Origin of the sequence: Schaalia turicensis ACS-279-V-Col4 (assembly GCF_000296505.1) — a bacterium.
In the GTDB taxonomy this organism is placed as follows: domain Bacteria; phylum Actinomycetota; class Actinomycetes; order Actinomycetales; family Actinomycetaceae; genus Pauljensenia; species Pauljensenia turicensis_A.
The window spans coordinates 120,250-235,592 of the sequence record NZ_JH815209.1; the positions used below are offsets into that span (position 1 = coordinate 120,250).

The 115,343-nt window shown below is 56.0% G+C and carries 95 protein-coding genes, 6 tRNA genes, 1 other RNA gene and 2 pseudogenes (2 of these 104 only partly in view); 27 read left to right on the top strand and 77 right to left on the bottom strand.

Annotated features, from left to right (window positions below; all coding sequences use genetic code 11):
• Both HMPREF9241_RS04230 and HMPREF9241_RS04235 read left to right on the top strand, forming a co-directional pair.
• On the top strand, positions 1–560 hold the 3' portion of the coding sequence (locus tag HMPREF9241_RS04230; protein ID WP_006681041.1) for a DUF418 domain-containing protein. The gene continues 397 nt to the left of window position 1, outside the view; only the last 560 of its 957 coding nucleotides appear in the window; its start codon lies off the left edge, out of view; the stop codon is at positions 558–560.
• Between the two features lie 2 nt (positions 561–562).
• Positions 563–1,606, top strand: coding sequence for a trypsin-like serine protease (locus HMPREF9241_RS04235; protein ID WP_006681042.1), 1,044 nt, complete (start codon positions 563–565; stop codon positions 1,604–1,606).
• A 245-nt stretch (positions 1,607–1,851) separates the two neighbouring features.
• On the opposite strand, the gene HMPREF9241_RS04240 is transcribed toward HMPREF9241_RS04235, so the two are convergent.
• Positions 1,852–3,699: a phosphoenolpyruvate carboxykinase (GTP) gene (locus HMPREF9241_RS04240; protein ID WP_006681043.1), complete on the bottom strand. Its 1,848-nt coding sequence runs from the start codon at positions 3,697–3,699 to the stop codon at positions 1,852–1,854.
• A gap of 188 nt (positions 3,700–3,887) precedes the next feature.
• On the opposite strand from HMPREF9241_RS04240, the pseudogene HMPREF9241_RS09625 reads away from it, so the two are divergent.
• Positions 3,888–4,511: pseudogene (locus tag HMPREF9241_RS09625) on the top strand (transposase); the annotation flags it as partial.
• Between the two features lie 214 nt (positions 4,512–4,725).
• Here the strand turns inward: HMPREF9241_RS09625 and HMPREF9241_RS04255 are convergent.
• Positions 4,726–5,961, bottom strand: a complete 1,236-nt coding sequence (locus HMPREF9241_RS04255) for a DUF6688 domain-containing protein (RefSeq protein ID WP_006681046.1) — start codon at positions 5,959–5,961, stop codon at positions 4,726–4,728.
• Positions 5,962–5,995: 34 nt separating this feature from the next.
• Between HMPREF9241_RS04255 and HMPREF9241_RS04260 the strand changes: the two genes are divergently transcribed.
• Genes HMPREF9241_RS04260 through HMPREF9241_RS04270 form a run of 3 tightly spaced genes read left to right on the top strand, consistent with a single transcriptional unit; the run spans position 5,996 to position 7,345 of the window.
• The gene (locus tag HMPREF9241_RS04260; protein ID WP_040318541.1) at positions 5,996–6,406 is read left to right on the top strand and encodes an Eco57I restriction-modification methylase domain-containing protein; all 411 of its coding nucleotides are present in this window, start codon (positions 5,996–5,998) and stop codon (positions 6,404–6,406) included.
• 51 nt (positions 6,407–6,457) lie between these two features.
• The gene (locus HMPREF9241_RS04265; RefSeq protein ID WP_131367638.1) at positions 6,458–6,823 is read left to right on the top strand and encodes a hypothetical protein; all 366 of its coding nucleotides are present in this window, start codon (positions 6,458–6,460) and stop codon (positions 6,821–6,823) included.
• Positions 6,824–6,838: 15 nt separating this feature from the next.
• A complete protein-coding gene (locus HMPREF9241_RS04270; protein ID WP_006681049.1) occupies positions 6,839–7,345 on the top strand; it encodes a hypothetical protein in 507 nt (168 codons plus the stop codon).
• A gap of 452 nt (positions 7,346–7,797) precedes the next feature.
• Here HMPREF9241_RS04270 and HMPREF9241_RS09785 read toward each other — a convergent pair whose 3' ends face one another.
• From HMPREF9241_RS09785 to HMPREF9241_RS09710, 11 genes and pseudogenes are all read right to left on the bottom strand, one after another.
• Complete coding sequence (locus HMPREF9241_RS09785) at positions 7,798–7,875, bottom strand: IS1/IS1595 family N-terminal zinc-binding domain-containing protein (RefSeq protein WP_424133818.1); 78 nt, start codon at positions 7,873–7,875, stop codon at positions 7,798–7,800.
• 212 nt (positions 7,876–8,087) lie between these two features.
• A complete protein-coding gene (gene secG / locus HMPREF9241_RS04280) occupies positions 8,088–8,333 on the bottom strand; it encodes a preprotein translocase subunit SecG (protein ID WP_006681051.1) in 246 nt (81 codons plus the stop codon).
• Positions 8,334–8,477: 144 nt separating this feature from the next.
• On the bottom strand, positions 8,478–9,254 hold the full coding sequence (tpiA, locus tag HMPREF9241_RS04285; RefSeq protein ID WP_006681052.1) for a triose-phosphate isomerase: 777 nt from the start codon (positions 9,252–9,254) through the stop codon (positions 8,478–8,480).
• Positions 9,255–9,257: 3 nt separating this feature from the next.
• Complete coding sequence (locus tag HMPREF9241_RS04290; protein ID WP_006681053.1) at positions 9,258–10,448, bottom strand: phosphoglycerate kinase; 1,191 nt, start codon at positions 10,446–10,448, stop codon at positions 9,258–9,260.
• Between the two features lie 124 nt (positions 10,449–10,572).
• The gene (gap, locus tag HMPREF9241_RS04295; protein WP_006681054.1) at positions 10,573–11,580 is read right to left on the bottom strand and encodes a type I glyceraldehyde-3-phosphate dehydrogenase; all 1,008 of its coding nucleotides are present in this window, start codon (positions 11,578–11,580) and stop codon (positions 10,573–10,575) included.
• A 198-nt stretch (positions 11,581–11,778) separates the two neighbouring features.
• A complete protein-coding gene (gene whiA, locus HMPREF9241_RS04300) occupies positions 11,779–12,762 on the bottom strand; it encodes a DNA-binding protein WhiA (RefSeq protein WP_006681055.1) in 984 nt (327 codons plus the stop codon).
• 22 nt (positions 12,763–12,784) lie between these two features.
• Positions 12,785–13,789 (bottom strand): gluconeogenesis factor YvcK family protein, encoded by a 1,005-nt coding sequence (locus HMPREF9241_RS04305; protein ID WP_006681056.1) that lies wholly within the window; start codon positions 13,787–13,789, stop codon positions 12,785–12,787.
• On the bottom strand, positions 13,790–14,737 hold the full coding sequence (rapZ, locus tag HMPREF9241_RS04310) for an RNase adapter RapZ (protein WP_006681057.1): 948 nt from the start codon (positions 14,735–14,737) through the stop codon (positions 13,790–13,792).
• 19 nt (positions 14,738–14,756) lie between these two features.
• Positions 14,757–15,983: a formate-dependent phosphoribosylglycinamide formyltransferase gene (gene purT, locus HMPREF9241_RS04315; protein ID WP_006681058.1), complete on the bottom strand. Its 1,227-nt coding sequence runs from the start codon at positions 15,981–15,983 to the stop codon at positions 14,757–14,759.
• Between the two features lie 114 nt (positions 15,984–16,097).
• Positions 16,098–18,110 (bottom strand): excinuclease ABC subunit UvrC, encoded by a 2,013-nt coding sequence (gene uvrC, locus HMPREF9241_RS04320; RefSeq protein WP_040318543.1) that lies wholly within the window; start codon positions 18,108–18,110, stop codon positions 16,098–16,100.
• A gap of 62 nt (positions 18,111–18,172) precedes the next feature.
• Positions 18,173–18,352 (bottom strand): annotated as a pseudogene (locus HMPREF9241_RS09710) (hypothetical protein); the annotation flags it as partial.
• A 284-nt stretch (positions 18,353–18,636) separates the two neighbouring features.
• On the opposite strand from HMPREF9241_RS09710, the gene glnA reads away from it, so the two are divergent.
• From glnA to HMPREF9241_RS04340, 4 genes are all read left to right on the top strand, one after another.
• On the top strand, positions 18,637–20,061 hold the full coding sequence (glnA, locus tag HMPREF9241_RS04325; protein WP_006681061.1) for a type I glutamate--ammonia ligase: 1,425 nt from the start codon (positions 18,637–18,639) through the stop codon (positions 20,059–20,061).
• 205 nt (positions 20,062–20,266) lie between these two features.
• Positions 20,267–22,084, top strand: coding sequence for an AMP-dependent synthetase/ligase (locus HMPREF9241_RS04330; protein WP_006681062.1), 1,818 nt, complete (start codon positions 20,267–20,269; stop codon positions 22,082–22,084).
• Entirely contained in the window at positions 22,081–24,000 is a 1,920-nt protein-coding gene (locus HMPREF9241_RS04335; RefSeq protein ID WP_006681063.1) for an AMP-dependent synthetase/ligase, read from the top strand. The genes HMPREF9241_RS04330 and HMPREF9241_RS04335 overlap by 4 nt, the downstream gene beginning before the upstream one ends.
• On the top strand, positions 23,997–24,731 hold the full coding sequence (locus tag HMPREF9241_RS04340) for an SDR family oxidoreductase (protein ID WP_006681064.1): 735 nt from the start codon (positions 23,997–23,999) through the stop codon (positions 24,729–24,731). Before HMPREF9241_RS04335 ends, HMPREF9241_RS04340 begins: the two co-directional genes overlap by 4 nt.
• A gap of 136 nt (positions 24,732–24,867) precedes the next feature.
• Here HMPREF9241_RS04340 and uvrA read toward each other — a convergent pair whose 3' ends face one another.
• Positions 24,868–27,753 (bottom strand): excinuclease ABC subunit UvrA, encoded by a 2,886-nt coding sequence (gene uvrA / locus HMPREF9241_RS04345; RefSeq protein WP_006681065.1) that lies wholly within the window; start codon positions 27,751–27,753, stop codon positions 24,868–24,870.
• Positions 27,754–27,836: 83 nt separating this feature from the next.
• Between uvrA and HMPREF9241_RS04350 the strand changes: the two genes are divergently transcribed.
• Both HMPREF9241_RS04350 and HMPREF9241_RS04355 read left to right on the top strand, forming a co-directional pair.
• The gene (locus HMPREF9241_RS04350) at positions 27,837–28,154 is read left to right on the top strand and encodes a YciI family protein (RefSeq protein ID WP_040318544.1); all 318 of its coding nucleotides are present in this window, start codon (positions 27,837–27,839) and stop codon (positions 28,152–28,154) included.
• A gap of 67 nt (positions 28,155–28,221) precedes the next feature.
• Positions 28,222–28,503, top strand: coding sequence for a YciI family protein (locus HMPREF9241_RS04355; RefSeq protein WP_006681067.1), 282 nt, complete (start codon positions 28,222–28,224; stop codon positions 28,501–28,503).
• An 81-nt stretch (positions 28,504–28,584) separates the two neighbouring features.
• Here the strand turns inward: HMPREF9241_RS04355 and HMPREF9241_RS04360 are convergent, their stop codons facing one another.
• The 6 genes from HMPREF9241_RS04360 to polA all read right to left on the bottom strand — a co-directional run bounded on the left by HMPREF9241_RS04360 (position 28,585) and on the right by polA (position 39,810).
• The gene (locus HMPREF9241_RS04360; protein ID WP_006681068.1) at positions 28,585–30,996 is read right to left on the bottom strand and encodes an HAD-IC family P-type ATPase; all 2,412 of its coding nucleotides are present in this window, start codon (positions 30,994–30,996) and stop codon (positions 28,585–28,587) included.
• 66 nt (positions 30,997–31,062) lie between these two features.
• Positions 31,063–32,109 (bottom strand): TerC/Alx family metal homeostasis membrane protein, encoded by a 1,047-nt coding sequence (locus HMPREF9241_RS04365; protein ID WP_006681069.1) that lies wholly within the window; start codon positions 32,107–32,109, stop codon positions 31,063–31,065.
• A 233-nt stretch (positions 32,110–32,342) separates the two neighbouring features.
• On the bottom strand, positions 32,343–34,412 hold the full coding sequence (uvrB, locus tag HMPREF9241_RS04370; RefSeq protein WP_040318545.1) for an excinuclease ABC subunit UvrB: 2,070 nt from the start codon (positions 34,410–34,412) through the stop codon (positions 32,343–32,345).
• Positions 34,413–34,488: 76 nt separating this feature from the next.
• Complete coding sequence (gene coaE / locus HMPREF9241_RS04375; protein ID WP_006681071.1) at positions 34,489–35,175, bottom strand: dephospho-CoA kinase; 687 nt, start codon at positions 35,173–35,175, stop codon at positions 34,489–34,491.
• A 286-nt stretch (positions 35,176–35,461) separates the two neighbouring features.
• Positions 35,462–36,907 carry a 30S ribosomal protein S1 gene (gene rpsA, locus HMPREF9241_RS04380; protein ID WP_006681073.1) on the bottom strand — a complete coding sequence of 482 codons (1,446 nt, stop codon included), beginning with the start codon at positions 36,905–36,907 and terminating at the stop codon, positions 35,462–35,464.
• A gap of 194 nt (positions 36,908–37,101) precedes the next feature.
• Positions 37,102–39,810, bottom strand: a complete 2,709-nt coding sequence (gene polA / locus HMPREF9241_RS04385) for a DNA polymerase I (RefSeq protein WP_040318546.1) — start codon at positions 39,808–39,810, stop codon at positions 37,102–37,104.
• A gap of 18 nt (positions 39,811–39,828) precedes the next feature.
• Between polA and HMPREF9241_RS04390 the strand changes: the two genes are divergently transcribed.
• On the top strand, positions 39,829–40,287 hold the full coding sequence (locus HMPREF9241_RS04390) for a PaaI family thioesterase (RefSeq protein ID WP_040318547.1): 459 nt from the start codon (positions 39,829–39,831) through the stop codon (positions 40,285–40,287).
• 77 nt (positions 40,288–40,364) lie between these two features.
• Here HMPREF9241_RS04390 and HMPREF9241_RS04395 read toward each other — a convergent pair.
• A tRNA-Leu gene (locus tag HMPREF9241_RS04395) sits at positions 40,365–40,438 on the bottom strand.
• Positions 40,439–40,504: 66 nt separating this feature from the next.
• On the opposite strand from HMPREF9241_RS04395, the gene HMPREF9241_RS04400 reads away from it, so the two are divergent.
• Complete coding sequence (locus tag HMPREF9241_RS04400; RefSeq protein WP_006681076.1) at positions 40,505–41,098, top strand: ANTAR domain-containing response regulator; 594 nt, start codon at positions 40,505–40,507, stop codon at positions 41,096–41,098.
• Positions 41,099–41,212: 114 nt separating this feature from the next.
• Here the strand turns inward: HMPREF9241_RS04400 and HMPREF9241_RS04405 are convergent, their stop codons facing one another.
• From HMPREF9241_RS04405 to aspS, 17 genes are all read right to left on the bottom strand, one after another.
• Positions 41,213–41,428 carry a hypothetical protein gene (locus HMPREF9241_RS04405; protein WP_006681077.1) on the bottom strand — a complete coding sequence of 72 codons (216 nt, stop codon included), beginning with the start codon at positions 41,426–41,428 and terminating at the stop codon, positions 41,213–41,215.
• A gap of 298 nt (positions 41,429–41,726) precedes the next feature.
• A complete protein-coding gene (gene pyk, locus HMPREF9241_RS04410) occupies positions 41,727–43,172 on the bottom strand; it encodes a pyruvate kinase (RefSeq protein WP_006681078.1) in 1,446 nt (481 codons plus the stop codon).
• A 9-nt stretch (positions 43,173–43,181) separates the two neighbouring features.
• Positions 43,182–44,111 (bottom strand): prolipoprotein diacylglyceryl transferase, encoded by a 930-nt coding sequence (gene lgt, locus HMPREF9241_RS04415; protein WP_006681079.1) that lies wholly within the window; start codon positions 44,109–44,111, stop codon positions 43,182–43,184.
• Complete coding sequence (gene trpA, locus HMPREF9241_RS04420) at positions 44,108–44,917, bottom strand: tryptophan synthase subunit alpha (RefSeq protein WP_006681080.1); 810 nt, start codon at positions 44,915–44,917, stop codon at positions 44,108–44,110. The genes lgt and trpA overlap by 4 nt, the downstream gene beginning before the upstream one ends.
• A complete protein-coding gene (gene trpB, locus HMPREF9241_RS04425; RefSeq protein ID WP_006681081.1) occupies positions 44,914–46,215 on the bottom strand; it encodes a tryptophan synthase subunit beta in 1,302 nt (433 codons plus the stop codon). Before trpB ends, trpA begins: the two co-directional genes overlap by 4 nt.
• Before the next feature lies 1 nt (position 46,216).
• Positions 46,217–47,062, bottom strand: coding sequence for an indole-3-glycerol phosphate synthase TrpC (gene trpC / locus HMPREF9241_RS04430; protein WP_006681082.1), 846 nt, complete (start codon positions 47,060–47,062; stop codon positions 46,217–46,219).
• An 84-nt stretch (positions 47,063–47,146) separates the two neighbouring features.
• Positions 47,147–47,512 (bottom strand): phosphoribosyl-AMP cyclohydrolase, encoded by a 366-nt coding sequence (hisI, locus tag HMPREF9241_RS04435; protein WP_006681083.1) that lies wholly within the window; start codon positions 47,510–47,512, stop codon positions 47,147–47,149.
• A gap of 135 nt (positions 47,513–47,647) precedes the next feature.
• Positions 47,648–48,355 (bottom strand): prepilin peptidase, encoded by a 708-nt coding sequence (locus HMPREF9241_RS04440; protein WP_006681084.1) that lies wholly within the window; start codon positions 48,353–48,355, stop codon positions 47,648–47,650.
• Positions 48,352–49,179 carry a shikimate dehydrogenase gene (locus tag HMPREF9241_RS04445; protein WP_006681085.1) on the bottom strand — a complete coding sequence of 276 codons (828 nt, stop codon included), beginning with the start codon at positions 49,177–49,179 and terminating at the stop codon, positions 48,352–48,354. Before HMPREF9241_RS04445 ends, HMPREF9241_RS04440 begins: the two co-directional genes overlap by 4 nt.
• 4 nt (positions 49,180–49,183) lie before the next feature.
• Positions 49,184–50,320 carry an endolytic transglycosylase MltG gene (mltG, locus tag HMPREF9241_RS04450; protein WP_243440776.1) on the bottom strand — a complete coding sequence of 379 codons (1,137 nt, stop codon included), beginning with the start codon at positions 50,318–50,320 and terminating at the stop codon, positions 49,184–49,186.
• A gap of 137 nt (positions 50,321–50,457) precedes the next feature.
• Positions 50,458–50,940 (bottom strand): Holliday junction resolvase RuvX, encoded by a 483-nt coding sequence (gene ruvX / locus HMPREF9241_RS04455; protein ID WP_006681087.1) that lies wholly within the window; start codon positions 50,938–50,940, stop codon positions 50,458–50,460.
• A complete protein-coding gene (alaS, locus tag HMPREF9241_RS04460) occupies positions 50,937–53,639 on the bottom strand; it encodes an alanine--tRNA ligase (protein WP_006681088.1) in 2,703 nt (900 codons plus the stop codon). Before alaS ends, ruvX begins: the two co-directional genes overlap by 4 nt.
• 107 nt (positions 53,640–53,746) lie before the next feature.
• Positions 53,747–54,370, bottom strand: a complete 624-nt coding sequence (gene rpsD / locus HMPREF9241_RS04465; RefSeq protein ID WP_040318548.1) for a 30S ribosomal protein S4 — start codon at positions 54,368–54,370, stop codon at positions 53,747–53,749.
• 123 nt (positions 54,371–54,493) lie between these two features.
• Complete coding sequence (locus HMPREF9241_RS04470; RefSeq protein WP_040318549.1) at positions 54,494–55,837, bottom strand: replication-associated recombination protein A; 1,344 nt, start codon at positions 55,835–55,837, stop codon at positions 54,494–54,496.
• A 5-nt stretch (positions 55,838–55,842) separates the two neighbouring features.
• Positions 55,843–56,862 carry a hypothetical protein gene (locus HMPREF9241_RS09715; protein ID WP_006681091.1) on the bottom strand — a complete coding sequence of 340 codons (1,020 nt, stop codon included), beginning with the start codon at positions 56,860–56,862 and terminating at the stop codon, positions 55,843–55,845.
• A 72-nt stretch (positions 56,863–56,934) separates the two neighbouring features.
• On the bottom strand, positions 56,935–57,552 hold the full coding sequence (locus HMPREF9241_RS04480; protein ID WP_006681092.1) for an L-threonylcarbamoyladenylate synthase: 618 nt from the start codon (positions 57,550–57,552) through the stop codon (positions 56,935–56,937).
• A 220-nt stretch (positions 57,553–57,772) separates the two neighbouring features.
• Entirely contained in the window at positions 57,773–59,590 is a 1,818-nt protein-coding gene (gene aspS, locus HMPREF9241_RS04485) for an aspartate--tRNA ligase (RefSeq protein WP_006681093.1), read from the bottom strand.
• A gap of 121 nt (positions 59,591–59,711) precedes the next feature.
• On the opposite strand from aspS, the gene HMPREF9241_RS04490 reads away from it, so the two are divergent.
• Entirely contained in the window at positions 59,712–61,088 is a 1,377-nt protein-coding gene (locus tag HMPREF9241_RS04490; protein WP_006681094.1) for an MFS transporter, read from the top strand.
• 149 nt (positions 61,089–61,237) lie between these two features.
• Here HMPREF9241_RS04490 and HMPREF9241_RS04495 read toward each other — a convergent pair whose 3' ends face one another.
• From HMPREF9241_RS04495 to glgA, 23 genes are all read right to left on the bottom strand, one after another.
• Positions 61,238–63,499 (bottom strand): DEAD/DEAH box helicase, encoded by a 2,262-nt coding sequence (locus HMPREF9241_RS04495; RefSeq protein ID WP_006681095.1) that lies wholly within the window; start codon positions 63,497–63,499, stop codon positions 61,238–61,240.
• Positions 63,500–63,740: 241 nt separating this feature from the next.
• On the bottom strand, positions 63,741–65,093 hold the full coding sequence (hisS, locus tag HMPREF9241_RS04500; RefSeq protein ID WP_006681097.1) for a histidine--tRNA ligase: 1,353 nt from the start codon (positions 65,091–65,093) through the stop codon (positions 63,741–63,743).
• A gap of 163 nt (positions 65,094–65,256) precedes the next feature.
• Positions 65,257–65,973: an MBL fold metallo-hydrolase gene (locus HMPREF9241_RS04505; protein WP_006681098.1), complete on the bottom strand. Its 717-nt coding sequence runs from the start codon at positions 65,971–65,973 to the stop codon at positions 65,257–65,259.
• Positions 65,974–65,976: 3 nt separating this feature from the next.
• A complete protein-coding gene (locus HMPREF9241_RS04510; RefSeq protein WP_006681099.1) occupies positions 65,977–67,314 on the bottom strand; it encodes a DUF349 domain-containing protein in 1,338 nt (445 codons plus the stop codon).
• A gap of 197 nt (positions 67,315–67,511) precedes the next feature.
• Positions 67,512–69,803: a RelA/SpoT family protein gene (locus tag HMPREF9241_RS04515; protein WP_006681100.1), complete on the bottom strand. Its 2,292-nt coding sequence runs from the start codon at positions 69,801–69,803 to the stop codon at positions 67,512–67,514.
• A gap of 66 nt (positions 69,804–69,869) precedes the next feature.
• A complete protein-coding gene (locus HMPREF9241_RS04520; protein WP_006681101.1) occupies positions 69,870–70,415 on the bottom strand; it encodes an adenine phosphoribosyltransferase in 546 nt (181 codons plus the stop codon).
• A complete protein-coding gene (secF, locus tag HMPREF9241_RS04525) occupies positions 70,412–71,500 on the bottom strand; it encodes a protein translocase subunit SecF (protein ID WP_040318551.1) in 1,089 nt (362 codons plus the stop codon). Before secF ends, HMPREF9241_RS04520 begins: the two co-directional genes overlap by 4 nt.
• Positions 71,497–73,506, bottom strand: coding sequence for a protein translocase subunit SecD (gene secD, locus HMPREF9241_RS04530; RefSeq protein ID WP_006681103.1), 2,010 nt, complete (start codon positions 73,504–73,506; stop codon positions 71,497–71,499). Before secD ends, secF begins: the two co-directional genes overlap by 4 nt.
• A gap of 33 nt (positions 73,507–73,539) precedes the next feature.
• Positions 73,540–73,914 carry a preprotein translocase subunit YajC gene (yajC, locus tag HMPREF9241_RS04535; RefSeq protein WP_243440777.1) on the bottom strand — a complete coding sequence of 125 codons (375 nt, stop codon included), beginning with the start codon at positions 73,912–73,914 and terminating at the stop codon, positions 73,540–73,542.
• Positions 73,915–74,053: 139 nt separating this feature from the next.
• Entirely contained in the window at positions 74,054–75,064 is a 1,011-nt protein-coding gene (gene ruvB / locus HMPREF9241_RS04540; protein WP_131367652.1) for a Holliday junction branch migration DNA helicase RuvB, read from the bottom strand.
• A gap of 25 nt (positions 75,065–75,089) precedes the next feature.
• A complete protein-coding gene (ruvA, locus tag HMPREF9241_RS04545) occupies positions 75,090–75,689 on the bottom strand; it encodes a Holliday junction branch migration protein RuvA (RefSeq protein ID WP_006681106.1) in 600 nt (199 codons plus the stop codon).
• A 57-nt stretch (positions 75,690–75,746) separates the two neighbouring features.
• On the bottom strand, positions 75,747–76,376 hold the full coding sequence (gene ruvC, locus HMPREF9241_RS04550; protein ID WP_006681107.1) for a crossover junction endodeoxyribonuclease RuvC: 630 nt from the start codon (positions 76,374–76,376) through the stop codon (positions 75,747–75,749).
• A gap of 3 nt (positions 76,377–76,379) precedes the next feature.
• Positions 76,380–76,973, bottom strand: coding sequence for a pyridoxal 5'-phosphate synthase glutaminase subunit PdxT (gene pdxT / locus HMPREF9241_RS04555; RefSeq protein WP_006681108.1), 594 nt, complete (start codon positions 76,971–76,973; stop codon positions 76,380–76,382).
• Positions 76,967–77,869: a pyridoxal 5'-phosphate synthase lyase subunit PdxS gene (gene pdxS / locus HMPREF9241_RS04560; protein WP_006681109.1), complete on the bottom strand. Its 903-nt coding sequence runs from the start codon at positions 77,867–77,869 to the stop codon at positions 76,967–76,969. Before pdxS ends, pdxT begins: the two co-directional genes overlap by 7 nt.
• Before the next feature lie 2 nt (positions 77,870–77,871).
• Positions 77,872–78,633 (bottom strand): YebC/PmpR family DNA-binding transcriptional regulator, encoded by a 762-nt coding sequence (locus tag HMPREF9241_RS04565; protein ID WP_006681110.1) that lies wholly within the window; start codon positions 78,631–78,633, stop codon positions 77,872–77,874.
• Between the two features lie 134 nt (positions 78,634–78,767).
• Positions 78,768–79,262: a SixA phosphatase family protein gene (locus HMPREF9241_RS04570; protein ID WP_006681111.1), complete on the bottom strand. Its 495-nt coding sequence runs from the start codon at positions 79,260–79,262 to the stop codon at positions 78,768–78,770.
• Between the two features lie 224 nt (positions 79,263–79,486).
• Positions 79,487–80,176, bottom strand: coding sequence for a histidine phosphatase family protein (locus HMPREF9241_RS04575; RefSeq protein ID WP_006681113.1), 690 nt, complete (start codon positions 80,174–80,176; stop codon positions 79,487–79,489).
• 47 nt (positions 80,177–80,223) lie between these two features.
• The gene (locus HMPREF9241_RS04580) at positions 80,224–83,163 is read right to left on the bottom strand and encodes a bifunctional [glutamine synthetase] adenylyltransferase/[glutamine synthetase]-adenylyl-L-tyrosine phosphorylase (RefSeq protein WP_006681114.1); all 2,940 of its coding nucleotides are present in this window, start codon (positions 83,161–83,163) and stop codon (positions 80,224–80,226) included.
• Positions 83,163–84,497 carry a glutamine synthetase family protein gene (locus HMPREF9241_RS04585; protein ID WP_006681115.1) on the bottom strand — a complete coding sequence of 445 codons (1,335 nt, stop codon included), beginning with the start codon at positions 84,495–84,497 and terminating at the stop codon, positions 83,163–83,165. Before HMPREF9241_RS04585 ends, HMPREF9241_RS04580 begins: the two co-directional genes overlap by 1 nt.
• 71 nt (positions 84,498–84,568) lie before the next feature.
• Positions 84,569–85,441 carry an SPFH domain-containing protein gene (locus HMPREF9241_RS04590; protein WP_040318606.1) on the bottom strand — a complete coding sequence of 291 codons (873 nt, stop codon included), beginning with the start codon at positions 85,439–85,441 and terminating at the stop codon, positions 84,569–84,571.
• Between the two features lie 14 nt (positions 85,442–85,455).
• Positions 85,456–85,920, bottom strand: a complete 465-nt coding sequence (locus HMPREF9241_RS04595; protein ID WP_006681117.1) for an NfeD family protein — start codon at positions 85,918–85,920, stop codon at positions 85,456–85,458.
• 49 nt (positions 85,921–85,969) lie between these two features.
• Complete coding sequence (locus HMPREF9241_RS04600) at positions 85,970–86,755, bottom strand: ABC transporter ATP-binding protein (protein ID WP_006681118.1); 786 nt, start codon at positions 86,753–86,755, stop codon at positions 85,970–85,972.
• A gap of 42 nt (positions 86,756–86,797) precedes the next feature.
• Positions 86,798–88,021, bottom strand: coding sequence for a glycogen synthase (gene glgA / locus HMPREF9241_RS04605; RefSeq protein ID WP_006681119.1), 1,224 nt, complete (start codon positions 88,019–88,021; stop codon positions 86,798–86,800).
• A gap of 176 nt (positions 88,022–88,197) precedes the next feature.
• Between glgA and glgC the strand changes: the two genes are divergently transcribed.
• The gene (gene glgC, locus HMPREF9241_RS04610) at positions 88,198–89,436 is read left to right on the top strand and encodes a glucose-1-phosphate adenylyltransferase (protein WP_006681120.1); all 1,239 of its coding nucleotides are present in this window, start codon (positions 88,198–88,200) and stop codon (positions 89,434–89,436) included.
• Positions 89,433–90,143 carry a phosphoserine phosphatase SerB gene (gene serB, locus HMPREF9241_RS04615; RefSeq protein ID WP_006681121.1) on the top strand — a complete coding sequence of 237 codons (711 nt, stop codon included), beginning with the start codon at positions 89,433–89,435 and terminating at the stop codon, positions 90,141–90,143. The genes glgC and serB overlap by 4 nt, the downstream gene beginning before the upstream one ends.
• 90 nt (positions 90,144–90,233) lie before the next feature.
• Here the strand turns inward: serB and HMPREF9241_RS04620 are convergent, their stop codons facing one another.
• From HMPREF9241_RS04620 to HMPREF9241_RS04675, 12 genes are all read right to left on the bottom strand, one after another.
• Positions 90,234–90,791: an NUDIX hydrolase gene (locus HMPREF9241_RS04620; protein ID WP_006681122.1), complete on the bottom strand. Its 558-nt coding sequence runs from the start codon at positions 90,789–90,791 to the stop codon at positions 90,234–90,236.
• Positions 90,792–90,794: 3 nt separating this feature from the next.
• The gene (locus tag HMPREF9241_RS04625; RefSeq protein ID WP_006681123.1) at positions 90,795–92,051 is read right to left on the bottom strand and encodes a PrsW family intramembrane metalloprotease; all 1,257 of its coding nucleotides are present in this window, start codon (positions 92,049–92,051) and stop codon (positions 90,795–90,797) included.
• Positions 92,052–92,089: 38 nt separating this feature from the next.
• Positions 92,090–92,722 (bottom strand): phosphatidylinositol phosphate synthase, encoded by a 633-nt coding sequence (gene pgsA, locus HMPREF9241_RS04630; RefSeq protein WP_006681124.1) that lies wholly within the window; start codon positions 92,720–92,722, stop codon positions 92,090–92,092.
• Positions 92,722–93,282 carry an HIT family protein gene (locus tag HMPREF9241_RS04635; protein WP_006681125.1) on the bottom strand — a complete coding sequence of 187 codons (561 nt, stop codon included), beginning with the start codon at positions 93,280–93,282 and terminating at the stop codon, positions 92,722–92,724. The genes pgsA and HMPREF9241_RS04635 overlap by 1 nt, the downstream gene beginning before the upstream one ends.
• A 5-nt stretch (positions 93,283–93,287) precedes the next feature.
• A complete protein-coding gene (gene thrS / locus HMPREF9241_RS04640; protein WP_006681126.1) occupies positions 93,288–95,315 on the bottom strand; it encodes a threonine--tRNA ligase in 2,028 nt (675 codons plus the stop codon).
• A gap of 146 nt (positions 95,316–95,461) precedes the next feature.
• Positions 95,462–96,499 carry a lipid II:glycine glycyltransferase FemX gene (locus tag HMPREF9241_RS04645; RefSeq protein WP_006681127.1) on the bottom strand — a complete coding sequence of 346 codons (1,038 nt, stop codon included), beginning with the start codon at positions 96,497–96,499 and terminating at the stop codon, positions 95,462–95,464.
• Between the two features lie 43 nt (positions 96,500–96,542).
• Positions 96,543–97,790, bottom strand: a complete 1,248-nt coding sequence (locus HMPREF9241_RS04650; RefSeq protein WP_006681128.1) for a carboxylate--amine ligase — start codon at positions 97,788–97,790, stop codon at positions 96,543–96,545.
• A gap of 141 nt (positions 97,791–97,931) precedes the next feature.
• A tRNA-Val gene (locus HMPREF9241_RS04655) sits at positions 97,932–98,003 on the bottom strand.
• A gap of 1 nt (position 98,004) precedes the next feature.
• Positions 98,005–98,075, bottom strand: a tRNA-Cys gene (locus tag HMPREF9241_RS04660).
• A gap of 40 nt (positions 98,076–98,115) precedes the next feature.
• Positions 98,116–98,188: transfer RNA gene (locus HMPREF9241_RS04665), tRNA-Gly, on the bottom strand.
• A gap of 69 nt (positions 98,189–98,257) precedes the next feature.
• Positions 98,258–98,329 (bottom strand) — tRNA-Val (locus HMPREF9241_RS04670).
• A 1-nt stretch (position 98,330) separates the two neighbouring features.
• Positions 98,331–98,403: transfer RNA gene (locus HMPREF9241_RS04675), tRNA-Gly, on the bottom strand.
• A gap of 419 nt (positions 98,404–98,822) precedes the next feature.
• Here HMPREF9241_RS04675 and HMPREF9241_RS04680 point away from each other — a divergent pair.
• Together HMPREF9241_RS04680 and HMPREF9241_RS04685 are read left to right on the top strand one after the other, a co-directional pair.
• A complete protein-coding gene (locus HMPREF9241_RS04680; RefSeq protein WP_006681129.1) occupies positions 98,823–99,356 on the top strand; it encodes a DUF3000 family protein in 534 nt (177 codons plus the stop codon).
• 2 nt (positions 99,357–99,358) lie between these two features.
• A complete protein-coding gene (locus HMPREF9241_RS04685; RefSeq protein ID WP_006681130.1) occupies positions 99,359–100,600 on the top strand; it encodes an HRDC domain-containing protein in 1,242 nt (413 codons plus the stop codon).
• 23 nt (positions 100,601–100,623) lie between these two features.
• Here the strand turns inward: HMPREF9241_RS04685 and dxs are convergent, their stop codons facing one another.
• A complete protein-coding gene (dxs, locus tag HMPREF9241_RS04690) occupies positions 100,624–102,507 on the bottom strand; it encodes a 1-deoxy-D-xylulose-5-phosphate synthase (protein ID WP_040318553.1) in 1,884 nt (627 codons plus the stop codon).
• A 129-nt stretch (positions 102,508–102,636) separates the two neighbouring features.
• Here dxs and HMPREF9241_RS04695 point away from each other — a divergent pair, with 129 nt between their 5' ends.
• Both HMPREF9241_RS04695 and HMPREF9241_RS04700 read left to right on the top strand, forming a co-directional pair.
• Positions 102,637–104,637 (top strand): alpha/beta hydrolase family protein, encoded by a 2,001-nt coding sequence (locus tag HMPREF9241_RS04695; RefSeq protein ID WP_006681132.1) that lies wholly within the window; start codon positions 102,637–102,639, stop codon positions 104,635–104,637.
• Positions 104,637–106,457, top strand: coding sequence for a chloride channel protein (locus HMPREF9241_RS04700; protein WP_006681133.1), 1,821 nt, complete (start codon positions 104,637–104,639; stop codon positions 106,455–106,457). The genes HMPREF9241_RS04695 and HMPREF9241_RS04700 overlap by 1 nt, the downstream gene beginning before the upstream one ends.
• Before the next feature lie 54 nt (positions 106,458–106,511).
• Here the strand turns inward: HMPREF9241_RS04700 and rnpB are convergent.
• An RNA gene (rnpB, locus tag HMPREF9241_RS08795) (RNase P RNA component class A) lies at positions 106,512–106,861 on the bottom strand.
• 39 nt (positions 106,862–106,900) lie between these two features.
• Here rnpB and HMPREF9241_RS04705 point away from each other — a divergent pair.
• A complete protein-coding gene (locus tag HMPREF9241_RS04705; protein ID WP_006681134.1) occupies positions 106,901–107,719 on the top strand; it encodes a YaaA family protein in 819 nt (272 codons plus the stop codon).
• A gap of 99 nt (positions 107,720–107,818) precedes the next feature.
• On the opposite strand, the gene HMPREF9241_RS04710 is transcribed toward HMPREF9241_RS04705, so the two are convergent.
• A complete protein-coding gene (locus HMPREF9241_RS04710) occupies positions 107,819–108,553 on the bottom strand; it encodes a zinc ribbon domain-containing protein (RefSeq protein ID WP_006681135.1) in 735 nt (244 codons plus the stop codon).
• On the bottom strand, positions 108,550–109,398 hold the full coding sequence (locus HMPREF9241_RS04715) for a Nif3-like dinuclear metal center hexameric protein (RefSeq protein WP_219810924.1): 849 nt from the start codon (positions 109,396–109,398) through the stop codon (positions 108,550–108,552). Before HMPREF9241_RS04715 ends, HMPREF9241_RS04710 begins: the two co-directional genes overlap by 4 nt.
• Positions 109,399–109,614: 216 nt before the next feature.
• Between HMPREF9241_RS04715 and lipB the strand changes: the two genes are divergently transcribed.
• The 5 genes from lipB to HMPREF9241_RS04740 form a co-directional block, all read left to right on the top strand.
• Positions 109,615–110,304: a lipoyl(octanoyl) transferase LipB gene (lipB, locus tag HMPREF9241_RS04720; RefSeq protein ID WP_006681137.1), complete on the top strand. Its 690-nt coding sequence runs from the start codon at positions 109,615–109,617 to the stop codon at positions 110,302–110,304.
• The gene (gene lipA / locus HMPREF9241_RS04725) at positions 110,288–111,361 is read left to right on the top strand and encodes a lipoyl synthase (protein ID WP_006681138.1); all 1,074 of its coding nucleotides are present in this window, start codon (positions 110,288–110,290) and stop codon (positions 111,359–111,361) included. The genes lipB and lipA overlap by 17 nt, the downstream gene beginning before the upstream one ends.
• A gap of 40 nt (positions 111,362–111,401) precedes the next feature.
• Positions 111,402–112,880, top strand: coding sequence for a class I adenylate-forming enzyme family protein (locus HMPREF9241_RS04730; RefSeq protein WP_006681139.1), 1,479 nt, complete (start codon positions 111,402–111,404; stop codon positions 112,878–112,880).
• A gap of 173 nt (positions 112,881–113,053) precedes the next feature.
• Complete coding sequence (locus tag HMPREF9241_RS04735; RefSeq protein ID WP_006681140.1) at positions 113,054–114,448, top strand: NAD(P)/FAD-dependent oxidoreductase; 1,395 nt, start codon at positions 113,054–113,056, stop codon at positions 114,446–114,448.
• A 629-nt stretch (positions 114,449–115,077) separates the two neighbouring features.
• On the top strand, positions 115,078–115,343 hold the 5' end (the start) of the coding sequence (locus HMPREF9241_RS04740) for a hypothetical protein (protein ID WP_006681141.1). Its footprint extends 1,279 nt past the window's final position; only the first 266 of its 1,545 coding nucleotides appear in the window; its start codon is at positions 115,078–115,080; its stop codon lies off the right edge, out of view.

The window sequence follows — 115,343 nt, forward strand, 5'->3', positions numbered from 1 at the left end:
AACTGCCACAGATTTATCCGCTATTGGCATGGATTGCATACTTCATCGGTGGCATGCTTCTTTTTGATGTGTACCTGCGCGACCGACTACAGCGCACCCCCGATGCGAACAGCACCCCTCACACTCGACTGAGCTGGATCGTAACCGCTATCAGCGTTGTCATCGCTGGTATCGGCATCTACTTCCGATTTGACCCAAACATTCCCAGCTGGCTCAGCTTTACCGGTCACACCGGCGTCCTAGGCGAAGTTATCCTCGCCGTTGCGGTTGCATCCGTAGTGATTCACCTGTGCCTGATTGTAGGAGACCACTCTCGAATCGTGGCCTATCCTTTCGCGGCCATGGGAACAATGTCGCTAACCATTTACATTCTGCACATTCTTACCGCTTTCTACTGGCAGCAAAAGGTCGCGTTACATTCCACTGTGTCAGCAATCGGTTTCATCGTATTTTTCCTCATCGCAGCCAGCCTGTGGAAGAAGTTTGTAGGACAGGGTCCTGCTGAGAAACTCGTTGCCACCACGATCAAGGCCATTGTTCCTTCTAAGAAAGGGAATTAACCGTGAAAAAATCACTTTTTTCGGTCGCTGCCATTGTCAGCGCCACCCTGCTCATGACTGCCACTCCGGCTCTCGCACTCGAATATGGCGAGCCGGCGCCAGAAAATGCGGAAAGCAGTTCCGTTGCCGCGCTCAAAATGGGCAAAATCGGTAGCTTTGGTGACTGCACGGGCACACTCGTTGCCGACCAGTGGGTACTCACAGCCCGCCACTGTCTAGAGTCAGTCAACAATGAAGGCACCCAGGCACGCATCGCTGGAAAGGTCTACAACGCTGATTCCTGGGCTCTTTCGCCCACATCTGACGCGGGGTTACTTCACCTGACTGAGAAAGTGACTAACGCAACCCCCGCAAAAATCTCCCACGATATTCCAACCCCAGGGCAGACGGGAACTCTTTACGGTTGGAGTAGCAGCTCGTCAATGGCACGATCTGGACAGCTACCAATGGCCACAATGGTTGTCAAAGAGCTACTAGGTGGCGCGCCTTCCGGTTCTGACACGCCGAGTGCTCCCGAAACTCCTTCCGATTCCAAGGCACCTACCGGCGCTGATGCGTCTACAGAGACTGCCCCGCCACAGGCTCCACAGTCAAAACCTGGAATGACAGAAACTGGCCAAACCGAGTCTAATCCTGAGGGGATGTCGGAAGGCCCAGCCGACAACTCCATACAGCCTAGGATCGAAACCTCTATCTTGGATGTGCAGTCAGTTTCTGGAGCTGGCATGCAGGGTGGTGACTCCGGTGGCCCGTTCTTTGTCGACGGAAAGCTTGCGGGACTTGCTACCGCCGCTGGAACTGCCAATGGGGATCCGGACCTTCCCTCCCCTAGTGCTGCAATCACCACAGTTGCAGGCACCGCCGAATGGATCGACAACATTATCTCTGGCCGCGACACCCAAAGCGTTCTAACTGCAGAAAACACTCCTGCACCGCCAGAGAACATTCAAACCAGTAGCGATAACATTTGGGGCTACCTTGCGATCGCACTCGTAGGCCTTGCTGTGGGAGCAATCGGCTCACGTATCCGCAATGCGCGCCAGTAAGGATTCCTACCGGACTGTCGAGCGAATAGACATTTCACCCTTTGAAGCCGTCTCCCAGAAAACTGGGTGACGGCTTCAAACATTAGCTCTTTTACAGTCATGCGACCCGTATCTGCCCCCTTGCCTTCAGCAGACCCGTTAGTACAAAAGCGGCGGGTTAATCCCAACAGGAATTGTAGCTGCCCGTTGGAATTAACCCGCCTGGAGGAATTCCACCCGTCGCTAGTGCGAAACCGGGTGGCCGATTAGGCGTTAAACGCCTGCTCTATGCGCTCGTGCGCGGCCCAGATCTGCTCGGGAAGATTCTTGAACTGTGCAAGGTGTTCGCGGCGGTAGCTCATCTCCTTCTTCCACAGTTCGGCGTCGATGGAAAGAAGCTTATCCAGATCGGCGTCGTCACCTTCGAAACCATCAAGATTCAACTCTTCCTTTTTCGGCAAAATACCTACTGGCGTTTGCACGCCCTCAGCGCGTCCTTCCTTAACATCTAGCAGCCAAAGCAGTGCCCGCAGGTTGTCGCGGTAGCCAGGCCAGAGGAAGTGACCGTCTTCCGGATCGCGTTGGAACCAGTTCACGTGCGCAAAAATGGGCTGTTCCTTCGCGGAACCAATTATCTTCAACCAGTGGGCCGCATAGTCCCCTTCGGGGTAGGACATGAAGGGGCGCATCGACATCGGATCGTAACGCAGCACGCCCTCCTTGCCCTCGGCCGCGAAAGTAGCCTGGGCGCCCAGGGTCAAGCCGTCGTAAACGCCCTCGGTTAGGTCGGTGATTGCCCGGATAAGTGGCTCCCGGTCCTTTACTCGCCCGCCAAAAATGATGGCGTCAATTGGCACACCTTGCGGTTCTTCGTAGTCGGGGGCCACGTTGGGCACGTTAGCCAAAGACGTGGTGAAGCGGGAATTGGGGTGTGCCCACTCGTCGCCCTTGGCCTCGGAGCGCTGCCGATCGGCCGGGCGGTCGGAAATCTTTTCGCCCTTCCAATCCAGCCATCCGGTAACATCTTCGGGGTAATCCGGGGTCTTACCTTCCCACCACAGCTCTTGGGTTTCGGGGTTGTAAGCGACGTTGGTGAAGAGCGTCTTAGAGCCTTCTTTGATGGCGTCCATGGCGGTGGGATTAGACTTCCAGTTGGTGTCCTTTGCCACGCCGAACGCGCCGTATTCGGGGTTCATGCCGTAAATCTTGCCGTCTTCGCCAACGTGCAGCCACACGATGTCATCGCCGTAGAAGTAAACTTCGTAGCGGTCACCCAAGGCGTCCGGGGCTAGCATCATAGCGAGGTTGGTTTTACCGGAAGCTGAGGGGAAGCCACCGCACACGTAGTAGGTGCGATTCTTGAGCTTATCCTTAATCCCGATCAGCATGAACTGTTCGGAAAGGAATTCCCCGGAAGCCCAGCCGTCGTAAGAAGCTTGGCGCAGACCGTGGGCGATCTTCCCAAGTAGCGCGTTGCCACCGTAGGAGGAACCGAAGTGCAAAATTGTGCGCTCGTCGGCTACCGTGGCAAACAGACGCTTATCCTTATCGGTGCCCTGCCCCAAGTTCTCCAGGTCGCCGGTCACGTGCACTGCACGCACAAATTGTCCCGAATCTTCCAAATTGTTCAGGTGTTCTACACCAACCCGGGCCATGCGGATCATGTGAAGAACCACGGTGAGGTTGTCGGTAAGTTCCACCCCGCGAGCCCACTTTTCTAGCGGCGCTTTCGGCGGTGCCATCAGGTAGGGCACCACGTACATGGTTTTACCCCGGGAGGCGCCCTTCATGCTTTCCAGTTGCCGGGCAGTTACTTCCGTGGCGTCGTGCCAGTTGTTGTAGATTCCGGCTTCTTGTGGCTTGTGAGTGGCTACGACGGTGCGTTCCTCGCTACGCGCCGTGTCCTTGTAGTAGGAGCGGGAGTAGTAGAGTCCCTCGCCCGCAGGTGCGATCTCACCGGTGTCTAGGCCTTCGGCGATGAGCCGATCGTCATCCTTTGCGGAAATGACTTCAATGGCATCGGGTTCGGTAATTCCGGCCCAGTACGCTACGTACTCAGCCACTGCAGGATTTTCCAGCCCGGCATCGCTGAGGATCTTGGCAATGTTATCCATATTCATCTCTCCTAAAATTTCGGGTATCCGAAAATTAAGTTCAGCATACCCGAATTTTTGAAGCGAATTTGGACTTATGTCCCGCCTGGAAGAAATATGGTTTACATCGGAATAATCCTGGGTCTGCTGAAGGTTTGGTTGAGTCCAAGACTGCATAGCTGAGGGGCTGTGCTGGAAGGATGAACACCATGTCCCGTTATAGTGACGAGTTCAAGCGTGATGCGGTCGCGCTTGTTGAATCGGGTATCGCGCAAAACCAGGGTGTAAGGGATCTGGGGGGTCTCGAAGTCTGCTCTGCAATCCTGAGTACGTGATTCCAGGTTCCAGTCGTATGGGATGACGCCCTCGACCGATTCTGATGAGCGACGCGAGATGTCGGCCGCGTTGAAACGGATCCGTGAGCTCGAGATGGAAAACGAAGTGCTACGTCGCGCGGCTGCCTATCTGTCGAAGGCGCGTATCACGCCCCCAAAATGATCTACCCGCTCGTCCGAGAGCTGGCCGCGACCGGAGCCCGGGTTCGGGTGCCGATCGCGGTGACGTGCCGGGTACTTGGCTTCAGTGAACAGGCCTACTATCAATGGCTGAAAGCCCCGAGATCCGCGCGCGAGGTCGAGGAGGAAGACCTCATCGGGGCGCTGCGCCAGCTCCACGAAGACGACCCCGAAGGCGGCTACCGAGTTCTGGCCGATGATCTGCACGACCTCGGCTACAAGATCAGCGAACGGCGCGTGTGGTGGCTCTGCCATCTCGCAGGTATCCAGTCGGTGATCGTGACGAGGAAGCGCCGCTACCCGCAGGCTCAGCAAGCTGACACCGGTCGAGTTCGAGACCATAACGAGAAGCGCCGTCGCCCTGGCGACATAAACCCCCGGACTCAATCAAACCTTCAGCAGACCCTTCACAACCGATCAGCATTGCTGAACCAACAGGAAGATCATAGAAAACCAGTAACCGAAACCTGGCTCAATCCGTGCTCGGTCCACGAAATCCACGAAACACGGGCGTTAAAAGTGTACGGCTCCGTTAGGCCGTGTACTGGAGGGCTATGCGATCTTCCGGATGACGATCATTCAGATAGAGGACGGCCAGGAAGAACCACTCCGCTGGTTTCATCAAAAACCACACAGCATCAGCCGCCCACTGCGATCTGATCAGCTTGGCAATCGGGAAGCCATACGTGTCATATAAGCGTCGAATAACCCGATGGGTTCTGGGCACACGCTCTTCCAGCATCTGCTCAAACGCATTTGCCACAAGCAACTGGCGATTGACAACTACCGGCCGTCCATGACGCAATCCCATGCGAATCGGCTTTACCACCGTTCGGTGTCCGCCAGCCGCCACGGTGCACAGGTAGTGTTCGTCAAAATACACGTTTTGCGGGGCAACCTGCTGTGACAGGTTCCAATCACTGGTCTCTGTAAACGCCCTCACCACTAAGCTCGGCGATTGGCCAAACAAAGCTAGAATCCCGACCAGCACGGCAAGCAGCGGGAGCGCCGCTACAAACCCCAGAAGGGGCCAGCGTTTCGCATCAGCCACCATTGCATCCAGTGTGCTCAATATCGAGGAGCCATCAATGCGGCCTCGTCTGTCTTCATCAGCTTCGTAGGCTCGAACTTGGATCGCAACTATTTTCACCACAATCGCAAGAACAGCCAGCAAAGGTAGAACTAACAGCGCGTCTAGGCGCTTTTCAAAGGTGGTGATCTGAATAGTCCACGCCAGGCCGAACGCGACGCCCAAGTAGAGCCCCGCAATCGCAATCACAACTACGAGGGGCGGCAACTGCTTGGCCTCGTTGAAGCGCAAAATGAGGAACCCGAATACGAACAGTAACGAGATGAACAGCACGTGTGGCCATGCCCGCGTGTAAATCGGCGCATGAGTTTGATAGTTTGCCAGCTGAACGTGCCAGTCCGCAGTAGGCACAACCTCTTTGAAGAACCCTAGGTATCCGAACTCATAAACCGCTAAGACACACAGGGTCCAAACGTCCAGGCCTGCATCGAGAACCGGCAGGTCCTTACCACTCCCCGCTTTGGCCGCACGGATTATTTGGCTGACAGTCAGCGCTACTGGGTAACCGACCACGAGTGCGACGAGGGCTCCTCCAACCAGAATCTGCCCGAGAATCTGACTTGCGCCTGAAGGAGGTTGGGATACGAGGGAGGCAATCGCTCCGGTGATTCCGATCAACAGAGCCAAAACGATTCGCGAAAAAGAGGGGTGCTTGCTGGCGTAGCGGTACAGCTTCACTTGTCCTCCTCTCCTGCAAAACACGATAGCTCGTGTGCGGCACAGGTGGGTTTTTGGTTACGGCGATGACACACGTTTCGGATACTTTGACGTGATTGTGACGAATCCACCTTTTGGCAGCAAGATCCCCATTAAGGATAAAGCCATTCTGGAGCAGTTTGAGCTGGCTCATATCTGGCAGCAGGATAAGAAAAATAACATTTGGACGATGGCCGAACGCCTGCAATCATCTGTTCCTCCGGAGATATTATTCATCGAGCGCTGCACACAGTTCTTAAAGTCGGGCGGTCGCATGGGTATCGTGTTGCCGGATTCTATCCTCGGCTCTCCCGGACTTGGATATATCCGAGAATGGCTAATCCAAAATCATCGCATCATTGCCAGCATTGATTTGCATGCGGATACCTTCCAACCGCGAAACGGAACGCAGACCTCTGTTCTTTGAAGGGACCAGCTTTTTGAACAAGCCGGACTTCTATCAAAAATGCTGGAGCATGTGTTTCTGAGCAAACAAAAGAAGGCGCGGCAAGATCCAAAACCGCTGATCGATAAGGTGGCCAAACGCTATGGGATCTATGCGAACATGCTGGTTGATACGCTTGTTACGATGGACAAGCAGAGTATCAAAAATATTGTTTATGATTGCGGACATATCCGCTTGCCACATTTATCGGAGGATACGCAACAAGATACCATCTTTTCTTATGGGGATAAGGATCCGAATGTCGGACACGCAAGAAGAAGCATCAAGAAACATTATCCCAAGGCAAAATTAAAAATCTGGCAAGGCTATGGACACTGCGAAGAAATGACACAAAACACAGAGGCCTATATGGCTTTTGTAAAAGGATGTATGGATTAAGGAGAATATGGGTTTATGGATACCCTTCGAGCAATACTGGATGGGGTAGCTATCGCTGCTATTTTTAACGGTGCAGTCGCAAGTTTGGTGCTTATAAATCCAAGATGGTTTTTTGACTCTTATCCTAAAGCCATTCAAAAGGCAGCTCCTTTACCCATGACAAAGCAAGAGAAAAAAATAAATCTCATATTAAGCATCGCTCTCACCGGGATGTGTTTTGTTTATTCAGTTGTAAGCCTTTTGCATTCAAAAACTTTTGGTTTTTGGAATTTATTTTGGATGAGCTATATTCACTGGAGCATCTTAAATGCAGGAGATTTTTTGCTGCTAGATTGCCTGTTATTTCAAGGTAAATATAAGGAAAAAATTGTTATTCCCGGCACAGAGGGCCACAAGGACTATAAATTTAAGAATTGGATGAAGCACTTGGCTCTTGCGGAGCATTTTTTGTTCGTGCCATTTTTATTGATACCAATCGTAGCTGTCGTTCAGGCGTTCGTTGTTGAATTTTTGGCAAGTTGATGAGCAATCTGAACCTTTTAACGATTACTGACACTTTTTAACGATTGCTCTCCGAGGGTACGAAAATCGGAAACAGGCATGATGGAAAGAGAGATATATAAAAGCAAAAAATCATACAAAAACTGCCACGAATGCGGGGTGTGACCGATGTAGTCTTCGACTTGGCCGAAGCGCTCTCCCCCAGCTTCCCACTCGCAACGGAATTGCTCAATTTCTCAGTAGTCGCAACCAATGAAGTTCCACCACATAACGACGCTCTCTTTGAAGAGTTCGCCACCGACAAAGAACACTCGCGCGGTGGGCATCCCGGTATTCGCGATACGGAGTTGGGTCTTGCCGACGCCCGTGTACACAAGGTGTGTGGGCTTGACGTTGATGCCGTCTGCCGAACAACGCACCGTTTTCGTATGAACAGATGCTCGAAATCGACCTTGATCCAGCTTCACCGGGTATCAGCGCTGAAGACCAGCAGGCGTTTTCCCGTTACGTACCGTTGAACCCCCACAAACAGGGCATGCCACATTAGCCATGGATCAACCATGACCCACACCGACCTGCCTAGCCGAACCTCTATAACCAAACCCCTGCTCAAACAAACCCACCCACGCCGCCAACCGGTCATCAGTCAACTGAGAACCCGAATGCATACAAATCCCCCGGAAGAAAAACTGAATAAATCAGTCCAACTTCCGGGGGACAGATCACGCGCGGTTGGAGCCCAAACTTTCGAAAGACTAACGGGTCAGAAAACCCACTTTTGCATCAGACCGTAGGCAACGATGCACACGACCCACACGATCAAAATGCCGAGGGTGATTCGGTTCAGGTTACGCTCTGCAACACCGGATGAACCGGCGGTAGACGAAATGCCACCACCGAACATATCGGAGATACCGCCACCCTTGCCCTTGTGCATAAGGACCGTGAGGGTCAGCAAAAGGCTGGTCAGCACGATGAGGACGAGCAGGGTAATTTTGAGTGCGGTCACTGTTGAATCCGATTCTTGAATAGGCGATACACGCGTAAGCGCATCGCTGAAACGTAACTGTCGCTAGTCTAGCGGGTTAAAGCCCGAGGGAGCCAACCGGCAAGCCGGTTGACTCCCCCTTCAGAGCCAATTGTTAAGAATTGCTCAGGCGTAGAAGCGTGCCATCTCGGCGAAGGAATCAGCCTTCAGCGATGCGCCACCGATGAGTGCACCATCGATGTCGGGCTGAGCCATGAGTTCCTTGATGTTGCCCGGCTTTGCCGAACCACCGTAGAGAACGCGAGTTGCTTCAGCGGTGTCTGCACCGAAGTCTTCAGCCAGTGCTGCACGGATTGCACCGCAGACTTCCTGTGCATCTTCGCTGGTCGCGGTTTCGCCAGTGCCGATTGCCCAGATGGGTTCGTAGGCGATGACGATCTTGGCGACGTCTTCAGCGGACCAGCCAGCGAGTGCTGCGCGGATCTGGCCGAGGACGAACTCAACGTGGGTGCCGGCCTTGCGGATTTCAAGGGCTTCACCGCAGCAGAGGATCGGAGTCATGCCTGCGTCGAGGGTCTTCCGTGCCTTCGCACCAACGAGTTCGTCGGATTCGTTGTGGTACTCACGACGCTCCGAGTGGCCCATGACGACGTACGTACAGCCGAGCTTGTCGAGCATAGCGGTGGAGATTTCACCGGTGTATGCACCGTTGTCGTGGATGGAAACGTCCTGTGCACCGTACTTGATGCCGAGTTCATCGGCGTCAACGATAGTCTGAACGGTACGGATGTCAGTGAACGGAGGAATAACCAGGACCTCACACTTGGAGTAGTCGTGGTTGTGATCCTTCAGTTCCATTGCCAGGCCCTGGACAAGGTGATTGGCCTCGAGGTGATCGAGGTTCATCTTCCAGTTGCCGGCCATCAGCGGGGTACGTGTCATTTTTCAGTCCTCCAGAACTGCAATACCCGGCAGAACCTTGCCCTCGAGGAGTTCGAGGGAAGCGCCACCACCGGTGGAAATGTGGGAGAAGGTGGATTCGTCGAAGCCGAGGGTACGAACTGCAGCTGCAGAGTCGCCACCACCGATGACGGAGAACATATTGCCGTCAGACAGTGCCTGAGCAACTGCCTTGGTGCCTGCTGCAAATGCCGGGAATTCGAAGACGCCCATCGGGCCATTCCATGCGATGGTCTTCGCCGATGCAATTTTTTCGGCGAAGAGCTTCTGCGATTCAACGCCGATATCGAGGCCCATCTGGTCATCCGGAATAGCGTCGACAGCAACGTTGGTTGCCGGTGCGTCAGCTGCGAATTCGGGAGCAACGACGACGTCGACCGGGAGGATCAGTTCAACGCCACGCTCTGCTGCTTCGGCGATGTAGCCCTTCACGGTTTCGATCTGGTCTGCTTCGAGCAGGGACTTGCCGACCGAGTAGCCCTGAGCTGCAAGGAAGGTGAAGGCCATGCCGCCACCGATGAAGAGGCGGTCAGCCTTCTTCAGCAAGTTGGCGATAACACCGAGCTTGTCAGAAACCTTGGAACCGCCGAGGACGACACCGTAGGGACGCTCCGGGTTCTCAGTTGCCTTGCGCAGGGATTCGATTTCCTTCAGAACCAACAGGCCGGAAGCGGAAGGAACGAGCTTGGCGATGTCGTAGACGGAAGCCTGCTTGCGGTGCACAACACCGAAGCCATCGGAGACGAATGCGTCGCCGAGTTCTGCGTATGCCTTGGCCAGTTCTTCGCGTTCTTCGTCAACCTTGGAGGTCTCGCGTGCGTCGAAGCGGACGTTTTCGAGAAGAGCGATTTCGCCTTCTCCGAGAGCTGCAACGGTAGCCTTGGCGGATTCGCCAACAACGTCGCCTGCAAGGCTGACGGGGGCGTCGATGAGTTCGCCGAGACGAGCTGCGGCAGGTGCCAGCGAGAATGCCGGATCGACCTTGCCCTTCGGGCGACCGAGGTGAGCCATGATGATAACCTTGGCGCCAGCCTTGGTCAGCAGGTTCAGAGTCGGCAGTGCTGCGCGAATACGACCGTCATCGGTGATGACACCGTCCTTCAACGGAACGTTGAAGTCAGAACGAACCAGAACGCGCTTGCCACGCAGTTCGCCGAGAGTTTCGATGGTCCTCATAGAACCAACCTTTCATTAAAGGGGCGGAGTATCCGCCCGAAAATCGTGAGTACACAAGCGCCCGCACACCTCATAGGGGTGCGCGGGCGCAAGTGTTTGCTGCTCACAGCGTACGAGGTGCGATTCAGGCGAGCTTCGAGCCAACCAGAGCGGTCAGCTGGACGAGGCGGTTGGAGTAGCCCCACTCGTTGTCGTACCAGGACAGGACCTTGACGAGGTCGCCGATGACCTTGGTCTCGGATGCATCGAAGATCGAGGAGTGCGGATCGCCGACGATATCGGTGGAAACGATCGGATCTTCGGTGTACTCGAGGATGCCCTTGAGTTCGCCTTCAGCAGCAGCCTTGACTGCAGCGTTGAGGGATTCAACGGTGACGGGCTTCTCTGCCTGGAAGGTGAGGTCGGTGAGGGAGCCGGTCGGGGTGGGAACGCGGACTGCGAGGCCGTCGAACTTGCCAGCGAGCTCCGGGAGAACCAGAGCAACAGCCTGTGCCGCACCGGTCTTGGTCGGGATCATGTTCAGTGCTGCTGCACGTGCACGACGGAGGTCCGAGTGCGGTGCGTCAAGGACGCGCTGATCGCCGGTGTAGGAGTGGATGGTGGTCATGATGCCACGAACGATGCCGAACTCCTGGTGGAGAACCTTGGCCAGCGGTGCGAGGCAGTTGGTGGTGCACGAAGCGTTCGAAACGATGTTCATCGTTGCGTTGTCGTAATCCTCGTGGTTCACGCCCATAACGAAGGTGCCGTCAACATTCTTCGCCGGAGCGGAGATAACGACCTTCTTGGCGCCAGCTTCGATGTGAGCTACAGCCTTGGTGCCATCGGTGAAGAAGCCGGTGGACTCGACAACGACCTCAACGCCGAGCTCGCCCCAGGGGAGGTCGGCCGGGTTGCGCTGTGCGAGGACCTTGATGGCCTTGCCGTTCACGATAATGGAGGACTCGTCGTAGGAAACTTCACCATTGAAACGACCGAGAATCGAGTCGTACTTGAGAAGGTGAGCGAGAGTCTTGGTGTCGGTGAGGTCGTTCACTGCAACGATCTCGATGTCCGCGCCCTGCTCGAGTGCTGCGCGGAAGAAGTTGCGTCCAATACGGCCAAAGCCATTGATGCCAACGCGGGTGGTCACTATTGTCCTCCTGCTTATGCCCTGCACGGGCACGTTTTCGAATGTGCAACCGGTATCCGCACGGTGCGAATCCGGCCCGCAGTTATCTGCGGTTCTAGCAAGACCCAATTTACACCCCACGGTGGTCTACGGCACCTTCAGTGGACGAACCCCTGCGTGGCAATAATAACGTTCGTGGCTTGAGGTGGACTAAAGTCCTCAGTCGTCCTCGAGCATTTCGATCGTGAGTGCAGCTTCCGTATCCGGAATCCCACGATCGTGAGCAACCTTGTCAGCCATGGCCAGCAGGCGACGAATACGACCAGCAACAGCATCTTTCGTCAACGGCGGATCCGTGTGCTTTCCCAGTTCCTCCAAGGACGCCTGCTTGTACTTCAGACGCAGAGTTCCCGCTTCAAGAAGATGAGGCGGAATGTCGTCGCCGAGGATTTCGAAGGCACGTTCTAGTCGGGCTCCCGCGGCTACAGCAGCACGCGCAGAACGACGCAGGTTTGCGTCATCAAAGTTCGCCAGACGATTCGCCGATCCGCGGGCTTCGCGCTTCTCTCGACGGTCCTGCCACGTCTTCTGAGTAGAGGAAGCACCCATCTTGCCAATCAGTTGTCCGATGGCCTCTGAATCGCGGACAGAGACGCGGTCCGTGCCTCGTACTTCTTTCGAACGTGCAGCGGCGCCCAACTTTCGCGCACATCCGACCATAGCAAGCGCAACCTCGGGTCCCGGGCATGTCACTTCCAGCGAAGTCGAGCGCCCGGGCTCCATCAGCGACCCACGCGCAAGGAACGCTCCACGCCAGACCGCGGCCGCTTCACCGTTCCCCGACGCTACTAAGGTGGCGGGGAGACCGCGTACTGGCCGGCGAAGAGAATCGACAAGACCGGTCATACGAGCAAGCTCGTCAGCCTTATGCACAACGCGAACAACAAAACGCTTACCGCGACGCAGCGAACCACCTGAAACAACGACAACCGTTGATTCAGCGTTGTAGAGCGTCTGCAAAAACAGGCGAAGACGGAGCGCCGCTGCGGGGGTATCCAGTTCTGCTTCGATCAGAATGTGGCCGGAAACAAGGTGCAGTCCACCAGCGAACCGCAGAATCGCAGCGGTTTCAGCAGCCATCTCAGACTGAGTTTGTGGCGCAACGCGCGCAAGTTCGTCTTTTAAATCAGTAGTTAGTGACACGTTCATTTCCTCAGATGTCGCTTCAGGGCAGCCAAGTCTCGGTTTTGCCGACTTCTCCAAGGAAGCCGTCAAACGCATCCCTCAGCGCTGCGGCAAGACGGAGCGGGTCGTGGTGCGGTTGTCCATCACCGGTACGAACCTGTCGAAGTAGCACGCGAGCGCCCACCCCCTCTGAAGCAACAATAAGGTCGTCGACATCATCGATGGCGGTTGGATCGGCAATAATCACATCCAGTTTGAAATCTGGAGCATAGTCGCGGATCACGCGAACATGATCGGCAGTGGTCATACGATCTGTCTCGCCACGCTGGCGCGATAGGTTCAAGATCAACGCACGGTGGGCATCGGTCGTCACAAGTGCACGGTGAACGTCTGGCACCAACACATGCGGAATCACGGACGTGTACCACGAGCCAGGACCAAGCAAAACCCAATCCGCCTGTTCGATCGCCGTCCCAACTTCTGCTGGAACACGCGGGCTTTTGGGAAGAAGACGAATATGTTCGACAGTTCCTGGCGCAATCGCCACCTTCGACTGTCCCGAAACCGTGTACTTACGTCCGTCATCATCCATGTCCGCTTCGATCTGGAGAGGATCGATGGACATTGGAAGCACACGGCCACTCGCACCAAGCAGGCGCCCAACCCAATCAAGACCCTCAACCGGGTCGTCAAGCAACTGCCACAAGCCGGAGATCAAAAGGTTACCTAAAGCGTGCCCATTCAACGGCCCGGTTGTTTCAAGACGCGTTTGCAGGACATCGCGCCACGTCAGACCCCACTCGGTTTCTTCGCAGAGAGAGGCAAGAGCCATGCGAAGATCACCGGGGGGCAGGATCTCCATCTCTTGACGCAGACGACCTGATGATCCCCCATCATCGGCGACGGTAACTACCGCAGTCAGCGATCGCGTGATGTGGCAAAGAGCGCGCAGAGTGACGGAAAGACCGTGGCCACCACCGAGAGCGACAACGGAAGGACCGGTTTCTCCGCGTAGTGTCCAACCTGCTGCATCGACGTATGACATTTACTCTCTCCCGAGGTCACGGTGGTGGACTCGGACAGGATAGCCGTTTTCACGAAGCCTGTTGGCAATCAGTTCCGCACATGCGACCGAGCGATGCTGACCGCCGGTACATCCCACGGCAATTGTTGCGAATGGTTTGAGCTCACTAATGTAGCCCTGAAGCATGGGGGCAAGCAGGTCCGCATATGACACAACGAACTGTCGAGCTCCGGGCTGATCCAGCACGTAATCCGCAACCGGCTTATCGCGACCGGTCAGATGACGGAGTTCATCCACCCAGTACGGGTTCTTCAAGAAACGCACGTCAAGCACATGATCAGCGTCAATCGGGATTCCTCGTTTGAAGCCGAAAGATTCAACTGTGATTTGGAGCGGACGATCGCCCTCTCCCGCAACGACATCGCGGATATGACGCGTCAGGTCATGGACGGACATATTCGACGTGTCAATCACTTCATCTGCGATGCGACGAACGGGAGCAAGCATGCGTCGTTCGGCTTCAATGCCGTCCAGGATTGTCTTCTGCCCCTGCAGCGGGTGTGGGCGACGGTTGGACTCGTAGCGTTTCACCAGAGTGCGTTCGTCTGCCTCGAGGAAGATAACCCGGTAGGCGACACCCATTTCTCTCATTTGATCCAGCGTCTTCGTCAGATCGGCAAAGAATGTGCGTGAGCGTACGTCAACGATTGCTGCCAGACGGTGGACGCCTCCGCCTGCCGGTGACATCATGCCAACCAACGCGGGCAACATTGAAGGTGGCAGGTTATCAACGACGTACCAGTCGAGGTCTTCAAGCGCTCTGCCTGCCCCGGTACGTCCAGCGCCAGATGCACCGGTGATGATGAGGACCTCGTTCGATGCTATGGGGGCAACGACCGGGCTGTTCATGTCAAGCAACGGGATGCCTGCAGGTACGGTTGGCGGGTTGTTATCGAGTTCGTCAGTCATGGTGTAACTATCGCACTTTTCAATTGTTTTCGCCGGGTAGCGACGTTGCTTCAACAAGCGTGATAGCGTCGGCTCCTCGATTTGCGCGCTCGAGTGCCAGGTCGCTGCTGGCACCGCTTGCCAGAACAACGCCGACTCGACGACCGGCTCGTGTGACGGGCTTGCCGAATATTCTGACTCCATCGGCCTTGGACAAGGCTTCGGCGACGCCTAGGTATTCGGGGTGTTTGAGGGGTTTTGTTGATTTGATGACTGCAGATGCACCCGGTGTGCGTAGCGTCGTATCGACGGGCAGGCCGAGGATTGCGCGGACGTGAAGCTCGAACTCAGACTGTGCTTGGGACACCATAGTGGTCATGCCAGTATCGTGCGGGCGTGGGGATAATTCCGAGAACCAGACGTCGTCGCCCTTGATGAAGAATTCGACGCCAAAGAGGCCGAGAGCAGGCGATGCTCCGTTGGATGCCAATGCGTCTGTTACGAGCTTCGCCATGGCCTGACAGCGCTCAAGCGCCAGTGGCGAAATCGCTGCCGGTTGCCACGATTCAACATAGTCACCGTTGACCTGTCGGTGTCCGATGGGACTGCAGTAGGACGTTTCGATCGATTCGCCATTCCACCAGCGGACGGTCAGAAGCGTGATTTCGCAGTCGAACCGTACTTCTTCTTCGACGATAACTTCACCAGTTTGAGAGCGGGCGCCTTCCTGAGCCGCATTCCAAGCCTCATCAACCTGTTCCTCGGAGGTAATGCGGGACTGTCCGTGGCCAGACGATGACATTGTTGGTTTGATGAAAGCAGGCAGGCCGGTGTGATTCAGTGCCTCGCGAATATCATCGGCGCTTGAAGCAAAGCGGAACTGAGAAGTGACAACACCATCGAGGCTCGCAGCAAGGCCACGAATGCGATTGCGATCCATCGTTGCTTGGACGGCAAATGCGTTGGGCACGATACGCGTGTCCTGATGCGTTGCTTCAAACTTTGCCAGTGCGTCAGTGGCGATTGCTTCAACTTCGGGGACAACAAGGTCTGGTTTCACCCGGTCGAGCAACGCGAAAAGCTCGTCATCATCCGACATATCGAGAACCGCGTACTCGTCGGCGACCTGCATCGCGGGAGCTACCGGGTAGGCATCTACAGCAATCACGTATACGCCGTAGCGTTTCAGACAGATTGTGACTTCTTTTCCTAGTTCTCCGCTACCCAGCAACAAAACGCGACACGGAAGATGAAACGCCGGCGTCATAGTGTGCTCCCCGTTGGTGAATTGAGTTTTCTTCAGGTTAGTGGACCAAAGCGCGCGTGTGCGGGTGTGCTCACGTTTGACTTGGGCGACTGAACGAAAGTATCACGAGGCCGATCAGGCGTGTTCGGACTGTGGATTCAGTGCTTCGAGGATCGATTGAGCAAGCACTGAGCCAATACCGGGCACCGAAGCTACTTCGTCGACGCTTGCTTCGCGAAGCTTTTTCACTGATCCGAATCGCGTGAGTAGCGCTGATTGCCGCGCGGGACCGACACCTTCAATGGCGTCAAGGACGGACCTCGTTAGTGCTTTCGTTCGACGCTTACGGTGCTTCGTAATTGCGAATCGGTGGGATTCATCGCGCAGGTACTGCAGCAAGTGGAGGGCAGACGAGCCACGCGGGAAGATCATCGGAAATTCGTCGCCGGGAATCCAGACTTCTTCGAGACGCTTAGCCAATCCCACAAGAGGAATGTCGACGCCAAGATCATCGAGTGCAGTACGCGCTGCATTCACCTGAGGTAGACCACCGTCGACGACCACAAGGTCGGGCCGATAAGAAAACCTGCGTGGCTTTCCTGTGAGTGAATCAATCGGACCGGATTCGAAGGCGACGCCCTCATCGTCTTCACCGGCAACCCCTGCTTCTTCTGCAAGCAGACGGGAGAAACGCCTGCGCAGAACCTCATCCATCGCGGACGTATCATCGGGGGTGCCGTTGCCATCTGTGCCTCGAATATTGAATGTCCGATAAGCGTCTTTACGCGGAGCGCCGTCTTCGAAGACGACCATGGAACCGACCTGGTGGGTACCCATGGTGTGCGAGATGTCGTAGCACTCAATGCGCAACGGGGCAGCATCCAGTCCGAGGTTTTCAGCCAATTCTTCAAGTGCTTGGGAACGAACAGTCAGATCGCCTGCTCGCTTGGTCTGATGGAGTTCCAGCGCTTGGCGAGCGTTCTCACGCACCGTTTCCATCAGCTGGGCTTTCGGACCGCGCGAGGGCACGTGAATGCGCACGGACGCCCCTCGTACTTCACTCAGCCAGGAAGCAATCATTTGCTTGTTGTCCGGCTCGATCGAGACGAAAACTTCGTGCGGAATCGCCGACGTTGGAGTGTGTGCGATGTCGTCAACCGACTTCTTTTTGACCTTCTCGCGCCTTGTCGGGGTGCTCGGATCAGAAGGAGGAAGCTGCGAGTAGACCTGTTCAAGCAAACGAGCCATCAAGACCTGCTCATCTGCACCATCGACGCGATCGATCACCCATCCTCGCGTGCCACGGATACGACCACCACGAACGAAGAAAACGTGGACAGCAGCATCGAGTTCATCAGCAACAAGCGCGAAGACATCAGCGTCTGTACCATCATCGAGGACAACAACGTTCTTTTCCAGAACGTTCTCAATCGCTTTCAGGTCATCGCGGGCCTTCGCGGCAGTTTCAAAGTCAAGGTGCGCTGCGGATTCTTTCATCCGTTCTTTCAACTCACGAACAATGGGGCCGGTCTTCCCCTCCATGAAATCGCAGTAATTCTGCGCAAGCTGACGATGATCTTCTTCGCTAATCGCACCGATACAGGGAGCAGAACACTTGTCGATATGCGCCAGAAGACAGGCTCGCTTTTGGGCTTTCGCACGCTGAAAAACTCCCGGGGTGCACGTACGCACGGGGTAGATACGTGAGAGCAAATCGATCGTTTCACGAATCGCCCACACCTGCGTATACGGGCCGTAGTAACGCGTTCCGGCACGTTTCGCCTGACGCGTGACATGAACGCGGGGGTATCTCTCCCCCATGGTCACAGCCAAGTAAGGATAGGACTTATCGTCCTTAAACATGACGTTGAACTGTGGATTAAACTCTTTGATCCACGTGAATTCAAGCGTCAGGGCTTCAATTTCGCTACGAACAACGGTCCATTGAACGTGCGTCGCCGTAAACACCATTTGGCGCGTACGAGGGTGAAGATTGCCTGGATCCTGGAAATAGTTCGTCAGACGATTACGAAGGTTCTTTGCTTTACCGACATAGATAACTCGACCGTCTTTATCGGAAAAACGATAGACGCCCGGTGACGAAGGAATATCACCGGTTTTCGGACGGTACGTTGACGGGTCGGCCACCTGAATAGTGTACGTACCTGGGTGCGCGTATGCCGACGCAGAAGATGATGATGGACAGCTGCAGTAGCTAGAAGTGACGGGATTGGCGCCATTTCAGCGTTTGTTTCACGGTCAGAAAGAACGAGGAATGAAACACCATCTTCGACCGGAACGTCTCGCCACGCCAGAACGCGCAGCCCCTCTTCACAAGCAATCGCTTCAACCGCTGCCACTGCACGCATCGTGTTCATTCGCCGGATCATAGAGACCACTGGCGCGTTGTTCACGCACTCGAGCACTCATGATGTCTCCTCGCGTCGAAAATGCATCTATTCCACAATTGCAAAGTAATAGTAAACACTTGTGGAAAGAACGGGCTCATCTTGGAGAATTCACGCCACAAACAGGACAAATGCGCCACATTTCGGACAATCTTTTTCGCGCATGAAACGCTATGTAATACCATCTATTTAGCGGTTGTTTGGCAAAGTTTTTACCAAACGTCTTGGCATCAACGCATTAATAACGTGCGATGGAAGGACACCTTATGTTCACCACCTCCGAAGAGGTTGTTTCGTTTATTACTGAACAGGACATTGAATTTGTTGATGTTCGCTTCTGCGACGTTCCCGGCGTCCAGCAGCACTTCACAATTCCTGCACAGGAGTTCATTGACGACGCCCTTGAGAATGGTTTGATGTTCGACGGATCGTCCGTGCGCGGTTTCACTGCTATTCACGAGTCTGACATGAAGCTCATCCCCGACATCACGTCAGCATTCGTCGACCCTTTCCGCGTCGCCAAGACTCTCGTCGTCAATTTCTCGATCGTTGACCCCTTCACCGACGAGCCCTTCTCTCGCGATCCTCGTCAGGTTGCAGCCAAGGCTGAGGCCTACCTACGTTCCACCGGTATCGCTGACGAATGCTTCATCGGCGCCGAAGCTGAGTTCTACCTCTTCAACGATGTCCGTTACGAGGTCAAGCCGAACTCAACGTTCTTCAAGGTTGACTCCCCCGAAGCATGGTGGAACACAGGCCGGCAAGAAGAAGGCGGCAACCGCGGATACAAGGTTGGCGTTAAGGGCGGCTACTTCCCTGTTTCACCCCAGGACCAGTACGCGGATATCCGCGATGAAATGGTTCGCAACCTTGCCGCAGTCGGCCTGAAGATTGAGCGCGCTCACCACGAGGTTGGTTCCGGTGGTCAGCAGGAAATCAACTACCGTTTCGCAACCCTGCAAAAGGCTGCGGACGACATGATGAAGTTCAAGTACGTCATCAAGAACACCGCTCTTGACTTTGACCACACGGCAACCTTCATGCCGAAGCCACTGTTCGGTGACAACGGTTCGGGTATGCACACCCACCTTTCGCTCTGGAAGAACGGCGAGCCGCTGTTCTACGACGAACGAGGCTACGGTTCACTCTCCGACACTGCTCGTTGGTTCATCGGAGGTCTGCTTGAACACGCTCCGGCACTGCTTGCTTTCACGAACCCGTCGGTCAATTCTTTCCGTCGCTTGGTTCCCGGCTTCGAAGCCCCGATTAACCTGGTGTACTCGGCGCGTAACCGCTCGGCATGTATCCGCATTCCTGTTACAGGTACGTCCCCGAAGGCGAAGCGCGTCGAATACCGTGTCCCAGACCCGTCGGCCAACCCGTACCTGTCCTTCGCGGCCTGCCTGATGGCCGGCATCGACGGCATCAAGCGTCGTATTGAGCCTGCTGCCCCAATCGATAAGGATCTCTACGAGCTTCCGCCGGCTGAATACCAGGACATCACGAAGCTCCCGAGCTCACTCGAAGCAGCCCTTGAGGCCCTGAGCAACGACCATGAGTTCCTCACTGAAGGCGACGTCTTCACCCAGGACCTCATCGACACATGGCTCGACTACAAGGAGGCGAACGAGGTCGCTCCTATGCGCGTATACCCACACCCCTACGAGTATCACATGTACTTCGATCTCTGAGCCGAGTACTTGAGGGAGGCCCCGCTCATCCGTTTTCGGATCGGCGGGGCCTTTTGTCATACACATTGTCATACACACCACCGCGCGAATCGTGAGCAATCAAACGCCACCCAAAACCGGAGGGTCGCACACTAGTTGAAGGAGATGTAGATAGGCTCAAGTTAATAAAAGAATTGAAATAAGTTCGCGACCGCGGGAGGAATCCATGAAAAAGCTACGCGACGGCTCATTCACAGTGAAACCAAAGTTCAAGGTTGGGGCACACGAATCAGTATCCTCACTCTTGATTGCGCGTGCTCAGAAGCACCCCAAACAGGTCGCCGTCGAACAGCGCACTCCCGTTGGTCTTCCCCAACCGGTGACCGCCGAAGAGCTTCTTGCTCAAGTCAACGATGTGGCTCGCGGCTTGATCGGCCAGGGCATTCACCCCGGCGATGCCGTCGCGATCCTTTCATCAACCTCGTATGAATGGATGCTACTGGACTATGCCATCCTGTCTATCGGAGCTATCACCGTTCCCATTTACGAATCAGACTCTGCTGCTCAAATCGAACACATCCTGACCGACGCGAAGGTTATTCAGGTCTTCACCCAGACCAGCCAGCAGGCGGAACTTGTGGAAAGCGTCCGTACTCCCAACGTTCGCTTCATTGATTCCATTGACCGTGGCGCCATGCGCAATATCGCTACAGCTGCGCTCGGCATCGAGGCTTCAGAAGTTGAAGCACGCCGTATCAAAATCAAGAGCAGTGATCTGGCAACCATCATTTACACGTCGGGAACAACCGGCATGCCGAAGGGTGTCTGCCTGACTCACGCCAACTTTGTCGGCACAGCCTACGCAACTCGACAGGTACTCGGAGCGGTCATTGACTCCCCCGACACCCGCCTGCTTCTGTTCCTTCCCGTGGCACACGTACTCGCTCGCTTCGTCATGCACGTGGTGATCTCCGGCCAAGGAACACTCGGATTCTCCCCCGACATTAAGAACCTGCTTCCCGACATTGCCTCATTCAAGCCCTCCGTGTTGTTGGTTGTCCCGCGCGTCCTGGAAAAGGTCTACAACTCCGCAGCCGCGAAGGCCGGTAAGGGCATTAAAGGCAAGATTTTCTCCTGGTCCGCCAAGCAGGCAAGGTCGTGGGCAACTTCGAAAGAAAAGACGCTTGGCCCATCGCCGTTGAAGCGCGTGCGCCACTCGGTTGCTGACACTCTGGTTCTGAAGAAGATTCGTGAGATCCTGGGCCCGAACCTGAAGTACATCGTGTCCGGCGGAGCCCCGCTTGCATCGGATCTTGCACAGTTTTTCGGTGGCCTCGGCCTGAAGGTGCTGCAGGGCTACGGTCTTTCTGAAACGACCGGTCCCGCATGTGTCCAGCTACTGAATAACCACCCGTCTGGTTATGTCGGCCCCGTTCTGCCTGGTAATTACGTCAAGATCGCTGATGACGGCGAGATTCTTCTGAAAGGCGTTTCGGTGATGTCGGGGTACTACAACCTCCCCGACGCGACCGCGGACTCTTTTATTGACGGATGGTTCCGTACAGGTGACCTTGGCACCGTGGATAAAAACCTCGGAGTATCAATCACCGGCCGTAAGAAGGAATTGATCGTCACCGCCGGTGGAAAGAATGTTTCGCCCGAGGTCCTCGAAGAACAGCTGATCACCCACCCGCTGATCGCACATATTGTTGTCGTCGGTGATGCTCGCCCCTACATTGGCGCGCTAATCACCCTCGATTCCGATATGTTGCCCACATGGCTGAAGAATCACGGCCTTCCGATTGTGGACGCCGCACAGGCTGCGGATATGCCAGAAGTACGCGATTCCTTGGAGAAGGCAGTCACGCGTGCAAACAAAAGGGTGTCGCGCGCAGAGTCCATTCGGCGGTTGAGGATCATCGATCAGACGTTTACGGTGGAAAATGGATATATGACTCCGTCGCTGAAGCTTCGTCGCCATGCTGTGATCAAAGACTTCGCTCACGAGGTCGACGCACTCTACGCCGAAGGGCAAAAGAAATGACATTGATCCACGTTGACGCATCAACATGGGATAATCCTGCTACTCGCGTAGCCGATCCTGACTGGAACCTACCCAAGATGATCCGACAGCGCGCAATTGACCACCCGAATCAAGTGGCGATTGAACGCCGAAACGGCGTTGGTCAGTGGCGTCCGATGACGATCAATGAGTTCGTTCGCCGTATCGACGATACGGCACGTGGCATGATCGGCCTTGGCCTGCAACCGGGCGCGCATCTTGCCATTCTTGCGCCCACGTCGTTCGAATGGGCACTCATTGACCTCGCAGCGCTCAGCTGTGGCGCAGTCACGGTTCCGATCTATGAAACAGATTCTGCAGCACAGATCGAACATATCCTTGTCGACTCTGAAGTGACGATTGTTGTCACGGCAACAACGCAACAGGCAGACCTTGTCCGTTCGGTTGCACGCGATAACGTGACCATCATGTCGCTCGATAAAGGCGCCGAGCGCACAATTCTCGCTGCTGCTAAGGGCGTGAGGCTCGAACAGGTCAACGAACGCCTTGAGCTCCGTAAACTTCACGACGTTGCAACGATCATCTACACCTCGGGGACAACGGGTCGCCCAAAGGGCATTGAGCTGACGCACGGCAACTTCATTTCTTCTGCCATTCAGGCCTACGACTTCCTCCCGGACCTCATCAATTCTCAAAAGTCGCGCTCACTGCTCTTCCTGCCCGTCGCGCACTCTCTGGCACGCTTCGTCATGTACGCGCTGCTTGGCGGTCAGGGACGCGTCGCGTTCGTTCCGGATATGCATAACCTGCTGACGGACATTTCGACCTTCAAGCCCACAATGCTCCTTGTTGTGCCTCGTGTTCTGGAGAAGGTGTACAACGCTGCAACCGCGAAGGCCGGTGGCGGTATCAAGGGCTCGCTTTTCTCATGGGCAGCAAACCAGGCGAAACAACTGTCGCATGCGACCGCATACACGAAGGCTCCTGAAATCGAACAGACCTCGGCCGTAGGCGCTCCGACCAGCCACACAACTCAGATTCCTTCAGCGTCTGCAGCCCCTTCTCCCGGTCCTTCCTTTGCATTGAAGTCTCGCCTACGTGTTGCCGATGCTCTGGCTCTGCGCAAGGTGAAGTCAGTGCTTGGCCCGAACCTCCACACGATCATTTGCGGTGGCGCTCCCCTGGCAGCTGACCTTGCCCACTTCTACCGTGGCCTTGGTATTACCCTTCTGCAGGGCTATGGTCTGTCGGAGTCGACTGGGCCGATTGCCGTCGAATGGCCCTCGGACTTCCCGCCGGATTCGGTGGGCTTCCCCTGGCCGGGTAACACGATTCGTATCGATGACGACGGTGAGATCCTGATGAAGGGTGTCAGCGTCATGAAGGGCTATCACAACCTGCCGGAGGAAACTCAAGCCTCCTTCGTTGATGGCTGGTTCAAGTCCGGTGATTTGGGTGCTATCGACGAAACGGGCCACCTGCGTATTACGGGCCGTAAGAAGGAATTGATTGTCACCGCGGGTGGCAAGAATGTTTCGCCCGAGGTTTTGGAAGATTCCTTGCAAACACACCCCTTGATTTCGAGCGTGGTTGTTGTCGGTGATGCTCGCCCGTACATTGGAGCACTCATCACCTTGGATGCTGAAATGCTTCCGATGTGGCTCGCATCGAAGGGACAGGATGTTGTAGATACGGCATCTGCTGCGAACCTTCCGGTCGTGCGTAAATCGCTCGAAAAGGCGATTGCTCGAGCGAATGAAAAGGTGTCGCGCGCAGAATCGATCCGCCGATACCGCATCGTCAATGCCGAATTCACAGTCGAGAACGGCTACATGACCCCGTCCCAGAAGCTAAAGCGCAACGTCGTTCTACGCGACTTTGCCCACGAGGTCGATGCACTCTACTCCGACACAACTCAAAATGGAGACGCGCGATGACCGCTACAGTATCGTCCGATCGCCCAGTCGCTCTGGTCACCGGCGCCACTCGTGGCCTCGGACATGCGATTGCCGTTGAACTGGCGAAGACGCATCACGTCATCGTTGGCGGACGATCAGCCGAAGCAGTAGGTCGCGTGGTCGACGAGTTGGGTGATGCTTCCCCCTTTGTCGCCGATCTCACGAATGAGGACGAGGCCGCCCAAGCTCTTTCGGACGTGCTGGCCACAGTGGGGCGTCTCAATATCCTCGTCAACAATGCTGGTGTTGGCAAGAAGGCGACGCTTGATCACACGACTCGCAACGATTGGCGCTGGGTCTTGGAAACCAACGTCATTGCTGTCGCTGACGTGACACGGATGTGTCTGCCGAAGCTACGCGAGAGTTTCGGCACGGTCGTTGTCATCAACTCCGGTGCGGGTGTGCGCGTTTATCCCTCTGACGCTGCGTACACGGTCTCGAAGTGGGCGTTGCGCTCTTTCACCGATTGTCTGCGTGAAGCTGAACGTGGCCGGGTTCGCGTTGTCGCTATTCACCCTGGACGTATCGATACTGATATGCAGGTCGCTATGCAGGCTCAGGCTGGCAAGACCTACAACCCTGACGATCACATGCGTGCTTCAGATGTTGCGAAGACCGTGCGTCTTGCCGTCGATATGCCAGCCTCGACGAACGTCGACGAGCTACACATTCGAACGACCGAAGCGAAGAAAACCAACCCGTCTATCTGAGTTTCTTCGCTATGAAACCACTGTTACGGCCCGAACTTGAACAGACAAAAGGGGATCGCGATCATGATTGATCAGCGACCCCCTTTTCGTTATGCTCCCCTACTCGCAGGTTAAAGGAGTAGAAGAAGCCTCGTCCTTATTTCTTCTGGGCGGAGGCCTTCTTCTTCGCGACAGACTCGTTCTTCGCACTCGCGAGAATATCTGCCAGGAACTCCCCGGTAAACGACCCCTTCACCTTCGCAACTGCTTCTGGTGTTCCTTCAGCAATGACGCGACCACCACCGGAACCACCTTCGGGGCCCATATCAACGATCCAATCAGCGCACTTAATGACGTCCAGGTTGTGCTCAATGACGATGACCGTATTGCCTTTGTCAACCAGCGATTGCAAAACCAGCAGAAGTTTACGAATATCCTCGGAATGTAAGCCGGTCGTCGGCTCGTCCAGCACATAGATCGTTCGTCCAGTCGAACGACGCTGCAGTTCGGACGCGAGCTTCACACGCTGTGCTTCGCCACCCGACAGTGTTGTTGCCGCCTGCCCCAATCGCACGTAACCCAGGCCAACCTCGACAAGGGTATTGAGATGTCGCGCAATCCTGGAGATCGGCGCGAAAAACTCCGCCGCTTCAGACACCGGCATATTCAGAACGTCTGCGACTGACTTCCCCTTGTAAAGAATCTCCAAGGTTTCACGGTTGTACCGTGCACCATGGCACACTTCGCAGGGAACGTACACGTCAGGCAGGAAGTTCATTTCGATCTTCAGAGTGCCGTCGCCCTTGCAGGATTCACAGCGTCCGCCTTTCACATTGAAGGAGAAACGGCCCGGACCGTAGCCTCGTACCTTCGCTTCCTGTGTTTCCGCGAACAGCTTACGAATCGCATCCCACACGCCCGTATACGTCGCAGGGTTCGAACGTGGCGTACGACCGATCGGCGACTGATCAACGTGGACAACCTTATCGAGATGCTCGAGGCCACTCATTGAACGGTAACGACCTGACACAAGGCGCGCACCGTTCAAACGCGATGCCAGCGTGCGGTACAGAATCGAATTCACCAGCGTGGACTTTCCCGAACCGGACACGCCCGTCACAGCGGTAAAGGTGCCGAGAGGGAACGAAACTGTCACGTCGTTGAGGTTATGCTCGCGTGCACCCTTGACCGTCAGCATGCGCTCGGGATCAACCGGGCGACGAGTAGCTGGCACTCCGATGGAACGACGGCCCGACAGGTAGTCGCCAGTCAGTGATTTCTTGTTGTTCTTCAAGTCTTCCAGAGTGCCGGAGTGGACAATCCAACCACCCGTTTCACCGGCGCCCGGACCGATATCGACGATCCAGTCAGCGGCTTCCATCGTTTCTTCATCGTGCTCGACAATAATCAGCGTATTGCCAAGGTCGCGAAGACGCTTCAAGGTATCGATGAGCTTGCGATTGTCACGCTGGTGCAGACCGATCGACGGTTCGTCGAGCACATACAGGACGCCAACCAAACCGGAGCCAATCTGCGTGGCTAGACGAATACGCTGCGCTTCGCCGCCCGACAGTGTTCCGGCACCACGTGACAGCGTCAGATAGGTCAGGCCAACATCGACAAGGAAATCGAGGCGAGCACGAATCTCCTGCAGGATTGGCTTGGCAATCGCCTGCGAACGCTGATCCAACTCCAACGCATTGAGGTGTGCGCGGGCATCTGAAATCGACAGGTCAGACAGTTCAGCAATCGATAGATCGCCCACTGTCACCGCAAGAACCTCGGGACGCAGACGAGCCCCCTGACACGTCGGACACGGAACCTCACGCATATAGGCGTTGAGCTTCTCCGACACCCATTCCGATTCGGTTTCCTCGCGCTTGCGCTCAACGTAGGTGACGGCACCTTCGAAGCCTGTCGTGTACGAGCGTTCGCGTCCCCATCTGTTGCGGAACTTGACCTTGACCTCGTAGTCCTTACCAAACAGGATGGCTTCGCGGACGTTGTCGGGCAGGTCCTTCCACGGAGTTGTCATCTCGAATCCGAGTTCACCGGACAAGGACTCCAGCAGGCGCTTGTGGTACTTGAAGTTTGAGTTCCACACGATCACCGCACCGTCGGCCAGCGACAGTTCCTCGTCGGGAACCAGTAGGTCAGGATCAACTTCAAGCTTCGACCCAATACCCGTACAGTCTGGGCAGGCGCCGTAGGGAGCGTTAAAAGAGAATGTACGAGGTTCGATTTCTTCCAACGCTAGCGGGTGGTCGTTCGGGCACGAACGCTTTTCCGAGTATCGGCGACGACGATCAGGATCGTCCTCGTCCAGGTCGACCATGTCAATAATGACGAGGCCATCGGACAGACGGAGAGCTGTTTCTACCGAATCAGTAAGGCGCTGGCGCATACCGGAACGCACCACGAGCCGGTCAATGACGACCTCGATCGTGTGGCGCAGTTTCTTTTCCAAAACTGGAGCGTTCTCGAGTCTAACCAATTCGCCGTCGATGATCGCACGCGTGTAGCCGGACGTCTTCAGCTCATTGATCAGGTCCTGATATTCACCCTTGCGTCCACGCACGACCGGCGACAGAACCTGGAAACGCGTTCCCTCGTCCATGGAACGCACTCGATCCACAATCTGCTGGGGAGTCTGCGCCTGAATGCGTGCGCCACACTTCGGGCAGTGAGCGATCCCCGCACGCGCGTACAGCAAACGCAGGTAGTCGTGAATCTCAGTAATCGTGCCAACCGTGGAACGCGGGTTGCGCGATGTCGACTTCTGGTCAATCGAGACCGCGGGCGACAGACCCTCGATGAAATCGACGTCGGGTTTGTCCATCTGACCGAGGAACTGGCGCGCGTACGACGACAGAGACTCCACGTATCGACGCTGGCCCTCTGCGAAGATCGTATCGAATGCCAACGATGACTTACCGGAGCCGGAAAGCCCCGTAAAAACAATCATTGTGTCTCGAGGCAACTCGAGGCTGACATCCTTCAAGTTATGCTCGCGAGCACCAGAAATAACTAAAGATTCATGCACCCTCACAGTCTACTCGGCGCCGAGTTCGAATGTCGTACATGTGTTCCATCGTCAAACGGCAGTTTAACTGGCATTATGAGGCAATGAGCCTCTACATGATCGAATACACCTACGACCATTCACTCGAGTCGTTGATCCAGTCATTCAGGCCCGCTCACCGCCAGTTCCTGCGAGACCTGCATTCACGCGGCATTGTGGTGGCTTCCGGCTTCCTGCGTGATAGGGGAGAAAATGATGCGCTGATTATTCTTCGCGCCAATTCGGCTCAGGATGTTTTCAAGATCCTCGCTGACGATCCTTTTGCTCTTCAGGGGTTTGTCGAAACCTGCAAGATTCGCGAATGGGTGCCGACGATCGGCTTCGGGGCCGAAGGGTTCGATACGGAATTCCCCTTTTCGTAAGAGAATTGACGAAGCCTGGCGTGGCGTTTCATATGCAATCACCGCCCGTTGCGCCTACCGTTGAGTCATGGCTTACTTTGCAGTGACTTACGTTTATGACCCTGCCCAATCAGCGCTGATGGACGAGGTTCGTCCCAAGCACCGCGCATTCTTAACGCAGTTGAAGGACGACGGATTTAACGTGGCCTCGGGCCCCGTTACCGGCGGTCATCCGACGGCTCTGCTGATTTTCGAAGCTGAGAACGCCGATAAGGTCGCGTCACTTCTTGATGAGGATCCGTTCAAGGAGGCCGGTGTCATTCGTGAACGTATCATCGGCGAGTGGAATCCGGTGATTAACCGCTTCTGATTGTTCAGTGCAGTGTGGGAGAACGTTTTGGCGTTCTCCCACACATGCATGTACGGCATCTGTTCAAGCTCGTGCCGATGCTCAGAATTGCGCTGTGTCAGAGGCACCGATGGCCTCTGCATGAGCGTGTTGACGCTTGTGGTACAGGCGGTGGCTGGCTTCAATCAAAAGTCCGGCACCGACTCCTGACACCCCGATCACAAGCCAATGTTCGTGCGTGGGCCAGCTGAGCGCTAAGAAGGTGCGGATGGTGGGAATGGAGACTCCCATGAACGCTCCGAGCGCCATGAGGAGCACGAGTCCACCACGCCACCCTAAGAGCGGACGAGCGGTGACCGAGACTAGCCAGAGTGCGCCGACAATCAGCGAAAGGGTGGCAATGGTCCTCGCGTACTCATCTCCAGGGCCCACGATTGCGTAGCTACCTAGCGCTGCCAGCGTCAAGGCAATTCCTGCGGGTAGCGCTAAGGCAAGTGTTCGGTGCAGGAACCCAGGCACGTAGCGCCTAGTATTCGGTGCGAGAGCAAGGAAGAATGCGGGGATGCCGATCGTCAGTGCATCGATGTAGGTGAAGTGACGTGGAAGGAACGGGTATTCCCACGCCATCAGAGCACACGTCACAACGATCAACGCCGCGTAAACGGTTTTGGCAAGGAAGAGAGCACAGACGCGTTCCATATTCGCAATGATGCGTCGCCCTTCGCCCACCACTCCTGGTAATACAGCAAACTTTGAATCAATCAAGACGATCTGCGCGACAGCCTTCGTTGCCTGGGACCCGTTGCCCATCGCGATTCCAAGGTCGGAATCTTTCAGAGCAAGGGCATCGTTCACTCCGTCGCCTGTCATTGCGACCGTGTGTCCATTAGCCTGCAGTGCCTGGACCATCGCGCGCTTTTGCTCCGGCGTCACACGCCCGAACACATCCGTTTTCTCAACGATCTGGCCGAACTCATCTGACAAAGTATCTACGGGGAGAGTGCGCGCATCCGTGATGACCAAAGGCTTCCCGTCAGGACGACTCAAACCCGCTTGGCGTGCCAGAGCGCCAACAGTCACCGGATTATCACCCGAAATCACTCGAACGCGGACGTCTTGGCGAGCAAAATATGTCAGCGTATCGGCTACGTCTAAACGCAAGTCTTCTTCCAAGACAATGATGCCCACAACGCGTCGTGCGTCTGGAAGCAGGTAGTCACCGGAAGAGGCGTCGAATGCCGTTGCCTCGTCGCACTCTTGGCTACGAGCCAGGGCAACAACGCGCAAACCTTCCGCCGAATACTCGTCGATGAGCTGATCAAAGTCCCCGGGTTCTTTCGAAGAACGAAGAATCTCCGGAGCGCCCAAATACCAGCTGCCACTCGTAGTCCCACACGCTGACCACTTGCGAGCTGATGAGAACGGAATCGCCCAATTCACCTGGCCTAGATCCGCGTCGGAATAATAGTCGTCAATCGCCTGCGCTGTTGCATTCGCGCGATTGGCGCTCAGAGCTTTCAAAGCGGGCGTGGCCTCGTCCTCCGAAACATTCGCACCAATGCGAAGCGTGCGCACCCGAATATGGCCTGTGGTGAGAGTGCCCGTCTTGTCAACGCAGACACTGTCGACTCGTGCGAGGACTTCCACTGCGGGCAGTTCTTGGACAAGCACTCCCCTGCGCGCCAACGTCGCCGAACCGATCGCGAAGTTCATTGAAGTCAGGAGCACGAGGCCCTGGGGAATCATTCCCACAACGCTCGCGACCGCCAACACGATCGCTTGGTTCCAGGCCGCATCAGTGCCGGCAATACGGGTTTGCGACCACATGGTCAGCACAATCACCGGAATGAGTAGCGCGGAAATGACACGCAGAACCTTGTTGATACTCACCTGAATATGCGAAATAGTCCGCGTGTAGACGCGAGCTCGGCGAGAAAGATCCTGCGCGTATGTCTGTGCTCCCACCGCGTGGGCAACCATGAGTGCACTACCAGCAACGACCGAGGTTCCTGCAAGAACCTGATCGCCCACTTTCTTCTTGACGGGTGTTGATTCACCGGTCAGTAGTGCCTCGTCAACCTCGAGGCCCGAGGATTCTTCAACGACGCCATCTGCGCAAATCTGCGTACCCAGTTCAAGGCACATGACATCATCAAGCACAACATCCTTGGCCAGGATCTCTTGAGTTTTTCCACCACGAATAACCAACGCTGTTGGAGCATCGACGATTGCGAGTGAATCAAGAGTCCGCTTCGCCTTCAATTCCGAAGCAATGCCGATAATCGCGTTGATAATCAGCACTCCCCCGAAGACAACATCCTGAGGATGCCCAAAGATGAGCACCAGCACCGCAGCACTGATCAGGATCGCGTTAAACAGCGTGAGAACATTCTCGCGAATAATCGAGGCAATCGATCGCGAGGTCCTTTGGCGAACATCATTCGTTTCACCGCGTGCAACGCGTTCTCTCACCTCAGCGTGCGTCAGACCGGAGAGTGTTGAAGAGTGCGTCATTACGTCCTTCGGTGTGGGCGACGGTTTTACGTTGGACGGGTACGTAAGCCCCGTCGGGGCAACGTGTCAGTCAAAAGTACGAGCGGGCTTTTCCTTCTCCAGAACGTGGGTGTCTGGAGCGTCCTTTAACGCCATCGAACGGCTCTTCAGCAACGATGTCACGACCGTCACCACGATAGTCACGATGATAAAGGACAGGGATGGAAGGATTCCGATTTCCGGTGCCCAGTGAATGCCTTCGCCTCCGTTAAGGAACGGAAGCGTATTCTCGTGCATCGCGTGGAAAACCAGTTTCATTCCGATGAAGGCAAGGATTGCTGCCAAGCCGTAGTTCAGGTAGACCAGTCTTTCCAGCAGACGTTCGATCAGGAAATACAGCTGACGCAGACCAAGCAGAGCGAACGCGTTCGATGCGAACACCAAATAGGGTTCATGGGTCAGGCCGAAAATTGCCGGAATCGAGTCGAAGGCAAACATCAGGTCAGCAGTGCCCAGCGCGAAGACCACCAGGAGCATCGGCGTCAGGTACGTGCGACCACCGTGGCGGTGCAGGAACTTGTCACCAATGAAACCGTCGGTCACCGGGAAAACACGACGCATCAGTTTGACGAAGGAATTCTCGTGGTATTCCTCCTCTTCGTGTTCATCTTCTCCGCCAACACCTTCACGTGCTTGCGAGAAGGCGGTCCAGAGTAGCCAGGCGCCAAAGATAAAGAAGATCCACGTGAAGCGTTCAATCAGCGCTGCGCCAACAAGAATGAAGACGAGGCGCAGAACGAGGGCGATGATGATGCCGGATAGCAGTGCCTTCTGTTGATAGTTACGAGGCACCCTGAACGACGACATAATGATGATAAAGACGAACAGATTATCGAGTGACAGAGCTTTTTCTGTCAGAAAGCCAGCGTAGTATTCGCCGGCAAATTGGCCACCGTAGACGCCCCAAATGATGAGGCCAAAGGCAAGACCAAGAAGAACGTAACCGATCGACCACCAGGTCGATTCTTTCAGAGTCGGAGCGTGCGGTTTACGCACGTGGCCAACGATGTCAACGGTAATGAGGGCAAGAATTGCGACGGCCAGACCAAACCAGCCGAGGGCGTGAACATGCACGGGTGGGAACCTCTCTGAGGTACGAGCAACTATGGTGAGGTCTCTTCCCACCCGATGTTCGGGCTGCTGATCCGAGCGATGCTCGTGTCCAACGCCGTGGTGACGAACCAGCACTTCGTGGGATTACTCCCCTCGCGAACTAGTCTACCTAGATCGCGCTACGATACCCCGATGAAAAGCCAGTATGTGGAGAACCTAACGAGATTACCCCCAAGCGGACGCTTCAGCTCTCACTACTGAGCTGCCCTCATGTGGCGCAGTTCCTTCTTCAGATCCTGCAACTCATCGCGTAGACGCGCAGCGACCTCGAACTGTAGGTTTTCGGCGGCTAGCATCATCTGCTTCGTCAGGTCTTCGATCAATTCTTCAAGATCTGCTTGCGCTACACCCGCGAGGCTGAGTGCATCAGGCTTCGAACGAGCAGACGCTGATTTTTCCTTACGGTATCCGCCGTCAAGTAGCGTGCGCGTATCAACTTCTTCACGCACAAGCATGTCGGTGACGTCAGCAATCTTCTTACGCAGCGGCTTCGGGTCGATACCATGCTCGGTGTTGTAGGCAATCTGTTTCTCACGACGACGTTCAGTTTCGCTGATCGCAGCTTCCATAGATGGCGTGATGTTGTCGGCATACATATGCACTTCGCCCGATACGTTACGTGCTGCACGACCGATCGTCTGGATCAGCGATCGGGTCGAACGCAGGAAGCCTTCCTTGTCCGCATCGAGGATCGAAACAAGGGAAACTTCCGGTAAATCCAGACCTTCACGTAGCAGGTTGATGCCGACCAGGACGTCGAAGTTGCCTTGACGCAGTTCTCTGAGCAACTCAACGCGACGCAGGGTATCGATGTCAGAGTGCAGGTACTCGACACGTACGCCACGGCGAGCGAGGTACTCGGTCAGGTCTTCCGCCATCTTCTTCGTGAGCGTCGTGACAAGAACACGCTCATCCTTTTCGACACGCTCGCGGATCTGTTCCAGAAGATCGTCAATCTGTCCCTTCGTGGGCTTGACGATAATCTTTGGATCCACCAGACCAGTTGGGCGAATCACCTGTTCCACTACCCCATCGCTTCGTTCAAGTTCGTAGTCACCCGGGGTTGCCGAGAGGTAGACTGTCTGGCCGATGCGTTCAACGAATTCGTCCCATTTCAACGGTCTGTTGTCCATTGCTGAGGGCAGTCGGAAACCATGATCGACCAGGGTACGCTTGCGCGACATATCGCCCTCGAACATGGCACCGATCTGCGGAACTGTCACGTGCGATTCGTCGATGATCAGGACAAAGTCATCGGCAAAATAGTCCATCAGCGTATGGGGCGGAGTGCCGGGACCTCGTCCATCGATATGACGCGAATAGTTTTCAATGCCCGCGCACGATCCGATTTCTTTGAGCATTTCCAGGTCGTATGTGGTGCGCATGCGCAGACGCTGGGCTTCAAGTAACTTGCCTTGGGATTCGAACCACGTGAGGCGTTCTGCCAGTTCTTCTTCAATCGAGGCAATGGCTCGCTTCATGCGCTCTTCGCCGGCAACGTAATGGCTGGCCGGGAATAGATAGACGTGATCGACTTCGTTGATGACGTCACCGGTCAGGGGATGCAGGACTGCCAGAGAATCGATTTCATCCCCAAACATTTCGATGCGGATCGCCAGCTCCTCGTACACTGGGATGATTTCGATGGTGTCGCCACGAACTCGGAAAGTGCCTCGCGTGAAGGCGACATCATTGCGCACGTACTGCATGTTGACGAAGGCGCGAAGAAGGGTGTCGCGGTCGACGATCATGCCACGTTCCAGCTCAATCATGCGCTCGACGTACTCTTGTGGAGTACCCAAGCCGTAGATGCACGACACGGAGGCAACGACCACCGTGTCACGACGGGTCAGCAGGTTGTTCGTCGCCGAGTGGCGCAGACGTTCGACCTCATCGTTGATCGACGAGTCTTTCTCGATGTATGTATCCGTCTGCGGAATATAGGCTTCCGGCTGGTAGTAGTCGTAGTACGACACGAAGTACTCGACAGCGTTATTAGGCAACAGTTCGCGGAATTCAGCGGCAAGCTGGGCGGCAAGCGTTTTATTCGGCTCGATAATGAGCGCCGGTCGCTGAATCTGCTCAATGAGCCACGCAGTCGTTGCGGTTTTACCCGTGCCCGTAGCGCCGAGGAGAACAATATCCTGTTCGCCGTCATTCAGGCGCTTGACCAATTCTGCGATTGCAGTCGGCTGGTCGCCCGATGGCGTGTAGTCAGAGACAACCTCAAACGACGCTTCTTGCCGCACAACTCGTTTGCTCACAGTCCTACCGTAGTCACTTTGTCAGACTCATGCCGATTGAGGACCTATCGCCTGCTCGTGATGTACGAGGCCGGAATCATCTGCCGGTCGGACTGCCAGTTGTGCCCGAGTGTGTCAGCCATTGGGCATGAACTGTCGCAACCAGACGGTGAAGATCCACGAGCGAGCCGGTGTTGGTTATCCAGATGTGGCAGATCGCACGTCGTTCATCACTGTTCGCTTGGGATGCGATTCTTTTCCGGGCCTCGTCAATCGTCATCCCGCGGGCTTGTAGACGGCTCAGGCGCATATCAAGCGGAACATCGACCATGATCACGGCGTCAAACTGGTCTTGCATATGTTGCTCAGTCAGCAGAGGAACATCGTAAAGAGCAATGTTCCCCGGTTGGGCGCTTGAAAGAATCTGGCGGGAACGCTCAGCAATCAAAGGATGAGTGATTGCTTCCACTGTCTTTCGAGCACTGGCATCGGTGAAGACCTGCTGGGCTAGTGCTCCTCGATTGAGAGTCCCGTCATCATTCAAGATGGCATCGCCAAACACTTCTTCGATACGACGAAGACCGACGCTTCCAGGTTCGACCACTTCACGTGCGATGGCATCTGCGTCGGCAACGACCGCGCCAAGACTCGCAAACGCAGTGGCAACAGATGACTTTCCAGAGCCAATTCCACCGCTCAAACCGACGAGCAGTGCGCGGTCTGTTGGAATGACGAAAGGACGAAGAAGGTCAGCAGATGCGCCTCCCATGTGAATCTGGGTCATGATGCATTCCTAACGGCTGTTACGATCCGAGCGACTTCATCCTGATCCGTTGCAATCGCAACGCTAAGAAGATCCTCAACGCACAGCTCAATATGAGTCATAGCTTCATTGTCCTATATGAGTCGACGAGCGACTAGCGTCCGATATTCTTCAACGTCCATACAGGCTGGAGAATGCAGTCATAGGAGAATCATTCGACGCGTGGTGTGAATAAACGCGTGTGCCCCACGAACACCGTTCGTGGGGCACACGTTCATCACATCAGAGCCGAGGCTCTGTGATCAGTTCAGTTTCCGTTCGTGAGCTTCTCACGCAGAGCTGCGAGAGCCTCATCGGAAGCGAGGGTACCAATGGTCTCCGGCTCGACGGAGGACGAGGAAGAGGTGGCCTCGGGAGCAACCGGAGCTGCTTCGGCGTCTTCTTCCTGCGCCTTGACGACCTGAGCCTTGTGGGCCTGCCAGCGTGCCTGCGCTTCGGCATACTGTGCTTCCCAAGCCTCGCGCTGTGCCTCGTAGCCTTCCATCCATTCCTGGGTTTCCGGATCGAAGCCTTCGGGGTACTTGTAATTGCCGTCTTCGTCGTACTCAGCGGCCATGCCGTACAACGAGGGATCAAACTCTTCGGAAGTCGGATCGATGCCTTCGTTTGCCTGCTTGAGCGACAGGGAGATGCGACGACGTTCGAGGTCGATATCGATGACCTTCACGAATGCGTCGTCGCCAACCTTGACGACCTGATCCGGCAGCTCGACGTGACGCTGAGCAAGCTCGGAAATATGGACGAGGCCTTCGATGCCGTCTTCGACGCGGACGAATGCGCCGAATGGAACAAGCTTCGTGACCTTGCCCGGCACGACCTGACCGATCGCATGGGTACGGGCAAATGCCTGCCACGGATCTTCCTGGGTTGCCTTGAGGGACAGGGAGACGCGTTCGCGATCCATGTCGACGTCGAGAACCTCGACGGTGACTTCCTGGCCAACCTCAACGACCTCTGACGGGTGATCGATATGCTTCCAGGAGAGTTCGGAGACGTGGACGAGGCCGTCGACACCACCGAGGTCGACGAACGCACCGAAGTTAACGATCGAGGAGACGTTACCGGTACGAACCTGACCCTTGCCAAGAGTGTGGAGGAAGTTCGTGCGAACCTCGGACTGGGTCTGTTCAAGCCATGCGCGACGCGAGAGCACAACGTTGTTGCGGTTCTTGTCGAGCTCGATGATCTTCGCTTCGATCTCGCGACCAATGTACGGTGCGAGGTCGCGGACGCGACGCATTTCAACGAGGGATGCGGGGAGGAAGCCGCGAAGGCCGATGTCGAGGATAAGACCACCCTTGACGACCTCGATGACGGTGCCGGTAACAACGCCATCTTCTTCCTTGACCTTTTCGATCTGGCCCCAGGCGCGCTCGTACTGTGCGCGCTTCTTCGACAGGAGCAGACGGCCTTCCTTGTCTTCCTTCTGGAGGACGAGGGCTTCGATCTTGTCGCCAACAGCAACAACATCGTCAGGGTTCACGTCGTGCTTGATGGAGAGCTCGCGAGAGAGGATAACGCCCTCAGTCTTGTAGCCGATGTCGAGGAGGACCTCATCGTGGTCAACCTTGACGACAGTGCCCTCGACGATGTCGCCATCGTTGAAGTACTTGATGGTTGCGTCGATGGCGGCAAGCAGATCTTCGGTCGAGCCGATGTCATTAACCGCGACCTGCGGCGTATTGGTGGTCATGTAGTTGTGTCTCCGAAACGGACTGAATAGTAGGTGTACAGAAGTGGCGAATCGGCATTCGCGTACACGAGTGCCAAGACACCGCTAGTAAGTCTACCAGTTCATTAACGCGATCTTTTCCACTGTTTGGTGGATAAAAACGTGGTTTCGGTCGCGTTTATCTGTTACGGACACACATGTGATCACCCATCCCCCTAGTGGGCGGCGGCCATCCAGTTCGCTCCCACTCCCACTGCGACATCCAAAGGCACCTTCAATTGGACTGGCGAGCTCATCTTGTCGCGGACAAGCTCCTCAGCCTGCTGACGTTCTTCCGGTGCTATTTCAAGTAACAATTCGTCGTGGATCTGGAGCAGTACGCGTGACTTCATGTCAGCCTGATGCAGAGCGTCGATGAGGTTGACCATCGCAATTTTCACGATATCCGCTGCACTCCCCTGAATCGGCGCATTCAAAGCAGCACGTTCGGCCATCTCGCGGCGCTGCCGGTTCGATGAGGTCAGGTCGGGCAGATAGCGCCTACGACCGAACATCGTTTCCGTGTAGCCATTGATCCGAGCCTCGTCGACGAGCGAATTCAGATAGTCGCCTACCCCCGCGAAACGTTCGAAATAGCGGTCACGCAACGCGGCTGCTTCGTGGACCGGAATATGCAGTTGTGCGGACAGACCGTACGAGGATAATCCATACGCGAGACCATATGACGTGGCCTTGATGCGAGAGCGTTGCTCACCCGTCACGTCTTCAACGGGCGTATCGAAAACCATCGCAGCCATCGTCTTGTGCAGGTCCTCGCCGGTAGCGAAAGCTTCGATCAAGCCCTCATCTCCCGACAAATGCGCCATGATGCGCATTTCAATCTGGGAATAGTCGGCGCTCATCAAAGACTCAAAGCCGGGGCCAGCAACAAAACCGGAACGGATCTTCAGACCATCTGGGCTACGAGCTGGAATATTCTGCAGATTCGGGTCCTTGGATGCCAAACGGCCAGTTGTGGTAACAACCTGTGAGAACGTCGAGTGAATGCGCCCATCGGGGTTGGTGGAGGAAATCAGCGTGTCCACCATCTGCTTCAATTTGATTCGATCACGGTGCATCAGCAACGAGTCGAGGAATACGAAGCCCGGACCACCCGAATCTCGCGTTTTTTCGCGCAAGTCAGCAAGAGCTTCAGCGTTCGTTGTGTAGCCGGTCTTCGTCTTCTTCGTCTTGGGAAGATCGAGGACCTCGAAAAGAATCCTCTGCAGTTGCTTGGGACTGGAAAGATTCACATCTTCACCAATCACATCAAGAGCACTCCTGCGGGCCGCATCAACTTCGAATCCCAGTTGCGTCGACTGGGAGCACAACTCGTCACTATCAACGGCAATACCTGTCGCTTCCATCTTCGCCAAGACCCTAGATACGGGAAGCTCCATCTGTGTCAGCAGGTCCAGTTCACCGTTATCCGCTAAAAGCGCGCTCAAGGTCTTCCACACAAACGGCAGGGAGTAGCAGATACGCGCGCATCGTTGAATACGTTCTTGAATCTCACCGCTGCCAACGATCTCGAAGAGAGCGTCCGTCTTCTTTTCTTCTTCGGGCAACTCAATGTTGAAATAGCGGTTCAAGATTTCTTTGATCTCGACGTTCTTCGAATCGGGGCGTGCAAGATAGGCGGCAAGCTGAACGTCCTTCGAAGGCCAGGCCATCGCCCACCCGTGTCCTGCCAAAGCGTGAGACAAGGCTTTGGCATCATGAACGACGTGCGAATCGCTGTGCTTCAGGACCTTCACTAAAGCCTGATCTTGCACCGGAGAGAGCGTGGTCGGGTCAATGACAAGGACGCGACTTCCTGCGCTCAACGCAAGAAGATCGATGTGTCCATGAGCAGGGATCCCCTCCCCGTCGGCCCAAATCGCATCAATATGGCCGACCGAGCGTGCCCAGCCGGAAATGTCAGTAGCAGCGGAAGCGACCGACACCGTTAAGGGCGCCGTCCAAAAAGCCTGGTCGGCCTCGTTCCCCGATTCTTCTACTGAGTCATCGCCTACACTGACCGCAAGCACCTGGTTACGCAGACGCCCAAACTCCAACGTATCGAACAACGCAAGCAATTCAGTCTTTTGAGTAGCCCCGGGGACAAGATCCCCCAGCTCAACCCCCAGGTCCAGATCCGTGAGCAGACGATTCAAACGACGATTACGCGCAACATCATCGCCATGTTCGCGCAGAGCCTCGCCACGCTTACCCTTCACCTGATCAGCATTCGCCATCAGGTTATCGAGGCCATCGAACTCGTTAATCAGCTTTGCCGCTGTCTTCGGTCCAATACCGGGAACGCCGGGCAAATTATCGGAGGTCTCACCGACAAGAGCCGCAATTTCCGGGTAACGGAACGGCGGAACACCGTACTTTTCTTCAATAGCAGCGGGCGTCATGCGCTTCAAGTTCTCGGTCGACGCACCCGGATAGAGAACCGTCACATTCTCAGTCACCGTCTGGAAAGAATCCCTATCCCCCGACGCGACCAAGACACGCATCCCGGCTTTCTCACCACGGTGAGCAAGCGTCGCCAAAATATCGTCGGCTTCGTAGCCGTCCTTGCGCAGGGAACGAATACCCATCAGTTCCAAAACCTGGCTAATCAGTTCAACTTGGCCTTTAAAGGGTTCCGGCGTCGCATCACGCGTTCCCTTATACTCCGGATACTCCTCGGTGCGGAAAGAATGGCGCGACACGTCAAACGCCACAGCAACATGGGTCGGCTTTTCCTCTTGGATCATCTTCACCATCATCTTGATGAAGCCGTACACCGCATTCGTATGTTGCCCCGAATGTGTCACGAAACGGTCAGCCGGAAGAGCATAGAAGGCGCGAAAAGCCATCGAATGGCCGTCGATAATCAGCAAAGTGTCACTCACACATGTAACCCTAGAGGTATGCATGGACAAACCGCACAACAAACCGCGCCCGATCCTTCCCACGATGGCGGATTCGTGGGCGCACATTGGCCACATTCCCTGATGGAAGCCATGCGAATGGACGTGTTAGAACATTCGCCCGAAAAAACAGTGATCTTAATGCCCGTCGAAGGAAACACCCAGTCAGCTGGGATTCTTCACGGTGGGGCAAGCGCAGCGCTCGCGGAAACCGCAGCATCATTTGCTTCCCAGATTCACGCTCGTAACGTTTACGGCGCCGATCGCGGGTTCGCGGTGGGCACTGAACTGACGATTTCCCACATCTCGTCGGTTTCTACCGGTCGAGTGATCGCGACGGCAACGGCTATTCACCTGGGTGGTTCATCGACAGTCCATCTTGTTGAAATAAAGAACGAGGCCGGGAAGCTGATTTCGTCGGCGCGCGTAACGAACCGGATTATGGCGCGACGAGCTTGATGGTTCCCAGCACACCACGATCAGCGAAATGAAAAGTGCCACGGTAGTACGAAAACTACCGTGGCGCCCTTCGCAAGTACCCCGAGTGGGATTCGAACCCACAACAAGCCGGGTTTGAGCCGACCGCCTCTGCCAGTTGGGCTATCGGGGCGTCGCCGTAATCGGCGCCGTTTAAGTTTATGATAGAGCTAGGAAACCTACAAACCGAGGATCAGTTATGACCACTGAAGTTCAAAACGAACCACGCCGCGTTCTTGTCGCAGAAGATGAGGGCCTGATTCGTCTGGATATCGTTGAAACCCTCACTTCTGCCGGATTTGAGGTTGTTGGTGAGGCCGCAGACGGTGAAGAAGCCGTCCAGCTTGCACTTGAGCTCGAACCTGATCTCTGTGTCATGGACGTGAAGATGCCCCGCATGGATGGCATCACCGCCGCTGAAAAGATCCTTCAGGAGCTTTCGTGTGCTGTCGTCATGCTGACCGCGTTTAGCCAAACAGAGCTTGTTGAACGTGCTCGCGATGCGGGCGCAATGGCGTATGTTGTGAAGCCCTTCAGCCCCGCGGATTTGATTCCTGCCGTTGAGATTGCCCTTTCGCGTCATCAGGAAATCGAATCTCTCGAAGAGGAGATCGCCGATCTTTCTGACCGTTTCGAAACGCGTAAGCGCGTTGACCGCGCGAAGGGCCTGCTGCAGAAGAACATGGGCATGACCGAGCCCGAGGCCTTCCGCTGGATCCAAAAGACCTCGATGGATCGTCGTCTGTCAATGCGCGAGGTCGCTGACGCTGTTATCGATCAGGTTGACGACTAAACCCGAAGGCTGACACAAACGGTGGCGGGCAGTTCTTTCGAACTGCCCGCCACCATGAGTGTGTACTGGTCACAGCTGCATCACCGTTTGAGTGAGGCCACTGCACCGTTCAGATCATGCTGCTTCGATCAGCTCAAGGCCGAGGAAGTCAGCTGCGCGTCCACGTGAACGCGGGTTGGAAAGATCTGAAATTGCGCGAGCAATACTCACATCAATCATTTCGTCAAACCAAGGCTTGACTGCATTGGCCAGCTGGTCGATATCCAGGTTGTTTGCCTGACGATTCAGTGCCTGAGAATGGACTGACACAGTCCGGGTACGCGTATTCATTTTTCTTCTCCATCATTCATTCATCAGACCGTATGCAGGTATGCGCGTTGTTCGCGCAGGCAACCTCATACGGTAGGTCGTATGTGCCGAAAGCTTTCTTAAATACCCTCATCGGCATTCTTACTCGCCGTGGCACTCCCACTACCCTACACGATTTCGCGTAGTCCGCCATCGGAAGCGCCCCTTCGTGTTGCACGCCATGAAGTCCCTAGTCCATCACGAACAATCAAAGCGTCCGTGTCACGAATAAAAATGGCCAGACTACCGAAGCAGTCTGGCCACCTTTCACATGCTGGTGTCAGCGAAGTCCGCCACCGATTGAGTAGTCGACTTCATCGCCCACCTTGTGCAAGCGAAGCATGTTCGAGGAACCTGCGGTCCCCGGTGGCATACCTGCAACGATCACGAGTTCGTCACCAATTTCAGCGAGGCGCGACGACTGCGCAACCTGGTCGACCTGCCACACCATGTCATCGGTGTGACGGACCTCAGGAACGCGGTAGGTCTGAATACCCCACGTCAATGCCAGGCGACGACGCGTTGATTCCAGCGGAGTAAATGCGAGCATCGGAATCGGGCGACGCAGACGCGACATCATGCGAGCCGAAGCACCGGACTGAGTGAAGGTCACCAGGTAGCGAGCATCAAGATGCTCAGCAATCTGAGCGGCAGCTTCACAGATGACGGCCGCACGGTCGTTGACGAAGAAACCAGTCAGTGCGGCGATCATTTCGCCACCGTTTTCTTCGGTGGACTCGATAATACGAGCCATCGTGCGAACAGCTTCGATCGGGAACGCACCCACTGAAGTTTCGCCGGAAAGCATGACCGCATCGGCACCGTCAAGGATGGCGTTTGCACAGTCAGAAGCTTCAGCGCGGGTCGGGCGAGGATTCTTAATCATGGAATCCATGACCTGGGTTGCGACGATCACCGGCTTCGCAGCACGGCGAGCCAGTTCGATGGCGCGCTTCTGAACCAGCGGAACGGACTCGAGTGGCATTTCAACGCCAAGGTCACCGCGGGCAACCATGATCGCGTCAAACGCATCGACGATTTCCTGGAGGGCTTCGACAGCCTGCGGCTTTTCGATCTTGGCGATCACCGGAAGACGACGACCGTATTCGTCCATGATCGCGTGGACATCGTTGATATCCTTTGCATTGCGGACGAACGACAGAGCGATGAAGTCTGCGTCGTTTTCCATTGCCCAACGCAGGTCCTCTTTATCCTTCTCGGAAAGAGCAGGAACGGACACTGCGACGCCGGGAAGGTTCAACCCCTTGTGGTCGGAAACTACGCCGGGGACCTCAACCTTGGTGATGACGTCGGTATCGGTGACCTCGACAACGCGGACTGCGACGTTTCCGTCGTCAATCAGCAGGCGATCGCCGGGAGCACAGTCACCAGGCAGACCTTTGAAGGTCGTACCAACGAGTTCCTTAGTTCCAGGCACGTCGCGGGTTGTGATGGTGAACGTGTCACCAACAGCGAGGACCTGGGGCCCTTCTTCGAACGTCTCCAGGCGAATCTTCGGGCCCTGCAGGTCAACGAGGATTGCAATGGCACGCCCTGAAGTCGCGGAAGCACGACGGACCTTTTCAATAACAGCTTCGTGCTCTGCAGCCGTGCCGTGTGATCGATTGATTCGGGCGACATCCATACCGGCGTCAACCAGTGCTTGGACTTGCTCCGAAGAATCAGTGGCAGGGCCGAGAGTACATACAATTTTTGCTCGACGCATAGCCCAAGTCTACCGTGATTGGGCGTCAAAACTCTTATCCTGGGATTCAATTTCAAGGTGATCGTTCCCATGTTCAGCGATTTTAGAAGCGTTTTCGCCACTTTCAGCAGGCACGAAGCGTTCGTCGCCCTGCAAGATAGTGGATCGTCCCAGTCTCCCGGCAACGAAGTAGACAACGAGGCCTAGCGCAAAAATGGCGAGCGATGTCCATACGTTCAGGCGCACTCCGAAGAAGGTGTGAGCCGTGTCGATGCGCATCATTTCAATCCAGCTTCGTCCAAGTGGATATGCGATCAGGTAGAGCGCGAACACCTGTCCAGAGGCGAAACGGAAACGACGATCGCACCACACGATGATTGCTGCCATCGTCAAATTCCACAGGCACTCATAGAGGAATGTTGGGTGAAACAGGGTTCCCGAGGCAAAACCATCGGGCAGATGCGCGTCGTCGATCTGCAAACCCCATGGCAACGTCGTGGGGCCACCGAAAAGCTCTTGATTGAACCAGTTCCCCCAGCGACCAATGGCCTGGGCGACCAGTAATGCTGGTGCAAGCGAATCAGCAAGCGGGCCAAGGCGCTTCCCGGAACGTTTCACTGCAATCCAAGCGCCGACTGCACCCAGAGCGACACCGCCCCAGATGCCCAAGCCACCTTCCCAGATTTGAATGATTCGAGCCGGATCACCGTTTGGACCAAAGTAGGCTTCGGGTGATGTGAAGACATGGTACAGGCGAGCTCCGATAATACCGATCGGGATCGCCCAAAGGGCCACGTCATACATCAGTTCAGGGTCACCGCCACGTTGTGCGTAGCGCTTGGACGTCCAGTAGACGGCGATAAACATGCCGATAACGATGATTAATCCGTACGCGCGTAGCGGTAGCGGACCGATGTACCAGACACCCTGCGACGGCGAAGGGATGGAGGCGCTGATCACAATCGGGCTCCTTTCACTCCTGAAACCAAGTCGTGAGCACGTTCTTCAAGAAGACGAAGGCCGCGGTCAATTGGCTCGTTAAACAGTGTCTTCACCAGTGCGGAGCCCACGATAACGCCGTCGGCGTACGCACCGATTTCTTTCGCCTGCTGGCCGTTCGAAATACCAAGACCAACGCACACGCGCTGAGCCCCGGCATCTCGCGTGCGTTCAACGAGGTCCTTGACGTGCTCTCCCACGGATGCGCGAGCACCGGTAACCCCCATTGTCGAGGCAGCGTACACCCAGCCTTCGCTATGCGCACTGATCAGTTCCAACCGGCGCCTCGGAGACGAGGGGGCGACAAGGTACGTGCGCTCCAAGCCGTATTCTTCTGCGCTTGCTTCCCACTGCGCCCCTTCTTCTGGAGGAAGGTCGGGGGTAATCAGACCGGAACCACCCGCAGTAGCAAAATCACGGGCAAAGCGCTCCACCCCCCACCACTCGACAGGATTCCAGTAGGTCATCACCGCGGTGGTCAGTCCATAACTGGTCAGTTCTTCAACAGCTCGAAACAGATCTTCAAGGTGAGTACCGTGTTCAAGAGCAGCAACTGTTGCCTTCTGAATCGTGGGTCCATCCATTCCTGGATCGGAATAGGGGAAGCCCAGTTCTAGTACGTCAAAACCACAATCTGCAAGGACTTTGCCCGCTCGAATGGAATTATCAACCGACGGAAAACCAACGGGAAGGTATCCGATGAGAGCTGCGTCGCCTCGTGAATGAGCTTCGTCGATGCGATGCCCAGCTTTCAATTCTTTGCTCACTTGCCCGCCTCTTCATCATCGTCCAACTGGGAAATGCCAGTCGAACCGGCACTGGGGTCAATCACTTGACGAGTCGCATGACCCAAGTTGAACCACTTCGATGCCGTGTCCACGTCTTTATCTCCGCGTCCCGACACAGTGACAATGGCAATCGGACCTTCACCTTCAGCAAAGGGACCGCCGTTTTCGCGAACCTTCTGCGCGGCCCACTGGCGGATACCTGCAAGAGCATGCGAAGACTCAATTGCGGGAATAATACCCTCGGTGCGCGATAGCAACCGGAAAGCATCCATCGCATCGGCATCGTTGATGGGAATGTAGCGAGCGCGACCGATCGCAGCGAGCCACGAATGTTCGGGGCCAACACCCGGGTAGTCGAGACCCGCCGAAATCGAATGTGATTCCTTCGTTTGACCGTCTCGTTCTTGAAGCAGGTACGTGCGGGCTCCGTGAAGAACACCGGTTTCATTCGCGGTAATCGAAGCGGCATGGCGACCGGTCTCAACCCCGTCTCCACCAGCTTCGCACCCGAGTAGTTCGACATCGGGATCGTCGAGGAATGCGGTGAAAGTACCGATTGCGTTCGAACCACCACCGATACATGCGCAGACGATGTCCGGCAAACGGCCTTCCATTGCCAGAAGCTGTGCTCGAGCCTCATCACCAATCACTCGCTGTAAATCACGAACAAGTTCCGGGAATGGATGAGGACCAGCCGCGGTACCGAAGATGTAGTTGGTTGTAGCTTCGTTCGTCACCCAATCGCGGAATGCTTCATTGATTGCATCCTTCAGAGTCTTCGAACCGGATGCTACGGCGACAACTTCCGCCCCAAGCATCTGCATTCGAGCAACATTCAGTGCTTGACGTCGAGTATCTTCTTCGCCCATGTAGACGGTGCACTCCAAGCCAAGAAGCGCCGCTGCAGTGGCGGTCGCAACACCGTGTTGCCCGGCACCGGTTTCAGCGATGACTCGGGTTTTGCCCAGTTCCTTCGTCAAAAGAGCTTGGCCAAGCACGTTGTTGATCTTGTGCGAGCCCGTATGGTTCAAGTCTTCGCGCTTCAAAAAGACGCGCACTCCCCCAAGCTCGCGGGAGAAACGAGGCGCCTCGGTCAGCAAAGACGGACGACCCGCATACCCAACAAACAGGTCACGAAGACGCTTCTGGAACGCAGGATCGGGCCACAAGCGCTTCCACTCACGTTCAATAACCTCGAGTGGTCCCATCAATGATTCGGCGACAAACCGTCCACCGAATTGGCCAAAGTAGGGGCCTTGAACGTTTGACAGTGCCACGTTACTTCTCCTCTAGAGCGGCGCGAACGCGCGCCTTACGGTCGGTCAGGAGAGCCGGATGAGAGCCGGCACATACCATGTCACGAATGGAGGACAACGGATCACCGCTGGTCACCAGAGCCTCTCCGACGAGAACAGCATCAGCACCCCACTTGGCGTATTCGAAAACGTCGTGGGGGCCTCGTACACCTGACTCCGCGACGGCGACAACGTCAGCTGGAATCACATCAATCACCTGGTTAACGGTGTCGCGGTCAACTTCAAGGGTCTTCAGATCTCGAGCATTGACCCCGATAATCCGTGCTCCCGCTTCGAGCGCTCGCAACGCCTCAAGACGCGAATGCGTTTCAACCAGAGCATTCATCCCCAGCGAATGGACGCGTTCCAGAAGCGAGATAAGTGCCGGCTGTTCAAGTGCGGCGACAATCAAGAGGACGAGGTCCGCTCCATGTGCCCGCGCCTCGTGAATCTGATACGGAGTAACAATAAAATCCTTGCGGAGCACTGGAATATCCACTGCGGCACGCACTGCATCAAGGTCAGCGAGGGAGCCAGAGAAACGACGTTTTTCCGTTAGAACAGAAATGGCGGTTGCGCCACCTTCTTCGTAGATCGACGCAAGACGCGCAGGATCAGGAATGCCAGCAAGAGCGCCCCTTGACGGAGAGGAACGCTTCACTTCGGAAATAATCGATACGGCGCCTTCGCGTTCCTTGAAGGCTGCGAATGCGTCATGGGCATCGGGGGCACGCAGTGCACGTCGCTTGATTTCGTCCATGGGGACGTGGGCCTCGCGCAAGGCAAGATCTTCACGGACACCTGCGATGATGTCATCTAAGACTGTCATGATTGCGCTCCTTCGCCACTACCGTCGTCAATTCGATGCTAGTGGGTACTAGTAGAGATACTGAAATGGGCTCATCATGTGTGCTCATACGTCACCTCGCTGACCGATGACTGCACCAAGGTCACCGCCTTCTTCGAAACAGGAACGCTTCCCCGTGTGACAGGCAACCCCAACCTGGTCCACTTCGATGAGCAACGCATCGCCGTCACAATCAAGACTGACAGCCTTCACAAACTGGAGGTGTCCGGACGTATCACCTTTGCGCCAATACTCTTGGCGACTTCGCGACCAGAAGGTCACTCGTCCTGTCGTCAGCGTCCGATGAAGAGCCTCGTCATCCATCCACCCGAGCATTAAAACTTCACGGGTATCCCACTGCTGAACGACAGCAGCAACAAGACCGGCAGAATCACGCTTTAAACGCTGAGCAATCGAAGGATCTAAAGTCATTCATCTATCTTGACACGAACAGGTCAACACGACCTCTGCCGTTCATTCTCCGGCTATAACGCCATCGCACACATCGAAGTGACCGGCCTCGTCCCCCAAAAAGAATGCGGTCAACTGCGTAGGCGAAAGAACCGCCTACTGCCACTGAAGAATCGCACCCCAGCCGATATACCCACCGGCAGCACCAAGAATCAGCCACGGTCCAAGAGGTATCCGCGCCCCGGTCCCCGCATTGCCGACGACCAATCGCCACAACGCGGCGCCACCGGCCAAAACGAAGGAAATAATCAAACCACCGTAGGCAGCTTGGATACCAACGCACCCAAGCAACGCTCCAAGGACAGGAGCAATCTTCACGTCGCCAAAACCGACACCGCCCGGGATCCTAGAAAGGATCCACAAGGGAACCGCCCAAATTGCCATCGACAAGACAATACGCACGATCACTTTCACGGGCGTTTCCGAGTGGAAAATCATGCCGAGCGCACCGAAGGTCACCCCGATCGCCATCGTAGCCGTGTATGCGTTGGGAAGCTTGTGCGTTCGAGCATCAACCAACGCAGAGAGCGCCCCGATCATCGCAACCGACACAATAGCCGGTGCCGACGGTTTCAGTTGCAGCGTCACAATCGTTGCAGCCCCAAACAAAGCGGAGGTCCACACGATACCCGTGCGCTTATACGGTGTCAGCGTCGCTTCAATGAAATATCGGCGTTGGACGCGCCAGCCGTAGCGCCACAGCCAATAGATGATGATCAGCCATGTTGCGAGTGCTAACGCAAGCGACAAGTCCTGGACCGTTGTTGCTTCACGGACGCGCAGAAGACTTAAAAAATCGCTCATTGAGGAATCACCTGACGCATCGCCTCCACATCAGCGTTCTTCCCCGTCATTAGCTGAACCTGAAGATGCGCTTGATGAAGAAGCATCTCGACACCGTAGACAACGCACGCGCCATTGGCTTCATACACCTGTACAAGCTGCGTGTCACGAGGCGAATAAATGACATCAAGCAGACACTGATCGGTTCTCGGGCTCAATTGCTTGGCAATATCATCGCCAATATGTGCGGGCAACGTAGAGATGAGGATGTCTGCCGAAGCGATCTCATGCATCACTCGTTCATGATCGCTGAAAAGAACCTGGTCAATCTCAACACCCAACCGCGTTGCTGCCACAACAATCGAACCCGGTCCGCCAAAACGACGCGCGATCACAGTTGTGCGAGTGATACCAAGCGTGCCCAAGGCTGCAAGGGACGAGGCCGCCGTCGCTCCACTGCCCAAGATCACTGCAGAATGCGGCGCATCACACCCCCTGCGCGCTCGAGCCTGATCGATAGCCATCACGATCCCGTGCACATCGGTGTTAAAACCGGTCAACACGCCTGCCGATGGGACAACGGTATTCACACTTCCAACCGCTTGGGCCAAAGGATCGCAGACATCAATCAAAGACATGATGTCCTGTTTGCACGGCATGGTCACGGAAAGACCGAGGCACCCTGAATCGAGCGAGGACAGGAAAGACGGCAACGTTTCTTTCGTGACCTCGATTGTGCGGTACGTCCAATCAGAACCCACGCCGACAGAATCCCACGCTGCCCTGTGTAAAAGAGGCGATAGTGAGTGCTCAATGGGTGAGCCGATTACGCCAGCCCAACTCATTGTGTCAGCACTTCCCGGGGTGAGCTTCGCAGTAGTCCTTGAATTTCTTCTGATTGGCTTCGTGATCGGCCAGCGTTGAAGCAAACACTGTCTCACCCGTATCCAAATCAATGGTCACGTAGTACAGCCAGTCGCCATCCGCAGGATGCATCACGGCTTTGATTGCTGCCTCACTGGGCTGAGCGATCGGGCTCGGAGGAATCCCCTTATGAAGGTATGTGTTGTACGGGTTCTCATCCAGCAGATCGGAAGCGGTTGGTACGCCACCGGTTTTACCAACTCCGTAAAGAACCGTTGAGTCCATTTGGAGCAAGCCATGAGTCTCGTTTTCAGTATCAGCAAGGCGATTTTCAATCACTCGAGCGACCTTGGGCAGGTACTCGTCAAGATTCACTTCACGTTCGAGAATTGAAGCCTTGTTCAAAACAATTTCGCGCTGGTCTTCAGCGACACCGGCACTATCGAGCGTGGAAATCGTAGTGGCAACCATCTGGGCAACCAGAGTCACCGGAGTATCCGAAGACGCCACTTCGTATGAACCCGGAGCAAGCCACCCCTCAACGTTTCCCCCAGCAACATCGGGCAAACCAATAGCGCTGGCATCTTCAAATGCTGCGGTGACATCATCAAAGCTGAAATCGGTGACAGATGAAATACGCTCGGCAATTTCTGCCTTGGTTTGCCCCGGAGTGACAGTCACCGTGTTATCAGACCTATTAGCGTCATCAAGCAATGCGGCAACCGCATCAGACGCCCTCATCTGCATTTTCAGCGTGTATGTGCCCGGACGGATCATTGTGGCTGCTTTATTCGCGTCATACGAGCGGATAAAGGCTGCAACGCTCTTGACGACGTCAGCATCAACCAGTGACTGACCGATTTCGGCACCTGTTTCGCCGACATCGATCGTCACTTCAACAGAGCCTGAACCCGGACCTGGATAGTCATCGTCCAATTGCGAGAAGGAAGATGAAGGCGCGGTCAGTTGGCGTACGGCATACACTGCTGCACCGCCAAGGAGAGCAATAACGATTGCCAGGATAATGAACGCGCGGATACGACGATTACGCTTACGACGGCGGGCTCGACGACGTTCTACTTCTAGGCGCCGAGAACGCATGCCGGTCGTTTCACTACTCACGGTTCCAAAAAGAGGAAGATCATTCGACTGTGGCGTTGCGGGCGGTGTCTGCGCGCGCTGGTGCGAAGCCTGAGTGCCTGCTCGTCCCTGTATATCTCGTCGTCGAGGAAATGGAGGGCGTTGCGAGTTGGGCGTCGTCACGAAAGATCCTTCCCTTCAATGATGATCTCGACCCCTGGGGCTCGATCGCTCATTCGTTCCGCTTCAAGTGCTTGCTCAAGAATGATTTGAGCAGCCACCTGATCGACAACCGCTCGGTGTTCCCTCTCTGGAACGCCTGACTGTCGTAAGCGCGCATGCGCTTGATTTGAGGATAGCCTCTCATCAACCAATGCGACACGAACATGTGGCCTAGCTAGCTTAATTCGTCTGCCGTAGCGCCGAGCGCCTTTTGCTGAAATTCCCTCTCCACCTTTGAGATGTTTCGGCAGGCCTACGATGACTTCTAAGGCATCGTATTCGTCGATGATTGAGCAGATACGCTCAACGTCAGAACCGTCATCAGCTCGGATAACAGTTTCAACGGGCATTGTGAGTATGCCGTCCGGGTCGCAGCGACTCACTCCAACCCGGACAGTTCCAACATCAACACCGATGCGCGTTCCGCGACGAAGACTCACGAATGAGCAACCTCGCGACGGATCGCGTCAAGCGCTTCCTTGATCGCGTCGAGCTTGGTGCCACCGCCCTGTGCGATGTCATCACGGCCACCGCCGCCACCACCAAGGTGCTGGGCGACAGCGCGAACAAATGCGCCTGCCTTAGCCTTGCGCTCGCGTGCCTTCTCGTTTGTCACAACGACGATCGAGGGCTTGTCGTTCACTCGGCCGATGAGAGCGACAACAACCGGATTCGCATCGCCAAGACGATCACGAACTTCAAGAGCCAGAGTGCGCAACGCGTCAGCGGACGGCATAACGCCTGCATCATTGGCGACTACAGCAATGCCATTGAGCGACTGTGCCGTATCAGCAAACGTCTGCGCCTGAGCCAGTGCTTGCTCAGTGCGCATGCGCTCGAGTTCCTTCTCAGATTCCTTCACTCGAGCAAGCAACGAAGCAATACGATCCGGAAGCTCTTCGCTACGGCCCCCCACCATGGTCGACAGCTGGGAAACCAAAGCATGTTCCTTTGCCTGGAACGAATACGCGCCATTGCCGACAAGCGCATCAATGCGTCGCACGCCCGAACCAATGGATCCTTCACCCACGATCGTGATACGACCAATGTGGCCGGTCGTAGGAACATGGGTGCCACCGCAGAGTTCCTTATCGAAGCCGTCACCGATGGTGACAACACGGACCTCAGCACCATATTTTTCGCCGAAAAGTGCAATCGCGCCGGAAAGGCGGGCCTCTTCGATCGACATCACGTCAGTCTTGACCACGAGGTCCTCGGCAAGCTTTTCATTGACAAGGGCTTCAATGTCGTTAATCTGCGAACCCTCGAGAGCCGAGGAGTGACGGAAGTCGAAGCGTAGACGTGACGGTGAGTTCTCAGAACCAGCCTGATCGGCGTCTTCGGCAACGATTCGACGCAGACCCGCATAGACCATATGGGTTGCGGTGTGAGCGCGAGCAATCGCCAGACGACGCTCAGAGTCAACCTCTGCCCATGCCTTCGCACCAACCGTCACTACGCCTTCAGTCAGCGTGCCACGGTGAACCGACAGCCCCTTAATCGGAGCCTGGACATCGTGGACCTCGATAATGCCACCGTCTGCAAGGCGAATCTGACCGTGGTCAGCGAGCTGACCACCCATCTCAGCGTAGAACGGAGTGCGGTCAAGGACGACCTCGACCTCAGCAGGCGCCTGCGCGACGGGAGCGGGAACGGAATCAACGAGAAGAGCGGTGATCGTCGCTTCGGAGCCAAGATCTGTGTAGCCGAGGAAGGTCGAGCCACCACCCATCTGCTTCTCAATATCTTGGAAGAGGCGAACGTCGGTGTGGCCGGTCTTCTTTGCGCGAGCATCGGCGCGTGCACGGTCCTTCTGCTCCTGCATGAGAGTCTTGAAAGCATCCTCGTCAACCTTCAGGCCCTGCTCGCTTGCCATTTCAAGCGTCAAGTCAATCGGGAAGCCGTAGGTGTCATGCAGTGAGAATGCTGATTCGCCGGACAGAACGTGAGATCCAGCCTTCTTCGCATCACGAACGGCGACGTCAAGAATCGTAGTGCCGGCGCTCAGCGTGCGACGGAATGCGTCCTCTTCGGCGTATGCGACGTCCTGAATGGTTGCCCAATTCTCGTTGAGTTCCGGGTAGGACAGGGACATGACGTTCTTCGAAGCTGTCAGCAGACTCGGCATCGTGGCCTCGTCGACGCCCAAAAGACGCATCGAACGCACCGCACGGCGGATCAGACGACGCAACACGTAGCCTCGTCCATCGTTGCCCGGACGCACGCCGTCATTGATCAGCATGAGCGCAGAACGCACATGATCTGCGACAACGCGCATACGCACATCATCGTCATAAGCGACACCCGCGCTGGGGCCTGAGGCACCCAAGCCGTACTTCTTGCCCGACATCTGCTGGGCGACATCAATGACCGGGAAGACTTCGTCGATCTCGTACATGTTCGGCTTGTCCTGCATGATGAATGCAAGACGCTCAAGGCCAGCACCCGTATCAATTGCGGTCTGGTCAAGCTTGCCAACGAGTTCGAAGTCGTGGCCTTCACCTTCGCCTCGAACAAATTCGTCGAAGACGAGGTTCCAGATTTCAAGGAAGCGGTCGCCAGCAACGTCGGCGACGGGACCGCCATCGGGGCCAAACTCAGGACCACGGTCGTAGTGGATTTCACAGCATGCGCCAGCAGGACCCGGCTGACCGGTCGACCAGGAGATCTCTTCAAACGGAAGACGCTGGATGCGCTCTGCGGGCAGGCCGATCGTCTTCGTCCAGTAGTCGAAGGAAACCTCGTCTTTTTCCCAGATGGTCATCCACAAGCGGTCGCCGTCAAGGCCGTAACCGCCCTTATCCTGCGGAGTTGTCAGCAGTTCCCACGCGTGGCTGATAGCGCCTTCCTTGAAGTAATCGCCAAAGGAGAAGTTACCGTTCATCTGGAAGAACGTACCGTGCCGCGTGGTCTTACCAACATTGTCAATATCATTCGTACGAATGCACTTCTGCACCGATGCTGCGGTCGGCCACGGAGCCGGCTCTGTTCCCAGAATGTAGGGAATAAACGGCACCATGCCCGCGACGGTGAACAGAATGGAAGGCTCCGGAGAGATCAACGAAACCGAAGGCGAAATATGGTGGCCTTTGGATTCGAAGAAGTCGAGCCAACGTGAACGAATTTCAGAGGTGCGCATGGTTCCCTATCGTAATAGGTGAGGGCCAGATAAAGCACATCTGACCAACGGGGTGAAAGAAAACAACAGAGCCCCGAGAAAAATCTCGGGGCTCTGCAAAAGTGTGATCAGCGTGAGTAGTGTTCAACGACCATCTGGACGTCACAGGTCACGGGGACTTCAGCGCGCTTCGGGCGACGAACCAAAGTGGCCTTGAGGCGCTCAAGCTCGACGTCCAGATATTCGGGAACTGCCGGCAGAACGTCACGGTGGATGCCCTGAGCAGCAATTTCGAACGGAACGGTGGTCTGCGACTTCGGCTTGACCTGGATGGTCTGCCCCGGCTTCACACGGAAAGACGGACGGTCAACGATCTTGCCGTCAACCAGGATGTGACGGTGAACGACGACCTGACGTGCCTGCTGGATGGTGCGGGCGAAGCCTGCACGCAGAACCAGGGCGTCAAGACGGGTTTCGAGAAGCTCAACCAGGTTTTCACCGGTCAGGCCAGCGGTACGACGTGCTTCTTCGAAGGCGCGACGCATCTGGGATTCGCGGATGCCGTACTGAGCGCGCAGACGCTGCTTTTCCTTCAGACGAACGGCGTAGTCGGATTCTTGACGACGACGGGAGCGACCGTGCTCGCCGGGGCCGTAGGGGCGCTTCTCGAAGTAGCGGACTGCCTTCGGGGTGAGTGCAATGCCGAGGGCGCGGGATTCGCGCACCTGCTTGCGGGAACGGTTCTGTGCCATTTCCTCTATCTTTCCTGTTTCTTGTGTCATGACCACGGACTATCCGTTGGCCACGGGGTCAACTCCCAGAATTGCTTCTTTCGGCTAAGACCCCAGGTGTGCCATACAGGCAACCCGTCAAGACTACCGTAGTTTCAGTAGTTTCCTAATCACGGACAGGCGTTCAGTGATGAGTTTCTCATGCCCGTTCGTGGTTGGCTCATAGTAGCGTGCACCCTCAAGATTGTCGGGAAGATACTGCTGGGTAGCAACGTGATGCGGTTCGTCGTGCGCATAAATGTACTCTTGGCCGTGGCCCAGTCGTTTCGCTCCCCCGTAATGAGCATCGCGCAGATGCATGGGAACAGGTCCGCTCTTTCCAGCTCTCAGGTCCGCAATCGCCCTGTCAATACCAAGGTAGGCAGCGTTCGACTTCGGCGCGGTTGCGACAGCAATGACCGCTTCGGCCAAAATAATGCGCGCCTCCGGCATGCCGATCATTGCCACTGCTTGAGCCGCAGCAACGGTTGTAGATAGGACCTCGGGAGCTGCCATACCCACATCTTCCGAGGCAGCGATCATGACGCGCCTCGCAATAAAACGAGGATCCTCCCCCGCTTCTAGCATTCGCGCCAGATAGTGCAACGCCGCATCAACGTCAGAACCTCGCATCGATTTAATGAACGCCGAAGCAACGTCGTAGTGCTGATCCTGGTCCCAGCGGACAAGCGCTTGGTTCGCGGCGGTCTGCACGTGATCAAGGGTGATCGCTTGGGACTGTTGGTCATCGGCTGCTCCAGCGGCAGCTTCCAGCAGAGTCAGTGACTTTCGCGCATCGCAGCCAGCAAGGCGTACGAGGCCCCCCATCGCGTCATCATCCAGTGTGTAAGCGCCATTCAGACCTCGTTCATCATCGAGAGCACGACGGATTAAGAGCTCAATCGCCTCTTCTTCGAGTGGCTCGAGCACCAGCAAGATCGAACGTGAGAGCAACGGCGAGATCACCGAAAACGATGGATTCTCGGTTGTTGCAGCAACGAGGGTCACCCACTGATTTTCGACAGCTGGGAGAAGAGCATCCTGCTGAGACTTCGAGAAACGATGAACTTCGTCGATGAAAAGAATGGTTCCTTCACCGGTTGACGCGGTACGCCTCTTCGCGCTGACAACAACATCTCGAATATCTTTTACGCCAGCTGAGACCGCGGACAATTCTTCAAAATGACGACCGGATGATTGAGCAACAAGGTAGGCAAGTGTGGTTTTACCAGTGCCCGGTGGGCCCCACAAGATCACGGAAGAAACCTGAGGAGCACCCGGTTTAACCGGAGCGAGCAACCGTCGAAGAGGCGAACCTTTTGAGAGAAGATGGCGTTGCCCAATGACTTCGTCGAGAGATGTTGGACGCATACGCACCGCAAGAGGAGCATGCGAGTTAAACTGCGGAACTCCGTCGGCAGTTAAAGAGTCGGAACTAAAAAGGTCCACGAGGTTCACTGAGTGGGCGCTGAGGCGGACAGTAGATGTGCAACGACACCACCAGCGATTAACACCATGCCACCACCGGCCGCGAAGGCTGATGCGGACAAAGCCATCGCCGCGTTCATTGCAGCACCGTTGTCGGCGTTAGCTTCGTGCGCAGCAAGAATGGCTTCCGCCGACAGTGAAGACGCCGACGACTCGCTTGATTGGGAGGAAAGAAGCTTCACTGTTGGCTGGTCAGATTGGTCTTCCGTTGAGCTTGCTTCGCTTGGAACGGGAGAAGCAAGCGTCGTTTGCTGGGCAGGAACCTGAACAGCTGGATTCGAAGCACTCCGGGCGGCCGCCGTGTTCGTCTGCGCAGAAATGGCATCAGGCAACAGTGTAGCCGGCGCTGAAGGAGTAACGGGCTCAGGAACAACCGGGGCACCGGGGGTTACGGGCTTTTCAGGCTCACTGGGAATCACTGGATCTACCGGTTGAACGGGAGTAGCAGGTTCAACGGGATCGACTGGAGTAATCGGGATTGCCTTTTGCGTAATGCCGACCCAGCGTGTGAACTCGCAAGCCTCTCCTGCACTGTGACCATCCTTGGTCAGATAGAAGACAGTGAGTTGATGAGCGACGTTAGCTTCCCACAAAGTGCCGTCAGCATTGTTCGTGCCGTTAGGGATCTCAACGGGTGCCACGAAACGCTCTTTCTGCGCGTCATAGGTACCAACTGCCCACACCTTCGCGTCAAGCTTTTCGCCGGTCAGCGGGTTTGCCAGTGCTTCACTACGTTGCAAAAGGGTTCCGTTACCGTCAAGGTAGATGGCAATAAGGTGCGTTGCGTCAAGTCCACTACAGCTTGAAAGGACCGTGAACGTGTCTGAGAGAGAATCCTTTAAAAAAGGGCTGTTCGCGCTCTTTCCATCGCCCTGCGCAAACGACGGGGTAGCGCAGGCTAAAACAAATCCAAGCAGCACAAAAAGGAGTGCAAGAATACGCACGAAATGCGCATGAACAGCACCAAGATGGCGTTGTAGCGCCATTCTTCCCTCCCCTTTACTCACTATGCTCCATTGAGCCTATCAGGAGAGAAGTGAGAAGATCATACGAAGTACTTACTCAAAAAGTGAGGTATCCCCCGCACCAGCACGCGCGACCACTCCAGCACCCTGGGTGAAGTCGATCACGGTTGTGGCCTCGTCACCACCGACGGGAGCAACGATCACTAGGTCAATCAACTTACCGATGCGATCATCCACCTCGAACCCGTCGATCATCGGTTCGCTCTCACCGGGCAAAATCAGTGTCGAACACAGAAGCGGTTCGTCAAGCGCAGCAACGATCTCTTGGGTAATGACATGATCGGGAATGCGGACACCAACTGTGTGCTTCTTTTTGTTCAGCGTCATGCGAGGAATCTCTTTAGTTCCAGGCAAAATGAAAGTGTAGGCACCCGGAGTCAGAGCTTTGATCGTACGGAACTGAGAGTTATCGACGATGACAAGTTCACCCAGTTGCGCAAAAGAATGGCACAAGAGCGAGAAGTTGTGTTTCTCGTCCAAACGACGAATCGAACGAATCGTATCCATGCCAGCCTTGTTGCCGAGCTTGCAGGCAATCGCGTATCCCGAATCAGTCGGAAGCGCGATCACGCCGTCGTTGTTCAAGATCTCGACAGCTTTGTTCACGAAACGAACTTGTGGATTCTCTGGGTGCATTTCTACGTACGACATACATACAGTGTGCCCTAAATCACGCACTCATGCAGGTGAAACAGACCTACCACCTGACGAATCTGCCATGCAAGAAGTCTGGTGACACAGATGAAATCCATGGGATAAATCAGAGGGCGGTACCGAAGAGCTCAGTCTTCAGTACCGCCCTCTGCGCTCAGTTGTTCACCGGAGATGAAATTTCCACGCGAACGATAGGGGCGTCATTGGACGCGCGCTATCACTTTGATTCACCGGCCTCTTTTTTGGAGGTTTCCTCTTCGCCACGCTTCTTCGGCTGGGCATCAACACCAGCTTCCTTACGCTGCTGAGGCGTAATCGGAGCGGGAGCTTCGGTCAGCGGATCGTAGCCACCACCCGACTTTGGGAAGGCGATGACGTCGCGGATCGACTCGGACTTGGTGAGCAACGAAACGATGCGGTCCCAACCAAATGCAATGCCACCGTGTGGCGGAGCGCCGAACTTGAAGGCATCCAGCAGGAAGCCAAACTGCTCCTGGGCTTCTTCGTCGCCAATACCCATGACATTGAAGACGCGGTTCTGGATGTCACGGCGGTGGATACGGATTGATCCGCCACCAATTTCGTTGCCGTTGCAGACGATGTCGTAGGCGTAGGCAAGTGCATTGCCCGGGTCCTTGTCGAAGGAGTCCAGCCATTCGGGCTTTGGGGAAGTAAATGCGTGGTGCACCGCGGTCCATGCGGAATGGCCAAGTGCAACGTCGCCTTCTGCTTCTGCGTCGCCGGTGGGCTTGAACAGCGGAGCATCAACTACCCAGGTGAATGCCCATGCGTCGGGGTCAATCAGATCGCAACGCTTGCCAATTTCGAGGCGCGCCGCGCCGAGCAATTCGCGCGAGGGGGTCGGTTTACCCGCACCGAAGAAGATGCAGTCGCCGGGCTGAGCACCGGTTGCTTCCGCCAGTCCTTCGCGCTCAGCATCGGTGATGTTCTTGGCAACGGGGCCACCGAGGGCGCCATCTTCACCAATGGTGACGTAGGCAAGGCCCTTTGCACCGCGTGCCTTCGCCCATTCCTGCCACTTGTCAAAGGTGCGACGCGGCTGGGAAGCACCGCCGGGCATGACGACTGCGCCGACGTAGGGAGCTTGGAAGACGCGGAACGTGGTGTCTTTGAAGTATTCGGTCAGGTCAACCAGCTCGAGGCCGAAACGAAGGTCGGGCTTGTCAGAGCCGTACTTTTCCATCGCGTCCTTGTAGGTCATTCGAGGAAGCGGGGTAGGCAGGTCGTAGCCGATGAGCTTCCAGACGTTCATCATGACATCTTCGGCAACGGCAATGACGTCATCTTGGTCAACGAAGCTCATTTCGATGTCGAGCTGGGTGAATTCTGGCTGACGGTCAGCGCGGAAGTCCTCGTCACGGTAGCAACGTGCGATCTGGAAGTAGCGTTCCATACCGGCAACCATGAGCATCTGCTTGAACAGCTGCGGGGACTGTGGAAGTGCGTACCAAGAGCCGGGCGACAAACGAGCCGGGACGATGAAGTCGCGAGCACCTTCGGGGGTCGAACGCGTCAGGGTCGGGGTTTCGATTTCGACAAAGTCGTGCGTGTAGAGAGTGTCACGAGCGGCGCGCGACACCTGGGAACGAAGACGCAGCGCGTACTGTTCCGGTTCGCGACGAAGGTCGAGGTAACGGTACTTCAGGCGAGTTTCTTCGCCAACGTTGCCGGAGTCTTCTGCGTGCGCAGAGACCTGGAAAGGAAGAGGTGCGGACGTATTGAGGATTTCAATGTCGTCGCCCATCACTTCGATGGCGCCGGTGGGCAAGTGAGGGTTCTCGTTACCCTCGGGGCGAGCACACACCTCGCCGGTGACTTTGAGGACGAATTCGGAGCGGAGCTCGTGGGCGACGGATTCGTCGCGGACGACAACCTGTGCAATACCGGATGCATCGCGGAGATCGACGAATGCAACGCCGCCGTGATCACGGCGGCGATCCACCCAACCGGTCAGAGTAACGGTCTGACCGACAAGGTCGGTATTGAGGGTGCCAATGTTATGAGTGCGCAGCACGTGTCTTCCTTTCATTGTGGCCATCCGCGAGACGGGCGGCGGCACCGCGATTTTACTCCCCTTTATGCGCTCTTGTTCGCTTGCTTTGCTCGCGGGGCTCTAGGAGTGGGAAGATTCGCAGGTGACTGCTGAAGATTCCACACGCCTCAAATGGCAACCTATTGAGATTTCTTTGCTCGTAGGCTCAGTTCTTTTGATTACGCTTGCAGCGTTTGAGGGGCTTGCCACAACAACGATCATGCCGAATGTCGTTGCGGATCTGGATTCCGAAGCGTGGTTCTCAGTCGCTTCTGGCGCAGCTCTCGCAGCTCAGCTCAGCGCGACCGTCATCGCAGGAGCGCTGGCGGATTCAAAAGGGCCTCGGACGGTTCTTCTTGCAGGCTTTACCTGTTTTGTCGCCGGTCTGCTCACGTCAGCGTTCGCTCCTCACATTGCGATTTTCGTTGTCGGTCGTCTGATCCAGGGCTTGGGTGGCGGACTCATTATTGTTCCGCTGTATGTCTTCATTGGTTCGATTGCCCACGTTCATCATCGACCTTTCTTCTTCGCCGCGTTCTCTCTGTCATGGGTTCTGCCGGGCCTCGTTGGTCCCGCGATTGCTGGGTATGTCGCGCAGTACTTCGGCTGGCGCCCGGTCTTTTGGGCGGTTCCGTTCTTGGCTCTTCTTGCCGTTCTTCCCCTGATTTCTGTTCTTCGCCAGCTCGGTTCGTCCACAACGCACCCGGTGAAGAATCTGAAGCACTTGGGATTGCTCGCTGTGGTCGCGGGCACCGGTGTTCTGATGCTTCAGCTGTCGGGGGCTCTCGGTGGCATTGAACTGATCATTTTGATCATTGTGGGGCTTGTGCTCACCGGCTGGGCTCTCCCCCAGCTTCTCCCCAAGGGCGCGATGCGTTTGAAGCGTGGGATGCCCGCGGCGATTATGACGCGCCTGCTTGCCATGGGCGCTCAGGCCGGTGCGTCGGCATTCCTGCCACTTGTCTTGCAACGCGTTCACATGTGGGATGCAGATCATGCCGCTCTCGCTGTCACCATCGGTACGATCTCGTGGTCTGCCGGTGCGACTTACCAAGCTCGAGTCCACGACCCCGACCGTCGCATGCAGTTGCCCGCGATTGGCATGGCTCTGCTGACGCTTGGTCTTGTCCCGATTCTGTTCCTTGTGATTGCGTCGTGGCCCGTGTGGCCGGCGCTCGTCGGCTGGTTTGTTGCCGGGTTTGGCACGGGACTCATGCACTCGACACTCTCAGTGCTGACACTGGGGCTTACCGATACTTCGGAGCACGGTAAAGTTGCATCGTGGCTTCAGGTCGCCGACGCCGCAGGTGCATCAATCGAACTCGCGTTAGTGTCGATTGCCTTCGCTCTCTTCGCGCTGGTCATGCCAGTAGGGCCCCTCTCCTACTTGGCCTCCCCCGTTATCACCCTGATCGTCACCGTGGTCGCTCTTGTCGCATCATTGCGAATCAAGGGTGGCGATGCCCCTTCAGCTTCGTAGTTATTTCGCCGTTTGACGAGGCTCATCACGAGCCCGTAGGCAGATACACCAAAGGGATGGCAGATGATTTCATCCGCCATCCCTTTGCGTTTAAGCGCTTCGTTCTGGGCCTCGTCAACCCCCTGTGTCAGATCGCGCCACCGCTACATTCAGCGTGAGTGACGGTGAGAACCAAAGGACCTCGTGCCCTTTGAACCTGACTTGCCACCGCGGTCGAAACGATCGGAGGACTTGCCACGGCCACTCGCGCGAAAACGATCAGAAGAGCCGGAACGCTTCGCGGCACGTAGCGATGAGCGACGGTCGGACGACTCGTGGTGCGCATGATGATCAAAGCGGTCGTTGCGGTCCTTGTGCGCACGACGTGGCTTGTCATCGCGTTCGTAACGACGCGCATATTCGCGTTCGCCACGGTCGCGTTCGGGGCGTCCCGAACGATCGAACTTCTTAGCCTTGTCGAAGCTACGTTCGCGGTCAGAGCGGTGCCCGCCCTTACCGGGGCCCTGGTCCACGCGAATGCGTAACGGACGACCCTGAACGTAGCCCTTGCCAATGCGGCGCAACTGATCGTCGGTCAGGTCGCCGGAGATTTCGACCAGCGAGAAGGTCGGGAAGATTTCAATATTGCCAATGTCGCGGCCGTCAACGCCACCTTCACCAGCAATCGCTCCGACAATCGAACCGGGCTTCACGCGGTCTTTCTTGCCAACCTCAACGCGGTATCGGGTACCGACACCAAAGGATGCCTTGCGACCACGACCGCGTTGGTGGCCTGGCTTCAGCGGACGATCCTTATCACGACCGCCCTCGAATGAAGCACCAACGAATTCTCCGGACTCGTCGATTTCTTCTTCGTTACGGATCTTGCCCTTGCCACGGCGATCCTTTTCAACGCGCAAAGCCGGACCCTCGTCACCAACAGCGTTCGCCATGAGCGCGGCAGCGATGTCCATAATGTCGGTTTCAGACGTTTCTTGAACCTCGGTCAGCAGGTTCTTGTACATTTCAAGACGACCGCGTTCGATGCGAGCGTTGAGACCTTCGAGCATGCGACGCGAACGGAACTCAGAGACTGCTGCGGGCGACGGAATCTGGATCTCTTCCATCGGGGTGCCGGTCAGCTTCTCGATGCGACGCAGGCGACCGTGTTCACGTGGAGTAAAGAAAGTAAGCGAGCGACCTTCGCGACCGGCGCGACCGGTACGACCGATGCGGTGCACGTAGGCTTCCGGTTCACGGGGAACATCGAAGTTCACGACAAGGGAGATGCGCTCAACGTCGAGGCCACGGGCCGCAACGTCGGTTGCGATCAGCACGTCGAGCGTGCCGGCACGCAGACGTGCAACCATGCGTTCACGCTCAGTCTGCGCAACGTCACCGGAGATACCGGCTGCGCGGAAACCTCGTGCTGACATTTCGAGGGAAACCTCTTCAACGTCGGCGCGGGTACGCACGAACACAATCGCGGCATCGGCGTCTTCCTGGCCGGCAGCGATGTGCTGGGCACGCGTCGCGAGCACGCGAGACAAGGCGCCGATCTTGTGCTTGAACGGCACGACAGCGTAGGTCTGGTGGATCGTGTCAACAGTCGAAGATTCTTCCGAGACAGCGATCTTCACGGGGTTAAACAGGTGAGTGTTCGCAATGCGTTCAATCGCCTGGGGCATCGTGGCGGAAAACAGTGCGGTCAGGCGGTCTTTAGGCACGGACGAGGTAATCGTTTCGACGTCTTCAGCGAAGCCCATGCGCAGCATTTCGTCGGCCTCGTCGAGGACAAGCATGCGCACGCCGGACAGATCTAGCGCACCTTTTTCAATAAGGTCGATGACACGCCCAGGGGTGCCGACGACGACCTGCGCCCCCTTCTTCAGAGCGTTGATCTGCGGGCCATAGGGTGAACCACCGTAGACGGAAACAACATCAAGGCCACGTGTACGGGCTGCGAAATCCTCAATGGCCTGCGCGGACTGCATGGCAAGTTCGCGGGTTGGAGCAAGCACGAGGGACTGGACGAGCTTCTCATCGGCATCCACGATCGCGAGCATAGGCAGACCGAAAGCGGCGGTCTTACCGGTACCGGTCTGGGCAATACCGACAACGTCATTCAATTCGAGCAGGGACGGGATCGCCTTTTCCTGAATTGGAGTCGGTGTCACAAACCCCATCTGGGTGACAGCATCGAGGATCTCATTGGGAAGACCAAGGTCAGCAAAGGTGATGGAAGGCTCTTCTTCGTCGTCTTCACGTTCGCCGCCATCTTCGGCGTTCTCGAGTTCATCATCGACGAGGCCGGATTCTAAGTCCAGGGTGTCGTTTTCTTCGGCCGGAAGCTCTTCAACGGCGCCAGTCGTTTCGGCAGGTTCGTTCAATTCGTCGACGGTGTTGAGGTTCATTTCCTGTTTTTCAGGCACAGTATTCCTATCGGATTGTGTGTTTCATTCGAGGCTGATTTCTATCAAGCCGGGCCACTGTGGGGCCTTCGGCGCAACCTCATCCCACAACATCCACCGCTTAGCGGTGCCCATCACTTTCATTCAAGGCGCGCCTCATCGCTCAAACAAGCCTACGTTGCTCCTTCACGAAACGATGCTTTTGGGGGCGGTGAGATCACTCACCGCCCCCAAAAGCATCAGCTACGACCCGTTTCGACAATCACGCTCCGACCGAGATGACACGCGGCTTCAAGTCCTGAGCAGACGGAGTCCACGTCGAAGCGTCAGCTTCGATTTGTTCTCCACTTCGAATGTCTTTGACCGTGTCGGCTTCACCTTCCATTCCCGGGAACCAGACGAATGGGATACCTCGTTTATCAGCGAACTTAATCTGCTTGCCGAACTTGGCCGCGCTCGGTGCAACATCGGTGCTAATTCCACGGCTACGCAACTGCATTGCGATATCTTCCGAGCGAGCGCGATCTGTCTCGTCGATGACAGCAACAACGACCGCGGCAGGAACCTTGCGGGTAGCTTGAACCATCGGTGCTGAAATCATGCGGGAAACCAGACGCGAGACGCCAATCGAGAGACCAACGCCCGGGTAGGTGCGTTTCCCATCCTTTGCCAGCGAATCGTAACGCCCACCGGAGCAAATGGAGCCGAGGTCCTCGTGGCCTTCAATCACCGATTCGTAAACGGAGCCGGTGTAGTAATCCAGGCCGCGCGCGATCTTCAGATCAGCGATGACAGCGCCGGGCATACGACGATGAGCTTCCTCGAGGAGCGCACACAGCTGATTCAAGCCTTCGGCAAGAAGCTCGCCTTCGCAACCGAGTCCAGCAATTCTAGAACGGATCTCATCGGGATCATTGCTACGGATCTGGGCCATCTTGAGAAGCTTCTCGGCCTGCTCGCCATTGATATTCGAGCATGCGAGTTCTGCGGTAACGCCCTCGGGACCAATCTTGTCCAGTTTGTCGAGGCCACGCAATGCAGCCTCAACGTCGGTAACACCGAGAGATTCGCACACGCCCTGAACGACCTTGCGGTTGTTCACGAGCACGTGCACTGTCGGGATCGGAAGCGTTGCAAGAGCTTCGGCCATCACAAGAGGAAGATCGACCTCGAAGTGGAAAGGAAGATCACCGTTGCCAACAACATCGATGTCAGCTTGAGTGAACTCACGGAAACGCCCTTCCTGCGGACGCTCACCACGCCAGACCTTCTGGATCTGGTAGCGCTTGAATGGGAAATCAAGCTCGTTCGCATTCTCGATGACGTACCGAGCAAAAGGAACCGTCAGGTCAAAGTGCAGACCCATCTTGCGTTCCTTAGACGAATGACGACCAGCTTCGGCATCCTTCATCGCTTGCAGGCGGTCAAGGACATAAACCTCTTTCGAGGTCTCCCCCTTTGCCTCAAGCTGCTCAAGCGTTTCAACCGCACGAGTCTCAATCCCAGAGAAACCATGCAACTCAAAGACCTGACGAATATGGTCAAGAACATATTGTTCGATGATTCGACCTTCAGGGAGCCATTCGGGGAAACCGGAAAGAGATGTACGTGCCATGGCTCTATTGTTCCACGCCTAGGCGTATTGCCTAAAACGGGCAACGATATTCGGGCTCTGATCCCCGTTAAGGTCGAGCCCTGCAGACATTAAAAAAAACCGCTAGCCGAAAAACACGTTGGCCTTGGGAATCCCCAAGGCCACCGTTAGTTCTTGATAGGTATCAGCCGAGTGTACGAGCCCGCCTCAAATACGGATTTGTCTCAATCTCATGCGACAAAACCGTCGTTGGACCGTGCCCCGGGATCAAGAGGGTTGCAGGATCCAAAGCATGTGAAATAGTGCGTAGCGAATGGCGCATCTGAGTCTCATCGCCACCGGCAAGATCCGTACGACCGACCGAACCAGCAAAAAGCACATCAGCAGATAGAGCCCATGGAACCGGGGTTGAAGACGAGAAGACACTCTGTCCCTTCATCTCAACCTCAATATCGCAGTGACCGATAAACACGGCAGAACCTTCAGAGTGACCTGGAGCTGGAACCATCTTCATCCAGATACCGGGAAGCACCTCAACGCTACCACCCGGAAAATCGCGCAGATCGGCGGGCTTCACCCACGGGCCGATGCTCGGGGGCACGGGCATCGGAATATGCGATGCCGGATCATCCATTCGGTATCGATCAGGAGCCGGGATCCACGTAGGGGCAGAAGTCTCAGGCGCCCACGAGGCAACCTCGGCACAATCCCAGACATGATCAGGATGACCGTGAGTTGCAAGAACAGCTCCGACATGAGCCTGAGACGCGACCAAGACCTCGCGAATCTTATCCTGCACTCCCGCTGACGGATCGACGACCAGCGCCGCCGGCTCGCCATCGGCAACCAGCACCACGCAGTTGGCTGCGTAGTACGGCGTTGGAATAACAGTGATTTTCACTGATCACTCCATAGAGGTGCGAATCTGAGCAAGCCAGGTGCGCTTTGTCTCCAGAGCCTCAGTAAGGGACTTGACCTTCTTTTCGTCACCCTTCGCCTTGGCAACGCTAAGATCCGATTCGAGGGACTCAACCTGAGCCTCGAGCTGGCCGAGCATACCCTGAGCACGTGCACGTGTTTCAGGGTTGGTACGACGCCATTCGTTTTCTTCTGCCTCACGGATTGCAGATTCAACCGCACGCAGACGACCTTCAATGCGATGCAAGTCAGAGGAAGGAACTCGACCAATTTCTTCCCAGCGATCCTGAACCGAACGCAGGGCGGTCTTCGCAGCTTCAAGATCCTCCACAGGCAGGATCTTCTCTGCTTCGTCGGCAAGTGCTTCCTTGGCAGCAAGATTCTCGCGGTACTCAGAATCAGTGGCCTCGTCCTTCGCGCGACGTGCGTCGAAGAAGACCTGCTGTGCCGCACGGAAACGTGCCCACAGAGCATCATCTTCCTTACGGGATGCGCGAGGAGCCGCCTTCCAACGATTCATCAGCTCACGGTATGCACCCGAAGTGGCGCCCCAATCGGTCGAGGTCTGCAAAGCTTCAGCCTCGGCGATAATGGCTTCCTTCACTCGCTTCGCCTCAGACTGTGCCTGATCGAGAGCAGAGAAATACTGGCGACGCTGACGATCAAACTGAGTACGCGCCGAAGAGAAACGCTTCCAGAGCTCATCTTCAACAGCCTTTTCGATGCGCGGTCCCTTGCGCTGCAACGACTTCCATTCGTCGAGCAGATCACGGAGCTTCTGACCAGACTGCTTCCAGTGAATACGCTCAGGAGCCTGAGCGATGATGGCTTCAGCAGCCTCAACGACTGCCCTACGAGCTTTCAAAGCTTCCTCACGAGCAGCTTGGCGTTCAATCTTTGCTACTTCCTTACGCTCTTCAGCACGCACCTTCACGCTCTCAACACGTTCGCGCAACGCAGCAAGGTTACCCAGAGCATTCGGAGATTCAAGAGCTTCGGTGATCGTCGCAAGAGTCAGATCAATATCCTTGGGAGCCAAGGTTGCAAGGCGATGTTCGAACAGCTTGACGGTTGCCTCAATATCCGCAAAACGACGCTCGTAAAGGGCGAAAGGCTCTGCAGGCACACCTTCGGGGTAGCCACCAATAACACGCTCAGTGCCGTTATCGACAACGTAAACGGTGCCGTTTTCATCGATACGACCGAACTCGTGAGTGAGTGGCGTACTCGACGCGGACACGGGAGTTTCCTTGGCCGGAGCCGAAGGGGTGATGTTCTGCTCGTCAGAAGAGGGAGCAGGCTTGGGGGTCGGCGTCGTTGTCACAATCATTGCCTTTCATGGCGAGGGCGCTATGCGCCGATGCGTGGAAGAGTCTCCACGGAGCGTGGTTCTCAGTGCACCGATGTGGTGCACCCCTGTCAGTCTACGTCCTTGGCCCCCATTTCATAAACTGGCGTTTACGACATGGACGATTACGGCTGTTTTGCCCCGATTGCCCCGTCCTTTAACGCGCAGAGATGTCACACGCGAACGGCCTCGAACACCCCATCGACGCGACGCAGAGCGGAAAGAACCGCATTCAAATGCGCCATATCTGCCAACTCAAACGAGAATCGAGCAAGCGAAACCTGATCGGACGTCGTCTTCGTTGACGCAGACACAATGTTGACGCGATAGTCCGACATCACCTTCGTCAGATCCGACAGCAATCCCGCACGATCCAAAGCCTTGACCTGGATCTGAACACGGAACACCTGTCCGCTGACTCCCCGTGCCCAAGAAACGTCGACAAAGCGCTCAGGTTGCAATTCCTTCAGTCGAACAGCGTTATGGCACGAAGCAATGTGGACGGACACGCCCTGACCACGAGTAATAAAACCAACAACATCATCGCCCGGAACCGGGGTACAGCACTTTGCCAGCTTCACCCAAATATCTTTGGACTCCATACCGGCAACGGTGATACCCGCATCGGACGAACCCGATTGAGTGCGAATCCGGGTTGCACCCGGAGTCACTCCTTCGGACAGAGTTTCTTCGGTGCCGTCTCCTCCACCCAGATTCTCGACAAGTTTTGACACAACGTTCTGAGGCGAAACCTGGCTCTCACCGACAGCCGCATACAGGCTGGACACATCGGAATAGCCCAACGACGTTGCCACCGACAGGATCGTCTCATGACTCATCAAGCGTTGAAGAGGAAGATTCTGCTTACGCATTGCCTTCGCAAGCGCTTCCTTGCCCTCTTCAATCGCTTCTTCGCGACGTTCTTTAGAGAACCACGATTTAATTTTCGAACGCGCACGCGGAGATGCCACAAAAGCAAGCCAGTCGCGTGACGGACCAGCCTTGTCGGACTTCGAGGTCACAACCTCAACCGTTTCGCCAGACTCAAGCTGAGTATCAAGCGAAACGAGGCGCCCATTCACTTTCGCACCAACCGTATGGTGCCCAACCTCAGTGTGCACCGCATAGGCGAAATCAACAGGTGTGGCATGCGCTGGCAGAACAACAACTTGCCCCTTCGGCGTAAAAACATAAACTTCGTCGCCGGCGATCTCATAGCGCAAAGAATCGAGGAACTCTTCAGGGTCACCCGTTTCACGTTCCATCTCGACAAGGGAGCGAAGCCAGTTGGCTTGTTCATCGTTGCTCATTCGATCTGTATCGACGCCAGTCGCATTCGGATTCTGCTTGTACTTCCAGTGCGCGGCAACACCATGTTCGGCACGCTCGTGCATTTCAAAAGTACGAATCTGGATTTCGACAGGCTTACCACCGGGTCCAATTACCGTCGTGTGCAACGACTGGTACAAATTGAACTTCGGCATAGCGATATAGTCCTTGAAACGCCCAGGAATCGGATTCCACCGAGCATGCAAAGAACCCAGAACGCCGTAGCAATCCTTCACTGACTCTACGAGGACACGAACGGCCACCAGATCGAAGATCTCATCGAATGCTTTACCACGGACGATCATCTTCTGATAGATCGAATAATGGTTCTTGGGACGACCAGAGACAGTGCCCTTCGTCCCTGAACGACGAAGATCCTCTTCAATCTGACCAATCACATCTCGCAGATACACATCGCGCTGGGGAGCCCGCTCTGCAACCAAGCGATCGATCTCTTCATAAATCTGAGGGTACAGAGTCTTAAAGGAGAGCTCTTCGAGTTCCCACTTCACCATGTTCATGCCCAGACGATGAGCAAGAGGCGCATAAATCTCAAGCGTTTCTCGCGCCTTGTTCTTCGCTGACGACGGGGGGACGAAACGCCACGTGCGCGCATTATGAAGACGGTCAGCAAGCTTAATGAGAAGAACTCGAATATCGCGGCTCATCGCAACAAGCATCTTGCGCAGTGTTTCAGATTGAGCAAATTCGCCGTAGCGCACCTTGTCCAGCTTCGTCACACCGTCAACGAGCGCCGCAATCGGCTCACCATATTCCGCTGCTAGCTCTTCAACCGTGTAGTCCGTATCTTCAACCGTGTCATGCAGAAGAGCAGCCACCAGTGTCGGGGTAGTCATACCCATTTCAGCAAGAATCGTTGCCACCGCAACTGGGTGAGTAATATACGGCTCACCCGATTTACGAACCTGCCCCCGGTGATGCAATTCGGCCGTGCGATAGGCACGCTCGATCATGCTCACATCGGCTTTCGGATGGTTCGCACGCAGTGCTCGAACCAACGGTTCGATCTCAGGAATCGTCGGGCGCGTGCGTGCGCCAAACCATACGAGGCCGGACCTCACACGAGATCCGGCCACGCCTGGTTTTGAGTGAGCGGAGTTAGCCTGGTCAGTCATGCTCCTATGATACGCACCTGTGACGTGTCAAACATATTTGACCGCAACTAAACGAGGAACCGCAGGTCAGACTACCAATGCTGATTCGGTGACGACATCATGTTCGGCAAGCTTTTCGCGCCCGTCGAAAGCCTCAAGCTCCAGAAGAACAGCAACGGTGCTCACGTGTGCTCCGCACTGACGGAGCAGATCAACCGACGCAGCAGCAGTGCCTCCTGTTGCAAGAACGTCATCGATGACCAGCACACGCAACCCTGGAGTCACCGACTCGGGTCGGATCTCCATGCGAGCGCTACCGTATTCAAGGTCATAGTCGACACCGATAACGTGACCGGGAAGCTTGCCTGCTTTACGGATGGTCAGCATACCGACACCGAGTTCAGCGGCAAGTGGCGCTCCAAGAATGAAGCCACGCGACTCCAGACCTGCAATTGCGTCGACACTCCCCTTATAGCGCTCGGCGAGCATCTCAATGAGCTCTTTAAACGCCGGACCGTTTGCAATCAGCGGAGTGATATCGCGAAACAGAACACCGGGCTCTGGGAAATCTTGAACAAGACCGAGATTCGAGTCAACAAGTTCACCGATATGCGCGCCAAGTTCACCACTCATCGATGCTCTTTCTTCCTCTTCGGCTGGTGAGCATTCGAGAGGCGCTGCCCCGGACGAACAGGAGCAACCTTCACAGTGGAGGCACCCTCGTCACCCTTGCCCACAGCCACATGACGCGCACGATCCTTTTCGACCGACTCCGTGTGCGCCTTCGTCTTCTTCAAACGCTCTTGAAGCAGAACAAGAAGCGGGGACGCAATGAAGATCGACGAGTAGGTGCCGGCTATCATACCGACGAACAGCGCCAGCGAAATATCGGTCAGAGTACCGGTACCAAGAAGCAAAGCACCGATAATCAGAATCGAACCGACCGGAAGCAATGCAACAACCGACGTGTTAATCGAACGAACCATGGTCTGGTTGACGGCTAAGTTCACATATTCGGCAAAAGTGAAACGCTTCTGGTCGTAGATGCCCTTCGTCAACTCACGGACCTTGTCGAATACAACGACCGTGTCGTACAGAGAGTAACCAAGAATCGTCAGGAAGCCGATGACCGTTGCAGGCGAAACCTCAACCTGGGTGATAACGAAAACACCAAGCGTGAGGGCAATATCGTGGACAAGTGCCAGCAGAGCGGCCAGCGCCATAGTCCATGACCTGAAGTACAGGGTCATCAAGATCGCGACGAGCAACATGAAGATGACAAGCGACTGAGTAGCCTTCGAAGTCACCGAAGCACCCCAGGACGGGCCGATCGTTGACGACTGAACATCGGCCGGATCAACACCGTACGCGCTGGTCAACGCATCACGAATCGTCGTCGCCTGCTGCGAATCAACAGATTCAGTCTGAATACGAACAGAATCCGTACCAACCTTTGTCACCTTCGCGGTGGACACAATTCCGGTGCCAGTCACGATATCCGAGGCCTTTTCCTCAGACTGATCGCTGACTCGGGTCACATCAAACTGCGCACCGCCTGTGAACTCAATGGAAGCATTGAGGCCGATGGCTGCTGAAAGAACAAAAGCAACGCCAATCAAGGCTGCAGCAAGACCAACAAAAACCTTACGCTTAGGGACAACCGGGTAGGACTTATCCCCCGAGTACAGAGCATTACCCCACTGGGCGAACGACATCATTTCGCGTCCCCTTTCTGCTCGGCAGCCTCACCATCGACTGCGCTACCCTCAGCCTTCGTCGCTTCACTATCCGCAGATGCGCGAGCTTCTTCCACTTGCGCTTCAGCTTCAGCTTTAGCTTCAGCAAGACGCTGCGCGCGACGACGCTGAGCAAGGCTCATCCCTTTGCCTTCAGTCACAGGCTGAGCCGTCGCACCCTTGCCCTGCTTTTGCTTCGGCATAACAACACGGCCACGACCGGCGTAAATCAGCGAGTTCTTTGCACCGAGGTGCTCGGGATCAAGACCGGAAAGACGATGTCCCTCGCCGAAGAATTTGGTACGAATCAGCAGTTCCATCATCGGGTGAGTGAACAAGAAGATGACAGCAATATCGATCACGGTTGTCACACCGAGAGTGAACGCGAAGCCCTGCACGCCACCGACTGCCAGCAGGTAGAGGACGATAGCTGCAACCAGGTTCACGGCATCGGAGACGAGGATCGTGCGCTTAGCGCGATCCCAGCCCTCGTCGACTGCGGCAGCAAGCGGGCGACCGTCACGGACCTCGTCACGCACGCGTTCGAAGTAGACGATGAACGAGTCAGCGGTGACGCCGACCGCCATAATCAAGCCTGCAACGCCTGCGAGCGACAAACGATATCCCATCGTCGCCGACAGAAGCGCGATCACGATGTAGGTGAGTGCTGCTGCAACAAATAGCGAACCGGCAGAAATAAGCGCCAGACCACGGTATTGCCAGATCAGGTACAGGATGACCAGCAGGAAGCCGATGGCGCCAGCCAACATGCCCTTCTGCAGGTGATCAGAACCCAGTGTGGCGGAAATACGCTGTTCGGACTCAACTTCAAAGTTCAGAGGAAGCGAACCGAAGCTGAGCTGGTTTGCCAGCGCAGTGGCTGACTTTGCGGTGAAGTTACCGGTGATCTGAGCACGACCATCAGAGATGACAGCATTCATTGAAGGAGCGGTAATCACCGAACCGTCAAGGACAACGGCAAAGTGGTTGCGATCCGGCGAGTCGAAGAAGCTCTTTCCTTCGGCGTCAGAATCCTTGTAGGAGTAGAGCAGTTCGGAAGAATCTGCGAATGCCTTCGTACCTTCAGAATCGAACTGCAGGTCGACACCCCACGCGCCGGTTGCCTGACCGGTCGAGTTGGTGACTTGGCCGGCAGTTGCGTTCGAAAGGTTCGAACCGGCAACCGAAACCGGACCAAGGATGTACTTCAGCTGACCATCGCTATCGCAGGCAGCGTAGGGCTTGTCTGCAGCACCTTCGGTCTGCTGGCGAGCTTCGGAGTTGGTGCAGTCAAGCACGGAGAAGTCGTAGAGAACCTGCTCTGTGATCCATGCAAGATCCGTTCCATTAGCAGGAGTCGAATTCGGCTGGTCTGAGAGAACACCGTCTTGATTCAGATCAGCGACCTTCATCGCGGATTCTTCATCCAGTGCGGTCGACACCTGCTGAACCGACTGAGCACCGTCTGCTGACTGGGCGCCATCAGCCGAAGCCTGTTCTGTCGCTGATTGAGTTTTATCAGCAGACTGAGCTGACTGTGCAGAATCTTTGTCTGAAACCTCGGCGGTTGAGGAGGTCGCAACTTTCTGGGAAGCCAGACCGATACGGAGAACAGGTCGGAAGTTCATCTGCGAGGACGAACGAATCAGGTCGAGAGTTTCCTGTGAAGGCGTACCTGGGATTGAAACAACAATATTGTCCGAGCCCATCGAAGTGATCTCTGATTCGGCAACACCGGAGGCATCAATACGATTACGAATAATTGAAATCGCCTGCGTGATGTCGTCTTCAGTGATCGCTCGGTCGCCTTCTTCGGTCGACTTCGGAGTCAAGATCAGTTGGGTGCCACCCTGAAGATCGAGGGCGAGCGAAGGAACCAACGAGGTCCCCTTGGTGACGTTGCCAATCACCAGTCCGGCCACTGCCACCACCATTGCAACAATGAGGGTGACAAGTGAACGCACAGGTCGGCGTTTACGTGTAGACACTTTTAACTACTCCCAGTCCCTAGCTCGGGATACTCAGTTCTTTTCGTCGGTCGATGCATCATCCGTAGCGGGATCATCGAGGCCAAGAATCGGTTCTTGCGGTTCTTCTTCGGCCAGTTCGACAGCGGGCTCATCTGAAGAGAAAGGCGGTTCGTCCCCAACGGAACGGATCATCTGACGATCCCAGTACATCTCTGTACCATCAATCGTCTCGAGTACGACGATGTCGCCGTCCTGATCGACAAAGCGACCCCAGAATCCAACAGCGGTCTTCACCCAAGCACCGGGAACGAGTTTCTCGTTCATATCTCGTTCCATTTGAGCCTGACGCTCAGCCATCTTCTTGCGACCACGGCTTGAGTACCACATCATCGCGATCAGGATGAGCCCAAGCAGGATAAAAGTCATGTTGCCGCCCTGGAGGAAGTTACCCACGGATTGCCTCTTTCTAGTCATGAACGCGCGTAGAGCGCACCCTGGTCAGTCTAATGCGAAGAAGGCTCTCTTAGCGAAAAAGGCGGTCAAATCAGGCGAATAACACTGTGATTCAGCTAAACAGCATAGATTCGGCGGGCGGTGTCAGCCCCAAATGTTGGAAAGCTTTGGGCGTGGCGGCACGTCCGCGGTTGGTTCTGACAAGGAATCCTTCACGAACCAAGTAGGGCTCAGCGACGGTTTCGACCGTCTCTGCTTCTTCACCTACCGTGACCGCAAGAGTGGTCAATCCAACCGGTCCCCCAGCAAAACGCTGACAGACTGCGTCGAGTACTGCTCTGTCAAGACGATCGAGACCGTAGCGATCAACCTCGAACAGGGTGAGTGCGCCCTGGGCAGCTTCAAGATCCAAAGCGCCGCTTCCACGTACTTGGGCATAGTCGACAACGCGACGAAGAAGGCGATTGGCAATACGCGGGGTGCCTCTTGAACGGGAGGCGATTTCGTGAGCCGCCTGAGCGTCCAAGGGGGCGCCAAGAAGGTCAGCGGAACGCGTGACGACTGCTTCAAGTTCGTGTGTCTCGTAGAACTCAAGATGAGCGGTAAAACCGAAACGGTCACGCAGAGGAGCCGGTAGCAGGCCCGTGCGCGTAGTCGCACCGACAACGGTAAAAGGCGGAAGCGTCAGCGGAATCGAGGTTGCGCCGGGCCCCTTACCCACGACAACGTCGACGCGGAAGTCTTCCATTGCCAGATACAGCATTTCTTCTGCGGTGCGAGCAAGACGGTGGATTTCGTCAATAAAAAGAATGTCGCCTTCTTGAAGCCCTGAAAGGATCGCAGCAAGGTCACCCGAATGCTGGATTGCCGGACCGGAGGTCAGGCGGAGCGATGTCCCCATTTCGGCGGCAATAATCATTGCCAAAGTGGTCTTACCCAACCCGGGAGGACCGGCAAGAAGAACATGGTCGGGGCTCACGCCACGGCCACGTGCCGCATCGAGAACAAGCTGAAGCTGTTCACGAACAGTTTCTTGTCCGACGAATTCAGTGAGGCGCTTGGGACGCAGAGCTGCTTCTGCAGCACGTTCAAGCTCACCGGCATCAGGAGCAACAATACGCATTGCCTCTGCGGGAGAATCGAAAGAATCAGCCACGAGAGCCTCCCAACTTCAGCAAAGCGGCACGGAGCAAATCAGACGCCCCCAAGCCCTGTCCACCCAGCGTATCGATTGCCGCTTGTGCCTGGGATTGCTTCCATCCCATCGAAACCAAAGCTGCCACAACATCTTCTTCGACAGCGCCCATGGCGACTGTGGCTCCGGTTCCCACCTTTCCAAGATGTGCGGGCTGACCGAGTTTCTCCCCTAGCTCCAACACCATGCGTTGCGCTGATTTCTTTCCAACACCGGGGATCTTGCCCAGGGTTGAAAGATCATGATCGCGAACGGCACGACGAAGATCATCGGGGCTAAGAACGCCAAGCGCACCAAGGGCAATACGAGGTCCAATACCGGACACGGTCTGCAAGATGGTGAATACATCACGCTGATCAGCCGTTTCAAAGCCCATGAGTGTCAGGGAATCCTCGCGAACAATAAGCGATGTTGCAACAGTGAGCTCGTCACCGACGCGCACCTGCTGAGCGTATGTGGGCACGACCTTCACATCGAAACCAACGCCGGAGACAACCACGACAATTGAATCCACGCCAACTGAGGCCACTGTTCCACTCAACTGTGCGATCAATTGTTCTCCTGTATTGGATCGATAGCGCCCACACCCAATGCGAACACCTGTTCTATTTTACTTGCGACGCAGTCGCGGATCAACAGCACCTGTCCGGCGTTGCGCAGCTTGAGCTTCCGCCCACGCACGTTGCGCGGGTGTCATCGACCCTTTGGAAGTCAAGCGACCAGAGATAGAAACAGAAACTGACGAATCGTCGCCAACACCCAGCAGACCTGTCCCCCGCCACGCATGACAAATTGCGATTGCAAGCGCATCTGCAGCATCCGCGGGCTTCGGAGGCTTCGACAAGCGAAGAATACGCGACACCATCGCCTGAACCTGCGCTTTATCCGCATTGCCGTTTCCAGAAACAGCAGACTTCACTTCTGACGGGGTATGAACCGCCATCGGCAGACCAGCACGCGCCACGCACGTCATGGCAGCACCCATGACCTGCATCGTCGTCGTCACTGACTGCAAGTTGTCTTGGGCGAAGACTCGCTCAATCGCCACAACTTCAGGCTGATACTGCGCGATCACACTATCAATCGCATCTGCAATCGTCCGAAGCCTAAAATGCGTCGCAATGTCTTTGTTAGAACGAGCAACCCCGACATACACGAGCGTGGCACGCCTTGACTCATCAACGTCAACAACACCCAAACCGCATCGTGTAATGCCGGGGTCAATTCCCATGACTCGCATGGGTCAGCGGTTCTCCACCATTGAAACGAACAGTTCATGCAGGCGGTCATCGCCACCCACCTCGGGGTGGAAGCTGGTTGCCATGACGTTACCTTGACGTACGGCCACGATCGGACCATCTTCAGCGTTTCCGGCGCGCGCAATCACAGACACGGTGTCGCCAACGGACTCAACCCACGGTGCGCGGATAAAGACAGCGCGGAAATCGTCGCCTTCGATGCCGTCAATCACGAGGTCTTCTTCGTAGGAATCAACCTGACGCCCAAAGGCATTACGTCGAACAACCATGTCGAGGGTGGCGAAGCACTTCTGATCATCGCGACCATCAAGGATCGTAGACGAGAGCATAATCATGCCAGCGCATGTGCCCCACGCGGGAAGTCCAGCATCAAGACGGTCTTTCAGAGGTTCAAACATGTCGAAGGAGGCCAACAGATTCGACATGGTCGTTGACTCGCCGCCGGGGATGATCAGACCATCCACTTTCGCCAACTCGCAGGGACGACGCACCTTAACGGCGCGGGCGCCAGAATTCTCTAGCGCCCGCACATGTTCGTCAACGTCACCCTGAAGGGCGAGAACGCCGATCGTCACCATCCGCGCTCCGCAAGACGGTGAGAAACCGGAAGGTCGTCAACGTTGATACCGACCATTGCTTCACCAAGGCCACGCGAAACCTCAGCAATAACGGACGGATCATCGTAGAAGGTGGTTGCCTTAACGATGGCAGCTGCACGCTTCGCCGGATCGCCGGACTTGAAGATACCGGATCCAACGAAAACACCCTCAGCACCGAGCTGCATCATCATTGCAGCGTCCGCCGGGGTAGCAATGCCACCGGCGGTGAACAGAACGACAGGAAGCTTACCTTCGTGAGCGACCTCGGCGACCAGCTCGTAGGGAGCCTGGAGTTCCTTGGCAGCAACGTAGAGCTCATCTTCGGGAAGCGAGGTGAGGTGACGGATCTGGTCGCGGATCTTACGCATGTGCGTCGTCGCGTTGGAAACGTCGCCGGTACCAGCTTCGCCCTTGGAGCGAATCATTGCTGCACCTTCGGTGATGCGACGGAGCGCCTCACCCAGGTTGGTTGCACCGCAGACAAAGGGAACGGTGAAGTTCCACTTGTCGATGTGATTGGTGTAATCGGCCGGGGTGAGAACCTCGGATTCGTCGATGTAGTCGACGCCGAGGGACTGCAGAACCTGAGCTTCAACGAAGTGGCCGATGCGAGCCTTTGCCATGACCGGGATGGAGACAGCGTTGATGATGCCATCGATCAGATCCGGGTCAGACATACGGGCAACGCCACCCTGTGCGCGAATGTCCGCAGGAACGCGCTCGAGCGCCATGACGGCAACTGCGCCCGCATCTTCGGCGATCTTTGCTTGCTCTGGAGTAACGACGTCCATGATGACGCCACCCTTGAGCATCTGAGCCATACCGCGCTTAACCTGCGGGGTACCAACTTCGCGAGTCGACGTGAAGTCAGCCATCGTCACTCCCCTTCTTCCAGCTGCGCGCGGACCTCATCCGAGTACGTCATGTTGTTGTAGATGTTCTGAACGTCGTCAGATTCTTCCAGAGCGTCGATCAGTTTCTGAACCTTCAGTGCGCCTTCAAGGTCAACCTCAACGTCGGTCGATGCGACGAATTGAACTTCAGCGGAATCGTAATCGATACCTGCTGACTGGAGCGCCTTACGGACCTCGACAACATCGGAGGCTGCGGATTCGATGACGAATCCATCACCGGTGTCGGTCACTTCTTCAGCACCCGCATCCAGAACGGCTTCCATGATCGTGTCCTCGTCAACGCCGTCTGCTGCGCCCACCTCGACAATGCCACGACGGGAGAAGAGGTAGGAAACCGAACCCGGGTCCGCCAGCGAGCCTCCCTGACGGGTAAAGCCAAGGCGGACGTCGGAAGCTGCACGGTTACGGTTGTCGGTCAGACATTCGACGAGGAATGCAACGCCGTTCGGGCCGTAGCCTTCGTACATGATGGTTTCGTAGTTCGCGCCACCGGCTTCTGCACCGGAGCCACGCTTGACAGCACGATCGATGTTGTCAGCGGGAACGGAGTTCTTCTTTGCCTTCTGGATGGCGTCATACAGGGTCGGGTTACCTGCGGGATCGCCGCCGCCGGTGCGTGCTGCAACTTCAATATTCTTGATCAGACGAGCGAAGAGCTTTCCGCGCTTCGCGTCAATGGCGGCCTTCTTGTGCTTGGTGGTCGCCCATTTAGAGTGTCCCGACATTACTGCTCCCTTGAAGGGTGGATTGCGTACCCGTATATCTTAGCGGGATTAGTAAAAGGTCACCGTCTTCAAAGGTGGGCTATGGGACACAGTAAACGTTCGATGCCAATGCCCGTCAGCCTTGAACTCTGCGATTACAGCATGCGTGGGACGGTGACAATCCGTACTGGCAGGTTCGCGCCGGGACGAAAATCAGCGAAACTTCCTTCGCTTTGAATGATCAGAGCAGTCGCTTTACCGACGCCAGTGCCAAGATCGGCTTTCGCACTATCGTCTCCGATCAGGTATCCAACATGGCCGATTGTTGGCTGATGTCCGACAATCAGTGCAGATTCTCCAGGCAGGGAGTTAATCGTTTCGATGAGTGACTCTGCCCCTGCATCGTAGATTGAACGATCCTTGTACGTGGTCCTCATTGGCAGGTTCTTCGCGATCTCGTCGAAGGTCTGCCATGCGCGCACTGCTGTTGAGCTGACCCCTAGTTCGATGTCTCCAACTTCGGCTTGCAGTTTGATGCCAAGCTCGTGCGCCCGACGGAGACCAAGATCGGTCAACGGTCGCGAGTGATCCGACAGTGCGAAATACTCCGGGTCAGAGTGGCGAACAAGGATCAGCGTGCATTGACTCATGCGAAAAGATTACAGTGTGAGGGATCGAGGAGGTTCAATGGCATTGGGACGAGGCCGCGCTGACGGTGTGTGTCAGGCACGCGAGTGTAATGCGCAGGCGGTGTGGATCATCACCTGGTCAAACCCGAAAATCCCGTGGGCGGATTCCAAGACGTGGCTGTCATGCAATGAACACCGCGAATTTCTGTCCGATTACATGCGATACCGGGGTTTCCCCTTTGAGATCAATCCTCTAGGTCCCACTGATCAACTGGACGGTTATTCCACGTCAGACCAGTGAAGGCACCTCGCAGATCGTCGGGGTTGTGAGGAACGGAGGTGCCGAATCGTTCGGTGGGCCACTGCAAGATGACGGTTCCCGTATTCGACATGAAGTGAGTCATCACAAGAGTGCCGGAGATGTTGTGCGCAAGCGTCGATGCCAGCAGGCGCAGTAGGGCTCCATGGGCGACGATCACACCCACGCCGTCCGGATCTTCCTCAAGTACGAGGCCAGCCACTTCGGCGATAACGGGCAACGCACGGGCAAGCGCGTCCTCCCCCGTTTCAGCGCCAGACATACGAATGTGAGTTGCACCGTGCGACCAGTTTCCCGTTCCTTCAACGTAAACGGAGTCTGAGAACGGGTCAGCGTTCATCTCAACGTCACCTGAGCGTAATTCACGAATTCCTGGTCTCACCAGCGGAGTCAGGGCATACTTAGCGCATAGGGGTGCGCAGGTTTGGCGAGTGCGAAAAAGAGGTGAAACAGCAACCACTGTTGGAGCCTGCCCGACTTCAGATTCCCAGCGCGAAGCAAGATCGGCAGCTTGAGCCAACCCATCGGCGGTTAGCGGTAGTCCAGGCCTAGAGGTGTCAAGAGCGTGCGCTTCATTGGCGTAGGTCTGTCCGTGACGCACGAGGACGATTTTCACAACTGTGTTTCCGTTTCTTCTTCATGCCTTGGTGTGCAAGGCAATATTCAGTTCCAGAAGTAGGTATCCATCAATGCGCGTGCTTTGCGCGATCGACGAAGCCATTCTTCTTCCAGCTCACACTCGCTTGCCGCACCATATCCAAGAACGCGTGCCAGCGGGATAAGGTCCTTCGAGTCTCTGGGAACGGTATCGAGTTTAACTCCCGACATTCGCCCGGTTGTCAGCACGTTCGCCGCCCGGATTTGTGATGCGAGGCTCCACGCATTTTCCAACGTCTTCGCATCATGAGGAGCAATCCATCCCGAACGAGTTAATGCGCGCAGAGCATCAATCGTTGACGAGGTGCGTAAAGAGTCATCGGCATGAGCATGTTTCAGCTGAAGAAGCTGAACAATCCATTCGACGTCTGACAGGCCACCCGGCCCCAATTTCACGTGACGCGTGGGTTCGATGCCACGAGGCAGGCGTTCGCTTTCCATTCTTGCTTTGAGCAGACGAATGTCTCTGATCTGGGCCTCGTCAATCGCGCTGCCATAGCGCACGCGGTCGATTAGCTCCCCCATCGAAAGCATCAGATCATCGGGGCCGGCGAATACGCGCGCCCGAAGGAGCGCTTGGCGTTCCCAGGTCGATGCCCACTTGTCGTAATACTCCGCGTACGATTCGACGGTTCTGGACATCGGTCCGTTGCGTCCTTCTGGACGTAGGTCTAGGTCAACGCTGACACTCATCTGCGCTGTGACCGTCCCCAGCAATGCTTTCACGCGGTTGATGATTGTCGTTGCAGCGTTCACAGCGTCGCTCTCGCTCACGCCATTGGTCGCGCGATGAAAAGCCATGACATCAGCGTCGGAGGCATAGTTTGATTCACGCCCACCGTAACGTCCCATCGCCACGAACCCAACGTCGACGCGGTGACCGTTCTTGAGTTCTTCTTCGCGTGTTGCAATCGCTAATGCGCCGACAACTGCTGCGTCCGTAGCATCGGAGATTGCCTGCCGCCTGGCTCCGATTCCAGTCACCAAATCGCTCATCGCAGCACGAGTAAGTTCACGCGAACGCATGGCTCGCACGCGATATGCGGCCTTATCCGAATCTGCGTGGCGGTCAATCAACGAGGCCGCCTCGACTTTCAAAACCTCAGCTTCACGAGGGGCGAGGTCTTTATCAAGATCCAGCCAGGCGACTGCTTCGGGGCGATGTGACAGAGCCTCAGCGATCCACTTCGAGTTCGGCAGCATCTCGCAGAGCCTGGATGCGGCAACTCCGGAATCACGCAGGAGAGCCAAATACCAGTGAGAATCACCGATTTGCTCCGATAGAGCTCTAAAGTTCAGCAAGCCAAGGTCTGGATCTGCACCGTTGGAAAGCCACGAAATAAAAACGGGCAGAAGATGACGCTGGATCTTCGCACGCCTGCTTGTGCCCTGCGAGAGGGCCGTGATGTGGGCAAGAGCTCCTCGGGGATCGCGATAGCCGATGGCTTGAAGACGAGCCTGAGCACCATCGGAGTCCAACGTAGCTTCATCTGGGCTAAGGCCCGCAGTTGCCTGAACAATCGGACGATAGAACATGTCCTCATGGAGCATTCGAACACGATCTCGAATGCGTTTCAGTTCCTTCGCCAGAGCCTCAGAACTACCACAATGCTCAAGATCAACTCCCCTACCCACCGCTCGAAGTTCGTTCGCTGACGTAGGGATCAGGTGGGTGCGACGCATGCGTTGAAGCTGAATACGGTGTTCAACAGCACGCAGGAAGCAGTAGCATTCACGCAATTCTTGAGCATCGCTACGCGCCACATAACCACCGTCGCTAAGGCGAGACAGCGCATCCAACGTTGATCTGGCGTGAAGCGAATCATCGGTACGACCGTGGACCAGTTGCAACAGCTGCACGGTGAACTCGACATCACGCAGGCCACCTCGCCCGAGCTTCAGTTCACGGTCAGCTTCACGACGGGGAATCGTGTTTTCAACGCGACGTCGCATTGCTCGAGCATTTTCAACAAAGCCATCACGCCCCGTAGCATTCCAAATGTACGGAGAAGCAACACGGAAAAAGGCCTGACCAAGCTCCATATCGCCAGCTGCCGGGCGAGCTTTAAGAAGAGCCTGGAACTCCCACGTTTCAGCCCACTTATCCCAATACTGTGTGAACGAGTCAAGTGTTCGCACAAGCGCACCATGACGCCCTTCGGGACGCAGATTCGCATCCACGCTCCAGAGTGGCTGTTCATTACCCGGACCCGAACATACCTGAGCCGAAAGCGCTGCCATGCGCGTACCCAGTTCGATGGCACTACGCTCATCAACACCCTCAGCCGGGGCAACAACGTACATCACGTCAACGTCGGAAATGTAGTTAAGTTCTTGAGCGCCTGTTTTTCCCATCGCAATAATCGAAAGACGAGCATTACCCTGCGGATCAATATCTCGTCGTGCCAGTGCGAGGGCAGCTTCGAGTGCAGCGTCAGCAAGCGCCGCAAGGCGCACACCGACTTCCGGCATATAATCGGGTGGGTTCGGGTGCGTAGCATCGTCAGCAACGAGGTCCAACAAAACTCTGCGATACGCACGACGCACATCGTCGCCGTTGTAGCCGGGACCCGCAACGGGCATCTGCGACGCTGGATCAGCCCCCACTGCTTGAAGGAGCTCCGTCAACGGTTCATCGGGTTCAACAAGCAAGCCATCAATGCGTGAAGGGTCAGCAATCAGGTAATCGCCCCACCAGGAAGATGCACCAAAAACCGCGACCAGGCGCCGAAGCCCATTGCCCCCGTGTTCAGCGATTGCGGCTAATTGAGTAGGGGCGGCCTCGTGAAAACGCAGGCAGGTTACCAGCGCGGAATCTGGATCGGCGCAGGCGTTGAACAGCGGTAGCCACTCGCCTAGCTCGCCGGGTAGGTCAGCCAAAAATGACGCTGCTCGCACCGGATCCAAGAAACCGCTACCGCGGAGGTCCTTAGGGACGACCTCCATCAGTAGACCTTGAGGAACTGGCGAATCTCCTGAGGCGTCACCTGCTGGCGGTACTCACGCCATTCCTTTTCCTTGTTGCGCACAACGTAGTCGAAGACCTCTTCACCAAGAGCACCGGCAACCAAGTCAGATTCGCGCATCAAACGAACCGCGGAAGCCAATGACGTCGGCAGAGCCTCGATCCCCATCACCTGGCGTTCGCGATCCGTCAGATCCCAAACATTGTCCTCAGCTTCGGGGACAAGTTCGAGGCGATGTTCAATGCCGTCAAGACCTGCAGTGATCAGAACGGCGAGTGCAAGATACGGGTTCGCAGCCGGATCCAAGGCACGGTACTCAATGCGTGCTGCCGTACGCTTTTCAGGCTTGTACAGCGGGACTCGAATCAACGCGGAGCGATTGTTATGACCCCAGCACACGTAAGACGGAGCCTCGCCCCCACCCCAGAGGCGCTTATAGGAGTTCACGTGCTGATTGGTGACAGCAGCGATCTCGCGAGCATGTTCCAAGAGCCCCGCAATGAAGTGGCGCCCCGTGCGTGACAGCTGATAGTCACCTGACGGATCGTAGAAGGCATTTTCTTCACCTTCGAGCAGTGAAAGGTGCGTATGCATACCCGAACCCGGATGGTCAATAAAGGGCTTGGGCATAAACAGTGCGGCAAGGTTCTCGCGCAACGCGACCTCTTCGATGACGGTTCGAGCGGTCATGATGTTGTCGGCAGCACTCACCGCATCGACTGCACGCAGGTCGATTTCATTTTGACCGGGGCCACCTTCGTGGTGAGAGAACTCGACCGCAATGCCCATATCTTCGAGCATACGAACCGCGCGACGACGGAAATCATTCGAATGCCCACGCGCAACATGATCGAAATACCCCGCAGAATCAACAGGCTTCAAGTTGTCGACACTGATCGGCTGTTGGAGCAGATAGAACTCAATCTCAGGGTGAACCATCACAGTGAAGCCGCGCTCTTGGGCTCGTTCAACAACGCGTTCCAACACGCCGCGAGGGTCACTACGTGCAGCCTGACCATCGGGGGTCAACACGTCGCAGAACATTCGAGCAACGGGATCTTCTTCCCCTCGCCACGGCAACATCTGGAATGTCGAAGCATCCGGACGCAGCAACATGTCGGACTCGTGCACGCGGGTCATGCCTTCAATCACCGAACCGTCGAAACCGATACCTTCAGCGAAAGCATCTTCCAACTCGCCCGGGTCAATTGCTACAGACTTCAAGACACCAGCGACATCTGTAAACCACAGGCGAATAAAGCGAATGTCGCGGGCAGCAACCTCGCGCAGAACCTTTTCCTGGATGGAGTCCACGAGTCTCTTCTTTCAATCGGGGGCGATGGTGAGGGGGATGGTCAAGAACACGTCGTCCACACCGGACAGTTTTACTTGTTCGGGTTAAAACCCTTCGCAATGGAATCCAGAGCAGCCGTCAGTTCGGTGGGAACAACCCACACCTTCGACGAATCCCCCTTGGCAAGTTCCGGAAGCATCTGCAAGTACTGGTAGCTCAGCAGATCAGGCGTTGGATTGCCCTCGTGGATCGACTGGAAGACGGTACCGATAGCTTCTGCTTGACCGCGGGCGCGAGTGACAGCCGCCTGAGCTTGTCCTTCAGCCTTCAAGATGGCGGACTGCTTTTCACCCTCAGCCTGAAGGATCTGCGACTGACGGACACCTTCAGCAGTCAGAATCGCTGCACGTTTATCACGTTCGGCTCGCAACTGCTGTTCCATGGCCTGCTGAATCGACGGTGGCGGATCAATTGCCTTCAACTCAACGCGATTCACGCGGATACCCCAGCGTCCCGTTGCTTCATCAAGAACACCACGAAGCTGAGTGTTGATCGAGTCGCGACTCGTCAGCGTCTGCTCGAGGTCGAGCGAGCCAATGACATTACGGAGCGTCGTCACCGTCAGCTGTTCGATTGCCTGAATGAAGTTCGCAATCTCGTAGGTCGCGTGCATTGGATCCGTGACCTGGTAGTAAATCACCGAGTCGATGGAAACCACGACGTTATCGGCGGTAATCACCGGCTGTGGAGGGAAGCTGGTGACCTGTTCACGCAGGTCAACGCGCGCTGCAATACGGTCAAAGAACGGAATCAGCACATGCAAACCACCGTACATTACCGTGTGAAAACGACCGAGGCGCTCGATCACCAACGCGCGAGGCTGGGGAACAATCTGGACGCTCTTGGCAAGGATGACCACAACAAGGATCAACAGGAGCCCAGCAACGAAGGGACCAATACTCATCTCCACGGCGACACTCACCCTTTCTGTTCTTCGAATGTTTTACTACGGTTCTCGACGGATGTAACAACCGCCGTAGCACCGTCGATCTCGCACACATACGCATGCTCGCCCACAAGAAGGGGCTTCTCGTCGATTGTGCGGGCAGACCAGACTTCGCCATCAAGTTTCACGCGACCACTGCTGGCGTTCACGGTTTCAATCACATCGACCTGTCGCCCAATCAAGGCGTGCACATTGGTTTTCACGTTCGTTTGCGACCAGAGCATACGCATTTTCAGCCACGGACGAAGCGCACAAAGAAAGACCAGCGAGCAGACCACAAAAACGCCGACTTCGGGCCAGAGCCCAGGGACAACAAGAGAGGTTAACGCCGCTGCTAAACCACCGATGGCAAGCATGAGGAACACAAGGTCAACCGTTGCCATCTCAATCAGTCCAAGAACGATGGCAACAATCACCCACCACAAAGCGTGCGTCATACACACTCCCCTTTGTCCGACGTGTCCACGGTGATACCTATGAAGAGACTTACCTGACGGCGCGAGCCCACCAGCGTCCGTTGTCGTTACCGGCGCTCAGAGGCAGACAATACGTCGCTGACAGATTCACTCCGGTGATGACGGAATCAATGACACCCGACTGGACGACCTTTGCTCCGTCCATCAAGACCGCGTGCGTCATTCCGCTGGGAATTTCTTCCACCTGGTGTGTAACCAAAATGACCTGCGGAGCATGCGGACCGGAAATGATCTCTTCAAGAGCTCCGATCAATAGTTCGCGGGCGCCAAGATCCAAGCCAGCGGTGGGCTCATCAAGAATCAGGACCTCCGGGTCTGTCATCAGGCTTCGAGCAAGCAACACACGTTGCGCTTCGCCCTCAGAGAGAGTTCCAAACTGACGATCCGCCAAATGATCAATACCGAAAGCAACAAGCAGATTGTCGCAACGCGCATCATCTTGAGCTTCGTATTCTTCGTCGCGATGAATTGCGATACCCCACGCTGCCGTGCGAACAAGGTCGCGAACAGTTTGGTGTGCACGAATGGAGGGGGCAAGCGACTTCGAAACAAGTGCAACGCGGGAAGCAAGTTCTTGACGGTCGAGAGCAAAAATGTCTTCGCCATCAAGTTTCACGGTGCCCTGCGCCAATGCTTCACGACCGGCTAGCGCTCGGATAAGAGTTGTCTTACCCGCGCCATTCGGGCCAAGAATCACCCAATGCTGGCCTTGCTCGGTGCTAAAAGACACCGAATCAAGAATCGCAGTTCCACGTTTGCTTACAGTTGCATCCACACATTCAAGGACATAAGTCATACCTATAAGCCTACCTTTGTCACCGAAATATGATCGGCTGACTCACACCAGTGTGCGATACAGATCCGCGGTCTTCTGGCCGATGGCATCCCAAGAGAAGTGGTCGCGAGCACGCGTCAGGCCTGCCACTCCCATCGTCTTGGCGCCCTGAGGGTTATCGAGGACTGCGATCAGGCGCTCGGCCATATCATGAACGAAGGTATCGGGCTTCAGAGGAGTGCCGGTGCCGTCATTCATTTGTTCGATCGGAACCAGATAGCCGGTCTCGCCGTCGACGATGACATCGGGAATACCGCCAGTTGCCGTACCAACAACGGGCAGGCCCAGCGCCATCGCTTCGAGGTTCACGATACCGAGTGGCTCGTAGACCGACGGGGTGATGAACACGGTCGACGCATCCAGAATTGCTGCAATGTCGGGCTGCGGGAGCATCTCAGAGATGAGGATGACGCCCTGACGCTTCGCCTGCAGGTCCTTCACAAGCGCGTCGACTTCGGCTGCAATCTGCGGAGTATCGGGAGCACCCGCACACAAAACAATCTGAACGTCATCGGGAAGCAGGTTCGCTGCGCGCAGGAAATGGGGCAGACCCTTTTGACGCGTAATGCGTCCAACGAACACAACGGTTCGCTTGGTCGGATCAATCGAATACGTCTTCAGAACGCGTTCTTGGTTCTCGCGTTCAGCGTCGGTAGACGGAGCACGCCACTTCGCCAGATCAATGCCGTTGTGAATGACGTGAACCTTCGCGTCATCAACGTTCGGGTAGGAGCGCACAATGTCGGCCTTCATACCGTTCGAAACTGCAACAATGCCGGCCGCGGCCTCGTACGACGTCTTCTCGATGTAGGAAGAAATGCGGTAGCCACCACCCAGCTGCTCGGCTTTCCAGGGGCGCAAGGGCTCCAGAGAGTGTGCTGAAATGACGTGCGGAATGTCGTGAAGCAGAGCCGAAAGATGGCCGGCAAAGTTTGCGTACCAGGTGTGCGAGTGAACCAAGTCTGCGCCTTCGGTCTGGGCCGCGATGGAAAGATCTACCCCGAGTGTCTTCAGTGCCGCGTTCGCTCCTGCCAGTTCCACTAGGTCAGCGTGGCCGACGACTCCAGTTTCGGCTCCTTCGGTTCCGGGTTCACGAGGCCCGTCAAACGCGTGAACTCGAACCTCGTCGAGGCGGGGACGCAGAACTTTAGCAAGTTCAGTAACGTGAACACCTGCACCTCCATAAACAAAGGGCGGATACTCGCGGGTCAGCAGGTCAACGCGCATGATGGTCCTTTCAGGGAAGGCACAAACTTCTTGAGCTAGCCTATCGCGGGCACAGAGCACTCACCGACGAATCCCCGCATGCGTGCACACAGTTGCGCATTCAATGACCATATGTGATGGGCGCCACACAGTGGAATATGCGTGCAGGATCACACTGACTCTCATAGGCTTAGCCCATGGCCAAAAATCATGTTCTCGCAATTGTTCTTGCAGGTGGTGAGGGGAAGCGACTGATGCCGCTGACCGACGACCGCGCTAAGCCCGCTGTTCCCTTCGGCGGACACTATCGTTTGATCGACTTTGCTCTGTCCAACATCGTGAACTCCGGTTATTTGAAGATCATCGTGTTGACCCAGTACAAGTCCCACTCGCTTGACCGCCACGTCACCAAGACCTGGTACACATCTCCCCTTCTCGGTAACTTCATCGCCCCTGTTCCGGCTCAGCAACGTCGCGGGCCTCACTGGTACTTGGGTAGCGCTGACGCTATCTACCAGTCCCTGAACATCGTCGATGATGAGCAACCCGACTACATCGTCATCATTGGTGCCGACAACATCTACCGTATGGACTTCTCTCAGATGGTGCAGCACCACATCGATTCTGGACTCCCGGCCACGGTCGCAGGCATCCGTCAGCCGATCGAACTTGCTTCCGCTCTCGGCGTGATCGACTCGGCAGACGGCAAGATCAACCAGTTCCTCGAAAAGCCGAAGAACGCTGCCGGCCTTGCCGACGATCCCACCAAGGTGCTCGCTTCCATGGGCAACTACGTGTTCACCACGAAGGACCTGATCAAGGCTCTCCGCGAGGACGCACACAACCCCGAGTCCAAGCACGATATGGGTGGCAACATCATCCCGTGGTTCGTCGAGCGTGGCGAGTGCGGTGTATACGACTTCCAAGACAACGACGTCCCGGGTTCGACCGACCGCGACCGTAACTACTGGCGCGACGTTGGTACCCTCGATGCCTACTACGATGCCAACATGGACCTGATTTCAGTCCACCCCGTGTTCAACCTGTACAACCGCAAGTGGCCGACGATGACGATGATCGACGGTTCCTTGCCACCGGCTAAGTTCGTGTACGGTGAAGAGCACTCGCGAATGGGTCACGCTGTTGATTCCTTCGTCTCCCCCGGGGTCATCATTTCCGGTGGCGAGGTCTACCACTCGGTTATCTCCCCCGGTTGCTACATACACTCCTGGGCTCAAGTCACTGACTCGGTTGTCATGGATGGGTGCCGTATTGGTCGCCACGCAGTGGTATCCAAGGCAATCCTCGACAAGAACGTTGTTCTTGAAGAAGGCGCTGTCATTGGTCTTGACCTCACGCGCGACCGGGAACGTGGCTTCACCGTTACGGATTCCGGTATCACCGTTGTCCCCAAAGGAACGGTTGTTACCCGTTGAGTAATACACCCCGTTCTCTCCCGGATGCTTCGGCGTTCGGGAGAGACGCATTTTCACCCCCGCCTCGCCTGATCGTCACTGATGTTGATTCGACTTTGATCGCCCAAGAAGTCATCGAAGAGTTGGCGCATTTCGCTGGGACGCGCGGGCAGGTTGCTGACATCACCGCGCGGGCAATGAACGGCGAGATAGACTTCGCCGAATCTTTGCGCCTCCGTGTCTCCACCTTGGCGGGCGTTCCCGCTACGGTGTTCGATGAGGTTCTTCATTCGATCACTCCCACCCCCGGTGTGTGCGATCTGATTGATGCGGTTCATGCCCACGGTGGTTTTTTCGGTGTGGTCTCAGGTGGCTTCGAGGAAGTTGTTGCTCCTCTTTGTCACCAGCTGAACATCGATCATTACTTGGCTAACCGACTTGAGGTCACCAACGGCTTCTTGACGGGTAAGGTCCTGGGGGCAATCGTGACCGCGGACGCCAAGGTGCAGGCGTTGGAAGGGTGGCGTCTATTGCACGGACTGGATGTTAACCAGACAGTCGCCATCGGAGATGGAGCAAACGATATTCCAATGCTCCAACGGGCAGGCTTGGGAATTGCTTTCTGCGCGAAGCCCACAGTTCGTGAGCAAGTGAAGTATTCGCTGAACGTTGCACAACTGGATCTCTTGATTGAGCCATTGGGACTATCTGGGGTTCCTCGCACCTAGGCGCACACTGAGTACCAACAAATTCTCAATTGTCGGAGCTTTTTGATTAAAGGCGTATCGGATCGGAAATGGTCATCCGATCCGATACGTTCACTCTTCAGCGCTTCCTTGGCAGGCGCTTGATTCACGAATACGGTGAAGCTGACCGTCCCAACCGTTCACCCATGATTGGGCAAGATTCGCAAGGTTGAGGGGGTAGACCTCGCCGTTTAGCGCCCGTTGAGCAAGCTCATCGAGATCCCACCAGCGCTGTTCGTCGATCACGTCGCGTTCTAGGTCGGTCCACCCATCATTGTTCAGCGTGACACGTTGAGTGTGAGCGATGAAGAACCACTCGTCCTGTTTGGCGGTAATGGATAAAAAGTCGAAGGTTGCTTCACGATAGATCACGGGGCCAACAAGAGCATCGGGTTCTAAGACAATCCCCGTTTCTTCAAAGAGCTCTCGACAGGCTGCTTCTGCGGGATTCTCCCCCTCCATGATTCCGCCACCGATGGTGAACCACCACTGGCGTTCCGGCTGATCACGATCGTGTCCTTTGGCAAGGAGCAATCTGCCATTCTCATCAAAAAGGATCACGCGAGCCGCTTGTCGGTGCGGGTAGCCGTCTGCATCCACCGGCCATTCGTTTTCATCAAGACCAGACATGGATTACCTCGCGTTATTCAATGTCGTCTGTGTCATCGCATTGAGGAAGAACTGACGATCTTGACTGACCTGAGCAACCAACTGTCGGTCGAGTTCGATGCGAGAATCATCCGCACCCAAACGTTCTTGGAGCTTTTGATCAAGCCCCAGGGCGGCAAGATGAGAAAGGAATCGTCTCATTGCTTTTTGCGCGTCCTTGCCCGCAGGCTTCACCCAGTTCATCGCAGTTCTGCGACCGGCTTTCTCACTGACCATGACCACCTCGGCGGGAAGGACCCATCCGGCTTGGACGTAGGGAATGAGCCCTTCACGAACGGTCTTCAATTCGCGTCGTGAAATCCAGGTCAGCACAATCATCCAGCCGACGAACAGTGGAATCTCGACAAAGAGATAGTTGGTAATAAAACTGGTAGCTTCTGAGGTTCCCGCATAATTCCACAATCCGTGAACGTACATTGCGATGCTTAATCCCAGAAGGCTGACGATGGTACGGGGTAGCCAGGAGCGTAGGCGAATCAGCGCAAAAGCGAGAGCAAGGCCGGTGAATGATGTGGCCATCGGGTGCAGGAATGGGCTGAAAACCCCACGAAGGATGACAGTGACGGTCAGGGCCGCTGATCCTTCTTGACTTGCCTGCAGGAAGTATTGAATGTTCTCGATAAAAGCGAAGCCTGCGCCGGAAAAGCCGGCATAGACAATACCATCGATCAGGGAATGAATGGTGCTTCTACGGGCGAGGATGATGAACAGAACACCGAGTGCTTTGAGTGTTTCTTCGACCGGAGGGGCAACATATACGGCTGTCCACCGCATTGCTTCCATTTCGTCGCCAAGTACCAGCGTGGCGTTGAGGAGCAGTGCAGAGTTCAGCATGGATGCCCCGACAATGGCGACGCCCGCACCCCAGACGAAAGCAACGATTTTTGTCCACAAGGGTTCTGGCTCATGACGATCCAAGTGAATGAAGAACCCCAGAACAACGATCAGAGGGAAGGACGCAAGGAATGCTAAGTAGGCGGTGGTTGATACGTCGCTCAGCGAAATGTATCCGTAAATGCTCAGCGCGATACAGATCGCTGAGACAGCAATGATTGACGTTTCGAAGCGCGGAAGGCGAAAATGTCGAGGCTGGGGTACATCCCACATTGGCGCTGAATAATGCGTCGTCGGAGAAACCATGTTTGCTCTGGGCACGTCGGGGCGAATACGCGAAAGTCGGAACTGTTCTCCAGGACCGGATGATGCACTTTCGTATGTCACTGATTCTCCGTTAATTGCCTGCGTAGACGCGGGGCTTCTCAGATATGGCCGTCGATCTTCTTCAGTGCACCAGCAGTAAATGCGATTCGCTGGCCGACGGTGAATAGAGAGGCGAAGGCGACCCAGATGAGGCCTGCGACGGCCCACCACTGTCCACATCCCCAGTCGGTCAAAGCCGCCCCGACGAGGACAACGATCAACCGATCGGTTCGTTCCGCGATACCAACTTTGGCCAGAACTCCGATGGATTCGGCGCGTGCTCGAGCGTAGGGAACGGCTCCGGTACCGACGATGGCGATGAGTCCTCCAACCAGTCCAACCGTGCGTGCGGTTGAAGGCTCCCATCCGAAGATCAACCACGCGCACACTGATGCGAATACTGCGCCGTCGGAAATACGGTCCAGCGTTGAGTCAAGGAAGGCGCCGAAGCGCGACCCACCTGTCGTCATACGTGCCAGTGTGCCGTCAACTGAGTCTGCGAAAAGAACGAGGCCCAGCGCAATGCCGCCTTGCCAGACGTAGCCGAATGGAATAGTCGCGCACGCGACACCAACGCTGGCAATTGTTCCGATGATCGTCACCGCATTCGCACTGACCCCAAGTTTGGCGAGGAGGCGTGCAAGCGGTGTAAAGATCGTCTTCGTCATTGAACGACCGTGATTTCCAAGCATCAGGATTCCTTCGGCCAGGCGTCAGCGAGCATGTGGCGCGCATCTGATAAAAGCTGGGGAACAGCTTTCGTCTGAGCAATAATCGGCAGGAAGTTAGCATCCCCAAGCCAGCGCGGAACGATGTGTTGATGCAGGTGAGCAGCAATTCCCGCTCCGGCGACATCACCCTGATTCATCCCCAGGTTAAAGCCCTGCGGCCCACTAGTAGCGCGAAGAACTCGCATAGAGGTAGCCGTCAGCTCCCCCACTTCAATGCGCTCTTCATCGGTTAAATCCGTGTAGTCAGCGACGTGACGGTACGGACAGACCAGAAGGTGCCCAGAATTGTAAGGGAACAGGTTCATCAGCACGAACGCACGGCGACCGCGATAGACGATCAAGGCGTCCTCATCGCTCTTCGATGGAGCTGCGCAGAACGGGCAGGTGTGATCCGTTGAGTCTGATGGTTTGCCTTCGCCATTGATATACGCCATGCGGTACGGCGTCCAAAAACGTTTGAAGGCATCCGGAGCGCCCGCTATTTCACGGGAATCTTCAACCAGTGGCTCAACGTCACTCATGGTGTTCAGTCCTGCTCGACAAAAAGGTCCGAGTTGTTGCGCCTACGGACATGGTTCACGATGCGGGCAACAGCATCGTCGATGGCCACGCCGTTGTCCTGCGAGCCGTCACGGAAACGGAAGGACACCGCACCGGCTTCAACATCTTCGCCACCAGCAATCAGGGTGAAGGGAACCTTTTCCTTCGATGCGTTTCGGATCTTCTTACCGAAACGATCGTCGGAGTGGTCAACCTCTACGCGGATGCCTTCGGCCTTGAGCTTGGCGGCGACCTGGTCGACATAGTCAGCAAACGCCTCGGCAACCGGGATAATCTTCACCTGGACTGGAGCAAGCCATGCTGGGAATGCACCCGCGTAGTGCTCGGTCAGAACACCGATGAAGCGTTCGACGGAGCCAAGCTTCGCCGAGTGAATCATGACCGGGCGCTGGCGTGAGCCATCAGCAGCCGTGTATTCGAGGTCGAAACGCTCAGGCTGGTTGAAGTCGTACTGAATGGTCGACATCTGCCACGTACGGCCGATAGCATCCTTGACCTGCACGGAAACCTTCGGACCGTAGAATGCTGCGCCACCCGGATCTGGAACCAGTTGCAGACCGGTTGCCGAGCAGGCGTCTTCAAGAGCCTTCGTGGCGTTCGCCCAGTCTTCATCGGAACCGATGAACTTGTCCTTCTTCTTGCCGTCTTCGTCGCGCGTCGACAGTTCAAGATAGAAGTCATTCAGGCCAAATGCTTCCAAGATGGACAGGAAGAAATTGATCTGCGAGCGAATTTCTTCGCCTGCCTGCTCGGGCGTGCAGTACGTGTGCGAGTCATCCTGAGTGAAGCCACGCATACGGGTCAGGCCGTGGACAACACCGCTCTTCTCGTAGCGGTAATCGTGGCCCATCTCGAAGAATCGTGCGGGAAGTTCACGGTAGGAACGACCGCGTGAGCGGAAGATCAGGTTGTGCATCGGGCAGTTCATGGCCTTGAGGTAGTACTCCTGGCCAGCCTTTGTGATGTTGCCTTCTTCGTCGCGTTCCTCGTCAACCTGCATGGGCGGGAACATCGTGTCCGCGTAGTACGGCAGGTGGCCGGAAGTGTGGAACAGACCGCCCTTAGAGATCTCGGGGGTGTGAACGAAATCGAAGCCAAACTGCTCGTGGCGTTCGATCACATACTTCTCAATCTCGTGACGCAGGATGCCCCCCTTGGGGTGGAAGACGACAAGGCCGGGGCCAATTTCCTCCGGGAAGGAGAACAGATCAAGTTCTGCGCCCAGGCGACGGTGATCGCGACGTTCGGCTTCCTTGATACGCTCCTGGTAGGCGACGAGGTCGTCCTTCGAGGCCCACGCAGTGCCGTAGATACGCTGCAGGTGATCTCCGGACTGGTCGCCCTTCCAATAGGCGGCTGATGCCTTGGTGAGCGCAAAGCCGTTGCCGATCAGGCGGGTGTTCGGCAGGTGCGGTCCGCGACAGAGGTCTTTCCATGCAACGGTGCCGTCTCTGCGAACGTTGTCGTACATGGTGAGCTCGTGGCCACCGACCTCAACTGAAGCACCTTCTGCACCCGAGCCCTTCGTGGTGACAAGTTCCAGCTTGTACGGCTGGTCTGCGAGCTCAACACGCGCCTCGTCCTCAGAAATGACGCGACGGACGAACGACTGGCCTTCCTTCACGATGCGCTTCATCTTCTTTTCGAGTTCACGCATCAGTTCGGGGGTGACCGAATCGATATTGCCGAAGTCGTAATAGAAGCCATCGGTAATGAACGGACCAATACCAAGGTTGACATCCGGGAAGGTGTCCTGAACTGCCTGAGCCAGCACGTGAGTGGCGCTGTGGCGAAGAATGTCCAAGCCAGCGGGCGAATCAATAGTGATTGCCTCGACCGTCATTCCCTCTTTAAATTCAGTGAACAGGTCGCGAGGAGTGCCGTCAATCATGAGGGCAACGACCTCACGACGCTGCTCATACCAAGTAGTACCCGTGGTTCCACTTTCCACGGTCTGCTTCTCTTGGTCGATGACGAGGTCGATGCTGGACACGAATGTCTCCTTGATCAAACGATGAATATACCGCTGACAGTCTACTCGCCCAGTCACCTCATCACCGCACCCGACCCCCTCAGTGAACCAACCAACGGACAAATCTCGACGCACGTGTGTACAACTGACGGAGACGAAAGAGGTGACTAACGGGAAACTCGACGCAACTTTCGTTTCACATTCAGCAACGAACGCACCATGATGTACTGCGGGCGCGACACGGGCAGATCCCAAGCGCCAGCAACATCTGTGTATGAAGTCGCGAAAGCAAGCTTGTAGCGGCCAACGTGGAACAGCGTTGAATTACGCGGAGAATGAATGCCTCGAAGATCGAACCCTTTAAAGCCTTCGCTACCAAGGAGGAGTGCAACCTCAACATCCAAGAACGCAGGACTTCCCAAGCGGCGACCGCGATCCGAAGAAGCGCCGTACTCAGCTTGAGCATTCTTCCCGTTCAGCAACACCAGATCCCAACAGAGGATCTCGTTGTCCTGCGTACGAGCAGTGAATACGCGAGCGTGCTGTGACCCCAGGATGCGCAACAGAGACTGGTAATAGCCGATGGGGTGTGGACGGAATCCATCACGCTCCGCTGTTTGCTTCAGGACCTCGTAGTACGGTGAAAAATCAACTGATGCAGCCTCGGTTTCCTCGTGGATCTGAACGCCGAACTCATCGGCTTTCTTCGTTGAACGACGAAGCGTGCGCCTGCCACCATTGGTCAATGATTCGAGCACTGCATCGCGATCCCCGCGTCCGGTTTCGATGATGACGGTGCGGTCATATGTCACGATCTGCAACGGTTCTTCAAGATCCTTGGCAGCAAACCACGAATGCAGACGGATGAAGACAATTCCGCGATCGCGACTGCGAACAAACTTCAGTAGGTCCTTGCGCAGGCGTTCCTCGCGTTCAGGAGTGGCCTCGCGAATCCAGACGGGACCTGATTTTGCCCACAAGTAGCGCAACGCGCGAAGCTTGTATTCAAACAGCGCGATGACAGCGATGCATTTGTCGTTCTCATACCAAGCAAGGCGACCAAGCTCCCCCGCCCAGAGAGGATGTCCTTGTGCAGCTGAAAACTCTTCCCACTGCTGCGACTGTTCGATAGGAAGTCCACCCACACCGGAAACAGCATGTTGCATGTCGCGTGCGTTAATCGGTCGCAGACTCGTGGAAGTCATGTAAAGCCTTTCGTCTCTGTTCACCCAGCAAGTAGTCATGGGCTCAGAATGAGCGGTCAGTCGGTCGAGGATAGTAGAGAGCAAATTTTCGGAAGTGGTTCAAACGTTGCAAGCGAACAATTATGTTCCGCTTTGCATTGTCCTCGTGCGGATTGATCAGCGGATCAAAGCGACGATGGTTCTTGATCAACGATTTCACGCGCTTCTTCAAAGGTTCATCTCGCAAGTATCGCAACAGCAGTCGGTCTGGAACCATCGAATAGAGAATTTCACGCGAAATGCGCTTGTGTTCCATGCGCTTCCCATCGATCAAATCGCCTACCATGACGAGCATCGGATTGGCTCCACCTGCGGTCATGTACCAATTGTTGCGTCCAATTCGAGGATTCACTTCGAAGAATACGGCGCGGTTATCACGTGGATCGATCTTCACGTCAAAGTTGGCAAAACCGCGATATCCGGCACGTGTCAGCAGGCGTTCAGCTTGTTGCCACAGTTCAGGGAATTCTTCGGTGATCATGGCAACCGGATTACCGATCATGGTCGGTGCATGATCTTCAAGAAGCACTCGCGCCGAGCCGATCAACGTCACCTCGCCGTGGCTATCGACGTATGCGGTGATGGAACGCATTGCGGTGTTGTCGCCAGGGATCAGTTCCTGGACAAGAAAAAGATCGCGGAATCCGGCTTCTCCGAGCGTTCTCCACATCTGCGCCAATTCGACCTCATCTTCGAGGAACCAAATCTTGCGTTTGCCTTCAAAGTGCAGACGATCGTAGGCATCTGCTCTGGCAGCCTTGGCAACAATCGGGAAGTCGAAGGGAATCGAAGGTGCAACCCACTGATCGGAATAGTCAGACATGTCGACGCCGATACCTCGAGGCGCATCAATGCCAGCGTCTTCACACGCCTGCGCAAAAGCGACTTTGTCTGTAAGAAGCTCAATCGTTTCCAGGGATGGGAACGGGAGCGCGTAGTATTCGCCGAGCTGGTCGTAGTTGCGAGCAATGAAGGTTGAATGCAGGTCATGGTTTGCCATCAGAATCAATGCTTTATCAGCGTTTTCTTTGGCAATTGCACAAAGTTCGTGAAGAAGAACGTCGTCAGATGCGTCTGCTTCGATGTGATGAACGTCGAAGAAGTTCGAGCCCGTGATGGACACGGTGGGCTCGTTTGATACGCACAGGCATCGACATCCAAAGGCCTCGTTGAAAGAGCGACCGATTCCGTAAACACCAAAATCGCCACCCAAGATCACGGGAAGAATCACTCGTGAGCGAGAAGAGACCATGAATTCAAACCACCTTTGTGCGCGCCCGATCAGCCTACCTGTTTTGCTCTTTCAAGGATATAAGGGAAACCCTCATTACTGGGTGACCTGCCACGAGGTAACAAAAAACGTCTTTCCCGCAGGAAAGACGAAATCATTGAGTGGGCGATACTGGGATCGAACCAGTGACCTCTTCCGTGTGAAGGAAGCGCGCTACCCCTGCGCCAATCGCCCGAGGTGGGTACGGGATTCGAACCCGTGTATACGGCTTTGCAGGCCGCTGCCTCGCCTCTCGGCCAACCCACCACGCTTGACCCATCGGAAAGGTTGAATCCGGGGCTCAACGAGCGGATGACGGGACTCGAACCCGCGACCCTCACCTTGGCAAGGTGATGCTCTACCAACTGAGCCACATCCGCGAACTTGTCCCAACTGATCTGGAACTGGGATTTACCCGTCGTGTCCCAAAAGTATTGAGAGACAATGAGTGGGCGATACTGGGATCGAACCAGTGACCTCTTCCGTGTCAGGGAAGCGCGCTCCCGCTGCGCCAATCGCCCGAGCGGATGACGGGACTCGAACCCGCGACCCTCACCTTGGCAAGGTGATGCTCTACCAACTGAGCCACATCCGCGTATCTCTTCGAACACTTACGCGTTCATTTCGAACAGGGAAAACACTAACAGGGAATCACGCAAAAAGCGAAATCGAACGAACGTTGCGCGCGTCACAGCCACTGTTTTCCGCAGTATTTTGCGAAAAGATTACTCAGAGCCTCGGTGAGCGTACAGGCTTCCTTAGATACACACGATGGACCAGCAACGAGTTCCTCATCGATACGCCCCGCGAAGAGGTGGGCAGTACCTTTTCCGAATGTGCATGTTTTTACTCTATAAGTGACAGAACTACTATCGGATGCGATGCGTTAAGAAAAACAACGTCATTGCTCAGTGTGACGTGAATCGTGGCGGGTCATTTTCGCAGTGGACGGCGTGCCCAGCAAAGGGGTTACTTTCACTCACTTAGCCTAAGTGCGTGGATAATCGCGCTGGCATGGAAGAGTTCGCTGAATCGTTGGCAACTCTGCGTCGCACTATCGATAATCCTCTTCTCGAGTTCGAAGAAGTTCCCCCACCTTCACGCATGGCGCCTTTCACCGCAGCTCTTGTCATGCGAACATTGGCCAACGATGGCAGAGAACCTCTTGCTCAGGGACGTTTTGTCATCCTGCATGATCCCGACGAGCAAGCCGGCTGGAATGGAACATACCGCCTGGTTGCGCAGTTACGTTCGCAAGTTGACCCTGAAATGGGGCATGACCCGTTGCTCACCGAAGCTCTCTGGGCATGGACAGATGATTGCCTGGTTGAAGAAGGCGCAGCGTATCACGACCTGACGGGAACAGTCACCCGGGAGTTTTCAGAATCATTTGGCGGTCTTTCATTGCGAGGCTCCACTCTCAACGTCGAAATCCGAGCCTCGTGGACCCCTTCGACTACCGACTTAGGAGCCCACCTACGAGCTTGGACAGATCTGATGCTTCGTACCAGTGGTGTGGCATCCCAGCGATTCCTTGAGGGAGTCTAAGAGTGCACATTCACCACACCGGCGGTTTACCTGACGGCGATACTGATTCTCCAGAGCTGATCGTTACCCCGCGCGAAGGCGTACCTAGTGTCATCGATACACCTGATGCGCTTGATCAAGCGAGGCGCAACCTAGAGCAAGGACTCACTCCCATCGCTGTGGATGTTGAGCGCGCCCAAGGCTTCCGTTATGGCAACGACCCCTACTTGGTTCAGATTCGACGCGAAGACGTTGGTACCTTCCTGATCGATACAGCCGCATTGCCTGACTTGTCGTCACTTCAAGCGGGCGTGAACGACGTATGGCTTTTGCACGACGCGTTGCAGGATCTGCCGAATTTGCGACAGGTGGGACTCAATCCCCCGTCGTTGTTTGATACTGAGGTCGGCGCGCGTCTTCTGGGGTTAAAGAAATTCGGTCTTGCTGCCGTATGCGAGCAGGTGCTCGGTTTGGGCCTCGTGAAAGACCACCAGGCATCTAACTGGTCGGTTCGTCCACTATCGAAGGACTGGCTTCGCTACGCGGCCCTCGATGTCGAATTGTTGACGGAACTTTACCGTCGTTTGTCCATCCAACTGAACGACGCGGGTCGCTGGGAGTGGATGGAAGAAGAATGCGACTACCTAGCTCACCTGGATCCGCCTGCGCCCAAGAGGGACCGCTGGCGAAATCTGCCCGGCGCGGGAAAGATACGAGGCCGGCGCAACCTAGGAGTCCTCAAGGCTTTGTGGGAGGCGCGCGAAGAAATCGCTCAGGAACTTGATAAGGCACCCGGTCGTTTGGTGCGCAATGCTGCTCTGGTGCAGGCTGCGCTGAATCCTCCGCGGAATAAGCGCATGTTGCTGTCGATTTCTGAGTTCCGCTCCCCTGTTGCCAGGCAATACGCTGACCGTTGGTTACGCGCGATCCGACTGGCCGAAACGGCAAATGAGGACGAATTGCCACCGCTACGTCTTCCTCATCGTCCAGGTTCAGTTCCCGAAGCGCGAAACTGGGGTCGTATCGATCCTGACGCTGCAGCGCGATTGGTGGCTGTTCGCGGGGCAATGACCGAGCTTTCTGAAGAAATCGGTATTGCTCCCGAGGTCATTCTTGAACCTCGTATTCAGCGTTACTTGGCGTGGGCGCCTCTTGATCCGAAGCGTCCCAGCGGCGACGAGATTGAACAGAGGATGTTTGACAAGGGCGCTAGGGATTGGCAGATGGACCTTTGTCTTGACCCGATCGCGGATGTCTTGGAGTGACTCTTGAGGATTCAAGCTTCTCTTTAGAGGGTACGTGAAATACGTTCCGCAATCTGGTGAGCCGTCAAACCGCACCGTTCCAGCAGAGACTCGCGCTCGGCGTGCCGCAGGAATACCTTCGCAACACCCAGCGTGATGACGGTAGCATCCACGGACTCGTTGGCAAGAAGATCGCGCACCCCCCAACCAAAACCGCCGTCAACGATGCCATCTTCCAGAGTCACCACGCGTTGTGCCTGCTTGGCAAAACTGGCAAGTTCAGGGTTGATCGGTAGAAGCCACACAGGATCCACAACACGAACACGCTTACCCTGTTCAGTCAGAATGCGTGCTGTTTCAAGACCCTCGGGACCAAAAGCGCCCGCTACTACGAGGAGCACATCAACATCGTCAGTGTCGGGTTCAAAGAGAACATCCACACCGTTCACTGAGCGAATTGCGTTCATCGGCGCTGGTAGAGAGCCCTTACGGTAGCGGAGAACGGTCGGCCGATCCTTCACTCCCACCGCGCGACGCAAGCTGGCGCGAAGAGTTGCCTCATCACGCGGGGCAGCGAGCTCAAGTGAGGGGATGATCGAGCACATCGCGATATCCCAGACACCATTGTGTGAGGCGCCATCCGCACCGGTGATACCTGCACGGTCAAGAACAACCGTCACGCCAGCCTTGTGCAATGCCACGTCCATTAACAGCTGGTCAAAAGCACGATTAAGGAAGGTTGCGTACAGCGCAACAACCGGATGAGCGCCCGCATAGGCCATGCCAGCAGCGCTAGCAATCGCTTCCTGTTCAGCAATACCCACATCGACAACGCGGTCCGGGAATTCCTCGTGGAATGGTTTCAAACCGACGGGAGCCATCATCGCTGCGGTGACACCGACAACAGTGTCGTCTTCGCGCGCAATTTTGACGATCTCGTCGGCAAATACGCTGGTCCAGCCGAAACGTGCCGGAGCAACGGGGAGTCCTGTTTCGGGGTGAATCGGTCCAACGGCGTGGAAGCGATCAGCGATGTCTTCTTCGGCGGGAGTATAACCGCGTCCCTTTTGGGTGATGACGTGGACAAGAACTGGATGCTTCGAAGTCCGCGCACGCTGTAGTGTGGTTTCAAGCTCGGTCTCATTGTGTCCGTTGACGGGACCTAAGTATTTGAAGCCCAGGTCTTCGAACATTGCCTGAGGAGCAATAACGTCTTTGATGCCGGTCTTCAGACCGTGTAGCGCGTCGTATGCCGCTTTACCAGGATCCCCCAGAGCAAGCAGATGACGCTTACCCCAAGCAAGAGCACGTTCGTAGCCTTCCGAGGTGCGAAGCGCGTCGAGATGATGGGCAACACCGCCGATTGTTGGCGCGTAGGAACGTCCATTGTCGTTGACGACTACGACAACACGACGATCAGTTGATTCGGCGATGGTGTTCAACGCTTCCCAAGCCATACCACCGGTCAGGGCACCGTCACCGATGATGGCGACCGTTGATGATGCGTCGCCCCGGCGTTTCTTCTCGCGGGAAATACCATCGGCCCATGCCAGTGAGCTTGAAGCGTGCGACGACTCAATAACATCGTGATCTGATTCTGAGCGGGAGGGATAGCCAGACAGTCCACCTTCTTGGCGCAGGCCGGAAAAGTCCTGGCGACCCGTCAGAAGCTTGTGGACGTACGCCTGGTGGCCGGTGTCAAAAAGAATCGTGTCTTTGGGTGAACGAAATACTCGGTGCAGGGCAATCGTCAGTTCAACAACGCCCAAATTGGGACCCAGGTGCCCACCGGTTTTCGACACGTTGGTGATCAGGAAGCTACGAATTTCCTTGGAAAGCTGAACAAGTTGAGCCTCTGAAAGGGTACGTAAATCCGACGGGGAATGGATGCTGGTGAGCAGTGGCATATCCGCGTCTGATGAAGTCATAGCCCTCATACTAGTTGCCACACATGTTCCTAGCGACCTTCGCCCTCGAAAAGCACATCGTGAGCGGGCTAACATAGAGCTAACATGCTTCCTTTAGTCAACCGAAATGCCTGTGTGCAAGGAGGAACAATGAGCGTTACCGTCGCCCCCTACGGTGAATGGACATCCCCAATTTCCGGCGATTCTTTTACTGCTCGGTCAGTCACTCTCTCGCAGGTTCGCGTTGACGGTTCTGCTACCTATTGGGTTGAAGGACATCCGAAAGAAAACGGACGAGGTACCCTGTTGCGTCGTACCGGTGCTGGCGTTACTTCAGAGGTCCTCCCCCTGATCGATGGTGCTCGCCTTCCCGATATTCGCACTCGCGTTCACGAATACGGTGGTCGTGCCTACGCGGTGCTCGATGGTTTCATCGTGTTCTCCGACGGCTTTGATAACCGCGTCTACCGTTTCGACACCAACGACCCACACCGTACGATTTCTCCGCTTACCACGCTGTCGAAGTCGCGCTACGGCGACTTCGAGATTGATGATGTTCGTGGCCTCGTCTATGCGGTCAGGGAAGATCACTCGGGCGACGGCGAACCGACAAACACGCTGGTCGCAATCCCGATCGACGGTAGTGCTGCACGCAACGACGCTGCGATCATCACGATCTTTGAAGGCACTGACTTTGTTGCTGCACCTGCAGTTTCTCCTGATGGCACGAAGCTTGCATGGCTGTCGTGGAACCACCCGCATATGCCGTGGACACAGAGCGCACTGCACGTGGGCGCACTCAATTTCGAAGGTCGTATTGAGGTTTCGAAGACGATCGTCGACAAGGAAGACGTGTGTGTCTACGAGCCTCGGTGGACTCTTGACGGTGACCTCATCCACGTCGATGACACGACCGGTTGGGCCAACCTGTACCGCACGGAAGGCTTTACGTGGAAGGATGACGAGCCCTCAGACGCGTGGACAACGCGCCTTCGCACTCGTGCCATGCACCCGGGAACTCAGGCGTTCTCGCACCCGCACTGGCAGCTCGGTCTGCACTCCTACGATAACTACGATAACGACCTGCTGATCTGCTCGTGGGCTGAGGACCTGACGTGGCACATCGGTACCGTGCGCGTCGACAACGGAATGGCTGAAGAATGGGCAACCGGCTGGTGGCCGATCGGTAACGTGGCATCCAACGATGGTCGCGTAGTCTTCCTTGCTGACTCCCCCACGCACACGCCGGCAATTATTCAGATCAAGGGTGGCGCCACGACGATTATTCGCCCGTCATCCGAAGCTGAAATCAGCCCGGAGCTGGTTTCTTCAGGGCAGATTATCTCCTGGCCGACCTCAGATGGCGAGACCGCGTACGGCTTCTACTACGCACCAAAGAACCCTGACTTTTCAGGCCCGAAGAATGCTCTTCCCCCGCTGATCGTCAATGTTCACGGTGGCCCGACTTCTTCGACCCGACCCGGCTTGTCGATTCCATTGCAGTACTGGACCAGCCGTGGTTTCGCTGTGCTCGACGTTAACTACCGTGGTTCAACCGGATTCGGTCGCGCATACCGCGAGCGTCTCAACGGTCACTGGGGCGTTATGGATGTGAATGACTGCGTTGATGGCGTGCGCTATCTGGTTGACCGAGGTTTCGTTGATCCGAAGCGCGTTGCTATCCGTGGCGGATCCGCCGGTGGCTTCACCACCTTGAACGCACTGGCAAACACCGATGTGTTCACCGCGGGAACGTCACTCTATGGCATCGCTGACCTGCGCCTTCTGTCTGCAGAAACCCACAAGTTCGAGTCTCGTTACAACGATCGCTTGATCGGTACTGAAGATCCGAACAGCGAACTGTGGGCCAAGCGCTCGCCGATTACTCACATTCACCAGATCAATGCTCCTCTTCTGCTGTTGCAAGGCGAAGATGACAAGGTGGTTCCGCCGTCACAGGCACGCCTCATGTTTGATGCACTGAAGGATCGTGGAAACGCTGTTGCGATGAAGATCTACCCGAATGAAGCTCACGGCTTCCGTCGCGCAGAGACGATTCGTGATGCGTGGAGCTCCGAGCTCGCGTTCTACGGGCGTGTCTGGGACATGGACGTCGACGTTGAATCCGATATCGATATCGCCAACCTCTGATGCGGGCTTCTGTTTCTTTCTTGGCACAACTGGGTGAAAAAGCCGGTCAGCACCGTTCTTTCGTCGGTCTATTAGCGGCGCTCGTCGGCATTATCGTCGGCGGCGCAGCGGTTCTTTTTAACCTGATGATTCAGGGGTGGACGTGGGTCACCACCGGTTACAGTGACTACTCAACGCATGCTGGCGACCCCCACGGAGTCTTCGGTTGGTCCCCCTGGGTGTTCTTGCTTCTGGCTCCCGTTGTCTCAGCGTTGATCTACGGGCCCCTGGTTCAGCGGTTCGCTCCCAGTGCACGAGGCCACGGTATTCCCGAAGTGATGCTGGCCGTTCGACGCAAGGGAGGCAAGATTCCCGGGCGCGTCGCAGTGGTGAAGCTGATTGCTTCTTCTTTGACGATTGGCGCCGGTGGTTCAGCGGGACGAGAAGGTCCGATTGTCCAGGTCGGAGCGTCGCTCGGTTCCTCGTTGGCGTCCTCTCTTCGTTTGCCTCCGCAACGCGTAGTTCTTTTAGCGTCCTGTGGCGCAGCGGGTGGCATCGCCGCAACTTTCCATGCTCCGCTTGCTGGCGCAGTCTTTGCTCTCGAAGTGATTCTGACGCAGTTCAGTGCCGAAACCTTCGGATATGTCGTTATTTCTTCAGTGATGGCATCCGTTGTTGCACGCACGTTGCAGGGTGACGAAACGATCGTGAATCTTGGTCATGATCTCTCCTTCTCGCATCTGACAGACATGTGGTGGGTTGCTCTCCTCGGTGTGATCGCCGGTCTTGCGGGTCTAGGTTTCTCGAAGCTCCTTTATTGGCTTGAAGATGTGATCGACGCTTTCTGGAAACGTCTGAGCCTTCCCGAATGGTCACGTCCGGCTGTTCTCGGCATCCTTTTGGGCGCGGGTATTGTGGCCTTCCCTCAGATGTTCGGCTCGGGATACCCGATCGAAGAAGACGCTCTAGCAGGCAAATACACGATTGGCTTCCTGCTGATTTTGATGGTGGGACGCGCCCTGTACACGTCCTACACGATCGGTATCGGTGGATCCGGTGGCGTTTTTGCCCCGACGCTTTTTATCGGCGCAATGGCCGGAGCCTCATTCGGGCAAATCCTTTCCCCCATTACTGACACTCCCGCCGGCGTCTTCGGTGTGATTGGTATGGGCGCGGCATTCGCTGGAGCGGCACGCGCTCCGATGACCGCCGTTTTGATCATCGTCGAAATGACGGGGCAGTATTCGCTGATTATGCCGATGATGCTTGCCGTCGTTCTGGCCACCGGCGTCTCGAGGTTCCTAACACGCGCCACCATCTACACCGAAAAACTTCGTCGTCGAGGCGACGTTCTGGATGACCCTGTGGATGCAACACTGCTCGGCGCTCACCCGGTTTCGCACTGGATGGAGGACGCTCCCGGTACTTTGGCACCCTCGACCACGCTCGATCAGGCGATTAAGAAGATGCGTGTCCTTGGTGCCCAGACTCTTCCCGTTGTCGACGATGCTGGAACCTACGTTGGGCTAGCAAGCGCCATTGATCTTGCTCTGGCGCGCCAAAGCGAAACAGATATGGCCTCGTCGCTGGATTCTTTGAAACTGCCCAACGTGCACGTCACGCCCACCGCACTACCGTCGAAGGTGCTCGAAGTACTGCAGACATCAGGTCTGCCGGGGATTCCCGTCGTCAATGATTCGTTGCATGTGGTGGGCTGGGTGTCCCAGCAGTCCCTGATTGAACGCCTCTATCGCGATCAGCGTCGCGCCATCGCAGCTCGCGCACAGTCGTCGTGGGGTTCGAGGTTCCAAGAGAAGCATTCACGCCGACACACGAGTTAACGAAGCGTAAGCGTAGAGTCTGGTATCACTCAGCGAAAACCCGACGTATACGGACGGATGAGTCGGTCTGTACGCCGGGTTTTGTCCCGCACAAGCGGTGGCGACCATCTATCTAGGACGTTTGTTGCCAAACGCCTCAAGCAACCTACCCGCAGGCGTCGGGCGGGCCACCCATACCTGCTGCTCGGTCTTGCTCTGGGTGGGGTTTACCAAGCCGGCTCGGTCACCCAAACCGCTGGTGAGCTCTTACCTCACCTTTTCACCCTTACCGCTTGCGCGGCGGTTTATTTTCTGTGGCACTATCCCTCGGGTCACCCCGGGTGGCTGTTAGCCATCACCCTGCCCTGTAGAGCCCGGACGTTCCTCGAGAACCGTGTGGTCCGCGCGGTCGCCCAACCGACTCATCCGCGCCCATAGTCTAACGCACCCGCTAGGCTTCACATATGTTCATCTGGTTACCCCCGTCCGAATCCAAAACAACACCAGCACACGGGCCTCGTTTTGACGTGACACAGCTTGCTCGCCCTGAGCTTGCATCCTGGCGCGAAAACTTGATCCACACTGTTCAGGCGCTCAGCGTTCGCGACGACGCTGCTCAGTTGTTCGGTCTTGGCCCGGCTTCAGCTGCGGATTTACAGGCGAATATCGACTTGTATTCTGCACCATGCGATGCGGCTGAAAACCTGTTTACAGGCGTTCTCTATGACGCGGTCTCATTCCCAACACTGCCGGAGCAGCATCATGCGGTCGCGCTTGAAACAACGCGTGTCTTCTCTGGGCTTTTTGGTGTGGTGAACCTCGACGATGTCCTGCCCAACCACCGTCTTGCGATGGGCACGAAACTGCCGGACATCGGCCCTTTGCCGACCTATTGGAAGAAGCCCCTTGATACATCGCTCAAAGCAGAAGCTGAAGGAGCTCCGATCGTTGATGCTCGTTCTGGCCCGTATCGTAGTGCCTGCCTCGCTCCTTGGGCGCATCGCATCGAGATCGGCGTGGTTCGTCAAGCGAAGGGGAAGCGTTCGGTGATTTCCCACGATGCGAAGCGGTGGCGAGGCCGTGCGTGCGCTCACCTCTACGCGTCAATTTCGGCTGATGCGGATTTCGACGCGATCGTCGAGGCTCTGTGTTCAGCCACTACCTTGGATCCGATCATGGATGCTCAGGGTGGTGCTCATGCGGTTATCGACGTGGAAGTACCTGAGGCGAAACCGACAAAGCAGGGCGGGTCACTCACTCACCTGGTGTTGGTCACCGACTGATCGGACTCGGGAGCAGATGCTGGCCGTCGTAGAGTGGCGCTGTCATACGATACGAGGCGACACACCCCGCCGCCGGGGCACGATCCCGAGCGATCGGCTTCAGGCTTGAGTCGTCCTCACAACGATCGCGCCGGTATCTTCGGTCCAGTAGAGCTGGTCTTCAGGGGTGAGGCGAATCTGTTCAAGTTCGGCCGGGGATAGCTCCGCTGCCATTCCAATGCCAACACCATTACGCACTTCGAAGATCGCGAGGGCACCGAGGTTTGCGCGAACACGTTCATACTCGCCCACGAGGTCTTCTGGAAGCGATTCAGCGAGCGCGCGACGCTTGGCGATCACATCGCGAAGCTCGTCGTCGCTTTCTTTCACGTCGGCAGCAAATTCCTGCTTGGTCTTTTCAATGTCGGCAGCGATCGCTTTCGCTTCGTCAATCATTGCTTGACGAGCATTCTTAGCCGCCTCAAGACGTTCTTCACCGTCGAGCTGTTCATTTTCCAAAGTGGACAAGCGCTTATCCATTTGAGCGATTTCATGTTCCATCGCGTTGATGTCGCGAAGAGGAACCTGATTGCCGTCGATTCGACTCTGTTGCTTAGCTCGTCTGGCGCTCACACGTTCGATCTCGTCCGCGCTACGTTGGACGTCTCGTTCAATATCTGCGATTGCTGCACCTTGGGTGACGGCTGCGCGCTTCAGGTCGTCGAGGCGTCCTGCGAGCTCGCGGACAACACCGTGCGCCGGATGGGAGTCACGGGCGTGTCGAAGCGCAGATTCGCGCTGGTCGAAGGATTTGAGTTCGAGCAGGCTGAGCTGGTTCAGGTATGTTGCTTTCACTTACGTCCTCCTAATGTTGGGCGATGGCTGGTCCACGGCTCCGTGATAATCGTAGAGACTTTTACTCTCACTTCCACATTTGCAGTTGATGCAGCCTGCACTAGCTTGCGTTTAAGGAGCGGGAGCCACGGCCATTCGGTGGCGTAGTGACTACCGCAAATCAGAGCAGGCGCCCCACCTTCAAGGTGTTCGGATGCCGGGTGATGACGCAGGTCAGCGGTTAAAAAGACGTCCGCTCCGCCTTCACGTGCTACCTCGAGGAAAGAGTCTCCCGCTCCCCCGGATACTGCGACGCGTTCGATGATTGTGCCGGGGTCTCCGGATCCGAAGATGCCGTGAGGTCCTGCGGGCAGGCACTCGGCAACCAGGTCAAGAAAGTCGCCTAAACGAGTGGGCGCAATCGAACCGATACGTCCGTGTCCAATGGGTCGCCCGGCCTGGTCGATTCCAGTGGGAACCAGCGGTGATGAAGAGGTGATTCCCACCAACTGTGCGAGTGCATCGCCGACGCCATCTGCGCTGATGTCAGCGTTTGTGTGCGCATTGAACAGGGCGATATCGTTTTTAATAAGGCGAGTGATGGACGCGCCCTTAGGGTCAGATGCCGGCAGGAAACTCGTTCCGCGAAGGTACAGCGGGTGGTGAGTGATAACGAGGCCGGCGTCCTCGTCGATCGCTTCATCAACGACGGCCGAAACGGGGTCGACGGCAAGCAGGATTGAGGTGACGTGAGCGGATGGGTCGCCTGCGATCAATCCGACTCGGTCCCATGACTCGGCACGGGAGGCGGGATACCACGCTTCCATCAGCGCCATGACATCTGAAATGGTCCATTGGTTACTCACGCTTTAAAGGATAGCCAATCGAAAGATGCTGGCGAGCGTGGATAAACGTGAGGAAACGCTGAAGAAATACGTGTTTTCAATGGTTTTTCGTTATCTGTCGAAGCCTCGTACCCCGCTTGGCGTGATCCTGCGGAAAAATGCATTACTTTCGAGAACGCGTGCGTAAAGGGCCATTTCGATTAAGAAACGAAAGGTCTGGCGTTCTATCATTCCTAGGTGCACGTCATCGACCTTATTGATGCGGGAACGTCGGACTACTTGGAAGTAGACCGACTGCATCGTCAACTCCACGACCAAGCAGCCGCTGGTAACGGCGATTCGATCATTGTCACCCAATTCGCCCCCACCTGGACCGCTGGCCGCCACACGAAACCCGAAGATATTCCGGATTCCACTGTTCGGGTGATCCATGTGGACCGCGCCGGTTCCGCGACGTGGCACGGACCGGGACAGGTTGTTGTCTACCCAATTGTCAGGCTCAAGGAGCCCGTCGACCTGTACGCGTGGATCCGTAGCGTTGAAGCGGGTGTTATTGAAACAGTGCGCGAAGAATGGGGGCTGCCCGTTCACCGCATCGACGGACGCGCAGGAGTGTGGCTGACCGAAGAGGGACGTCGCGACCGCAAAATTTGCGCCATCGGACTGAAAGTTGCACGAGGCGCCACGTTGCACGGAGTCGCCCTGAACGTCGATATTGACCCGATAGAAGCGTTCGCGGGAATCATCCCGTGCGGGCTCTTCGACGCTGATGTTGCCTGCCTGTCGTGGGAAGGCGTGAACGTCCCATTGCGCACCGCTGCTGACGCACTTGTCTCGCACCTTATTTCTTCAATCCGCCCTCAGCTGGCTGACCCCAGCCAAGAGATCACCTATTCGAAGGGAAACGCCTGTGAGTACCTTGCCTGATCCCGAAGGACGCAAACTGCTTCGAGTGGAAGTTCGCAACTCGCAAACTCCTATCGAAAACAAGCCCGAGTGGATTCGCACGACGGCAAACACCGGCGCGAACTATCACGATATGCGTTCCATGTCGCACGCCAAGGGACTGCACACTGTCTGCGCTGAAGCAGGGTGCCCGAATATTTACGAGTGCTGGCAAGACCGTGAGGCGACTTTCCTTTTAGGTGGAGCACTCTGCACACGTCGGTGCGACTTCTGCGATATCGCGACCGGTAAGCCCACCGAATATGACCGGGACGAGCCTCGTCGAATCGCCGAGTCTGTTGGCGAACTCGAACTGCGCTACGCGACGATCACCGGCGTCACCCGCGACGATCTGCCCGACGGCGCGGCGTGGTTATACGCCGAAACCTGCCATTTGATCCACGAGAAGAGCCCATCAACCGGCGTTGAACTGCTGGTTGACGACTTCCGCGGTCAGGACGAGTCGATCGACATGGTCATTGAAGCCGGCCCGCAGGTGTTCGCGCACAACTTGGAGACGGTGCCTCGTATCTTTAAAAAGATCCGCCCCGCGTTCCGCTATGACCGTTCGCTTGCGATGATTCAGCGTGCACACAACGGTGGCATGGTAACGAAGTCGAACTTGATCCTCGGTATGGGTGAGACGCGTGAAGAAATCAGCGAAGCGATGCGCGACCTGCACGATTCGGGCTGTGATTTGCTGACCATCACGCAATATTTGCGTCCTTCTCCCCTGCATCACCCGATTGATCGCTGGATTCACCCCGAAGAATTCCTTGAGATCGCAGCAGAAGCTGAAGAATTAGGCTTCGCTGGCGTCATGGCTGGCCCGCTTGTGCGCTCGTCGTACCGCGCGGGATTGCTGTGGGCGAAAGGCATGCGCGCTCGCGGGTTTGAGATTCCTGAGCACTTGAAGCACCTGGATAATTCCGGTTCCACTCTGCAGGAAGCGGGTACAGTTCTGGCGAATATGCGTGAGCGTCGCGCACGTCGTCAGGCGCGTGAAGCCGCAACACTGCCCGGGGTTCCCGTTGCCTGAGGCCCCAGTGACTCCGGATTATTCACCGGCCCGAGTTTTGATGCGTGCTGGGCGTCAGCACCCGAACCGCATGTCGATCATTTGGCCGGACAACAGCGTGTGGACCGTCGCCGAAAGCGCCGACGCGGTGCGCCGTGTGGCAGCATATTTGCGCTCGCTCGACATTGGCGAGGGTGACCGTGTCGTGTTTGCTGGCCGTAACAACGCTTGGGTTTTTGTTCTGCACGTTGCGTGCTCGTGGCTTCACGCTGTGACCGTTCCACTTTCGGAACGCCTACCGTTTACCGTCACGCAGTCGATTGTGGATTCGCTCGATCCAGCTCTCGTTTTGATCGACGAGGTCGCGCCCGCGTTGCAGCGTTCGGTCAGTGTGGGCGCGGAGTTTATGACGGTCGACGCTTTTGCTTCGAGCGCGCTGGGCTCCACGCCGATCGAAGGTGAGCCTCTGGCCTGCGCACACGAAACGGGTGCGATTGTCTTTACTTCGGGGTCGACAGGACGTACCCGAGGAGTTGAACTCTCTCACGCCCACATGTGGTGGGGCTCGATGTGTTTCCGCGATGGCTTCGAATATCTACCGGCACGCGATGTCGTGGGTGTGTGCGCGCCAATTTCGCATATCGGCGGCTTCAATGGCACGTCGATGGATGTCTTCAGCCACGGTGGAACGATCATCGTTTTCCCGACGTTTAACCCGACTGGCATCCTGCGTGCGATCGAAAAGCACCGCATCTCGATGATGTTTGCTGTCCCAGTCATGTGCCACATGTTGCTCGATACGAATGAGTCCGTCGGCGCAGATATTTCATCATGGGAGCGCCCGCTGATCGGCGGAGATGCGATGGGGCCGGCTTTGGCTGAGCGTCTGCGCAGCGCCGGCTTGCGACCGATCCACGTGTGGGGAATGACGGAAACTTCCGGGGCGGGAATGATGACCTCCCCCGATGCCGACGCCCCGGCGGGAGCATTGGGCCAACCTTTCCCCTACGTGGATGCGCGTCTGATGAACGCTGACGGTCACCTCGCCGGCGTGGGCGAGTTGGGCGAAATCGAGGTACGAGGCCCAGGCGTTTCAACCTCCTTCGTGACCAACGGGGAACGAGGCCTCGCACGCATGCATGACGATTGGCTGCGCACCGGCGACCTCGCCACACGCGATGAAAAAGGCTGGTATCACATCGTTGGTCGTGCCTCGCGAATGATTAACACGGGTGGCGAGCTTGTGGCTCCCGGGCGCATCGAAGAACTGCTACGCGGACTACCCCCTATCGCAAACGCCTGCGTTGTAGGTGTCAAGGATGATCGGTGGGGTCAGGTTGTTGCCGCGGCAATCGTTCGCGGACCGATCCCAAAAGAGCTGCGTGATGACGCCGACTTCGACGCATTGGAGATCGCTGACCTGATTAGTGATCAGTGTGCGCCGTGGGAACGAGTTCGCCGAGCGATCTGGGTTGATGCTCTCCCCCAACTGCCGAACGGAAAACCGGATATTCAGGCGACGCAACGTCTTTTTGACTAAACGATTGCTTTGCTCCGCGCCCTTGCTGGGGAATCGTTGATCAGGTGATCGCGGCCTCGTACATGAGCGAAAAGGACGTGGGCACTCTCACGCCCTCAAAGACGGATTGGGACTGTCACACCCACCGACTCAATTAGTAAGGTAAGCCTTACGTAATTAATGAGGAGGATCTGGTGCACCGCATCGTCATCATCGGCTCAGGTTTTGCTGGACTTGAAGTTGCGAAGAAGCTGAAGCACGCGAACGCTGAAATCACGATTCTAGCCAAGACCGGTCACCACCTATTCCAGCCCCTGCTCTATCAGGTCGCAACTGGCATCCTCTCCGAAGGCGACATTGCGCCAACGACGCGTGAGATCCTCAAGAAGCAGAAGAATGTTCGCGTTCTGCAGGCGCTCGTTGAAGACATCGACATTGAAAACAAAGTCGTTATTTGGCGTAACCACAACGAAAAACAGACGACTCCCTACGACACACTGATCCTTGCTGCCGGCGCTGGCCAGTCGTACTTCGGCAACGATCACTTCGCCGTGTTTGCTCCCGGCATGAAGACGATCGATGACGCGCTCGAACTCCGTGCCCGCATCTTCGACTCGTTCGAGAAGGCTGAAATCGAATCCGACCCACATGAGATCGACCGTCTGCTCACGTTCGTTGTCGTTGGCGCAGGTCCAACCGGTGTTGAGATGGCTGGTCAGATCCGCGAAATGGCATCACACACGCTGGCAAAGGAGTTCCGCGCAATCGATCCGACAAAGGCTCGCGTCATCCTCGTTGACGGTGCCGATCGTCCTCTCCCCGTGTTCGGCGAAAAGCTCGGTGACGTGACGCGCCACGAGCTTGAAAAGCTCGGTGTCGAGGTGAAGACCCACGCATTTGTCACTGACCTTGACCGCGACACCGTCACTCTGAAGTTCAAGGACGGCTCAACCGAAACGATTCGTTCAAACTGCAAGGTGTGGGCTGCCGGCGTCCAGGCATCCGAGCTTGGCGCTGTTCTTCGTGACAAGGCCGATGCGGAGCTTGACCGCGCAGGTCGCGTCATTGTTGAAAAGAACCTCACTGTTCCCGGCCACCCGGAAATTTTTGTCCTCGGTGACATGATGAGTTTCCCGGGCGTGCCCGGCGTTGCTCAGGGAGCTATCCAGTCTGCTCGCTATGCAGCAAAGATTGTGGCTGCACGTCTTGCTGGCAAGCCGGAAACCACCGAGCCTTTCACGTACTTCGACAAGGGCTCAATGGCGACAATCGCCCGCTTCAAGGCGGTCGTGAAGATCGGCAAGATGCGCCTGACCGGCTTTATCGCCTGGGCGGCTTGGTGTTTCCTCCACCTGCTGTACATCGTCGGCTTCAAGTCGCAGATCGGCACCTTGGTCCACTGGTTCTTCTCATTCTTGTCGAATGCGCGTTCGCAACGCACGACGACAAACCAGCAGCTGGTTGGTCGCCTCGCCCTGGAACGTTTGGGCACCGGTTCGTCCGGCAAGCTGGTCGCCGGCGAGGATCCCGTTCAGGAGATCATTGATGATGAAATGACCTTGTCGCACACCGAAGAATCGGCACATTGACACCGTCTAACTCAGCTGTGACCTCCGCGCACTAAACGAGAACCTCGTCCCAGTCGAAAGACGCATCGGCGCATTGGTGCATTGGTGAGCACCGTATCGTGGACGCCGATGCCTTTCATCACCTGGTAGCCGTCGAGTCGAACTCAGTATCGTTCAACCACCCAATAGATAGAGGTGGTAGCACCTATGCAGATGTCGGCGGATTGGCGACGCACCCACACGTAGATGAGGAACCGGTTCAGGTAGTAGCCCGCCGCCCGCAATGCCGTCCTGGTCCAGGCGCGTAGCTGGGCCTGATGGTGGTGACGATCTCGCCAGTGATGATGATGTGCCTGCCGTGGCCATCACCTCCACCGCCACACGCACAGACATTGCGAAGTGGATTTACCATTGGGCTGACTTTGAAACCTAGGTGATGCCGCACTACTAGACACCTCTGTCTAAAGACCTCTTCAAATAACTATCCCCGGAATGAACTGGATCCATTGGATCACTCGGGGGTAGTAAGTCAGTGGTATACATACGACACCGAATACGCCACATATCTTTTTAACTCTTGACTCTGGACGAATCAACCCTTTTCTTGATAGCATCACTACTGTATTCTCATCTTCACTACAGGAGGATTCGTGAAAAATTGGTTACGTGCCACAACTGCTTTCGCAGGCGCGGCAGCACTGACACTGGGAGGTGCCGTTGCCGCTGTAGCAGCAAACAGTGTTGACGACGCCAGCCATGTCAAGAGCTTTGACGTTACTTGGAGTAACAACGTAAAACGGTACGACCCGAAGCTTGAAGGCACCACAGTTTACATGCCTCTGTACTGTGAGGTCTACGAATTCAAAAACGGTCAAGCAACCGGCGACCCGCTTGGCTACGAGTGGCCAATGCTCAA

Bases quoted from the DNA above. Each gene is read 5' to 3' on its own strand.
- HMPREF9241_RS04240 (WP_006681043.1), bottom strand. From the start codon at position 3,699: ATGGATAACATTGCCAAGATCCTCAGCGATGCCGGGCTGGAAAATCCT.
- HMPREF9241_RS04270 (WP_006681049.1), top strand. From the start codon at position 6,839: ATGGATACCCTTCGAGCAATACTGGATGGGGTAGCTATCGCTGCTATT.
- HMPREF9241_RS09785 (WP_424133818.1), bottom strand. From the start codon at position 7,875: ATGGCTAATGTGGCATGCCCTGTTTGTGGGGGTTCAACGGTACGTAAC.
- tpiA (WP_006681052.1), bottom strand. From the start codon at position 9,254: ATGACACGTACCCCGCTGATGGCCGGCAACTGGAAGATGAACCTCGAT.
- HMPREF9241_RS04290 (WP_006681053.1), bottom strand. From the start codon at position 10,448: ATGAGGACCATCGAAACTCTCGGCGAACTGCGTGGCAAGCGCGTTCTG.
- HMPREF9241_RS04305 (WP_006681056.1), bottom strand. From the start codon at position 13,789: ATGTCATACGTCGATGCAGCAGGTTGGACACTACGCGGAGAAACCGGT.
- rapZ (WP_006681057.1), bottom strand. From the start codon at position 14,737: ATGACTGACGAACTCGATAACAACCCGCCAACCGTACCTGCAGGCATC.
- purT (WP_006681058.1), bottom strand. From the start codon at position 15,983: ATGACGCCGGCGTTTCATCTTCCGTGTCGCGTTTTGTTGCTGGGTAGC.
- glnA (WP_006681061.1), top strand. From the start codon at position 18,637: ATGTTCACCACCTCCGAAGAGGTTGTTTCGTTTATTACTGAACAGGAC.
- HMPREF9241_RS04330 (WP_006681062.1), top strand. From the start codon at position 20,267: ATGAAAAAGCTACGCGACGGCTCATTCACAGTGAAACCAAAGTTCAAG.
- HMPREF9241_RS04335 (WP_006681063.1), top strand. From the start codon at position 22,081: ATGACATTGATCCACGTTGACGCATCAACATGGGATAATCCTGCTACT.
- HMPREF9241_RS04340 (WP_006681064.1), top strand. From the start codon at position 23,997: ATGACCGCTACAGTATCGTCCGATCGCCCAGTCGCTCTGGTCACCGGC.
- HMPREF9241_RS04350 (WP_040318544.1), top strand. From the start codon at position 27,837: ATGAGCCTCTACATGATCGAATACACCTACGACCATTCACTCGAGTCG.
- HMPREF9241_RS04355 (WP_006681067.1), top strand. From the start codon at position 28,222: ATGGCTTACTTTGCAGTGACTTACGTTTATGACCCTGCCCAATCAGCG.
- HMPREF9241_RS04360 (WP_006681068.1), bottom strand. From the start codon at position 30,996: ATGACGCACTCTTCAACACTCTCCGGTCTGACGCACGCTGAGGTGAGA.
- coaE (WP_006681071.1), bottom strand. From the start codon at position 35,175: ATGACCCAGATTCACATGGGAGGCGCATCTGCTGACCTTCTTCGTCCT.
- rpsA (WP_006681073.1), bottom strand. From the start codon at position 36,907: ATGACCACCAATACGCCGCAGGTCGCGGTTAATGACATCGGCTCGACC.
- HMPREF9241_RS04390 (WP_040318547.1), top strand. From the start codon at position 39,829: ATGCATGGACAAACCGCACAACAAACCGCGCCCGATCCTTCCCACGAT.
- HMPREF9241_RS04400 (WP_006681076.1), top strand. From the start codon at position 40,505: ATGACCACTGAAGTTCAAAACGAACCACGCCGCGTTCTTGTCGCAGAA.
- HMPREF9241_RS04405 (WP_006681077.1), bottom strand. From the start codon at position 41,428: ATGAATACGCGTACCCGGACTGTGTCAGTCCATTCTCAGGCACTGAAT.
- pyk (WP_006681078.1), bottom strand. From the start codon at position 43,172: ATGCGTCGAGCAAAAATTGTATGTACTCTCGGCCCTGCCACTGATTCT.
- trpC (WP_006681082.1), bottom strand. From the start codon at position 47,062: ATGACAGTCTTAGATGACATCATCGCAGGTGTCCGTGAAGATCTTGCC.
- hisI (WP_006681083.1), bottom strand. From the start codon at position 47,512: ATGACTTTAGATCCTTCGATTGCTCAGCGTTTAAAGCGTGATTCTGCC.
- HMPREF9241_RS04440 (WP_006681084.1), bottom strand. From the start codon at position 48,355: ATGAGCGATTTTTTAAGTCTTCTGCGCGTCCGTGAAGCAACAACGGTC.
- HMPREF9241_RS04445 (WP_006681085.1), bottom strand. From the start codon at position 49,179: ATGAGTTGGGCTGGCGTAATCGGCTCACCCATTGAGCACTCACTATCG.
- alaS (WP_006681088.1), bottom strand. From the start codon at position 53,639: ATGCGCACCTCTGAAATTCGTTCACGTTGGCTCGACTTCTTCGAATCC.
- rpsD (WP_040318548.1), bottom strand. From the start codon at position 54,370: ATGGCACAGAACCGTTCCCGCAAGCAGGTGCGCGAATCCCGCGCCCTC.
- HMPREF9241_RS09715 (WP_006681091.1), bottom strand. From the start codon at position 56,862: ATGGCGCTACAACGCCATCTTGGTGCTGTTCATGCGCATTTCGTGCGT.
- HMPREF9241_RS04480 (WP_006681092.1), bottom strand. From the start codon at position 57,552: ATGTCGTACGTAGAAATGCACCCAGAGAATCCACAAGTTCGTTTCGTG.
- hisS (WP_006681097.1), bottom strand. From the start codon at position 65,093: ATGGCACGTACATCTCTTTCCGGTTTCCCCGAATGGCTCCCTGAAGGT.
- HMPREF9241_RS04515 (WP_006681100.1), bottom strand. From the start codon at position 69,803: ATGACTGACCAGGCTAACTCCGCTCACTCAAAACCAGGCGTGGCCGGA.
- HMPREF9241_RS04520 (WP_006681101.1), bottom strand. From the start codon at position 70,415: ATGAGTGGTGAACTTGGCGCGCATATCGGTGAACTTGTTGACTCGAAT.
- secF (WP_040318551.1), bottom strand. From the start codon at position 71,500: ATGATGTCGTTCGCCCAGTGGGGTAATGCTCTGTACTCGGGGGATAAG.
- yajC (WP_243440777.1), bottom strand. From the start codon at position 73,914: ATGACTTTTATCCTGCTTGGGCTCATCCTGATCGCGATGATGTGGTAC.
- ruvB (WP_131367652.1), bottom strand. From the start codon at position 75,064: ATGCGTATTGTTGCTCCTGATGCCGGTGAGCTTGAACGTGCTGCAGAA.
- ruvC (WP_006681107.1), bottom strand. From the start codon at position 76,376: ATGCGAGTCATGGGAATTGACCCCGGCATTACACGATGCGGTTTGGGT.
- pdxT (WP_006681108.1), bottom strand. From the start codon at position 76,973: ATGGTGACGATCGGCGTTCTCGCCCTTCAGGGTGACGTTGACGAACAT.
- pdxS (WP_006681109.1), bottom strand. From the start codon at position 77,869: ATGGCTGACTTCACGTCGACTCGCGAAGTTGGTACCCCGCAGGTTAAG.
- HMPREF9241_RS04565 (WP_006681110.1), bottom strand. From the start codon at position 78,633: ATGTCGGGACACTCTAAATGGGCGACCACCAAGCACAAGAAGGCCGCC.
- HMPREF9241_RS04570 (WP_006681111.1), bottom strand. From the start codon at position 79,262: ATGAGTCAATGCACGCTGATCCTTGTTCGCCACTCTGACCCGGAGTAT.
- HMPREF9241_RS04580 (WP_006681114.1), bottom strand. From the start codon at position 83,163: ATGGAGGTCGTCCCTAAGGACCTCCGCGGTAGCGGTTTCTTGGATCCG.
- HMPREF9241_RS04590 (WP_040318606.1), bottom strand. From the start codon at position 85,441: ATGAGTATTGGTCCCTTCGTTGCTGGGCTCCTGTTGATCCTTGTTGTG.
- HMPREF9241_RS04595 (WP_006681117.1), bottom strand. From the start codon at position 85,920: ATGACGCACGCTTTGTGGTGGGTGATTGTTGCCATCGTTCTTGGACTG.
- HMPREF9241_RS04600 (WP_006681118.1), bottom strand. From the start codon at position 86,755: ATGACTTATGTCCTTGAATGTGTGGATGCAACTGTAAGCAAACGTGGA.
- glgA (WP_006681119.1), bottom strand. From the start codon at position 88,021: ATGCGCGTTGACCTGCTGACCCGCGAGTATCCGCCCTTTGTTTATGGA.
- glgC (WP_006681120.1), top strand. From the start codon at position 88,198: ATGGCCAAAAATCATGTTCTCGCAATTGTTCTTGCAGGTGGTGAGGGG.
- HMPREF9241_RS04620 (WP_006681122.1), bottom strand. From the start codon at position 90,791: ATGTCTGGTCTTGATGAAAACGAATGGCCGGTGGATGCAGACGGCTAC.
- pgsA (WP_006681124.1), bottom strand. From the start codon at position 92,722: ATGCTTGGAAATCACGGTCGTTCAATGACGAAGACGATCTTTACACCG.
- HMPREF9241_RS04635 (WP_006681125.1), bottom strand. From the start codon at position 93,282: ATGAGTGACGTTGAGCCACTGGTTGAAGATTCCCGTGAAATAGCGGGC.
- HMPREF9241_RS04645 (WP_006681127.1), bottom strand. From the start codon at position 96,499: ATGACTTCCACGAGTCTGCGACCGATTAACGCACGCGACATGCAACAT.
- HMPREF9241_RS04650 (WP_006681128.1), bottom strand. From the start codon at position 97,790: ATGGTCTCTTCTCGCTCACGAGTGATTCTTCCCGTGATCTTGGGTGGC.
- HMPREF9241_RS04680 (WP_006681129.1), top strand. From the start codon at position 98,823: ATGGAAGAGTTCGCTGAATCGTTGGCAACTCTGCGTCGCACTATCGAT.
- dxs (WP_040318553.1), bottom strand. From the start codon at position 102,507: ATGACTTCATCAGACGCGGATATGCCACTGCTCACCAGCATCCATTCC.
- HMPREF9241_RS04695 (WP_006681132.1), top strand. From the start codon at position 102,637: ATGAGCGTTACCGTCGCCCCCTACGGTGAATGGACATCCCCAATTTCC.
- HMPREF9241_RS04700 (WP_006681133.1), top strand. From the start codon at position 104,637: ATGCGGGCTTCTGTTTCTTTCTTGGCACAACTGGGTGAAAAAGCCGGT.
- HMPREF9241_RS04705 (WP_006681134.1), top strand. From the start codon at position 106,901: ATGTTCATCTGGTTACCCCCGTCCGAATCCAAAACAACACCAGCACAC.
- HMPREF9241_RS04730 (WP_006681139.1), top strand. From the start codon at position 111,402: ATGCGTGCTGGGCGTCAGCACCCGAACCGCATGTCGATCATTTGGCCG.